113 protein-coding genes and 1 tRNA gene (2 of these 114 only partly in view) are annotated in these 111,799 nt (G+C 63.0%); 64 read left to right on the top strand and 50 right to left on the bottom strand.

All coding sequences use genetic code 11. The annotated features are described in order from the left end of the window. The 3 genes in view from DSHI_RS08530 to DSHI_RS08520 are tightly spaced (at most 26 nt apart) and all read right to left on the bottom strand, a layout consistent with a single transcriptional unit that may run on beyond the window. Positions 1–235, bottom strand: partial view of an HAD family hydrolase gene (locus DSHI_RS08530; protein ID WP_012178348.1) — the start only. 425 nt of this gene lie to the left of the window's left edge; 235 of the gene's 660 nt are visible here — the first part of the coding sequence; the start codon lies at positions 233–235; the stop codon falls past the left edge of the window. Positions 236–246: 11 nt separating this feature from the next. Then, the gene (locus tag DSHI_RS08525) at positions 247–1,173 is read right to left on the bottom strand and encodes a methylenetetrahydrofolate reductase (RefSeq protein ID WP_012178347.1); all 927 of its coding nucleotides are present in this window, start codon (positions 1,171–1,173) and stop codon (positions 247–249) included. A gap of 26 nt (positions 1,174–1,199) precedes the next feature. Beyond that, the gene (locus tag DSHI_RS08520) at positions 1,200–1,496 is read right to left on the bottom strand and encodes a virulence factor (RefSeq protein ID WP_044027699.1); all 297 of its coding nucleotides are present in this window, start codon (positions 1,494–1,496) and stop codon (positions 1,200–1,202) included. A 258-nt stretch (positions 1,497–1,754) separates the two neighbouring features. Here DSHI_RS08520 and DSHI_RS08515 point away from each other — a divergent pair, with 258 nt between their 5' ends. Together DSHI_RS08515 and DSHI_RS08510 are read left to right on the top strand one after the other, a co-directional pair. Then, on the top strand, positions 1,755–2,936 hold the full coding sequence (locus tag DSHI_RS08515) for a Ppx/GppA phosphatase family protein (protein ID WP_012178345.1): 1,182 nt from the start codon (positions 1,755–1,757) through the stop codon (positions 2,934–2,936). Positions 2,937–2,949: 13 nt separating this feature from the next. Further along, positions 2,950–3,681: an RlmE family RNA methyltransferase gene (locus DSHI_RS08510; protein WP_044027698.1), complete on the top strand. Its 732-nt coding sequence runs from the start codon at positions 2,950–2,952 to the stop codon at positions 3,679–3,681. A 43-nt stretch (positions 3,682–3,724) separates the two neighbouring features. On the opposite strand, the gene cysG is transcribed toward DSHI_RS08510, so the two are convergent. The 11 genes from cysG to DSHI_RS08455 all read right to left on the bottom strand — a co-directional run bounded on the left by cysG (position 3,725) and on the right by DSHI_RS08455 (position 18,435). Then, complete coding sequence (cysG, locus tag DSHI_RS08505) at positions 3,725–5,119, bottom strand: siroheme synthase CysG (protein ID WP_012178343.1); 1,395 nt, start codon at positions 5,117–5,119, stop codon at positions 3,725–3,727. A 16-nt stretch (positions 5,120–5,135) separates the two neighbouring features. Further along, on the bottom strand, positions 5,136–6,107 hold the full coding sequence (locus DSHI_RS08500) for a glycosyl transferase family protein (RefSeq protein ID WP_012178342.1): 972 nt from the start codon (positions 6,105–6,107) through the stop codon (positions 5,136–5,138). Next, complete coding sequence (locus DSHI_RS08495) at positions 6,104–8,725, bottom strand: nitrate reductase (RefSeq protein WP_012178341.1); 2,622 nt, start codon at positions 8,723–8,725, stop codon at positions 6,104–6,106. Before DSHI_RS08495 ends, DSHI_RS08500 begins: the two co-directional genes overlap by 4 nt. A 5-nt stretch (positions 8,726–8,730) precedes the next feature. Continuing rightward, complete coding sequence (nirD, locus tag DSHI_RS08490; RefSeq protein WP_012178340.1) at positions 8,731–9,072, bottom strand: nitrite reductase small subunit NirD; 342 nt, start codon at positions 9,070–9,072, stop codon at positions 8,731–8,733. Further along, positions 9,069–11,501 carry a nitrite reductase large subunit NirB gene (gene nirB, locus DSHI_RS08485; RefSeq protein WP_012178339.1) on the bottom strand — a complete coding sequence of 811 codons (2,433 nt, stop codon included), beginning with the start codon at positions 11,499–11,501 and terminating at the stop codon, positions 9,069–9,071. The genes nirD and nirB overlap by 4 nt, the downstream gene beginning before the upstream one ends. A gap of 54 nt (positions 11,502–11,555) precedes the next feature. After that, a complete protein-coding gene (locus DSHI_RS08480) occupies positions 11,556–12,002 on the bottom strand; it encodes a globin domain-containing protein (protein WP_012178338.1) in 447 nt (148 codons plus the stop codon). A 128-nt stretch (positions 12,003–12,130) separates the two neighbouring features. Then, entirely contained in the window at positions 12,131–13,816 is a 1,686-nt protein-coding gene (locus DSHI_RS08475) for an ABC transporter ATP-binding protein (RefSeq protein WP_012178337.1), read from the bottom strand. A 6-nt stretch (positions 13,817–13,822) separates the two neighbouring features. Beyond that, a complete protein-coding gene (locus DSHI_RS08470) occupies positions 13,823–14,905 on the bottom strand; it encodes an ABC transporter permease (protein ID WP_012178336.1) in 1,083 nt (360 codons plus the stop codon). A 139-nt stretch (positions 14,906–15,044) separates the two neighbouring features. Continuing rightward, the gene (locus tag DSHI_RS08465) at positions 15,045–16,412 is read right to left on the bottom strand and encodes a CmpA/NrtA family ABC transporter substrate-binding protein (RefSeq protein WP_012178335.1); all 1,368 of its coding nucleotides are present in this window, start codon (positions 16,410–16,412) and stop codon (positions 15,045–15,047) included. A 263-nt stretch (positions 16,413–16,675) separates the two neighbouring features. Continuing rightward, positions 16,676–17,854: a CmpA/NrtA family ABC transporter substrate-binding protein gene (locus DSHI_RS08460; RefSeq protein WP_012178334.1), complete on the bottom strand. Its 1,179-nt coding sequence runs from the start codon at positions 17,852–17,854 to the stop codon at positions 16,676–16,678. Then, positions 17,851–18,435: an ANTAR domain-containing response regulator gene (locus tag DSHI_RS08455; RefSeq protein WP_012178333.1), complete on the bottom strand. Its 585-nt coding sequence runs from the start codon at positions 18,433–18,435 to the stop codon at positions 17,851–17,853. Before DSHI_RS08455 ends, DSHI_RS08460 begins: the two co-directional genes overlap by 4 nt. A gap of 282 nt (positions 18,436–18,717) precedes the next feature. Between DSHI_RS08455 and DSHI_RS08450 the strand changes: the two genes are divergently transcribed. The 5 genes from DSHI_RS08450 to DSHI_RS08430 all read left to right on the top strand — a co-directional run bounded on the left by DSHI_RS08450 (position 18,718) and on the right by DSHI_RS08430 (position 22,853). After that, complete coding sequence (locus DSHI_RS08450; RefSeq protein WP_012178332.1) at positions 18,718–19,170, top strand: Rrf2 family transcriptional regulator; 453 nt, start codon at positions 18,718–18,720, stop codon at positions 19,168–19,170. 129 nt (positions 19,171–19,299) lie between these two features. After that, positions 19,300–20,190, top strand: coding sequence for a metal ABC transporter substrate-binding protein (locus DSHI_RS08445; RefSeq protein ID WP_012178331.1), 891 nt, complete (start codon positions 19,300–19,302; stop codon positions 20,188–20,190). Positions 20,191–20,212: 22 nt separating this feature from the next. Beyond that, positions 20,213–21,109: a manganese/iron ABC transporter ATP-binding protein gene (locus DSHI_RS08440; RefSeq protein WP_012178330.1), complete on the top strand. Its 897-nt coding sequence runs from the start codon at positions 20,213–20,215 to the stop codon at positions 21,107–21,109. Beyond that, a complete protein-coding gene (locus tag DSHI_RS08435) occupies positions 21,106–22,005 on the top strand; it encodes a metal ABC transporter permease (protein ID WP_012178329.1) in 900 nt (299 codons plus the stop codon). Before DSHI_RS08440 ends, DSHI_RS08435 begins: the two co-directional genes overlap by 4 nt. Next, a complete protein-coding gene (locus DSHI_RS08430; protein ID WP_012178328.1) occupies positions 22,002–22,853 on the top strand; it encodes a metal ABC transporter permease in 852 nt (283 codons plus the stop codon). Before DSHI_RS08435 ends, DSHI_RS08430 begins: the two co-directional genes overlap by 4 nt. Here the strand turns inward: DSHI_RS08430 and DSHI_RS08425 are convergent. The 3 genes from DSHI_RS08425 to DSHI_RS08415 are packed head-to-tail and all read right to left on the bottom strand — an operon-like array spanning position 22,850 to position 26,206. Beyond that, positions 22,850–23,821, bottom strand: a complete 972-nt coding sequence (locus DSHI_RS08425) for a glucokinase (protein WP_012178327.1) — start codon at positions 23,819–23,821, stop codon at positions 22,850–22,852. The genes DSHI_RS08430 and DSHI_RS08425 overlap by 4 nt on opposite strands. A gap of 39 nt (positions 23,822–23,860) precedes the next feature. Then, complete coding sequence (locus tag DSHI_RS08420) at positions 23,861–25,168, bottom strand: GH1 family beta-glucosidase (protein WP_012178326.1); 1,308 nt, start codon at positions 25,166–25,168, stop codon at positions 23,861–23,863. 9 nt (positions 25,169–25,177) lie between these two features. Then, on the bottom strand, positions 25,178–26,206 hold the full coding sequence (locus DSHI_RS08415; protein ID WP_044027697.1) for a LacI family DNA-binding transcriptional regulator: 1,029 nt from the start codon (positions 26,204–26,206) through the stop codon (positions 25,178–25,180). 258 nt (positions 26,207–26,464) lie between these two features. On the opposite strand from DSHI_RS08415, the gene DSHI_RS08410 reads away from it, so the two are divergent. The 12 genes from DSHI_RS08410 to DSHI_RS08355 all read left to right on the top strand — a co-directional run bounded on the left by DSHI_RS08410 (position 26,465) and on the right by DSHI_RS08355 (position 43,442). Beyond that, the gene (locus DSHI_RS08410; protein ID WP_012178324.1) at positions 26,465–27,823 is read left to right on the top strand and encodes an ABC transporter substrate-binding protein; all 1,359 of its coding nucleotides are present in this window, start codon (positions 26,465–26,467) and stop codon (positions 27,821–27,823) included. Between the two features lie 72 nt (positions 27,824–27,895). Next, the gene (locus tag DSHI_RS08405) at positions 27,896–28,900 is read left to right on the top strand and encodes a carbohydrate ABC transporter permease (RefSeq protein WP_012178323.1); all 1,005 of its coding nucleotides are present in this window, start codon (positions 27,896–27,898) and stop codon (positions 28,898–28,900) included. Between the two features lie 17 nt (positions 28,901–28,917). Next, complete coding sequence (locus DSHI_RS08400) at positions 28,918–30,075, top strand: carbohydrate ABC transporter permease (RefSeq protein WP_012178322.1); 1,158 nt, start codon at positions 28,918–28,920, stop codon at positions 30,073–30,075. A gap of 13 nt (positions 30,076–30,088) precedes the next feature. Further along, the gene (locus DSHI_RS08395; RefSeq protein WP_012178321.1) at positions 30,089–31,747 is read left to right on the top strand and encodes an alpha-amylase family glycosyl hydrolase; all 1,659 of its coding nucleotides are present in this window, start codon (positions 30,089–30,091) and stop codon (positions 31,745–31,747) included. 39 nt (positions 31,748–31,786) lie between these two features. Then, a complete protein-coding gene (locus DSHI_RS08390) occupies positions 31,787–32,908 on the top strand; it encodes an ABC transporter ATP-binding protein (RefSeq protein ID WP_012178320.1) in 1,122 nt (373 codons plus the stop codon). 274 nt (positions 32,909–33,182) lie between these two features. Then, positions 33,183–33,965, top strand: a complete 783-nt coding sequence (locus DSHI_RS08385) for an HpcH/HpaI aldolase family protein (RefSeq protein ID WP_012178319.1) — start codon at positions 33,183–33,185, stop codon at positions 33,963–33,965. Between the two features lie 79 nt (positions 33,966–34,044). Next, positions 34,045–35,499 (top strand): IMP dehydrogenase, encoded by a 1,455-nt coding sequence (guaB, locus tag DSHI_RS08380; RefSeq protein ID WP_012178318.1) that lies wholly within the window; start codon positions 34,045–34,047, stop codon positions 35,497–35,499. Between the two features lie 3 nt (positions 35,500–35,502). Then, a complete protein-coding gene (locus DSHI_RS08375; RefSeq protein WP_012178317.1) occupies positions 35,503–36,681 on the top strand; it encodes an RsmB/NOP family class I SAM-dependent RNA methyltransferase in 1,179 nt (392 codons plus the stop codon). 73 nt (positions 36,682–36,754) lie between these two features. Then, positions 36,755–39,094: an ATP-binding protein gene (locus DSHI_RS08370; protein WP_012178316.1), complete on the top strand. Its 2,340-nt coding sequence runs from the start codon at positions 36,755–36,757 to the stop codon at positions 39,092–39,094. A 174-nt stretch (positions 39,095–39,268) separates the two neighbouring features. After that, a complete protein-coding gene (gene recA / locus DSHI_RS08365; protein WP_012178315.1) occupies positions 39,269–40,336 on the top strand; it encodes a recombinase RecA in 1,068 nt (355 codons plus the stop codon). A 144-nt stretch (positions 40,337–40,480) separates the two neighbouring features. Further along, positions 40,481–43,144: an alanine--tRNA ligase gene (gene alaS / locus DSHI_RS08360; protein WP_012178314.1), complete on the top strand. Its 2,664-nt coding sequence runs from the start codon at positions 40,481–40,483 to the stop codon at positions 43,142–43,144. A 4-nt stretch (positions 43,145–43,148) separates the two neighbouring features. Next, positions 43,149–43,442 (top strand): DUF1330 domain-containing protein, encoded by a 294-nt coding sequence (locus tag DSHI_RS08355; RefSeq protein ID WP_012178313.1) that lies wholly within the window; start codon positions 43,149–43,151, stop codon positions 43,440–43,442. Between the two features lie 12 nt (positions 43,443–43,454). Here the strand turns inward: DSHI_RS08355 and DSHI_RS08350 are convergent, their stop codons facing one another. From DSHI_RS08350 to DSHI_RS08320, 7 genes are all read right to left on the bottom strand, one after another. Next, positions 43,455–43,742, bottom strand: coding sequence for a hypothetical protein (locus tag DSHI_RS08350; RefSeq protein WP_245533063.1), 288 nt, complete (start codon positions 43,740–43,742; stop codon positions 43,455–43,457). Between the two features lie 14 nt (positions 43,743–43,756). Further along, positions 43,757–44,335 carry a hypothetical protein gene (locus tag DSHI_RS08345; RefSeq protein ID WP_157865294.1) on the bottom strand — a complete coding sequence of 193 codons (579 nt, stop codon included), beginning with the start codon at positions 44,333–44,335 and terminating at the stop codon, positions 43,757–43,759. A 25-nt stretch (positions 44,336–44,360) separates the two neighbouring features. Then, positions 44,361–44,690, bottom strand: a complete 330-nt coding sequence (locus DSHI_RS08340) for a DMT family transporter (RefSeq protein WP_012178310.1) — start codon at positions 44,688–44,690, stop codon at positions 44,361–44,363. Positions 44,691–44,716: 26 nt separating this feature from the next. Beyond that, positions 44,717–45,343, bottom strand: coding sequence for a YitT family protein (locus tag DSHI_RS08335; RefSeq protein ID WP_012178309.1), 627 nt, complete (start codon positions 45,341–45,343; stop codon positions 44,717–44,719). Positions 45,344–45,488: 145 nt separating this feature from the next. Further along, the gene (locus DSHI_RS08330) at positions 45,489–46,217 is read right to left on the bottom strand and encodes a VIT1/CCC1 transporter family protein (protein WP_012178308.1); all 729 of its coding nucleotides are present in this window, start codon (positions 46,215–46,217) and stop codon (positions 45,489–45,491) included. A gap of 85 nt (positions 46,218–46,302) precedes the next feature. Next, a complete protein-coding gene (locus DSHI_RS08325) occupies positions 46,303–46,518 on the bottom strand; it encodes a hypothetical protein (protein WP_012178307.1) in 216 nt (71 codons plus the stop codon). A gap of 2 nt (positions 46,519–46,520) precedes the next feature. Beyond that, a complete protein-coding gene (locus tag DSHI_RS08320; RefSeq protein WP_012178306.1) occupies positions 46,521–47,174 on the bottom strand; it encodes an alpha/beta hydrolase in 654 nt (217 codons plus the stop codon). 171 nt (positions 47,175–47,345) lie between these two features. Here DSHI_RS08320 and iscR point away from each other — a divergent pair, with 171 nt between their 5' ends. The 16 genes from iscR (at position 47,346) to DSHI_RS08245 (ending at position 59,180) form a co-directional block, all read left to right on the top strand. Further along, positions 47,346–47,834, top strand: a complete 489-nt coding sequence (gene iscR / locus DSHI_RS08315; RefSeq protein ID WP_012178305.1) for a Fe-S cluster assembly transcriptional regulator IscR — start codon at positions 47,346–47,348, stop codon at positions 47,832–47,834. Between the two features lie 11 nt (positions 47,835–47,845). Then, positions 47,846–48,892, top strand: coding sequence for a cysteine desulfurase family protein (locus DSHI_RS08310; protein WP_012178304.1), 1,047 nt, complete (start codon positions 47,846–47,848; stop codon positions 48,890–48,892). Positions 48,893–48,949: 57 nt separating this feature from the next. Then, positions 48,950–50,461 (top strand): Fe-S cluster assembly protein SufB, encoded by a 1,512-nt coding sequence (sufB, locus tag DSHI_RS08305; protein ID WP_012178303.1) that lies wholly within the window; start codon positions 48,950–48,952, stop codon positions 50,459–50,461. 29 nt (positions 50,462–50,490) lie between these two features. Further along, positions 50,491–50,697, top strand: coding sequence for a hypothetical protein (locus DSHI_RS08300; protein WP_157865292.1), 207 nt, complete (start codon positions 50,491–50,493; stop codon positions 50,695–50,697). Further along, entirely contained in the window at positions 50,694–50,870 is a 177-nt protein-coding gene (locus tag DSHI_RS22265; protein WP_157865290.1) for a hypothetical protein, read from the top strand. Before DSHI_RS08300 ends, DSHI_RS22265 begins: the two co-directional genes overlap by 4 nt. A 62-nt stretch (positions 50,871–50,932) precedes the next feature. Next, positions 50,933–51,067, top strand: a complete 135-nt coding sequence (locus DSHI_RS22980; protein ID WP_274580092.1) for a hypothetical protein — start codon at positions 50,933–50,935, stop codon at positions 51,065–51,067. Positions 51,068–51,191: 124 nt separating this feature from the next. Continuing rightward, on the top strand, positions 51,192–51,392 hold the full coding sequence (locus DSHI_RS08290; protein ID WP_012178301.1) for a hypothetical protein: 201 nt from the start codon (positions 51,192–51,194) through the stop codon (positions 51,390–51,392). Continuing rightward, the gene (locus DSHI_RS08285; RefSeq protein ID WP_012178300.1) at positions 51,389–51,703 is read left to right on the top strand and encodes a heavy metal-binding domain-containing protein; all 315 of its coding nucleotides are present in this window, start codon (positions 51,389–51,391) and stop codon (positions 51,701–51,703) included. Before DSHI_RS08290 ends, DSHI_RS08285 begins: the two co-directional genes overlap by 4 nt. Positions 51,704–51,720: 17 nt before the next feature. Further along, positions 51,721–52,476: a Fe-S cluster assembly ATPase SufC gene (gene sufC / locus DSHI_RS08280; protein WP_012178299.1), complete on the top strand. Its 756-nt coding sequence runs from the start codon at positions 51,721–51,723 to the stop codon at positions 52,474–52,476. Beyond that, complete coding sequence (locus DSHI_RS08275) at positions 52,476–53,759, top strand: SufB/SufD family protein (RefSeq protein WP_012178298.1); 1,284 nt, start codon at positions 52,476–52,478, stop codon at positions 53,757–53,759. Before sufC ends, DSHI_RS08275 begins: the two co-directional genes overlap by 1 nt. After that, a complete protein-coding gene (locus DSHI_RS08270) occupies positions 53,759–54,256 on the top strand; it encodes a YIP1 family protein (protein WP_012178297.1) in 498 nt (165 codons plus the stop codon). Before DSHI_RS08275 ends, DSHI_RS08270 begins: the two co-directional genes overlap by 1 nt. Positions 54,257–54,285: 29 nt before the next feature. Continuing rightward, positions 54,286–54,885, top strand: a complete 600-nt coding sequence (locus tag DSHI_RS08265) for a Yip1 family protein (RefSeq protein WP_012178296.1) — start codon at positions 54,286–54,288, stop codon at positions 54,883–54,885. After that, positions 54,886–56,106, top strand: coding sequence for a cysteine desulfurase (locus DSHI_RS08260; protein ID WP_012178295.1), 1,221 nt, complete (start codon positions 54,886–54,888; stop codon positions 56,104–56,106). A gap of 159 nt (positions 56,107–56,265) precedes the next feature. Then, a tRNA-Arg gene (locus tag DSHI_RS08255) sits at positions 56,266–56,342 on the top strand. A gap of 208 nt (positions 56,343–56,550) precedes the next feature. Next, entirely contained in the window at positions 56,551–58,137 is a 1,587-nt protein-coding gene (locus DSHI_RS21355; protein WP_157865288.1) for an SGNH/GDSL hydrolase family protein, read from the top strand. 92 nt (positions 58,138–58,229) lie between these two features. After that, complete coding sequence (locus tag DSHI_RS08245; RefSeq protein ID WP_012178293.1) at positions 58,230–59,180, top strand: 1-phosphofructokinase family hexose kinase; 951 nt, start codon at positions 58,230–58,232, stop codon at positions 59,178–59,180. Positions 59,181–59,184: 4 nt separating this feature from the next. On the opposite strand, the gene mepK is transcribed toward DSHI_RS08245, so the two are convergent. After that, positions 59,185–59,754, bottom strand: coding sequence for a peptidoglycan L,D-endopeptidase MepK (gene mepK, locus DSHI_RS08240; protein ID WP_012178292.1), 570 nt, complete (start codon positions 59,752–59,754; stop codon positions 59,185–59,187). 360 nt (positions 59,755–60,114) lie between these two features. On the opposite strand from mepK, the gene DSHI_RS08235 reads away from it, so the two are divergent. From DSHI_RS08235 to DSHI_RS08220, 4 genes are read left to right on the top strand one after another with little or no spacing between them, the layout of a single operon-like run. After that, positions 60,115–61,662: a L,D-transpeptidase family protein gene (locus tag DSHI_RS08235; RefSeq protein WP_085930417.1), complete on the top strand. Its 1,548-nt coding sequence runs from the start codon at positions 60,115–60,117 to the stop codon at positions 61,660–61,662. Between the two features lie 51 nt (positions 61,663–61,713). Then, on the top strand, positions 61,714–62,805 hold the full coding sequence (lpxD, locus tag DSHI_RS08230; RefSeq protein ID WP_012178290.1) for a UDP-3-O-(3-hydroxymyristoyl)glucosamine N-acyltransferase: 1,092 nt from the start codon (positions 61,714–61,716) through the stop codon (positions 62,803–62,805). Positions 62,806–62,862: 57 nt separating this feature from the next. Next, complete coding sequence (locus tag DSHI_RS08225) at positions 62,863–63,132, top strand: acyl carrier protein (protein ID WP_012178289.1); 270 nt, start codon at positions 62,863–62,865, stop codon at positions 63,130–63,132. A gap of 3 nt (positions 63,133–63,135) precedes the next feature. Further along, a complete protein-coding gene (locus DSHI_RS08220; RefSeq protein ID WP_012178288.1) occupies positions 63,136–64,347 on the top strand; it encodes a beta-ketoacyl-[acyl-carrier-protein] synthase family protein in 1,212 nt (403 codons plus the stop codon). A gap of 9 nt (positions 64,348–64,356) precedes the next feature. Here DSHI_RS08220 and DSHI_RS08215 read toward each other — a convergent pair whose 3' ends face one another. Further along, positions 64,357–64,947 carry an invasion associated locus B family protein gene (locus DSHI_RS08215; protein ID WP_012178287.1) on the bottom strand — a complete coding sequence of 197 codons (591 nt, stop codon included), beginning with the start codon at positions 64,945–64,947 and terminating at the stop codon, positions 64,357–64,359. A gap of 448 nt (positions 64,948–65,395) precedes the next feature. Here DSHI_RS08215 and DSHI_RS08210 point away from each other — a divergent pair, with 448 nt between their 5' ends. Beyond that, entirely contained in the window at positions 65,396–66,955 is a 1,560-nt protein-coding gene (locus DSHI_RS08210) for a helicase HerA-like domain-containing protein (RefSeq protein WP_012178286.1), read from the top strand. 17 nt (positions 66,956–66,972) lie between these two features. Here DSHI_RS08210 and DSHI_RS08205 read toward each other — a convergent pair whose 3' ends face one another. Beyond that, positions 66,973–68,274 (bottom strand): HlyC/CorC family transporter, encoded by a 1,302-nt coding sequence (locus tag DSHI_RS08205; RefSeq protein WP_012178285.1) that lies wholly within the window; start codon positions 68,272–68,274, stop codon positions 66,973–66,975. Between the two features lie 69 nt (positions 68,275–68,343). Here DSHI_RS08205 and DSHI_RS08200 point away from each other — a divergent pair, with 69 nt between their 5' ends. After that, complete coding sequence (locus DSHI_RS08200; RefSeq protein ID WP_012178284.1) at positions 68,344–69,150, top strand: metallophosphoesterase family protein; 807 nt, start codon at positions 68,344–68,346, stop codon at positions 69,148–69,150. On the opposite strand, the gene DSHI_RS08195 is transcribed toward DSHI_RS08200, so the two are convergent. Genes DSHI_RS08195 through DSHI_RS22565 form a run of 3 tightly spaced genes read right to left on the bottom strand, consistent with a single transcriptional unit; the run spans position 69,147 to position 71,720 of the window. Next, complete coding sequence (locus tag DSHI_RS08195) at positions 69,147–70,073, bottom strand: site-specific tyrosine recombinase XerD (RefSeq protein WP_012178283.1); 927 nt, start codon at positions 70,071–70,073, stop codon at positions 69,147–69,149. The genes DSHI_RS08200 and DSHI_RS08195 overlap by 4 nt on opposite strands. Further along, positions 70,070–71,593: a hypothetical protein gene (locus DSHI_RS08190; RefSeq protein WP_044027695.1), complete on the bottom strand. Its 1,524-nt coding sequence runs from the start codon at positions 71,591–71,593 to the stop codon at positions 70,070–70,072. The genes DSHI_RS08195 and DSHI_RS08190 overlap by 4 nt, the downstream gene beginning before the upstream one ends. Beyond that, on the bottom strand, positions 71,583–71,720 hold the full coding sequence (locus tag DSHI_RS22565; protein ID WP_085930398.1) for a hypothetical protein: 138 nt from the start codon (positions 71,718–71,720) through the stop codon (positions 71,583–71,585). Before DSHI_RS22565 ends, DSHI_RS08190 begins: the two co-directional genes overlap by 11 nt. A gap of 121 nt (positions 71,721–71,841) precedes the next feature. On the opposite strand from DSHI_RS22565, the gene DSHI_RS08185 reads away from it, so the two are divergent. The 3 genes from DSHI_RS08185 (at position 71,842) to DSHI_RS08175 (ending at position 75,063) form a co-directional block, all read left to right on the top strand. Further along, positions 71,842–72,399, top strand: coding sequence for a shikimate kinase (locus tag DSHI_RS08185; RefSeq protein ID WP_012178281.1), 558 nt, complete (start codon positions 71,842–71,844; stop codon positions 72,397–72,399). Positions 72,400–72,469: 70 nt separating this feature from the next. After that, on the top strand, positions 72,470–73,621 hold the full coding sequence (gene aroB / locus DSHI_RS08180; RefSeq protein WP_012178280.1) for a 3-dehydroquinate synthase: 1,152 nt from the start codon (positions 72,470–72,472) through the stop codon (positions 73,619–73,621). A 185-nt stretch (positions 73,622–73,806) separates the two neighbouring features. Beyond that, positions 73,807–75,063, top strand: coding sequence for a hypothetical protein (locus tag DSHI_RS08175; protein ID WP_012178279.1), 1,257 nt, complete (start codon positions 73,807–73,809; stop codon positions 75,061–75,063). Positions 75,064–75,112: 49 nt separating this feature from the next. Here the strand turns inward: DSHI_RS08175 and ssb are convergent, their stop codons facing one another. Beyond that, complete coding sequence (gene ssb / locus DSHI_RS08170) at positions 75,113–75,619, bottom strand: single-stranded DNA-binding protein (protein WP_012178278.1); 507 nt, start codon at positions 75,617–75,619, stop codon at positions 75,113–75,115. Positions 75,620–75,779: 160 nt separating this feature from the next. On the opposite strand from ssb, the gene DSHI_RS08165 reads away from it, so the two are divergent. Then, positions 75,780–76,388, top strand: a complete 609-nt coding sequence (locus DSHI_RS08165; RefSeq protein ID WP_012178277.1) for a lytic transglycosylase domain-containing protein — start codon at positions 75,780–75,782, stop codon at positions 76,386–76,388. A gap of 6 nt (positions 76,389–76,394) precedes the next feature. Here DSHI_RS08165 and DSHI_RS08160 read toward each other — a convergent pair whose 3' ends face one another. Then, complete coding sequence (locus DSHI_RS08160) at positions 76,395–77,189, bottom strand: enoyl-CoA hydratase (protein ID WP_012178276.1); 795 nt, start codon at positions 77,187–77,189, stop codon at positions 76,395–76,397. 56 nt (positions 77,190–77,245) lie between these two features. On the opposite strand from DSHI_RS08160, the gene DSHI_RS08155 reads away from it, so the two are divergent. The 7 genes from DSHI_RS08155 (at position 77,246) to DSHI_RS08125 (ending at position 82,173) form a co-directional block, all read left to right on the top strand. After that, complete coding sequence (locus DSHI_RS08155) at positions 77,246–77,668, top strand: PaaI family thioesterase (protein ID WP_012178275.1); 423 nt, start codon at positions 77,246–77,248, stop codon at positions 77,666–77,668. Between the two features lie 225 nt (positions 77,669–77,893). Beyond that, entirely contained in the window at positions 77,894–78,352 is a 459-nt protein-coding gene (gene rplM, locus DSHI_RS08150; RefSeq protein WP_012178274.1) for a 50S ribosomal protein L13, read from the top strand. Positions 78,353–78,356: 4 nt separating this feature from the next. Beyond that, on the top strand, positions 78,357–78,851 hold the full coding sequence (gene rpsI, locus DSHI_RS08145) for a 30S ribosomal protein S9 (protein WP_012178273.1): 495 nt from the start codon (positions 78,357–78,359) through the stop codon (positions 78,849–78,851). 146 nt (positions 78,852–78,997) lie between these two features. Further along, entirely contained in the window at positions 78,998–79,309 is a 312-nt protein-coding gene (gene hmuQ, locus DSHI_RS08140) for a heme-degrading protein HmuQ (RefSeq protein ID WP_012178272.1), read from the top strand. Between the two features lie 115 nt (positions 79,310–79,424). Then, the gene (locus tag DSHI_RS08135) at positions 79,425–80,306 is read left to right on the top strand and encodes an ABC transporter permease (protein ID WP_012178271.1); all 882 of its coding nucleotides are present in this window, start codon (positions 79,425–79,427) and stop codon (positions 80,304–80,306) included. Further along, positions 80,303–81,109, top strand: coding sequence for an ABC transporter permease (locus DSHI_RS08130; RefSeq protein WP_012178270.1), 807 nt, complete (start codon positions 80,303–80,305; stop codon positions 81,107–81,109). Before DSHI_RS08135 ends, DSHI_RS08130 begins: the two co-directional genes overlap by 4 nt. Next, positions 81,106–82,173: an ABC transporter ATP-binding protein gene (locus DSHI_RS08125; RefSeq protein WP_012178269.1), complete on the top strand. Its 1,068-nt coding sequence runs from the start codon at positions 81,106–81,108 to the stop codon at positions 82,171–82,173. Before DSHI_RS08130 ends, DSHI_RS08125 begins: the two co-directional genes overlap by 4 nt. A 14-nt stretch (positions 82,174–82,187) precedes the next feature. On the opposite strand, the gene DSHI_RS08120 is transcribed toward DSHI_RS08125, so the two are convergent. The 10 genes from DSHI_RS08120 to guaA all read right to left on the bottom strand — a co-directional run bounded on the left by DSHI_RS08120 (position 82,188) and on the right by guaA (position 91,844). Continuing rightward, on the bottom strand, positions 82,188–82,805 hold the full coding sequence (locus DSHI_RS08120; RefSeq protein ID WP_012178268.1) for a TetR/AcrR family transcriptional regulator: 618 nt from the start codon (positions 82,803–82,805) through the stop codon (positions 82,188–82,190). After that, complete coding sequence (ppk2, locus tag DSHI_RS08115; protein ID WP_012178267.1) at positions 82,798–83,667, bottom strand: polyphosphate kinase 2; 870 nt, start codon at positions 83,665–83,667, stop codon at positions 82,798–82,800. Before ppk2 ends, DSHI_RS08120 begins: the two co-directional genes overlap by 8 nt. Positions 83,668–83,748: 81 nt before the next feature. Then, entirely contained in the window at positions 83,749–84,621 is an 873-nt protein-coding gene (locus tag DSHI_RS08110) for an alpha/beta fold hydrolase (RefSeq protein WP_050757884.1), read from the bottom strand. A 64-nt stretch (positions 84,622–84,685) separates the two neighbouring features. Beyond that, the gene (metA, locus tag DSHI_RS08105; protein ID WP_012178265.1) at positions 84,686–85,603 is read right to left on the bottom strand and encodes a homoserine O-acetyltransferase MetA; all 918 of its coding nucleotides are present in this window, start codon (positions 85,601–85,603) and stop codon (positions 84,686–84,688) included. A gap of 35 nt (positions 85,604–85,638) precedes the next feature. After that, entirely contained in the window at positions 85,639–86,511 is an 873-nt protein-coding gene (locus DSHI_RS08100) for a hypothetical protein (protein ID WP_012178264.1), read from the bottom strand. A 37-nt stretch (positions 86,512–86,548) separates the two neighbouring features. Next, complete coding sequence (locus tag DSHI_RS08095; protein ID WP_044027693.1) at positions 86,549–87,457, bottom strand: DMT family transporter; 909 nt, start codon at positions 87,455–87,457, stop codon at positions 86,549–86,551. 99 nt (positions 87,458–87,556) lie between these two features. Further along, complete coding sequence (locus DSHI_RS08090) at positions 87,557–88,690, bottom strand: outer membrane protein transport protein (protein WP_012178262.1); 1,134 nt, start codon at positions 88,688–88,690, stop codon at positions 87,557–87,559. A 75-nt stretch (positions 88,691–88,765) separates the two neighbouring features. Then, positions 88,766–89,653, bottom strand: a complete 888-nt coding sequence (locus DSHI_RS08085) for a DMT family transporter (RefSeq protein WP_012178261.1) — start codon at positions 89,651–89,653, stop codon at positions 88,766–88,768. Beyond that, positions 89,650–90,291: a YdcF family protein gene (locus DSHI_RS21350; RefSeq protein ID WP_012178260.1), complete on the bottom strand. Its 642-nt coding sequence runs from the start codon at positions 90,289–90,291 to the stop codon at positions 89,650–89,652. Before DSHI_RS21350 ends, DSHI_RS08085 begins: the two co-directional genes overlap by 4 nt. Next, entirely contained in the window at positions 90,282–91,844 is a 1,563-nt protein-coding gene (guaA, locus tag DSHI_RS08075) for a glutamine-hydrolyzing GMP synthase (protein ID WP_012178259.1), read from the bottom strand. Before guaA ends, DSHI_RS21350 begins: the two co-directional genes overlap by 10 nt. 196 nt (positions 91,845–92,040) lie before the next feature. On the opposite strand from guaA, the gene DSHI_RS08070 reads away from it, so the two are divergent. Beyond that, entirely contained in the window at positions 92,041–93,588 is a 1,548-nt protein-coding gene (locus tag DSHI_RS08070) for a trimethylamine methyltransferase family protein (protein ID WP_012178258.1), read from the top strand. 17 nt (positions 93,589–93,605) lie between these two features. On the opposite strand, the gene DSHI_RS08065 is transcribed toward DSHI_RS08070, so the two are convergent. Next, on the bottom strand, positions 93,606–93,908 hold the full coding sequence (locus DSHI_RS08065) for a DUF6477 family protein (RefSeq protein ID WP_012178257.1): 303 nt from the start codon (positions 93,906–93,908) through the stop codon (positions 93,606–93,608). Positions 93,909–94,101: 193 nt separating this feature from the next. Between DSHI_RS08065 and DSHI_RS08060 the strand changes: the two genes are divergently transcribed. The 3 genes from DSHI_RS08060 (at position 94,102) to DSHI_RS08050 (ending at position 97,071) form a co-directional block, all read left to right on the top strand. After that, entirely contained in the window at positions 94,102–95,226 is a 1,125-nt protein-coding gene (locus DSHI_RS08060; protein ID WP_012178256.1) for a DUF6456 domain-containing protein, read from the top strand. A gap of 199 nt (positions 95,227–95,425) precedes the next feature. After that, positions 95,426–96,376: a lipoyl synthase gene (gene lipA / locus DSHI_RS08055; protein WP_012178255.1), complete on the top strand. Its 951-nt coding sequence runs from the start codon at positions 95,426–95,428 to the stop codon at positions 96,374–96,376. A 176-nt stretch (positions 96,377–96,552) separates the two neighbouring features. Next, the gene (locus DSHI_RS08050; RefSeq protein WP_012178254.1) at positions 96,553–97,071 is read left to right on the top strand and encodes a hypothetical protein; all 519 of its coding nucleotides are present in this window, start codon (positions 96,553–96,555) and stop codon (positions 97,069–97,071) included. On the opposite strand, the gene DSHI_RS22495 is transcribed toward DSHI_RS08050, so the two are convergent. After that, the gene (locus tag DSHI_RS22495; protein WP_162017695.1) at positions 97,068–97,238 is read right to left on the bottom strand and encodes a hypothetical protein; all 171 of its coding nucleotides are present in this window, start codon (positions 97,236–97,238) and stop codon (positions 97,068–97,070) included. The two genes, DSHI_RS08050 and DSHI_RS22495, sit on opposite strands and share 4 nt — an antisense overlap. Before the next feature lie 30 nt (positions 97,239–97,268). Next, positions 97,269–97,805 carry a hypoxanthine phosphoribosyltransferase gene (gene hpt, locus DSHI_RS08045; protein ID WP_012178253.1) on the bottom strand — a complete coding sequence of 179 codons (537 nt, stop codon included), beginning with the start codon at positions 97,803–97,805 and terminating at the stop codon, positions 97,269–97,271. A gap of 80 nt (positions 97,806–97,885) precedes the next feature. On the opposite strand from hpt, the gene DSHI_RS08040 reads away from it, so the two are divergent. Next, the gene (locus DSHI_RS08040) at positions 97,886–98,344 is read left to right on the top strand and encodes a type II toxin-antitoxin system RatA family toxin (RefSeq protein WP_044027692.1); all 459 of its coding nucleotides are present in this window, start codon (positions 97,886–97,888) and stop codon (positions 98,342–98,344) included. Here the strand turns inward: DSHI_RS08040 and DSHI_RS08035 are convergent. Genes DSHI_RS08035 through DSHI_RS08025 form a run of 3 tightly spaced genes read right to left on the bottom strand, consistent with a single transcriptional unit; the run spans position 98,323 to position 100,435 of the window. Next, positions 98,323–98,805, bottom strand: coding sequence for a CinA family protein (locus tag DSHI_RS08035; RefSeq protein WP_012178251.1), 483 nt, complete (start codon positions 98,803–98,805; stop codon positions 98,323–98,325). The genes DSHI_RS08040 and DSHI_RS08035 overlap by 22 nt on opposite strands. Next, positions 98,802–99,290 carry a phosphatidylglycerophosphatase A family protein gene (locus DSHI_RS08030; protein ID WP_012178250.1) on the bottom strand — a complete coding sequence of 163 codons (489 nt, stop codon included), beginning with the start codon at positions 99,288–99,290 and terminating at the stop codon, positions 98,802–98,804. Before DSHI_RS08030 ends, DSHI_RS08035 begins: the two co-directional genes overlap by 4 nt. Next, positions 99,287–100,435: a bifunctional 2-C-methyl-D-erythritol 4-phosphate cytidylyltransferase/2-C-methyl-D-erythritol 2,4-cyclodiphosphate synthase gene (locus DSHI_RS08025; protein WP_050757824.1), complete on the bottom strand. Its 1,149-nt coding sequence runs from the start codon at positions 100,433–100,435 to the stop codon at positions 99,287–99,289. The genes DSHI_RS08030 and DSHI_RS08025 overlap by 4 nt, the downstream gene beginning before the upstream one ends. Before the next feature lie 196 nt (positions 100,436–100,631). Here DSHI_RS08025 and dusB point away from each other — a divergent pair, with 196 nt between their 5' ends. From dusB to ntrX, 5 genes are all read left to right on the top strand, one after another. After that, on the top strand, positions 100,632–101,633 hold the full coding sequence (dusB, locus tag DSHI_RS08020; RefSeq protein WP_012178248.1) for a tRNA dihydrouridine synthase DusB: 1,002 nt from the start codon (positions 100,632–100,634) through the stop codon (positions 101,631–101,633). Then, positions 101,630–102,703, top strand: a complete 1,074-nt coding sequence (locus DSHI_RS08015) for a two-component system sensor histidine kinase NtrB (RefSeq protein WP_012178247.1) — start codon at positions 101,630–101,632, stop codon at positions 102,701–102,703. The genes dusB and DSHI_RS08015 overlap by 4 nt, the downstream gene beginning before the upstream one ends. After that, on the top strand, positions 102,703–104,067 hold the full coding sequence (locus tag DSHI_RS08010) for a response regulator (RefSeq protein ID WP_012178246.1): 1,365 nt from the start codon (positions 102,703–102,705) through the stop codon (positions 104,065–104,067). Before DSHI_RS08015 ends, DSHI_RS08010 begins: the two co-directional genes overlap by 1 nt. Positions 104,068–104,215: 148 nt before the next feature. Next, on the top strand, positions 104,216–106,432 hold the full coding sequence (locus tag DSHI_RS08005) for a sensor histidine kinase NtrY-like (protein ID WP_083768418.1): 2,217 nt from the start codon (positions 104,216–104,218) through the stop codon (positions 106,430–106,432). Then, positions 106,429–107,844 carry a nitrogen assimilation response regulator NtrX gene (ntrX, locus tag DSHI_RS08000; RefSeq protein ID WP_012178244.1) on the top strand — a complete coding sequence of 472 codons (1,416 nt, stop codon included), beginning with the start codon at positions 106,429–106,431 and terminating at the stop codon, positions 107,842–107,844. The genes DSHI_RS08005 and ntrX overlap by 4 nt, the downstream gene beginning before the upstream one ends. A 161-nt stretch (positions 107,845–108,005) precedes the next feature. Here the strand turns inward: ntrX and DSHI_RS07995 are convergent, their stop codons facing one another. Beyond that, positions 108,006–108,443: a hypothetical protein gene (locus DSHI_RS07995; RefSeq protein WP_012178243.1), complete on the bottom strand. Its 438-nt coding sequence runs from the start codon at positions 108,441–108,443 to the stop codon at positions 108,006–108,008. A gap of 22 nt (positions 108,444–108,465) precedes the next feature. Continuing rightward, the gene (locus DSHI_RS07990) at positions 108,466–108,948 is read right to left on the bottom strand and encodes a hypothetical protein (RefSeq protein ID WP_012178242.1); all 483 of its coding nucleotides are present in this window, start codon (positions 108,946–108,948) and stop codon (positions 108,466–108,468) included. A gap of 162 nt (positions 108,949–109,110) precedes the next feature. Between DSHI_RS07990 and trkA the strand changes: the two genes are divergently transcribed. Then, complete coding sequence (gene trkA, locus DSHI_RS07985; RefSeq protein WP_012178241.1) at positions 109,111–110,487, top strand: Trk system potassium transporter TrkA; 1,377 nt, start codon at positions 109,111–109,113, stop codon at positions 110,485–110,487. After that, positions 110,487–111,799: the 5' portion of a TrkH family potassium uptake protein gene (locus DSHI_RS07980; protein ID WP_012178240.1), read on the top strand. It continues 196 nt past the right edge of the window; only the first 1,313 of its 1,509 coding nucleotides appear in the window; the start codon lies at positions 110,487–110,489; the stop codon falls past the right edge of the window. Before trkA ends, DSHI_RS07980 begins: the two co-directional genes overlap by 1 nt.

Here is a 111,799-nt window from a genome sequence, read left to right as displayed (position 1 = left end):
GGCCCAAGAGATCGCGAAATGCGGCCTCCTTGGCCTCGGCCATGGCGGCACCGTCGGCATCGGGGAAGAATTCCGCGAAGATCTCGGCGTTCAGGCGACCGTGGATGCGCGCATTGTAGAACGCGGTATCGATGGTGCGGCCATGCTCGGCAAAGAGCGCGATAAAGGCCTCTGCGTGCAGCGGGTCGGACGCCAGCAGGGTGCCGTCGAGATCAAAGAGCAGGGCGTGGATCATGTTGGGCGTCGTCAGCCTCGCTTTGCCTTGGTGCCCGCTGCTGATGCGGTCTGTTCGGCGGCCCAGGTCGCGGCTGTCTTGATCCCGCCGAGGGGGAAGAGGTGGACCTGCGTGATCAGGCTGTCGGGGGTGCGCACTTGGTAGTCGGCCAGATCGCGCAGAACCTCGTCGGGGGTGTAGGGCAGCACCAGTTTGGTCACGTCCATCGCGCGTTTTTGCAGTACCTTCAGCGAAGGGCCCACTCCGCAGGCGATTGCGAACTTGATCAGCGTTTGCAGTTTGGCTGGTCCCGCGATCCCGAGATGGATCGGCAGGCTGATCCCGGAGGCACGCAGGCGCGTTTCCCAAGCGGCGATGGGGCCCATGTCGAAGGCGAACTGGGTCGCGATGGCCATGCGGGCATCGGTCTGCTCGGCAAATCCCTGCTTCCAGGCGAGCGCGGCGTCCGTCGCCGCGGTGCCGCCGGCGGGATCGATGTCGCGGCTGCCCTCCGGGTGCCCGGCAACATGCAGATGGGTGAAGCCGGCCTTGTCGAAAAGCCCCGTATCCAGCAGTTGCATCGAGTCCGCGAAGGCGCCCGCAGGCTCCGCCCGCCCGCCTGCGAGGATCAGGCCCTCGGTGATGCCCGCCGCGTCCTGGTAACGGGCAATCCAGTCGGCCAAGGTGGCGGCGTCGGGGATGGACCGAGCCGGAAAGTGCGGCATCACCTGGAAGCCGTCGCGAGACAGGCGCGATGCCGTGGCGACCATGTCCGCAATCGGCGTGCCATCGATATGGGCGATATAAACCCGCGTGCCTTTGGGCAACAGGGCCTTGAAATCTTCCACCATCTCGGCGGTGCGCGGCATCACCTCGATGGAGTAGCCATCAAGCATGCGCGCCAGGGCGGGCGAGCCGGGGGTGCCCGGCGCGGGGCGTCGAAACTGCAACAGAGCCATCAAGGCCTCCTTGATCCGGCGGGGGGTCAGGCCCAGCCTTCCTTGTCGATCAACGCCTTGAGGCGGGCCTTGTCGTAGGCGGCTTCGAGCTTTGCAGCTTCCGCCTCCGCGATCTCGGCCTGCTCGCCCTCGACGGGGTAGGGCGCTGCCTTTCTCCATTCAGCCAGATAGGCATCGCTGCCGGAAGCGCCGACTTTCATCGCGCAGCGGTCGATCGCCTGCTCGAAGCGTTCGCTCAGTTGCTTCTTGGCGCCGCGACGACCTTTGCCCACGATGACCTGGGCCGGAATGTCCCGCCAATAGACGATGGTTACGTCGGGCATGCCCAAGCTCCTCTCCAACTATGTCCTGTATGCCGCGCCGTGGGCGCGGGGTGCGGTACGTTTTCGACCTGCGCCGCGACAGGACCGACCATTTGCAATGCCTCGCTTCTACGCAGGGCGGCGGCAGCAAGCCAGAGACGCGGGTCGGAAAAATACTCATGGTTTATATGAAGCGCGCGCGCAGGCGGCGTCCGCGTTTGCGGCGCTTGCTGAAAACACCCTGATTCTCTATAAATTTTGCAAGCGAGGATAAAACACATGTCCAAGAGATCCCGCAGGCGGGCCACTCCCCACCTGCGCGCGGTACCCGACCTGATCGGCCCGGCACCATTGTTGTCTCAGAGCCCGGCCCTCGCTGGTCATGGGCTGGCGCGGTCGCGTGTGGAGGGCACGCCGGACCCGGCGGATCTTTATGCCGCGCTCGATCTGGGCACGAATTCCTGCCGGATGCTGATCGCGCAGCCCAAGGGCAACCAGTTTCACGTGGTCGACAGCTTTTCCAAGTCGGTGCAACTGGGCCACGGGCTGGAGGCATCCGGGCGGCTGAGCCGGGCCTCCATGGCGCGCACGGTGGGGGCGTTGAAGATCTGCCAGCGCAAGCTCAAGACCCACAACGTGCAGCGGATGCGCCTCGTGGCGACCGAGGCGTGTCGCCGGGCCAGCAATGCGCCGGAGTTCATCTCGCTGGTGCAGCGGGACACCGGGCTTGCGCTGGAAATCATCGAACCAGAGCAGGAGGCGCGGCTGGCGGTGGTGTCCTGCGCGCCGCTGGTCTCCACCCGGACCGAGCAGTTGTTGGTGGTCGATATCGGTGGCGGCTCCACCGAGTTGGTCTGGATCGATCTGAGCGCGGTGCCAAGGCTGGAGCGTCCCGGGGCGATCATGCGGCTCCATGCTGGGTTCGACGAGGTCACGCCGGGCATGGTGCCGGCGCGCGTGGTCGACTGGATCTCGGTGCCGCTGGGGGTTGCGACCCTGAAAGACCAGTTCAGCGATGTGGATGATGACGCGGCGCGGTTTGCTTTGATGAGCTGGTTCTTCGAAGAGAACCTGGCAGAATTCTCGCCCTACAATGAAACCGACCAGGTGCGCGAAGGCTTCCAGATCATCGGCACCTCGGGCACGGTGACGACAGTGGCGGCGAGCCATCTGAACCTGCGCCGGTATGACCGCAACAAGGTCGACGGGTTGCGGATGACCTCGGACCAGATCGACACGGTGATACAGACCTACCTGGCCATGGGGCCGGAGGGGCGGCGCAAGGATCCGCGGATCGGGCGCGATCGGCATTCGCTGATCATGTCGGGGGCCGCGATTCTGCAGGCGCTGCTGCGGGTCTGGCCCACGGATCGGCTGTCGGTGGCGGATCGAGGCTTGCGCGAGGGGCTGCTCTACGCGCAGATGAGCGCCGATGGCGTGCTCGAAGACGGGCCCTACTGAGAGAAACGGGATCATGCCGAAGAAAGCCGGAAATTCGGGCCGCGGGCAGCGGGACTTGCGTGTGCGGGTCAAGACCGCGCGGGGCCGCAAGCTCAGCTCGACCCTGTGGCTGGAGCGGCAGCTGAACGACCCCTATGTGCAGAAGGCCAAGCGCGAGGGGTATCGTGGGCGTGCGGCATTCAAGATCCTTGAGATCGATGAGCGCTTCCGCTTCCTGGTGCCCGGGGCGCGCGTGGTGGATCTGGGCTGTGCGCCGGGGGGCTGGTGCCAGGTGGCGGTTCGGCGGGTCAATGCCCTGGGCGAGAAGTCGGGCAAGGCGCAGGGGCGCGTGCTGGGCGTCGACCTCAAGGAGATCGACCCGGTGCCGGGGGCCGAGACCCACGTGCTCGACTTTATGGAGGACGGCGCGGACGCGCAGGTCAAGGCGTGGCTGGGGGGCAAGGCCGATGTGGTGATGTCGGACATGGCCGCGGCCAGTTCGGGACACAAGCAGACCGATCATTTGCGCATCGTTGCCCTGTGCGAGGCGGCGGCCCATCTCGCCTTCGACGTATTGGAAGAGGGCGGCACCTTCGTTGCCAAGGTGCTGGCGGGCGGGGCGGAGCGGGAGTTGCAGACCCTGCTCAAGCGCGCCTTCACCAAGGTGATCAACGTCAAGCCGGATGCCAGCCGATCCGACAGCTCGGAGAAATTCGTTGTGGCCACTGGTTTTCGCGGCCTGCCGGAAGCGCGGGATGGCTTATAAGTAAAAGTAATCACAAGGATTTTTTGAAAATCCTTGTCTGCGCTCAGCCTGCAACGCGCAAAGGGATCGGGGTTTGGGCTGCCGCGGGTTGCTTCGGATTTCGGATGAACAGAATAGCGGGGTTCGTGATCCCGGCATGGGCGAGATCGCCTTCGAGGTCCGCCAACGTCGTGGTCAGCAGTGTTTCGCCCGGATGGCCGACGCGGGCGACCACGTCCACAGGGCAGGTGCCGAGATGGCCTTGGGCCAATAGGTTGTCGCGTATCTGGGCCGCGTGGCCGACCCCCATGTAGATCGCGAGCGCCGTGCCCGGTTTGAGGTGGCTGCCCCAGTCCGGGCTGGCGTCCCCGTCTCGGAGCTGGCCCGAGATGAATGTCACGCTGTCGACCGCCCCGCGCTGGGTCAGTCCCGTTTCCAACCGGGCCGCAGCGGCAGAGGCGGCGGTGATGCCCGGTACGATCTCAAGCTTCAGACCCGCATTGCGGATGGCGGCGATTTCCTCTTCGAGCCGCCCGAACACTGCCGGGTCACCGCATTTGAGCCGGACGACGGTTCTGCCCTCGCGGGCGGCTTGCACCATGACGTGGTTGATGCGGTCTTGCGGCCAGCTTTGCGCGCCGGGCGTCTTGCCGACCAGAACCCGTTCCGCATCGCGGCGCGCCAGTTCCAGCACCGCAGTGTCCACGAGCCGGTCGTAGAAGATGACATCGGCCTCCTGCAATCGCTGCACCCCGCGCAGGGTGATCAGGTCTGCGCCACCGGGGCCTGCGCCCACCAGCGCGATGGTACCCGTGCTGGCCTTCGGCGCCACTCCGGCTGCGATGGCATCCTTGATCAGGCGCGCGGCGTTTCGTTCCGCCCCGGTCCTGTGGCTCTCTCTTGGCGCGCCGTTGAACACCCAGCGCCACAGGTCGCGGCGGGCACGCGGGGCGAGGCGGGCGGCAGCGGCTGGGCGCAGATGTCCCGCAAGGGCGGCGAGACGACCCAAACCCGGCTCGAGCAACTCTTCTATCCGGGACTTGATCTGGCGCGCCAGAACTGGAGCGGTACCCTCGGTGCCAATGGCCACCACCACTGGGTCGCGGTCTACGATTGAGGGGGTGTAGGCCTCGCAAAGCTCTGGCTGGTCCACGACGTTGACCAGAACGCGCGCGGCCTCGGCCAGGGCGTGAAGGCTGGCATCGAGTCCCGGACAGCCCGTGGCGATGAAGCAGAGCGACAGATGCTCCATTTCTGCAGCTTGCGGGATCGACCGTCGCCAGGTAATCCGACCGCCTGCTGCGAGACCCGCCAGTTCCGGGTCGAGATCCGGCCAGCAAACGGTGAGGCGAGCTTCGCTCTTGAGGATGAGGCGGCATTTCTGGGCGGCCTGCTCGCCACCACCGAAGATGGCGACATCCCTGTCGCGCATCCGGAGGAACATGGGGAAGGTCTTCATGGGGTGGCCTCCTGGGTTACGCGGCGCGGCGGGATGAGCGGGTTGCCCAGAGCCGGGCGGCGTGGGCTTCGGCATCGGCGAGGGTCTGGTTGGCACCCAGGCTCCAAAGAGCCAGGGCCGCAGTCCCGAGCACGGTCGCCAAGGCGAATGGATGATGCCACGTCCCGTTCCAGAGCGCGGTCAGATGCGCCGGATTGTCGGTCACTTCCGTCAGGCGCCGCGGATCTCTGAGAAGCGCCGGCGCGTCGGTCCAGGCACCGGTCGGTCCGTGGCCGTGGCAAACGACAGCTTTGCCCGGGTGGCGCTCGAACTCCCCGCCACCCCCCTTGATGATCATCGCTGCGGTATCACCGAGCCGCTTGCAGGCGGTTTCCTGCAGGGCGCGGTAGGGTGGGTGGAACACGCCCTGGACGGTCACTCGGGCGCCCGCTGGGTTTGCCACGCGCAGACACGTGTTGACGCAGGAGCGCAGGCCCAGATGCGCGCGCAGTGCCAGCAGGTCCGTGGTCCGACGCGATAGCGCCTCCAGCGGGATATAGACGAGGCCGGACGCGTCGAGAGCTGCGGTGGCCGCGGCGGGAGTCTGCGCGATGGCCACACCTTGCGCCGCAAGATAACTGCGCAAGGCGGCATCACCCCCATTGCGCCCGTGGAGCATCACCCGGTAGCCCGCCTGGGCCACGAGCCGTGCGCTCAGCAGATACCATGGCAACCCGCGCGTGCGTCCCGCCGAGTAGCTGGGCCAATCGAGATCGACGTCCAACGCGCGCCATCGCTGCATGTGGTCGCGCAAAGCGCCCGCGAATCCGGTGATCTCGTCCTCGGTTTCCCCGCGCAGCCGCAGGGTCATCAGGAGCGCGCCCACGGCCTCCGCAGCGCCGGTGCCGTCCAGCACATGGCCCATGGCCGCGCGCGCCTCCGTCTCGGTCAACGGTCGCGCACGGCCCGGGCCGCGGGCCACGATGGCGATATAAGACGCGAGGCTCATTCTGCGGCCAATTTCATGGCTGTCGCGGCGGTCAGAATCGCCTCCAGTTCCGGACGGCAGGAGCCGCAATTGGTGCCCGCGCGCGTGCAGACCCCAAGCGCGTGCAGCGTGGTGGCCCCGCCGTCGATGGCGCGGCGAAGGCTGTTGGCCCCCACGTCGAAACACGCGCAGACCATGGCACCCGGATCGGGACGGTCGGCGGCGGGAACCCCGGCAAGAGCCTGAATCGGATCGGCCGCCGTACCGATCAGCGCGACCACGTGGCTCCGCGACAGCGCCACCGGGGTGGCCGCCGCGAAGAACAACCCTGTCAGCGTGCCTTTTTCGTGAATCGCGACGCGGGCCGTGCCGCGGGCGGAATCCTCGATCACGCTGGCGCTGCCGCCGGGCAGGCTAAGGATTTTGCGGGCTTCGGCTTCCCAGTTATCGGGGAGCTTGAAATCGGCAACCTCGGCGCGTGTTCCGGTCCGAGTGCGGGCGATGGCGGCATAAGGTCGGGTCGGGGTCATGGTCGCGGTGCTGACCGCAAAGCCGTACCAGTGCGCCGCGACCTGTTCGAGCGCTACGGCAGTGCCCTTGGAGGCCGGCTGGCCCGAGACCGGGTCTGTGGTCGGGGCCACGACCGCGTTGATCCGCCCGGTGCTGGAGACGATATCGGTCCAATGCATCGGGACGAAGACGCTGCCCTGTTGGCTGCGATCGGTGATCATGACCCGCAAGATGGCACTACCGTGGGCGGAGGAAACCTTGGCGAGGTCGGCATCCGACAGGCCCGCCGCGGCGGCATCACCGGGATGAATTTCCAGGTAGGGTTCGGCCATATGCGCCCCGAGGCGCGGCGCCTTGCCGGTGCGCGTCATTGTGTGCCACTGATCGCGCACCCGCCCGGTGTTCAATCGAACCGGGCGTGCGGTGTTTGGGGCCTCAGAGGCCGGGGCAGCGATCGGCAGCATCTTAGCCTTGCCATCGGGATGATAGAACCCGCCATCTGCAAAGAACCTACCCCCGCTAGGCCCCTCGGTCGGCACCGGCCAAACGGTGGGAGGCAAGGCATCATACTCGGCATCGGTTAGGTCTGCGAGCCCGGAGATGTCGAAATCCTTGCCAAAGGTGTGGCCCAAGGTCGACAGGCGTGCGAATTCGCGGAACACCTCGGCCTCGGAGCGGTAGTCGAACGCCTCGGGCCAGCCCATGCGGCGTCCGACATCGGCGAGGATGTTCCAGTCGGCGCGGGCCTCGCCGGGGGTGGGCAGGAACCTGCGTTGCCGTGAGATGCAGCGTTCGGAATTGGTGACGGTGCCGGATTTTTCGCCCCAGCCGGTGGCGGGCAGCAGAACATCGACGCAGCGGCCCGTATCCGTGTCGGCCATGATATCGGTCATCACAGTGAAGGGGACGGCTCGGATCGCGGCGGCGACCGCATCGGCATCGGGCAAGGAAACGACCGGGTTGGTGGACATGATCCAGAGCGCCTTGATCTCTCCCCGCGCGCAAGCGTCGAAAAGCTCCACCGCCTTCAGGCCCGGTTTGTCGGCCATGGTCGGAGCGGACCACATCTGCTGCACGGCGTCCCGGTGCGCGGCGTTTTCGAGATCGAGATGACAGGTCAGCATGTTGGCCAGCCCGCCCACTTCGCGGCCTCCCATGGCGTTGGGCTGTCCGGTCATGGAAAACGGGCCCATGCCGGGGCGCCCGATGCGCCCGGTCGCAAGGTGGCAGTTGAGGATCGCGTTGACCTTGTCCGTGCCGCAGGCGGACTGGTTGACGCCTTGGGAGTAGAGGGTGACGACCTTCTCGGTACGGCACCACAGGTCGAGGAACTGCGCTAACTCGAAAGAATCGAGGCCGGTCTGTGCAGCTTCCGCGCGTTCGGCCTCGGCCACGGCGGCATCGAACCCGGACACTGCCTCGGCCACGTAGCGACGGTCCACGAGATCACGTCGCACAAGCTCGGTCAGCAGCAGGTTGAACAGGACCGCGTCCCCATCCGGGCGCAGGCCCAGGTGCAGATCGGCAAGCTGTGATGTGGCGGTGCGGCGGGGATCGATCACCACGACCTTCAGCTCCGGGCGCACGGCCTTCGCGGCCTGCAACCGTTGGAAGAGCACCGGGTGACACCAGGCGAGGTTTGAGCCCACTAGTACCACAAGCTCCGCGGTCTCGAAATCAGTGTATTGTCCCGGCACGGTGTCGGTCCCGAAGGCGCGCTTGTGACCGGCCACGGAAGAGGCCATGCAGAGCCGCGAGTTCGTGTCGATATTAGCCGTTCCGATGAACCCCTTGATCAGCTTGTTGGCGACGTAATAATCCTCCGTAAGCAGCTGGCCGGAGACGTAGAAAGCCACGCTGTCTGGGCCATGGGTCTCCGCCGCGGCCCGGAACCGATTGGCCACCAGATCGAGCGCCTCATCCCAGCCCGCGCGCCGGTTGCCGATCTGCGGCGCGAGAAGACGACCCTCGAGATCTAGGGTCTCGCCGAGGGCCGAGCCCTTTGAGCAGAGCCGCCCCAGATTGGCCGGGTGTGCCAGATCGCCGGCAATGGTCCCGTCTGGACTTGCAAGCACCCCGCAGCCGACGCCGCAATAGGGGCAGGTGGTGCAGACGCTCTGGTCCGTCATGCCGCTCACTCCGCCGCCATGCGAGCTTGCAGAAAGCTGGTCTCCAGCAGGATGCGTCCCGCCTCGATCCGCGCGGGATAGGTGCGGACATGCCCCACATCCGCGCCCTGGGCCTCGCCGGTTTCCAGGCTGAACACCCAGTTGTGCAGTGGACAGGTCACCGATTTGCCATGCACGATTCCCTCGGACAGAGGCCCACCCTTGTGAGGGCAGCGGTTTTGCAGTGCGAACACCTCATCCGATCCGGTGCGGAACACCGCCACGCAACCCACGGCGGTCCTGACCACTCGCGCGCCACGCGCCGGGATGTCCGAGAGTTCGCCGATGTCGATCCAGTCCTGGCTCATTCCGCCGCCTCCAACTTGAAGTCAGCCAGAGGCTGATATTTCTCTCCGGATTTTCGGGCTTCCTCGGCCCATGGGTCCTTTTGGTAGATCGACTGGGAGAGTTCGAACCTTTCGATCAAGCCCTGTCGTGTGTCCGCGTCGAAGACCTGGTCCTTGACCCAATCGAGCCCGACCTTGGCCACCCATTTGTAGGGGCGGTCGAGGTACTTCGCGTTCTCGCGGTAGAGCTGGAAAAAGGCCGTGATGAGGTCGAGGGCTTCTTGCTCGGTGGCGACATCGGCGAGGCGCTCGGTCTCCTTCACGTCCATCCCCGCGGCCCCGGCGACGCCGATCTGGTAGCCGCTGTCGACGCAGACCACGCCGATATCCTTGCAGGTTGCCTCGGCGCAGTTGCGCGGGCAGCCCGAGACTGCAAGCTTGACCTTGTGCGGTGTCCAGGACCCCCAAAGGCGTTTCTCAAGCGCAATGCCCAGTCCTGTGCTGTCTTGGGTGCCGAAGCGGCAGTGATCCTTGCCGACGCAGGTTTTCACGGTGCGCAGGCCCTTGGCATAGGCATGGCCGGAGACCATGCCGGCGGCGTTCAGATCGGCCCAGATCGCGGGCAGGTCTTCGCCGCGTACGCCGAGAAGGTCGATTCGCTGGCCGCCGGTAACATGTACCGTCGGGACGTTGTATTTTTCGGCTGCGTCGGCGATGGCGCGCAACTCGTCCGGCGTGGTCATGCCGCCCCACATGCGCGGCACCACGGAGTAGGTGCCGTCCTTCTGGATATTGGCGTGCTTGCGCTCGTTGATGAACCGGCTCTGGGGGTCGTCGCGATACTCCAGAGGCCAATCCGCCAGCAGGTAGAAGTTCAGTGCCGGGCGGCAGACATGGCAGCCGCAGGAGGTCTTCCAGCCCAGCTCCTGCCAGACGGCGGCCATGGACTTGAGCTCCCGGCTCTTGATCATGCGGCGCACGTCTTCGTGGCTGAGGTCGGTGCAGCCGCAGATGGACGCGGCGGCGGGGATCACGAAATCGTCCCCCAGGGTCACGCCGAGCACCTGTTCCACCAGCCCGGTGCAGGTCCCGCAGGAACTCGAAGCTTTGGTCAAGGAACGCACGGTGCCCAGATCCGTCGCGCCGCCTTCGATCGCGGCCACGATGTCGCCCTTGGATACGCCGTTGCAGCCGCAGATTTCCGCATCAAGCGGTAAGGCTGCAACGGCCGCCATAGGGTCCAGCGCGGCCCCCCCCTGGTAGGCCGGCCCGAAGATGAGCGTGTCGCGCATCTCGGAGATGTCCTCACCGGACTGGATCAGGCCAAAGAACCAATTGCTGTCACGCGTGTCGCCATAGAACACCGCGCCGACCAGCCTGTTCTCCTCCAGCACGAGGCGTTTGTAGACGCCGCGTGACGGGTCGCGGAAAACGATGTCTTCGCGGCCCGCGCCATCTGCGAAGTCGCCTGCGGAGAACAGATCGCAGCCGGTGACCTTCAGCTTGGTCGAAAGCTCCTTCGGGGTGAAGGCTGCGCTGCGGCCCAGCAGGCTGTCGGCAACCACCCGAGCCTGGTCGTAGAGCGGGGCCACGAGCCCGAAAAGCTGGCCGTCGAACTCGACGCATTCGCCGACCGCATGGATATCGGGGTCCGATGTCCGGAGCTCTGCATCGACAGTGATGCCACGGGCAACGTCGAGCCCCGCATCCGTTGCAAGTCTTGTTTCGGGCCGGATGCCCACGGCCATGACCACGAGGTCCGCTTCCAGTCCCTCGTTGTCCTCCAGGAGCACGCCTTCGACCCGGGTCTCTCCGAGGATCGCGGCGGTGGAGGCGCGGCATTTCACCTTGATGCCGCGCTTTTCCAGATCCCTTCGCAGCAGAAAGCCCGCGCTTTCGTCCAGTTGGCGTTCCATGAGGTGCCCCATCAGGTGCAGCACGGTCACATCCATGCCGCGTTCCTTGAGGCCCGCGGCGGCTTCGAGCCCGAGCAGGCCGCCCCCTATGACCACAGCCTTGCCGCCGCTGGCTGCCGCCTCAATCATTGCGTTGGTGTCGTCGAGGTCGCGGTAGGTTATGACGCCGGGCAAATCCTTGCCCTCGACGGGAATGATGAACGGCGCGGAGCCCGTCGCAATCAGAAGTTTGTCATAGGGCAGGGCGCCCCTTTGTCCGACGACGGTTCCGGTCTCGCGGTCGATCCGCACCACGTGCTCGCCAAAGCGGCAGGTGATGCCGTTTTGTTCGTACCAGTCATCCGTGTGCGTGATGATGTCGGCGTAGCTCTTGTCGCCGGACAGGACGGGGCTGAGCATGATGCGGTTGTAGTTGCCGCGTGGTTCGGCATTGAACAGCGTGATCTCGAATGCATCCGGGTCCTCTTTGAGGAGATGCTCGATGACACGGCCCGACGCCATGCCTGCGCCGATGATTACCAGTTCCTGCTTCATGGGCGGTCTCCAGCCAGGGAGTTGACTGGCCGCCCGATCCGCAGGGTCAGCTCGTCAACTGGTGTTTCGATTTGCCGCCATCGCGTCTGGGGCCGGTTCGGCCGCGGCGGCGATCATGATTTCGGAGAGGCGCCCGTAAGCCCGTTGCCAGGCCTCGCGCGTCTCGGTGTCAAATGCGTCGCCCAGAACCTCCGCAAGTGTGTCCATCAGAGCCTCGCCCATTTGCGCGTAGTGATCCGGTGTCACCCCGTAGCGGCCATGCCGCGCCGCCATTTGCAGCGCTTTCGGAGGCAGGGCGCCATCCGTACGCATGCCGCGTACCACGAGGGCGAGCGCCTCGATCAGCATTTCGGATTGTCGCGTTATGGAGGTTTGAAACATCGCCCGTGCTTCGGGGTTCAAGGCAAAGAAACGCTCGTAGAACAGGGCCCCGAAGCGCGCCTTCTGTGCGAAGATCCGCGAGAAGGACCTTTGGATAAGAGTGATTTCGTCTTGCGTCATGGACAGACCCCGGCTGGTGCAGGTGAGGGGCCCAGTCTGCGCAACAATCCTTCACATTCCGTGGATATCCGTGGTTCAGCGCAAACATTTTCAATCTTCTCTCAAGTCGTGGGTTCAGTACGCGCCTGTCATTCGGCGGCGATGGGTTCAGGGGCCGGAGCGGGTTTCCTGGGTTTTGCGCCGTGCTCGTATTCCTCAAGAAAATCGAGTACTTCCTGGCGGTAAGTGTAGTAGTCGGGATGCTCCAGAAGGGCCTTGCGGGTGCGCGGACGGGGCAGGTTCACATCAGTGATCTTGCCGATCGTGGCCCGTGGGCCGTTGGTCATCATGACCACACGGTCGGCCAGCAGGATCGCTTCGTCCACGTCATGTGTGACGCAGATCGCGGTCACCTTTGTGCGCGACCAGACCTCCATCAGGACCTCTTGCAACTCCCAGCGCGTGAGGCTGTCGAGCATCCCGAAGGGCTCGTCGAGTAGCAGCAATTTCGGGCTGAGCGCGAAGGCGCGCGCGATGCCGACCCGCTGCTTCATCCCATTGGACAGTTCGGCGCCGGATTTGCTCATGCTGTCGGCCAGACCGACCCGTTCGAGGTAGTATTCGACCACGTCCTGCCGCTCGGCCTGGCTCGCGTTGGGGTAGACCCGGTCGACACCGACGCTGACGTTTTCCCGCGCGGTGAGCCACGGGAAGAGCGATGGCGACTGGAACACCACGGCCCGTTCGGGATCGGCGCCTTCCACATGGCGGCCATCGAGCTTGATCGCTCCCTTGGAGATCTCGTTCAGCCCGGCGGCCATGGTCAGCACCGTCGACTTGCCGCAACCCGAGTGCCCAATCAGCGAGATGAACTCTCCCTTGTTGAGCTTGAGGTCGAAATCCTCGACCACGGTCAGCGGGCCCTTGGGGGTCGGATAGACCTTGTGCAGTTGGGAGAAGTCGAGAAAACGCTCATTGAGCATGCCTGCCTGGGCCTTGGCGATTGCGGCAGGCACGCCGTGGATCGGTGTGACATCGGGGAGCAGTTTGGTGCCCTCGACCTTCGCCTCGATACCCACGTCCATCAGGTACTTGGTGATATCGGCGCGCAGTTTCTTGAAGCCGACATGGGTGTTCATCTCCACCCGGTCGCGGGGGCGGGGGATGGTCACGGCGAATTCGTCGCCCAGCGTGCCGTCGGGGTTCAGCGCGATGATGCGGTCCGCAAGCACGATGGCTTCGTCCACGTCGTTTGTGATCAGCACGCAGGTCTTTTTCTCTTTTTCCCAGATCCCTTCGATTTCGTCGGCGAGATTGGCGCGGGTGAGGGCATCGAGCGCCGAAAGCGGCTCGTCCAGCAGCAAGACCTCGGGGTTCATGGCCAGCGCCCGCGCGACATTCACACGCTGGCGCATGCCGCCGGACAATTCCGCCGGACGGCGGGTAGTCGCATGGCAGAGCCCGACCATCTTGACGTAGTGATCGACCTTCGCCTGGCGCGCTGCCTTGCTGAGTTTCGGGAACATGGTGTCCACCGCGAGGCGCACGTTGCCGTTCACCGTCAGCCACGGCATCAGGGAGTAGTTCTGGAAGATCACGCCGCGTTCGGGGCTGGGTTCGGTGATCTGGGCCCCTTTAAAGAGGACCTCGCCCTTGGTCGGAACCTCCAGCCCGGCCATCAGGTTGATCAATGTGGTCTTGCCGGTGCCGGAGAAGCCCAGCAGAACAAGGAACTCGCCCTCCTTCACAGTCAGGTTGATGTCGCGGAGCACGTCGGCACGGTTGGGGCCGGACCCGAAGCTCTTGGAGACGTTCTTGAATTCAATCGCGGTCATGTGGGATCACCGATTGTTCGTGAAGGTGAAGAGCGACTGGATCGTGAACATCAGCCGGTCGAGCAGGAAGCCGATGATGCCGATGGTCAGCACGGCGACCATGATCCGCGCCAGGCTGTCCGAAGACCCGTTCTGGAACTCGTCCCAGACGAATTTGCCCAAGCCGGGGTTCTGCGCGAGCATCTCGGCCGCGATCAGCACCATCCAGCCGACCCCGAGGGACAGGCGCAGGCCGGTGAAGATCAGCGGCAGGGCCGAGGGCAGCACCAGCTTGGTGATCTTGGTATAGGTGTTCATCTTCAGCACCTTGGAGACGTTCACCAGGTCCTTGTCGATGGACGACACCCCCAGCGCGGTGTTGATCAGCGTCGGCCACAGCGAGCAGAGCGTGACCGTGATCGCCGAGACGAGGAAGGATTTCTCGAACAGCCCGTCATTGGTGGTGTAGACCGCCGAGACGACCATGGTGACGATGGGGAGCCAGGCGAGAGGCGACACGGGCTTGAAGATCTGGATGATCGGGTTGAGCGCGGCGTTGGCCGTCACCGACAGGCCCGCGGAAATGCCCAGCGGCACCGCAACCACCGTCGCCACAAGAAAGCCGAAGAATACGGTCTGGATCGAGGTCCAGATCTGGTCGTAATAGGAGGGAGCACCGGTATAGGCGATGTCCTTGACCTCGTCGGCGCGGCCCGCGTCGATCAGGCGCTGGTTGCGCTGCTCCACCCGTTCCTCGAAAACACGGGCGCTTTCGGCCTTGGCCTGGGCGTCTTCGTGCAGGGCGACGGCCTGTTCCCAGACCTGCGCCGGCCCGGGCACCGCGCCGAGCGATGTCTGCACCTTGGGCGCCAGCGTGCCCCAAGCGGTCAGGAAGAGCACGATGGCCAGGATCGGCACGCAGAACAGCTGCCAGATGTCCTTCATCTGAGCCTTGGGGTTGTCGCCCGCGGCGGCCTTGACCATCGTTGTGATCCAGCCGAGGCCCAGAACCTTCAGCCAGGCGTCGGCCTTGTTGATGCGGGTGAAGAGGCGCTCGCGGCGGGCTTGCTTGGCCTCTTTCGCAGCGAAGTCTGGATCGACGGTAGTCATCTGGTCTGCTCCGGGTCTGGGGCGGCGAGAAGAGCGCGCCGCGGGCGGGGTTGTGGCATTCGGGGAATAGGCCCGCCCGCAGGGGTCAGGAGAACTGCGGGCGGGATGCACCCCGCGAGGGCAGGGCGCGTGTGTGCGATCAGCCTTGGATTTCGCTGCCGACGACCTTCTGCGCACCTTTGAGGCCGATGGTCAGGCTCTCGAGATAAGCATTGGGCTGCTTGCCGTCATAGGCGATGCCGTCGATGATATCCTCGGCTGGGGTTGGGGCCTTGTAGCCGTCGCTGTCCCAGGGGAAGTCGGCTTCGTCGGCAAGACCCTCATCCACAAGCAGCCGGGCGGCTTCGAGGTAGATCTCGGGTTTGTAGACCATGCGAGCTACTTCGTCGTACCAGCTGTCGGGTTTCGCCTCGGATATCTGCCCCCAGCGGCGCATCTGCGTTAGGTACCAGACTGCGTCGGAGTAGAACGGGTAGGTCGCGTTGTACCGAAAGAACACGTTGAAATCCGGGATGTCGCGGCGGTCGCCTTTCTCGAACTCGAAAAACCCGGTCATGGAATTCGCGATCACGTCATAATCGGCGCCGACATAGTTCGGGCGGCTCAGGATCTCGACCGCCTCGGGCCGGTTGGCATTGTCGTTTTCGTCCAGCCAGATCGCCGCGCGGATCAGCGCCTTTGTGATCGCGAGGGTGGTGTTGGGGTTCTCTTCAACGAACGCGGCGGTCAGGCCGAACACCTTTTCCGGGTTGTTTTTCCAGATCTGGTAGTCGGTGATGACCGGCACGCCGATCCCCTTGAACACTGCCTGCTGGTTCCACGGCTCGCCCACGCAATAGCCGTAGATCGTGCCGGCCTCGAGGGTGGCAGGCATCTGCGGCGGGGGGGTCACCGAAAGGAAGGCCTCGGCGTTGATCTGGCCGGATACGTCCTCTGGCGAGTAGAAGCCCGGGTGAATGCCGCCGGCCGCCAGCCAGTAGCGCAGCTCGTAATTATGCGTCGAAACCGGGAAGACCATGCCCATGTTGAATGGACGACCGGAGGCGTTGTACTCGTCCACGATCGGCTTGAGCGCGGAGGCCGAGATAGGGTGCTGCGGGCGGCCGTCTTCCATTTTCGGGATGTTCGGCTTCATCTGCTCCCAGATCTCGTTGGAAACGGTGATGCCGTTGCCGTTCAGGTCCATGGAGAAAGGCGTCACGATATGGGCCTGAGTGCCGTAGCCGATGGTTGCCGCCAGCGGCTGGCCTGCAAGCATGTGCGCGCCGTCGAGTTGGCCGGAGATCACGCCATCCAGCAACACCTTCCAGTTTGCCTGAGCTTCGAGTGTTACGAACAAGCCTTCATCGAAAAAGTAGCCGCGCTCGTAGGCGATGGCGAGGGGCGCCATGTCGGTCAGCTTTATGAAGCCGAATTTCAGTTCGTCCTTTTCGACGGGCAGCATTTCCGCCAGCGCCGGGGACATCAGGGCGGAGGTTGCCAGGAGGGCAGCACACGTTCGTCTCATCTTGGTTCCTTCGGTTGATCCCCGAGCGGGCGGGCGGGGACAAGAATCAAAAAAAGCCGCATCAACCTGTCTCGCGTCATGTGACGCAAGCGGTTGAGCGGCTTTGCTCCGGAAATCCCCGGCTGTGGGGACGAGGCTTGGCGCGAACATCTTTGCTCGTCGCGATGCCTAGACCATTGCAGCGAGTCGCGTGGTTTTCAAAGTCTCATGAAGCAGGCTGGCCGATTCATGTCAGAAAAATGCTGCACCTGCACAGTAATTGATCACAAACCCTTGCCCGGATCAAAAATCGAGCCGTCAAAAAACGCATCCGGTCCCAGAATGATCGAACCTTTCGCAGATGCAACAGGCGTGGGTTGGGCCAAGGCGCCCTCCATCTTGGCGGATGCTCCGGGCATATCGAGCCCGAGATCGGTCAGGTTCGCGCGATAGAGATCGCTTCGGTAGCACGCCATGGAAATGCGCATCGCCTCGGTGCGATCCAACCCCACCCTCGCGGCAATGTTGCTGGCGATCCAGGCAGCCTGGCTGCGCCACGGGAAGTTCGCCGCACTTGCATGAAACTCGAGAAACCTTGGCACCCGGTGAGCAAGCGCTTTCGGTTTCGAAGTGATCTGCCCGGACAAAGCGCGGTCGATGACTTCGGAAGGCACATCGATCAGCCCCGGTTGCGCGAGGATTTCGGAGGCGACAAGGCGGTTCTCGGGGTCGCCGAGCCAGCGCGCCGCGGTCACGACGGCGCGCATCAGGGCCCGGGTTTCTGCCGGGTTGGTCTCGATCCAGTCGCGTCGCGCAGCGAGTACCTTTTCCGGGCTGAAGGTCCAGATCGAGTTCGCGGGCAGTATCAATTCGCCAACGCCGGTTTCGACCGCAATGGAGCCCCAGGGTTCGCCCACGCAGAAAGCATCGATCTCGTTGGCGGCGATGGCATCGGCCATATGCGGCGGCGGGACGGTGCGGACATCCAACTCGTCGGGGGTCTTCAGACCCAGTGCATTCAGCCAGAAATAGACAAGTTCGGCATGCATCGAGAACGGGAAAGGAACGCCGATGCGCAGTTTGCGTCCGCTGGCGCGGATCAGGTGCTTGCCGGTTGCTAGCGGATCTCTGAAATCCTCGCGCCAGCCATTGCTGCGCATCTTGCTGGCAAGGCCGTTGGACACGCCGATGACATTGCCGTTCACCGACATGACCAGAAGCGCGTCCATCGCTGTCGGCAGTCCGCCGAGACCGAGGGACATCGCCACGGGCAGGGGGCTGAGCATGTGCCCCGCATCCAGCGTGCCGAGCGCCACGCCGTCCCGCAGTGCCGACCAGGACGGCTGCTTGTGGAGCGCGAGCCTGATACCCTCTGTATCTGCAAAGCCCATCTTCTGGGCGATGATAAGGGGCGCGGCATCCACCAGCGGGAGGTAACCGATGTTCAAAGGCGCGCGGCTCATCGCAACATGTCCGACGCTGTGACCAGTGCTTCGGCGACTTCGGAGACCTTCCGGCCCTGATCCATCGCGGTCTTGCGCAGAATGGCATAGGCTTGGTCTTCGGTGATCCCTTTCGCGGTCATCAGCAGGCCCTTCGCCCGTTCGATCGTCTTGCGCTCGGCGAGAGCGGTCTTGGCCGCGGCAAGCTCGGTACGCAACCGGGCGAACATGTTGAACCGCGCAATAGCGGCATCGAGGATCGGCTTGATACGTTCCTTGTGCAGTCCGTCCACGACATACGCGCTGACGCCTGCCTCGATGGCCGCGCGCGTCGTGGCATCGTCAGAGCGGTCCACGAACATTGCCACCGGTCGCTCGTTGAAGCCGGAGGCCACACTGAGCGCTTCGAGCGTATCGCGAGAGGGGTTCGACATGGCGATCAACACGACGTCCGGTCCCAGTTCCGCCATGTGCCGCGCAAGCCCTGTCGCAGACCCGAGCACCATCACTTCCGCCTCGCCAGCTTCCGCAAGGCCATCCATGATCATCCGCGCACGGGATTCATCAGGCTCTACCACGAGTATCTTGAGGGGCTTCGGCATGCCGAAGCTGTTTGGGCTTTCCGAGGGACTCGCAAGGGTTCGCGCGCGTTGCGCCTGCGCGGTGTTACGGTCTGCTCAGATTTTGGGCGTTACCAAATGCTTCGTGCCACTCACCGGGGCATTCTATTCGACGCTGTCGGCCGGGCTTGCCGGGCTGCTCGTGTCGCTTGTGGGGTGCAGTCGCCTTGGATTCTTCTGCTTGATCCAAATCAAAGACACCTCTTAGACTATCCTTAACGTGGACGTGACTGCGTCCTCGCCCCCGAAAAGGATCTTAGGTCCATGCGCCTTACGACCCGAACCAACCTCGCCATGCGGACGCTCATGTATTGTGCGGTGCATACCGGGCGGAACATCCGGACTTCGGAGGTCGCAAAGGCGACCAACGCGTCGGAAAACCATCTCGGACAAGTCATCAACATGCTGGGCCAGACCGGTTTCATCGAAACCGTACGTGGACGCGGGGGCGGCATTCGACTGGCCCGCAACGCGCAGGACATCACCGTGGGCGGTGTTTTCCGGGTGTTCGAAGCCGGAACGCCCTTTGCCGAGTGTTTCGACGCCAAGGAGTGCACTTGTCCGCTGATTTCGGTTTGTCGGCTGAAAGGGGCCCTTGGCGAAGCCTTGATGGCCTTTTATCGCTCTCTCGACGCAATCACGCTCGAAAGTCTTGTCAAGGATAATACCGGGCTCAAGGACCTTCTGGGTGTGGAGCCGGTCACAGCGCCAGCCTGACGATTTGCTATGAAGTGAATGGGGCGCACGCCTTGCGTGGGCCCTTTTTGCACGCATGTCCTTTACTTTCTTGCAAATCATTCTCATATTCATTCCAGCCCCGCAAACCCCATCGACGGAGAAACATTGATGCGTTTGCTATCTGGAGTGACCCTTGCCGCCGCTCTTGCCCTGCCGTCCCTCGCGCATGCGGAGAAGTTGAAGGCCGTGACCACCTTCACAGTGATCGCTGACATGGCACAGAACGTGGCCGGCGACGCGGCAGAGGTCGTGTCCATCACCAAGCCGGGGGCGGAGATCCACGGCTACCAGCCGACGCCGCGGGACCTTCTGAAGGCTCAGGACGCGGACCTGATCCTGTGGAACGGGCTGAACCTGGAGCTTTGGTTCGAGCAGTTCTTGTCGAACCTGCGCGACGTGCCTGCCGTGACGCTGACCGACGGGATCGATCCGGTCTCCATCGGGTCGGGCAGTTACGAGGGCAAGCCGAACCCGCATGCGTGGATGTCGCTCGATAACGCGCTTGTCTATGTCGACAATATCGCAGCGGCCTTCGCCGAGCACGATCCGGACAACGCCGAGACCTATCTTGCGAATGCCGAGGCCTACAAGGCCGAGATCACCGCGACCATCGCCCCGCTGCGTGAGATGGTGCAGGCGGTGCCCGCCAGCCAGCGCTGGCTAGTGTCGTGCGAAGGGGCGTTCAGCTATCTCGCCCGTGATTTCGGGATGCAGGAGCTCTATCTCTGGCCCATGAACGCGGATCAGACAGGCACACCCCAGCAAGTTCGCAAGGTCATCGACGGCGTGCGCGCCAACGAGATCCCGGTGGTTTTCTGTGAGAGCACCGTGAACAACGACCCGGCCGAGCAGGTTGCCCGCGAAACCGGGGCGCGGTTTGGCGGTGTGCTCTACGTGGATAGCCTGACGGGGCCCGATGGCCCGGTGCCCACATATCTCGATCTGCTGCGAGTCACCTCCGAGACCGTTGCCGAAGGTCTCACAACCCCTCTCAACTGAGCCTGTAAAGGAGCCCGCCCCGATGCCCGAAGCCGCTGCCATTGAGACCCCAGTCCCGATCGGGCTGCGCGCGCGTGGGGTCACAGTGACTTATCGCAACGGGCTGACCGCGCTCAACGATGCGAGTTTCGAAATTCCGCAAGGCTCTATCACCGCACTGGTGGGGGTGAATGGGGCGGGCAAATCTACCTTGTTCAAGGCGATCATGGGGTTCGTTCCGGTCGCCAAGGGCGAGATCGAAGTGATGGGCGGCACGGTCGCGGCTGCCCTGAAGGCCAACAAGATCGCCTATGTTCCGCAAAACGAAGAGGTCGACTGGTCCTTCCCTGTGTTGGTGGAGGACGTGGTGATGATGGGCCGTTACGGCCATATGGGATTGTTGCGCATTCCTTCCGCCAAGGACCGGCAGGCGGTGCAGGAGGCGTTGGCGCGCGTCGGCATGGCAGAGTTTCGGACGCGCCAGATCGGCGAGTTGTCGGGCGGCCAGCGCAAGCGGGTGTTTCTGGCGCGTGCACTGGCACAGAACGGGCAGGTGATCCTGCTCGACGAGCCATTCACGGGGGTGGATGTGCAGACCGAGGAGGCCATCATCGCCCTGCTGCGCGATTTGAGGGATGAGGGCCGCGTGATGCTGGTCTCGACCCACAACCTCGGCTCGGTTCCGGAATTCTGCGATCGGACAATCCTGATGAAAGGCACGGTTCTGGGCTATGGTCCGACGGAGACGACCTTCACCCAAGCGAACCTGGAGCGAGCCTTCGGCGGAGTGCTGCGTCACTTCGTTCTTGAGGGCGCGGACCTGCATGACGATGACGACGCGCGCAAGGTGATGATCTTTACCGACGACGAACGCCCGCTCGTTACCTATGACGAGAAGACCCGTACGCTGACCTCGCCCGATGAGGGGGACACGCGGTGATCGGGACGCTTCTGGAGCCGTTCAGCTACGGCTACATGACAAATGCGATCTGGGTCAGCGCGCTGGTTGGGGCGGTCTGTGCCTTTCTGTCGTGTTACCTGATGCTCAAGGGCTGGTCGTTGATCGGCGACGCGCTGAGCCATGCGATCGTGCCGGGTGTGGCGGGCGCATACATGCTGGGGCTGCCCTTCGCACTCGGGGCGTTCCTGTCCGGGGGCTTGGCGGCAGGTACAATGCTGTTTCTGAACCAGCGCTCCGGGCTGAAGGAGGACGCGATCATCGGTCTGATCTTCACCTCTTTCTTCGGGCTGGGCCTGTTCATGATGTCGATCTCGCCGACATCCGTGGATATCCAGACCATCATGCTGGGCAATATCCTGGCGATCACGCCGACTGATACAGTGCAGCTGGTTTTAATCGGAGGCGTGTCGCTCGCCGTGCTTCTGGTGAAGTGGAAGGACCTGATGGTCACATTCTTCGACGAGAACCACGCGCGGTCCATCGGGCTGAACCCGGTCCGATTGAAGTTCCTGTTCTTCGTGCTTCTTTCGGCCTGTACGGTCGCAGCGTTGCAAACGGTTGGCGCTTTTCTCGTGATCGCCATGGTGGTGACACCGGGCGCGACCGCCTACCTTTTGACCGACCGGTTCCAACGGCTGTTGATCATCGCGGTCTGCATCGGAGCGGGGAGTGCGGCTGTTGGGGCCTATTTTAGCTACTATCTCGACGGGGCGACGGGCGGGATCATCATTTGCTTGCAGACGCTCCTGTTTCTGCTGGCGTTCTTCTTTGCGCCCAAGCACGGGCGTCTGGCCGCGCGGCGGCGGGCCGCGCGTGGCATGGTCATGGCACAGCCGTCGGAGGGTGCGACGCGCCCCCTGGAGGCGGCAGAATGATCGATACTCTCTTTGCGCCGTTCCAGTTTCCGTTCATGCAGAACGCATTCCTGATCGCGGTGCTCATTTCGGTGCCCACGGCGATCCTGTCGTGCTTCGTGGTGCTGAAGGGCTGGAGCCTTATGGGCGACGCGATCAGCCATGCGGTGCTGCCCGGGATCGTACTGGCCTATGTGCTGGGCATCCCGCTGATCTTCGGGGCTTTCGCGGCGGGAATGACCTGCGCGTTGGCGACGGGATATCTGCAGGCCCACAGCCGGGTGAAGCAGGACACGGTGATGGGGGTGGTGTTCTCGGGGATGTTTGGGCTCGGGTTGGTGATCTACACCAAGATCGAGACCAACATGCACCTTGACCACATCCTTTTCGGCAACATGTTGGGGATCGGGTCCGGGGATCTGGCGACCGCGGGCATCATTGCTGTGGTGGTTGCGGGCATCTTGTTGGTGAAATGGCGGGATTTCCTGCTTCATGCTTTCGATCCGGCGCAGGCGCGGGCGGTGGGGCTACGGGTAGCCTGGCTTCATTACGGGCTTCTGGCGTTGATTTCGCTGACCATCGTTGCGGTGCTCAAGGCGGTCGGGATCATCCTTGCCATCGGCTTGCTGATCGCGCCCGGGGCGATTGCGTTTCTTGTGACCAAGCGGTTCGTGCATATGCTGTGGATTGCGGTGGCGGTGACGTGCCTCGCGTCAATCTCCGGTGTCTATGCCAGTTTCTGGCTCGACAGTGCGCCTGCACCGACAATCATTCTGATCCTGTCGGCGGTCTTCGTGGCAGCCTTCGTGCATAAGCTCTGGCGCGCGGGCCGGACAGAACAGCGGACCGAGCCTTTGCCGGCCCCTTAGTTGCGGCAGCGCTCATCCAGAAAGCTGGCGCAGCCGGTCAGGGCGGCGAAATCGTCCTCGACCAGCCACACCGGAAAATCGCGCATGAAATCGGCAAAGCGGCCCTTGTTGGCAAAGGCCTCGGCAAAGCCCATGGAGCCGAGATAGGGGCCGATATGCCGGGCGACTCCGCCGCAAAGATACACGCCCCCGAATGGCAGGTGGATCAGGCTGAGATTGCCCGCAACCGTCCCGAGCAGACCGATGAACAGTTCCAGCGCATCCAGTGCTTGCCGCTCCTCGCGGGCGGCGGCGGCCATGACCTCGGCGGCGGACAGGCGCTGCGGCTGATCGGGTGTCGGGCTGAGGAAGTTATAAACCCGCTCCAGTCCGCGCCCCGAGAGCACGTCCTCGACTGCGGGGAAGCCGTGGGCGGTCTCTACGAAGCGACATAGGCGCAACTCCTGTTCGGTGCGTACGGGAAGGTTTGCATGCCCGGCCTCCGACGGGGTCACGATGCGGCCCGCGGGAGTGTAGAGAACACTCGCGGCGTTGAACCCGGTACCGAGGCCGATCATCAGGCGGGTTTCTTGCGCGGCGGGGGGAGGGCGCGAGATCACCGGGCGCAGGCAAGCAGCTTCCAGATGACCCAAGGCGAACCCTTGCGCTTGCAAGTCGTTCAGCAGGGCCACCACCGGTGCCCCGGTGGCCTCCGACAGCAGGTCCTCGTCCATGCGCCAGTCGAGATTGGTCAGGTGGCCGATCCCATTGCGCACTGGTCCGGCAAGCGCCACGCAGGCGCCGCTGCAACCGGCGACTTCCATCTTCTCCAGATAGCTCCGCAGAACGCTGTCGAGAGACGAGTAGTCCGCGTTGCGGTACTTCTCGACGCTGCCTGCGCGCAGGACCGGGCCGTCGGCCAGCGCCACGCGGGTGTTCGTGCCACCGATATCGGCCACAAGGGCAGGGGCGTCTCGCAAGGAAGTCATCGCAGGGCTCCGCGGAATCACTGATCGTTTTTGGTAGCGCTAACGATTTAACGCAGATGCCAGCGCCCGGTAAGAGGCTTTCGGCGTGCGCACCAGCGTGTCGAAATCAACATGCACGAGACCAAAGCGTTTCTCGTAGCCGAAGGACCACTCGTAATTGTCCATCAGCGACCAGATGAAATAGCCGTCCACCGGAACGCCGTCCGCAATAGCGCGTCGGACCTGCGCCAGATGCGCATCGAGATAGGCAAGGCGGTCCGCGTCGTTGACCGGGAGGGCCGAGGCCATGCCGTTCTCGGTGATGTAGATCGGCAAGTCGCCCGTAAAGCGCGCCTGCATCATGGTGAGCAGCGCATGCAGCCCTTCTGGAAACACCTCCCATCCCATCTGGGTCTTGGGAAGGGGCCCGTCGATCTCGCGATAAGCGGGCCAGGGGCTGTCACCGGGGCCGATGATCTTGCGCGTGTAATAGTTCAGCCCGACCCAGTCGAGCGGCGTGGCAATCGTGTCGAAATCATCCTGCCATCTGTCGGGCAGATGCGGGGCAAGTCCTGCGAGCACAGGCTCCGGGTAGGTGTTGTGGAACATACCTGACAGGAAGAACTGGTTGTAGATGGCGTCGTAAAGCTCGGCAGCGGCCATCGCGGTCGGGCTGTCGTCCAAAGGTTGCGCGTACTCCATGTTCACCACGGCCCCGAGGTTGCGCATCCCCATGTCGCGCATCCGAGCAATGGCGGTGCCATGGGCGAGCAGGATGTGATGCATGGCGCGGGCAGTGGCACGGATATCGCGCAGGCCGGGAGCGTGGTGACCCTGGAAATGGCTGAGCCAGCCGACGCACCAAGGCTCGTTGATCGGGGCGGCGGACCAGACCCGGTCGCCGATGCGATCCATGATCGTGTCGGTAAAATCGCCGAACCAGGACGCGATATCCCGGTTGCGCCAACCGCCGAGATCGGCGAGCGCCGAGGGAAGTTCCCAGTGATAGAGCGTGGCGGCCGGTTTGATACCCCGCGCGAGCAACCCGTCGACCAGCCGGTCGTAGAAATCGAGCCCCTCCATGTTCGGCGCGCCGCGCCCCTCGGGCAGAACCCGTGCCCAACTGGTCGAGAAGCGGTAGGCATCGACGCCGAGCCCTGCAATCAGGTCGAGATCTTCTTCCAGCCGGTCCAGATGTCCGCAGGCGCGTGCGCCGTGCTCGGCGCGCGCCACGTTGCCAGGTGTGGCGGAGAAATCGTCCCAATGGGTGCGCCCGGCACCACCTTGCCCGTGACCTTCGATCTGGTAGGCCGAGGTGGCGACCCCGAAGAGAAAACCGTCGGGATAGGTGTTGCGATCGAAACTCATGGCGGCATCCTAGCTGTGGCGGACGGGTCCGGTGGATTGGCCGAGGGACAGCTCCACTTCCCAGAGTTCTTGCACGGGGGCGGCTTCGGGCTGTGCGATCTGCTGCAGCAGGATTTCCGCCGCGCGCCGTCCCGCCGCGCGCACCGAAGAGCGGGTCGCAGTGAACAACGGTTCCGTATCGCCGTTGCGCAGATAGCTGATCTCGTCGTCATGGATGACCACCGAGATGTCCTGTCCCAACCGCAGGCCGAGATCGCTGACAGCGCGGCGGACCCCTATGGCGGTGATGATGGAGGAGACGAGAAACGCCGTGGGTGGCTTTTTCAGCGACAGCATCCGTTTGGCCGCAGCATATCCAACGCCTTCGGTCATCTCCTCCGATACCATCAATTCAGGGCGCAGGGTGAGCTCGGCAGAGTGCATCGCGGCGCTATAGCCGGCACGCCGACGTTGTGCAAAATCCATCTGCTCCTGGCCGTTGATCAGGGCGATTTCCCGATGGCCGAGGTCGATCAGCAGCTTCGTGGCACGATAAAAGGCGCGCCGATTGTTGATGTCGAGCCAAGCATAACTGTCATCGGCGATGGGCGCGCGTCCGTGGACGACGAAGGGCAACCCCAACTCTTTCAGCAGCGCAATGCGGGGATCATCGGTGCGCGGTGCATGGACGATCACCCCGTCGACGATGCGTTTGGCCGCGAAATCGCGGTAGCATTTCAACTCATCCTCAGCGCGCACGCTCGACAGGGTAATGTCATACCCGGACTTGGAGTAGGTCTCGGCGGCCCCGGCGAGAAAATCGCCGAAAACAGGGTTCACCATCTCCGAGGATATGGTCATCGGCAGCACGTGTCCAATGGCCATGGCGCGCCCTGTGGCCAGCGACCGGGCTCGTGCGCTCGGGAAATAGTTGTACTGTTCCGCAGCCTCCTGGATGCGGCGGCGGGTGTTTTCGGACACTTCCGGGTAGCCGTTCAGCGCCCGGCTCACCGTGGTCGGAGACAGGCCCAGTTTTTCCGAAAGCTGCTTGAGGTTCATGTGTCCGTTGTCGCGCGGGGTCAGCTTGATCCTCACCCTAAGCGGGAAAAGCGATCTGCGTCAAAAGCTTAATTTTCGATCTTGATTTTGATTTCCCGGTGAGGCCACGATGAAAATATTCGCATGTTGCGAATTTCTGAGATTGACAGGTTTGCGCTAACGGACGAAGGCTTGCGCATTCAAAGCGCTTTGAGCGTGAGTCGGGCGCGCATCGAACACACGAGCGACCACGGATGTCGCCGGTCTGGGAGGACTGACATGAGACACACACTTCACGCGAGTGCGGCTGCGCTCGCCCTGTCTGCTGGCATGGCCGGAGCCGGAGGCCATCTTGCGTTCACGCCGGGAGAGGGTGAGTTCAACTGGGACAGCTATCAAGCGTTCGCCGAGGCCACCGACCTGTCCGGGCAGGACCTGTCGATCTTCGGGCCCTGGCTCGCCGGGGAGGCCGATGCATTCTCAAACCTTGTGGCCTTCTTCAACGAAGCGACCGGGGCAAATGCGACCTATGTGGGCTCCGACAGTCTCGAGCAGCAGATCGTGATTGACGCCGAGGCGGGTTCCGCTCCGGACCTGACCGTGTTTCCACAGCCGGGTCTGGCGACCACCATGGCAGCGCGCGGCTTCCTGACCCCGCTTCCCGATGGCACCGACGACTGGCTGCGTGAGAATTATGCCGCCGGGCAGTCCTGGATCGATCTTGGCACCTATGCGGACGGGTCGGGCAACGACCAGCTCTACGGCTTTTTCTTCAATGTAAACGTGAAGTCGCTGGTCTGGTACATCCCCGAGAACTTCGAGGATTTCGATTACGAAGTTCCCGAAACCATGGAAGAGTTCAAAGCGTTGATGGACCAGATGGTCGAGGACGGTCAGACGCCGCTTTGCGTCGGACTGGGCTCTGGGGGGGCTACGGGCTGGCCGGCGACCGATTGGGTTGAGGATCTGATGCTGCGCACCCAGCCGCCCGAGGTCTATGATGCTTGGGTGTCCAACGAGATGCCCTTCGACGACCCGCGCGTGGTTGCGGCGATCGAGGAGTACGGCAGCTTCACCCGCAATGACGATTACGTGGTGGGCAATGCCAACGACACCGCGTCTGTCGATTTCCGCGAAAGCCCGCTGGGCCTGTTTGCTTCGCCCCCCGCCTGCATGATGCACCGCCAGGCGAGCTTCATTCCCGCCTATTTCCCCGAGGGCACCGAGCTGGGCGAGGATGCGGATTTCTTCTACTTCCCGGCCTTTGAGGAAAAGGACTTGGGGCGTCCGGTTCTGGGTGCCGGTACGCTGTTCGCGATCACCAACGAGAACCCGGCTGCAAGCGCCTTCATCGAGTTTCTCAAGACGCCCTTCGCCCATGAGATCATGATGGCGCAGGATGGGTTCTTGACCCCGTTCAAGGGCGCGAACCCCGCGGCTTATGCCAGCGATACGCTGCGCGGGCAGGGCGAGATCCTGACCAATGCGACCACCTTCCGCTTCGACGGCTCGGACCTGATGCCTGGCGGCGTCGGGGCAGGGACCTTCTGGACTGGTATGGTCGATTACTCCTCCGGTGCGAAATCCGCCGCCGACGTGGCGAGCGAGATCCAGGCCTCCTGGGAATCTCTCAAGTAAACGCGCAAACGGCAGGCGGCCTGATCGGGCCGCCCGCAACCCCACGCGGCATTTTTAAGAGGGGGAGTGGTCATGCATCCGGCATTTCAGGGATTGATCACCATCATCATCGGCGTCGGCGGCTGTGTCGGCTATTTCTACTTTGCCAATCAGTTTCTCGATAAGGTGCTCTACCCGGCCAAGGGTCCGAAGGCGGGGCGCAACATAAACCGCGCCAACCAGATCCGGCCATGGATCTTCCTGTTTCCGGCGCTGTTCGTCCTCCTGCTCTATCTCGGTTACCCGGTGGTTGAAACGCTGCGCCTGTCGCTGCTCGAACGGGTGCCCGGCGGCGGGTATCAGTGGGTCGGGCTCGACAACTACGCCCAGATGGCCTCGGAGCCGAAATTCTGGGAAGCCATGCGCAACAACATGTTCTGGCTCATTGTGGTGCCTGCGCTCTCGACCGCCTTCGGTTTGCTGGCGGCCCAACTGACCGACCGGATCAAATGGGGCAACGTCGCCAAGTCGATCATCTTCATGCCCATGGCGATCAGCTTCGTGGGGGCTTCGGTGATCTGGAAGCTGGTCTATGACGGCCGCCCCATCGAGCAGGAGCAGATCGGTATCCTGAACGCGATCATCGTTGGGCTGGGTGGTGACCCGGTAACGTTCCTGACGATCCCGTTCTGGAACAACTTTTTCCTGATGATCGTGCTGGTCTGGGTGCAGACCGGGTTTGCCATGGTGATCCTGTCGGCCGCCTTGCGGGGCATTCCCGAAGAGACCATCGAGGCCGCGATCATCGACGGGGCCTCGCCATTGCAGATCTTCTTCAAGATCAAGGTACCGCAGATCATGCCCACAGTGGTGGTGGTCTGGACCACGATCACGCTCGTGGTGCTCAAGGTGTTCGACATCGTCTTCGCCATGACCAACGGGCAATGGGAGACGCAGGTGCTGGCGAACTACATGTTCGACAAGCTCTTCCGCGCCAATGACTGGGGCGTGGGGTCGGCCAGTGCCATGGTGATCATGCTTCTGGTGACACCAATCCTTATCTGGAACATCCACAGCGCGCGCAAGGAAATGCGCTGAGGCGCGGGGAGGGACCGATGGACAATATCGCTGGAAGCAAATCTTCGCTGACCTGGGCTGTGCAACTCTCCGTGGTGGGGCTGGTGGTCTTGTGGCTGCTGCCGACGTTCGGGCTGTTCGTGTCGTCCTTCCGGACGGTGGAGCAGATCTCGTCGAGCGGCTGGTGGAAGGCGATGTTCCCGTCGGAACAGAACCTCACCTTGCGCGCGGCGGACCCGGATGATTTCCGGATGCCACAGGGCGACCTGTTCGTAGTCAAGGGCAATCTCTTCGAGGACGAGGGCATTTCGGAGGCGGAAATCAGCGTATGGGGCACGTCCAGCCGCGATGTGGCCGCCTATACCGCGGGCGAGACGGCCGACCTGGGAGACGGTGAAACCATTACCGTGCAGAGTAATGGCGCCTATGTCTGGTCGGGCACTGACGATCAGATCAGTGGGCGCGGCCAAAGGGTCTTTGTGACCGCCACCACACCGCCGGAGTTCACCTTCGCGAACTATGAAAACATGCTCCTCGATCCGAACAATTCGGAAGGAATGGCGCGGGCGTTCTTCAACACGCTAACCGTGACGATCCCGGCGACGATCATCCCGATCCTTGTGGCGGCCTTCGCGGCCTATGCGCTGGCCTGGATGGAATTTCCGGGTCGTGCGCTGCTGATTGCGCTTATTGTGGGCTTGCTGGTCGTGCCCTTGCAACTGGCACTCATCCCGCTTTTGACCCTGCACAATGCGATCGGGATCGGGAAGGGGTATCTTGGCACCTGGTTGGCCCATACGGGGTTTGGCATGCCGCTGGCGATCTATCTGTTACGCAACTACATGGTCGGTTTGCCACGGGACATCATCGAAAATGCCAAGGTCGATGGGGCAACGGATTTCCAGATCTTCACTAAGATCGTGTTACCGCTGTCCTTCCCGGCGCTGGCCTCCTTCGCGATCTTCCAGTTCCTGTGGACCTGGAACGACCTGCTGGTGGCCAAGGTCTTCCTGATCGATGCCACCGGCCAGACGACGGTCATGACCAACCAGATCGTCGAGCTTCTGGGCACCCGCGGCGGCAACTGGGAGATCCTCGCCACGGCGGCCTTTGTATCCATCGCGGTGCCGCTCCTGGTGTTTTTCTCCATGCAACGTTTTCTCGTGCGCGGCCTCTTGGCCGGCTCGGTCAAGTAAGGAACCCCTGCCGATGAACGCAGAGGCGCAAATGCGCGAGGTCAAGAGCCTCGCTGCCGATCCGGATTGGTGGCGTGGGGCGGTGATCTATCAGATCTACCCCCGTAGCTTCCAGGACAGCAATGGCGACGGGATCGGCGATCTTCTGGGGATCGTGGAGCGGATGCCCTATATCGCCTCGCTCGGGGTGGATGCGATCTGGATCAGCCCGTTTTTCACGTCGCCGATGAAGGATTTCGGCTACGACATCAGCGATTATTTCGACGTTGATCCTATGTTTGGCAGCTTGGCGGATTTCGATGCCCTGATCGAGACCGCGCACATGTATGGGCTGCGGGTGATGATCGACCTTGTTCTCAGCCACACCAGCGACCAGCACCCCTGGTTCGAGGAAAGTCGATCCAGTCGCGACAACCCCAAGGCTGACTGGTATGTCTGGGCCGATGCCAAGCCAGACGGGACGCCGCCGAACAACTGGTTGTCGATCTTTGGCGGCTCAGGCTGGCATTGGGACGCGCGGCGTTGCCAGTACTACCTGCACAACTTCCTGACTTCGCAGCCGGATCTGAACTTTCACTGCGCCGACGTTCAGGATGCGCTGCTAGGTGTGGGGCGGTTCTGGCTGGACCGGGGCGTGGATGGCTTCCGGCTCGACACCATCAACTTCTATGTCCACGACGCAGAGTTGCGCGACAATCCTCCGTTGCCGCCGGAAGAACGCAACTCCAACATCGCGCCAGAAGTGAACCCCTATAATCACCAGCGGCATCTTTACTCCAAGAACCAGCCGGAGAACCTGGAATTCCTGGCAAAATTCCGCGCGATGATGGAGGAATACCCAGCAATCGCGGCTGTGGGCGAGGTCGGTGACGCGCAGTACGGGTTGGAGATCCTCGGCCAGTACACCCGGGGAGAGACCGGGGTGCATATGTGCTACGCCTTCGAATTTCTTGCGCAGGAGAAGCTGACCGCCAAGCGGGTGGCGGAGGTTCTCAACAAGGTCGACGAGGTTGCGTCCGACGGTTGGGCGTGCTGGGCGTTTTCCAACCATGACGTTATGCGCCATGTCTCCCGCTGGGACCTGACCCCGGGCGCACAAAGAGGGATGCTGACCCTCCTGATGTGTCTGCGCGGGTCCGTATGCCTGTATCAAGGCGAAGAGTTGGGCCTGCCGGAGGCGGAAGTGGCCTTCGACGACCTGCAGGACCCCTACGGCATCGAGTTCTGGCCGGAATACAAGGGGCGGGACGGCTGCCGGACGCCGATGGTCTGGCAATCGGACAACATGTCGGGCGGCTTCTCTATTCACCGGCCCTGGTTGCCGGTCTCGACCGAGCATCTCGGCCTAGCGGTCGCGGTCCAGGAAGAAGCCCCGGACGCGCTGTTGCACCATTACCGCCGGGCGCTGGCCTTCCGCCGCGCCCATCCGGCATTGGTGAAAGGCGATATTTCGGATGTGACCGTTGTCGGCGACGTCATTAGCTTTCTGCGCAAGGACCCCGAAGAGACGGTATTCGTCGCCATCAACATGAGCGATGCGCCCGGTGCGGTCGATCTGCCTCCGGGCAACTGGATGCAGATCGGGGCGGAATTGAATTCAGGCGGGACAAGCCCGGACGGGCGCGTGCATCTCGGGCCTTGGCAGCCCTGCATTGCGCTGAAGGCACCGTGACGCGGTCGCGGTGTTGAATATCAGGAGTGGGAGGGGACAATGGCGGATTTGAAACTGACGGGTGTCGAGAAGGCCTATGGCGACGTCAAGGTATTGAGCAACATCAACCTCGACATCCAGCAGGGGGAGCTGATCGTGTTCGTCGGCCCCTCGGGATGCGGAAAATCCACGCTGCTACGGATGATCGCGGGGTTGGAAAAAATCACGGGCGGCACGCTGGAGATCGATGGCACCGTGGTCAACGATGTTCCGCCTGCGCAGCGTGGCATTGCCATGGTGTTCCAGTCCTACGCGCTCTATCCCCACATGACAGTGCGGGAGAACATGTCCTTCGCCCTCAAGATCGCCAAGAAAAGTCAGGCCGAGATCGACGCGGCGGTGGAGGCGGCGGCCGAAAAGCTGCAACTCGGACAATATCTCGACCGGCTGCCCAAGGCGCTTTCGGGTGGACAGCGGCAGCGGGTGGCGATCGGTCGGTCTATCGTGCGCGATCCGAAGGTTTATCTTTTCGACGAGCCGCTCTCGAATCTCGATGCGGCCTTGCGGGTGGCGACCCGGCTGGAAATCGCCCAGCTGAAGGAGGCGATGCCGGAATCCACCATGGTCTATGTCACTCATGACCAGGTGGAGGCGATGACCCTGGCCACGCGCATCGTGGTCCTTGCCGGGGGCGGGATCGCCCAGGTTGGTTCACCGCTGGAGTTGTACGAGAAACCCGAAAACGAGTTCGTGGCGCAGTTCATTGGCTCGCCTAAAATGAACCTTCTGCCGGGAAAGATCATCGGTACGGGGGCGCAGACCACGGTCGAGATGACCGACGGCGGGCGGGCCGTGTCGGATTACCCTTCCGACGACAGCCTCATGGGGGCAGCGGTGAATGTCGGCGTGCGGCCCGAAGACATGGTCGAAGCCGCGCCTGGTGGCGACTATGTCTTCGAAGGGAAGGTGGCCATAACCGAGGCACTGGGTGAGGTCACGCTCCTCTATTTCGAGGCACCCTCGGGTGAGGATCCGACCATCGGCAAGCTGCAGGGCATTCACAAGGATCTTAAGGGTCAGGTCACGCGCCTGACCGCGGAGCCGGCAAAGGTCCACGTCTTCAAGGACGGCGTTTCGCTGCATTACCCCCACGGCAAGCACGTTACTTTCGCGCCCCATTGATCCAGTGCCAAGCGTTTCCCGTCAATGATGGCGCATAGCGTGATCATGACCGGGCCGAGCTAATTTGTCCTGACTTGTTCCCATGTCTAAGAGGCGCGAAAAAGGGAAGGATCATTCGGCCGACGCGGAGGAGCTGGATCATCAGGTACGGTTCGGTACGCTCAGGCTCAGAAACCCCAAGTCTTGGCTGGAACTCTCCCGGTGGCGTCTTGCGATGCGCGCGCCAGAGTGGCTAGGGTGCGGCTCGTATTAGCGATGTCAGGAGGGACGGGGCATGGCAGCGCCTGAAAACCAATTGAAACAAGCCCTCTTGGCCGGCGACGTTCAGATCGGCATCTGGCTGGGCTTCGGCGCACCCGCGGTTGCGGAACTGGCGGCGGGCTGTGGCTTCGATTGGTGCCTCGTGGATGGAGAGCATTCGCCCAACGATCCGGCGCAGATGATCGACCAACTGCGCGCCATGGTCGGGCAGGGCGCCATGCCGATTGTCCGCGTCCCCGTGGGCGAGGACTGGGTGCTCAAGCGCGCGCTCGATCTCGGGGTCCAGACGATCATGGTGCCAATGGTCGAAACAGCCGCGCAAGCGCAGCAGATTGTGCGTGCCATGCGCTATCCCCCCGACGGCGTGCGCGGCGTGGGGGCGGCCCTCGCCCGGGCATCTGGGTATTCTCTCGATGCCGAGTATGTCACTACGGCAAACGCGCAGATCTGCACCATCGTGCAGATCGAGAGCCATGCAGCGGTGCGGGCCATTCCGGAGATCGCGGCGGTGGAGGGGGTCGATGTGCTCTTCATCGGTCCTGCGGATCTTGCCGCGGACATGGGCTATCCCGGGCGCGCGGACGCGCCCGAGGTGGATGCGGTGATCTGCGCCGCCCTCGGCGAGATCGCGCGCAGCGGCAAGGTGCCCGGTGTGCTCGCTTTCTCTGAGACAGATGCGGTGCGCTTTGCGGCGGCGGGCGCCCGGTTCGTCGGCGTAGGGGCCGATGTCACGTCGCTGGCGGTGGCCCTGCGCGGATTGTCTGCGTCGTCGCGCGCCCGCCTGAGCTCCCCCTGATCCGCAGCCAAGCACTTGCCGTGCGGAGCAATCCATGCGAGGGGGACGTGCCTAACGAAGTCCCCGACAGGAGTGCGTGATGGAGATTCGCGAGGCCCTTACATTTGATGATGTTCTGCTGGTTCCCGGGGCGAGTTCCGTCCTGCCCTCGGAGGCTGACACGCGCACGAGAGTCACGAAATCCATCGCCCTGAACATTCCGCTTCTGAGCTCCGCCATGGATACGGTGACGGAGTGGCGCATGGCGATTGCAATGGCTCAGGCCGGTGGCATGGGGGTGCTGCACCGGAACCTGTCCATAGACGAACAGCAACGCCAGGTCCGACAGGTCAAGCGGTTTGAATCCGGTGTGGTCTACAACCCTGTCACGCTGCGCCCGGATCAGACCCTGGCCGACGCCAAGGCGCTGATGGAGCGCTACAAGATCACCGGTTTTCCAGTCGTTGACGAACAGCGCCGGGTTCTCGGGATTGTCACAAATCGGGATATGCGGTTTGCGTCTGACGACAACACCCCGGTTTCGGTGATGATGACTGCGGATAACCTTGCGATCCTGCGAGAGCCTGCGGATCTCGCCGAGGCCAAGTCCCTGATGCACGCGCGCCGGATCGAGAAACTGCTGGTTCTCGATGGTGACGGCAAGCTGACGGGCCTGCTGACAATCAAGGATATCGAGCAGGCGGTGCTGAACCCGCAGGCCTGCAAGGACGAGTTGGGCCGCCTGCGTGTGGCCGCGGCCACGACCGTGGGCGATGCCGGGTTCGAGCGGTCGCAGGCGCTGGTCGAAGCGGGTGTAGACCTGATCATCATCGACACCGCCCATGGTCATTCCGAGGGCGTTGCCAAGGCCGTCGAACGCGCAAAGACCCTGTCGAACTCGGTGCAGGTCGTGGCGGGCAACGTGGCGACCGGCGAGGCGACCCGCGCATTGATCGATGCAGGGGCTGATGCGGTCAAGGTCGGCATCGGGCCGGGATCGATCTGTACGACAAGGATCGTGGCCGGCGTGGGGGTGCCGCAATTGACGGCCATCATGGATTGCGCGGAAGCGGCAGAGGCCACGGGAACCCCGGTGATTGCCGATGGGGGCATCAAGTATTCCGGCGACTTCGCGAAGGCCATCGCCGCAGGTGCAAGCTGCGCCATGGTCGGCTCGATGATCGCGGGCACCGACGAGTCCCCCGGGGAGGTGATCCTCTATCAGGGCCGGTCGTTCAAATCCTATCGGGGCATGGGCAGTCTTGGGGCGATGGCGCGCGGCTCGGCCGATCGTTACTTTCAAAAAGATGCAGCTTCCGACAAGTTGGTGCCCGAAGGGATTGAGGGGCAAGTCCCTTACAAGGGCTCGGCAGGCGCGGTCATCCACCAACTCGTGGGGGGATTGCGCGCGGCGATGGGCTACACCGGTGCCGCCACCGTTGACGAGATGCGCAGCAAGGCGAATTTCGTGCGCATCACGGGCTCGGGCCTGAAGGAAAGCCATGTGCACGATGTGCAGATCACCCGAGAGAGCCCAAATTACCGGATGGGCTGATCCATGACACCTGCCGCGCGGGTGCAAGGCGCCATCGAGATTCTGGAGGCATATCTCTCGGGGCAGTCTGCGGAGCAGGCCCTGAGCCGTTGGTGCCGGTCGCATCGTTTTGCAGGCTCCAAAGACCGTGCCGCTTTGCGCGATCTCGTGTTCGATGCCTTGCGCTGTCGGGCGAGTTACGCTTGGCTTGGCGGTGGTCTGAGCGCGCGAGGCTTGATGGTCGGCGCGCTTCGAAAGCGCGGGCTGGCGCCCGAGGACCTGTTCAACGGACAAACCTACGCACCCTTTCCGGTGACCGGGGACGAGATCGCTCAATTCGGCCAAGCCGAGAACATGCCGGATGATGTGGCCCTGGATATGCCGGGCTGGCTTTTTGCCCAGCTGCAAGACAGCTTTGGCGAAGCAGCATTGGGCGTGTGCGCGGCCTTGCAGCAGCGTGCCCCGGTGGATTTGCGGGTCAATACCTTGAAGGCATCTGTGGGGCAGGCAGAAGAAGCCCTTTATGAAGACGGAATCGCGACTGAACGGGTTGCGGGCGTGGCGACCGCTCTTCGGGTCGTGGAGGGCGCTCGCAGTGTTGTCAGGTCGCGCGCCTTTACAGACGGCCTTGTGGAGTTGCAGGACGCCGCCTCGCAACTGGCCGTTTTGCGCAGCCCTGTACCTCACAAGGGACGCATTCTCGACTTTTGTGCCGGTGGTGGCGGGAAAGCGTTGGCCCTCGCGGCAGGAAGTGGGGGGTGCATCCATGTGCACGACGCAAACCTCAAAAGGATGCGGGACCTGCCAGATCGGGCAGCTCGTGCAGGGGCAGACCTGCGAATGTGGAATCGCGCGGAGGCGCGCGCGTTCGACCTTGTATTCTGTGATGCGCCATGTTCGGGCAGCGGCACCTGGCGGCGCTCACCCGAGGCCAAGTGGACGCTGACGCCAGACCGGCTTGCAGAGTACGTTGCAACCCAGAGAACCGTACTGACCGCCGCCGCACCCCTGGTGCGGCCGGGCGGTTTCCTCGTTTACGCGACCTGCTCAATACTGACGGTGGAAAATGCCGCGCAGACTGCTTGGTTCTTGCAGGCGTTTCCCGCATTTTCGCTTCTGGAGGCATCGCAGATGTTGCCCGAAAACCCGGGGGACGGATTCTACTTCGGTATCCTTCGGAATGAACGCTCAACCAAAGGTTGAATTGCGGCGGCTGTTAAGCGTAGCTTAATCCAACCGGACCAAGACTGCGGCAAACGGTGAACCGGAGGACAGAGTGAGCGATCAGCCGCTTCAGGGGCAAAGCAGAAGGATCTTTCCGGGCAAGGGCACCCGGGAGGCTGTCTTGTTGCTCGGGTCGGCCGCTGTCATCTCGGCCGTTGCGATCCTGCTGCAGGATCAGACCATCAGGTTGTCGTTGGCTGTCTCGGCCATAACCCTCGTGGCCTTGCTGATTCTCCTGCAACTGCGCGCGCGCTTCGCCGGCACGCGCATTGATCCCAAACTCGTGGCGCTTTTTCCCTTTCTGGAGGGTGACTCCGCACCTTCGATTGTCGTTGACCCAGACCAGCAGGTTCTCTGGGCAAACGGGGCGGCCAAGGCGCAGTTTCCGGCGCTTGCAGATGTTGGCATCGTTGCCTCGGTCGAGAGCGTGATGCCCGATGCGTCCGGGCTTCTGCGCCGGTTGCGACGTGGCCTTGAGCGCGGCTCGATGAGTATTGAGGATGTGGCTGTCCGGCAGGGACATGCTCGGTTCGCATTGCGATCCTATGCCAGCGGTCAAATGCTCTTCCGGATGGAGGCGCTGGCGACCCGTGGGGGAAATGGTGGCGGCTCCGGCTCGGTTCCGGTACTGACCGTCTCGCAAACCGGGACGGTCCTGTCGATGAACGATGCTCTAAGGCGCATGATCGGCATCCGGGCTCGCGATCTGACTGCGGTGTTCGTGACCCCACCAACAGACACGGCCTCGACCGCGGAGATCATCACGCCAGATGGACACGTAACCGTGTACCTGCAGCAGACATCGCTTTCGGCGGGCCGTCGTGAGATCGCGATGATCCCCATCGAGAACCTCTCCAGTGTTCATGACCTAAAGACGGGTCTCGAAGAGCTTCCGGTTGCGGTTCTGAAACTCGGTGTGGACGGTCAGTTGTTGCAGGCCAATGCATCTGCTCGATCCCTTCTGAGCATCGATCATATCGACCCAGATATGAATTTTGCCAATCTTGTCACAGGGCTGGGGCGATCCGTTCGTTCATGGCTTGAAGATGCATTGCACGCACACCACCCCTTGCAGCCCGAAGTACTGCGCGTTCGCGACCGGACAGAGGAGAGCTTTTTACAGGTCTCCCTGATGCGCTCCCAAAGTGCAGAGGGCCCCGTTCTGACAGCGGTTCTTCATGATGCGACAGAGCTGAAGACCTTGGAAGCCCAGTTCGTTCAGAGCCAGAAAATGCAGGCAATTGGGCAGCTTGCAGGTGGTGTCGCGCATGATTTCAATAATCTGCTGACCGCAATCTCAGGCCATTGCGATCTGTTGCTGCTGCGGCATGATCAGGGAGACCCCGAGTACGGAGATCTCGTGCAGATTAATCAGAATGCGAACCGGGCGGCGAGTCTTGTGGGCCAGTTACTGGCGTTTTCGCGCAAACAAACCTTGCAGCCCGAGTTGATCGACCTGCGCGATACGCTGTCGGACCTGACCCATTTGCTGAACCGTCTTGTCGGTGAGCGGGTATCGCTGACCTTGATGACTGACCCCGATCTCAGCCCGATGCGGGCAGATCGGCGCCAGTTGGAACAGGTGCTTATGAACCTCGTTGTCAATGCACGGGATGCGATGCCCGAAGGGGGGGAGATCACCATCGAGGCCAAGAGCGTTGTCCTGGATAACCCGATAACGCGAGCGCGCGTCACGCTGCCCGCTGGCGACTACGCATGTGTTACGGTCACGGATCAGGGCATCGGGATCCCGCAGGACAAGATCACGAAGATTTTCGAGCCGTTCTACACTACGAAACGAACGGGGGAGGGTACCGGGCTGGGCCTGTCGACCGCGTACGGGATCGTAAAGCAGTCCGGTGGCTTCATTTTTGCTGAAAGCGTCGTCGGTAAGGGCACGGCGTTCGAGATCTTTTTTCCAGCTTACCATGGACAGACCGTCATACCGACCGAAAGTACCGCCGCCCCGCCGGAGCGGCCAGCCGCGACCGGGGACGGCGTCGTTCTGCTGGTTGAAGACGAAGCCCCGGTTCGTGCTTTCGCTGCCCGTGCGCTTCGTCTGAACGGCTTTACCGTGCTTGAGGCCGAAAATGCCGAGGCTGCCCTGGAGTTGTTGGAAAATCCCGCGCTCGAGGTCGATTTGTTTGTGACAGATGTCATCATGCCCGGGCTTGATGGACCGAGCTGGGTGCGGCAGGCTCTCGCGCTGCGTCCGGGTATCCCTGTTGTTTTCGTATCAGGCTACGCTGAAGACCTGCTTTCCGGGGAAGAGGATCCAATCCCGAATTCGGTTTTCCTGCCTAAGCCTTTTTCCCTGAAACAGCTGATCGCCACTGTGCAGACGCAATCCGCGATGCGGGATGGTGTGCTTTCGGTCAAAGACGCGAGCTAACCCGTTCCCCGACGGAGATCGTATGTGGAAACCTTTTCTTAACCCTGCTTGGTCAATCTGAACTGGCTTAGATTACACTTGAATTGTTCTCTTTATGGTCCCATAAAAAGAGAACAGGGCAAGAACAACGCAGCGATTGCCGCGATGATGGCGGTATGAAATAAGGGGCAAAACATGGCCAGCGCGAGTCTTTTGGACGTGACCAACAATCGTAACGCAGACAAGCAGAAAGCTCTCGACAGCGCCTTGGCGCAGATCGAGCGGCAATTCGGCAAGGGCTCCATCATGAAGCTCGGCGCCGACAGTCCCGTGGCTGAGATCGAAGCGACCTCGACCGGGTCGATCGGATTGGATATCGCGCTCGGAATCGGGGGTATTCCCAAGGGCCGCATCATCGAGATCTACGGCCCTGAAAGTTCCGGCAAGACCACGCTGACCCTGCACTGCATTGCCGAAGAGCAGAAAAAGGGTGGTGTCTGCGCGTTTGTGGACGCAGAGCACGCGCTGGACCCACAATACGCCCGGAAACTTGGTGTAGATCTGGACGAGTTGCTGATTTCTCAGCCCGATACCGGCGAGCAGGCTCTCGAGATTACGGAGACTCTCGTCAGGTCCGGGGCGGTCAGCATGGTGGTCGTCGACTCGGTGGCTGCGCTTACCCCGAAATCCGAGCTCGAAGGCGATATGGGGGATGCCCAAGTCGGCGCCCAGGCGCGCCTCATGAGTCAGGCCATGCGCAAACTGACCGGCGCGATATCGCGATCCAACTGCACGGTGATCTTCATCAACCAGATCCGCATGAAGATCGGTGTGATGTTCGGCTCACCCGAAACCACGTCGGGCGGCAACGCGCTGAAGTTCTATTCGTCTGTCCGGCTCGACATCCGCCGCATTGGATCGGTCAAGGATCGCGACGAAATCGTCGGGAACACCACGAAGGTCAAGGTCGTGAAGAACAAGGTGGCCCCGCCTTTCAAACAGGTTGAGTTCGACATCATCTACGGGGAAGGCATCTCCAAAATGGGCGAGTTGATCGATCTCGGCGTGAAGGCTGGCGTCGTGCAGAAATCGGGGTCTTGGTTCTCTTATGGAGACGAGAGGATCGGTCAGGGACGGGAGAACGCAAAGCAGTATCTCCGCGACAACACGAGGACGGCGCTTGAGCTCGAGGACAAGATCCGCGCAGCGCACGGGCTGGATTTCCAGATGCCCGACAGCGAGGCCGAGATCCTCGACGACTGATATGCATCTGCGGAGCACGAAGTGATATGAAAACGGCCCCCTTCGCGGGGCCGTTTTCATGAGGTGTGGCGCCGCGCGCCTTGGTGTGGACAGCCCCGCAAGCCAGCGGTACACCGGCTTGAACAACTCTCCGGGAATGCCAAGATGCCGAGCCTTAATGAAATCCGCAGTACGTTCTTGAACTTCTTCGGTGGCCACGGCCACGAGATCGTCGACAGCTCACCGCTTGTGCCGCGCAACGACCCGACGCTGATGTTCACTAATGCGGGGATGGTGCAGTTCAAGAACGTCTTCACTGGCCTGGAGCACCGCGATTACAACCGCGCCACCACCAGCCAAAAATGCGTGCGCGCAGGTGGAAAGCACAATGATCTCGACAATGTGGGCTATACCGCGCGTCACCATACCTTCTTCGAAATGCTGGGGAATTTCAGCTTCGGGGACTATTTCAAGGAAGATGCGATTCCCTTCGCCTGGGACCTGATCACCAAGGAGTTCGGCATCGACAAGTCCCGACTTCTCGTCACGGTCTACCACACCGATGACGAGGCGGCCGAGATATGGAAGAAGCACGCGGGCCTGAGCGATGACCGCATCATCCGGATTCCGACCAATGACAATTTCTGGATGATGGGCCCGACGGGGCCTTGCGGACCTTGTACCGAGATTTTCTATGACCATGGGGACCACATCTGGGGCGGGCCCCCGGGCAGCCCGGAAGAGGACGGCGACCGTTTCATCGAGATCTGGAACCTCGTCTTCATGCAGTTCGAGCAATTCGAGGATGGCACGCGGGAGCCTTTACCAAAGCCGTCCATCGACACGGGAATGGGACTTGAACGGATCGGCGCATTGCTGCAGGGCAGCCATGACAATTATGACACGGACCTGTTCAAGACTTTGATCGAGGCTTCTGCGCATGCCACCAGCGTCGATCCTTACGGCGACAAGAACGTTCATCACCGCGTCATCGCCGATCATCTGCGCTCGACCTCGTTCCTGATCGCAGACGGGGTGATGCCATCGAACGAAGGGCGCGGTTACGTACTGCGCCGGATCATGCGGCGTGCCATGCGTCATGCGCATTTGCTGGGCGCTCAGGACCCGGTCATGTATCGACTCGTTCCCGCGCTTGTCGGACAGATGGGGCAGGCTTTCCCCGAGCTGGGGCGCGCGCAGGCGTTGATCGAAGAGACACTGATGCTGGAGGAGACCCGTTTCCGGCAGACGCTGGACCGGGGCCTGAAGCTGCTGGACGAGGCCGTGGCCGATGTTCCCGAGGGGGGTGCCTTGCCGGGCGAGACAGCGTTCAAGCTTTATGACACCTATGGTTTTCCGCTCGATCTGACTCAGGATGCGCTGCGCGAGAAGGGACGTGCCGTGGAAACCGAGGGTTTTGATGCCGCCATGGCGGATCAGAAGGCCAAAGCTCGCGCGGCTTGGGCAGGCTCCGGTGAAACTGCCGATGAGAGCATTTGGTTCGATCTGGCAGAGACTCATGGCGCAACCGAGTTCCTGGGCTATGACACCGAGGTCGCCGAAGGACAGGTTCTGGCACTGGTCAAGGATGGTGCGCAGGTCGCGCAACTGGCCGAGGGCGAGACCGGATGGATGGTGCTTAACCAGACACCGTTCTATGCGGAATCCGGCGGGCAGGTCGGAGATAGCGGGGGCTATCTGAAGTCCAATGGCTCCGGGGCGATCCACGACACCCAGAAAAGGAACGGCCTCTTCGCGCACAAGGTAACCCCGAAAGCGCAACCCTTGAAAGCCGGCGACGTGCTGGAGATGCGAGTCGATCCCGCGCGGCGCACGGCGATCCGGGCCAACCACTCCGCGACGCACCTTTTGCACGAGGCGCTGCGCCAGGCCTTGGGCGCTCATGTGGCGCAGCGTGGATCTCTGAATGCCGCGGACCGCTTGCGGTTCGATTTCAGCCATTCCAAGGCCCTGACGCTCGAAGAGCTGCAAAAAGTCGAGGCCGAGGTGAACGCCTACATTCGCCAGAACAGTCCCGTTGAGACCCGCATCATGACCCCTGACGCGGCACGTGATCTCGGTGCGCAGGCCCTTTTTGGCGAGAAGTATGGCGACGAGGTGCGTGTTGTGTCGATGGGCCGCCAATCCGGCTCCGGCAAAGGTGTTTCGGGCGAGACCTATTCGCTCGAGCTTTGCGGCGGCACCCATGTGAAGCAGACCGGCGATATTGGTGTGTTCGTCACGGTGGGAGAGACGGCGTCGTCTTCTGGGGTGCGCCGGATCGAGGCGCTGACCGGCGAAGACGCTTTCGCCTATCTCAGTGCTCAGGATTACAGGCTTGCGGAAGTTGCAGCCAGCCTCAAGGCGCAGGCTGCGGATGTTCCGGAGCGCGTGCGATCCCTGCTGGACGAACGCAAGGCCTTGCAGAACGAAGTGGCGCAGTTGCGCCGGGAACTGGCCATGGCTGGAGGCGGGCAAGGCACCGCTGCACCCGAGGCCGAAGCTGTGGCGGGGGTGCCCTTTCTGGCGCAGTCCCTGTCCGGGGTATCCGGGCGCGATCTTCCGTCGTTGATCGACGAGCACAAAGCGCGGCTCGGTTCCGGGGCGATCCTGCTGATTGCCGATACCGGGGGCAAGGCCGCTGTTGCCGCCGGTGTGACAGCGGATCTGACCGACCGTCTGTCGGCCGTCGATCTCGTCAAAGCCGCGGTGGCGGAGCTTGGGGGCAAGGGCGGCGGTGGTCGTCCTGACATGGCTCAGGGCGGGGGCAAGGACGCGAGCAAAGCGGATGCGGCGATCGCCGCCGCCAAGGCAGTGATTGGAGGATAACAAGATGTCAGCTTTCTGGATCGCACATGTGCACGTCACAGACGCAGACCGTTACGGCGAATACGCCAAGCGCGCCACGGTCGCCATTGCGGAACACGGCGGGCAGTTTCTCGCCCGGGGCGGTGGTTTCACGCAATTGGAGGGGCCTGAGCGCGAACGCCACGTTGTCGTGCGCTTCGAGAGCCGCGCGCAGGCTGAAAAATGCTATGCCTCTTCAGCCTACCAAGAAGCCCTCAGCTACGCGCGTGGCGCGGCCGAGCGCGAACTCGTGATCGTGGACGCGCTCGACGATACCTGAATGAGGGCCGCCTTAGCGCAAGCGTCCACCTCCGGGACGGGCAGGGCGCGTCGACGGTTTGTGCATGGGCGGCCGGATGCTTGGCGGTTTCGCGATCGGCGGCTTGGGTTTGGCGATCGGTGGGCGCTCTGGCCGGTCGGGTCGTGAGGGGCGGTTCACGTCGATATCGACGTCCACATCGTCTCGATAGTAGTGGTTCCAGTAAAACGGGTCGGAATACCCGTAGCCATAGCTGACGCCGACCGCGGTTTGGCAGCCGGACACAGCCCCTGCGACCAGCAGCGCGAGTCCTGTTTTCATGATGGTGCGCGGGGTCATTGGCCTGCCCTCATGCTGGAGAATACGCTGTTGATCTCGAAAACCAGTTCCGGGTCGGCGCGGGCTTCGGCGACACCCGCCGCGATCGCGACACGAGATCCGGGCAAGTCAACGACCGCAATTGTAAAGGTGATGGCTTGCCCGTCACGACGCCCGCTGCCCTTGATAATTTGAGCGGCCAGGCCGCCAACCCGTCCCGGCGCGACCGATGTCACCTCCGGTTCGTTGGCCAGAAACTTCTCGATTTCCGACAGGTAGTCGACGCCTTCCTCTACAGTGCGCACTCCGTCTGGGGAGAAAAATCCCATCCAGACGGTCGGATCGACGGTCGGCCGGATCGACACCAGCTGGGGGGTTGTACGCGCTATCTCCTCCCCCGGGGGCGTGATCGCGCGTTCGCCGCCGCTTTCAACTGTCCAGAAGGCAGGCACGTCGAACGAAAACAAGGTACGACCGGCGTCCGAATAACTGAGGCGGACATCGGCCAGGGCAGGCGGGGCAAGCGCGAAGAGCGCGCAGATTGCAACGGGTCTCAACATGGCCGCAGTGTCGAGGTATCCGGACGGCAGCGTCAAGGGGATGTTGCAGTTTCGCGCCCGATCAAAGGCTTGTCGTGGTCGAGAACAGGTGGATGACGAGAACACCGGACAGGATCAATCCGATCCCCAGTAGCGCAGGCAGGTCAAGCTTCTGACCGAAGACGATCCAGCCGATCACGCCGATACACACCAACCCCATGCCCGACCACACGGCATAGACGATGCCGAGGGGCATCACCTTCAGTGCGAGTGCCATGCAATAGAAGCTCAGACCATAGCCGATGACGACCACGGCTGAGGGGCCGGGTTTCGTGAATTGCTGGCTGGCTTGAAGCGCGCTTGTCCCGATAACCTCGGCGATGATGGCACAAAACAGTGCGACGTAATGCATGACAAGCCTCCCTAAACGGACGTGAGTCACGTCGCGATATAGCGTTTCCGATTGTGATTGAAGGCGATAACCCCATTCACCACCGCTGCCCCGACAAGGGAATAGGCGATGATCGACAGCGGAAACAGGAAGGCTGCCACGGCAAAAAGGACAAGATCGAAAAGCAACTGCACGTATCCCGCGCGGACTCCGGTTCGATCCTGCACAAGCAAGGCGACCACGCCGAGACCGCCCAGAGAGCCTCTGTGCCGAAAGATCGCCAGCAGCCCGAGCCCCGTTGTGGCGCCGAAGATCACCGCGCCCAGTACGGGAGTAATCTTCTCGATCGTGAACCCGAGCGGCATGGCTTCGGTCGCGAGCGACAGGGCCGTGACACAGGCCAGAGATTTCAAAGTGAACTCGAGCCCCAGTTTGCGGTAGGCGAGCCAATAGAACGGCAGATTGACCACGAAAAAAACGAGGCCGAAAGACCAGCCGGTCGCATAACTGATCACCAAGGCCAGACCCGCCGTTTGGCCTGTCACGAGGCCGAGATGGCTCAGGAAGGTCAGTCCGACCGCGCAAAGAAGGACACCGATGCAAAGGCCTTGCGCGTCATCAAGGGCGGAATGCCGAATATCGTCGGGACTTGGCAGGGGGACAGGTGCTGGCATGGTCGGACTAAGCCTCAGCGCCACGGGAACTGCCAGTGGATTTCACGTATGCCTTGCGTGATGCGATGTTGTTGCCGCTCAGTTGAACCGGCTTTGTGGTCAAACGGACAATTCTTGCGCGAGCGAGCAGGCTTGATCCGGTGCCTCAGCCGCTCATCACGACCCATCCCACGACATAGGCTACGGCCCCGCATACCAGACCCACAAGCAAGGTTTCGACCACGCAGCGCAGGTGCCGCTCCCCCGTGGCCTGAGCGCGCAGCAATCCGAGCAGCAAGAGCGCCCCGAGGCTGGAGCCTGCGGAAACGGCCAGCGCATCCGCCTCCGCCACACCGAAAAAGAACGGCAGCAGCGGCAAGACCCCGAAGGCCAGAAAGGAAATGAAGGTGGTCAGGCCGTTCCAGACTTCTTCGCCATCCTCTGGAGCCGACAGGCCGAATTCGTAGAGCATCATGAAATCGGCCATCAACTCGGGATGGTGTTCTAACTGGTCGGCGAAGGCGCGGGCGTCTGAACCGCTCAGGCCCTTCTCAGCCAGAATCGCGAGCACCTCCTTGCGTTCTGATACGGTTTCCGTGCGGAAGCGTCGGATCTCCTCCCGACGATTCTTGCGGTAGACGTCGCGCTCCGCGCGGGACGACAGATACTCGCCAAGGCCCATGGAGGCCGCATCCGCGAACAGGTTGGCAAGGCCGAAGAGGATCACTGCCACGGCCCCGATCTGCGCGGTGCCCTCGGCACCGGCCCCTGCGAAGCCCGCGACCACGGCAAAGGTGGTGACAATACCGTCATTGCCGCCATAGACGATCTGGCGGAGGCGCGCATTCAAAGCGCTGATCCCGTGTGCGGATTTGATGTGGGCTTTCAGGTCCAAGGGTGGTCTCCCGCCGATAGCCTAGGACCTCTGCGCCGCCCCGCACAAGAGACCGCGCCGTCGCGGGTCGGCATAAGCTGTCGCCTCAGGCGCGTGGCGCAGATTGCGCCTCGAGAAAGGCGCGTGCGCGCGCCTCGGCTTGACGCACGCGGATGTAGGTCTGATACGCCTCTTCCATGGTCGATGAACTCGCCCCCAGCTGTCTGCCGACATCCACGATAAGTTGTTCGTTACCGGTCCGCGCGACTTCCGCCAGCGTGTCCTTGGCCAAGGCGTCCGCAAGATCGTCAATGATCGACATGGCTAGCGCGTCGTCTCCGTCAGCCTGCGGCGAACATATTTATCCACGGTGGTGATCATCTCTTCCATATGCGGATCTTCGAAGAAATGGCCCGCATCGGGGATCTCTTCGTGCGTGATCGTAATCCCCTTTTGCTCATGCAGCTTGTTGACCAGCGACACGGTATCCGCCGGGGCCGCAACCCGGTCCGCGGAGCCGTTGATGATCAGTCCCGAAGACGGGCAGGGCGCGAGGAAACTGAAATCATAGGTATTCGCCGGGGGCGCCACGGAGATGAAACCGGTGATCTCGGGCCGCCGCATCAGAAGTTGCATCCCGATCCAGGCTCCGAAGGAGAAGCCTGCGACCCAGCAATGCTTGGAATTGGGGTTCATCGATTGCAAGTAGTCCAGAGCACTGGCGGCATCCGACAGCTCGCCAACCCCTTGGTCGTACTCGCCCTGGCTGCGCCCGACGCCGCGGAAATTGAAGCGCAGCACCGTGAAACCCATGTTGTAGAACGCGTAATGCAGGTTATAGACCACGCGGTTGTTCATGGTCCCGCCGAACTGCGGATGGGGATGCAGGACGATCGCGATCGGGGCGTCTTTTTCCTTCTGCGGATGGTAACGGCCTTCGAGCCGTCCTTCGGGCCCCGGAAAAATCACTTCGGGCATGGATGCCTGTCCTCTCACCGCCGTTGCCGTTTGCGTCGTCTGTTTTCTTGACGAATTCAATCGGGCAATCTAGAACCATTCTAAACCGAGCGTTGTGGAACCCGGCCCTGTGCAATTAAGGAAAGCAGGGGCGCAGGTCAATGTGCGGCGGCCGTTGCAGGGGAGGGGATCGTGAAACTCAGTACCAAGGGCCGCTACGCGATGGTGGCGATGGCCGATCTGGCCGAAGCCCCGGCCGACAAGCTTGTGACGTTGTCGGAGATTGCCGAGCGGCAAAGTATCTCTCTGACGTATCTCGAACAGCTCTTCGTCAAGCTGCGTCGGGCAAAGCTGGTCGAGTCCGTGCGCGGGCCCGGCGGAGGGTATCGGCTGGCACGGGCGCCGGATGCCATCCGCGTATCGGATGTCCTGCAGGCCGTGGACGAAACGGTCAGTGCCATGCATACCGGGGCGGGGGCGTCCGGTGCCAAGTCCGGCTCACGGGCGCAGTCGATGACCAACCGGCTCTGGGAAGGGTTGAGCGCGCATGTCTATGTGTTTCTACATCAGACCCGCTTGTCTGACGTGGTGACCAACCAGCTGACGCCATGCCCGGCGGTACCGACGCTGTTCACCGTTGTCGACGATGTGGTCGACGATGCAGACGCAGTTGCGAACTGAGGATCCCGAACGTGAAGTCACGCGTCTATCTCGATCACAATGCGACCGCCCCGCTGCGCACCGAGGCGCGCACGGCGATATGCGCGGCCATGGACCTTGTGGGAAACCCATCTTCGGTGCACGGCGAGGGGCGCGCGGCAAAGGCATTGATCGAACGGGCGCGGGCGGAGATCCTGGAGGCATTGGGTGCGCAGGATTGCGACCTGGTGTTCACGTCCGGCGCGACGGAGGCCGCAGCCCTCGCCTGCGCCGGGCAGGACCTCGACTGCGCCCCGATCGAGCATGATGCGGTGGCGTTTTGGGCGAACCCCGGTCTCGGGGTTGATGCGGATGGTACGGTCAAGGTCGAAACCGCGGGAAGAACGGCGCTGCAGATGGCAAATTCCGAGACCGGGATCGTGCAAGACCTGCCCCAGGGGCTCGCGGTTAGCGATCTGACGCAGGCGTTCGGCAAGCTTCCGGTCGCGTTTTCTTGGACGGGAGCACGCATCGGCTTCGTTTCCGCCCACAAGCTGGGCGGCCCCAAGGGAATCGGCGCTGTCGTGATGCGGCGCGGGGTCGATCTTTTGGCACAAATCCGCGGTGGCGGGCAGGAAATGGGCTGGCGTTCTGGCACCGAAAACCTGATCGGTATCGCTGGATTTGCGGCTGCAGCCAAGTCCGCGCAGGCAGATCTGGACAAAGGTGTCTGGGCGCGAGTTTCTGAAATTAGAAATATTCTAGAAACAGCCCTTCACTCTGCCAGCTCACAGACTATTTTTGTCGGGAAAGATGTGCAACGTCTGCCGAACACGATCTGTGCTGTGACACCCGGCTGGCGAGGCGAGACGCAAGTGATGCAGATGGATCTCGCCGGCTTCGCGGTGAGCGCAGGCTCCGCCTGTTCCAGCGGGAAGGTGAGGCCCAGCCGCGTGCTGCAGGCCATGGGCTTCAGCCCCGAGGACGCAGCCTGTGCTCTCCGGGTCTCCATCGGCCCGGAAACGAAAGAAGAGGACGCCCTGCGCTTCGCTGAAGCTTGGGGGAAAGCAAAGAACCGACATGCGGCCCGGGCCGCCTGATCGGGACGAGACAAACCGCCCCGCAAAGTGAGTATGGGGGCCAGAGAGGATGACCAGATGAACGCTCTGACAGAAGTTGAAGTGCGCGAGGGTGTGGACCGCGAAACGGTCGAGGCGGTTCAATCGGTCGGAGAGCGCTACAAGCACGGCTGGGCAACCGACATCGAGATGGAATACGCCCCGAAGGGCATCGACGAGGACATCGTACGCCTGATCTCGGAAAAGAACGAAGAGCCCGAATGGATGACAGAGTGGCGGCTTGAGGCCTTCGCGCGGTGGAAGAAGCTCAAAGAGCCGAAATGGGCCATGGTCGATTACCCTGAAATCGACTTCCAGGACCAGTATTACTATGCCCGCCCAAAGAGCATGGAGGTGAAGCCGAAGTCTCTGGACGAAGTCGATCCCAAGCTCTTGGAAACCTATAAGAAACTCGGTATTCCATTGAAAGAGCAAGCACTCCTCGCCGGTGTCGAGGCGCCCGAGGAAGACCGCCGCGTCGCGGTGGATGCGGTGTTTGACTCCGTATCCGTCGGCACGACCTTTCAGGCCGAGCTGAAAAAGGCCGGCGTGATCTTCTGCTCGATCTCCGAGGCCATCAAGGAACATCCCGAGCTGGTCAAGAAGTACCTCGGCTCCGTCGTTCCGGTTTCGGACAATTACTATGCCACACTGAACTCGGCCGTGTTCTCGGACGGCTCTTTTGTCTATGTGCCGCCGGGCGTGAAATGCCCGATGGAGCTGAGCACCTATTTCCGCATCAATGCCGAGAACACCGGCCAGTTCGAGCGGACGCTGATCATCGCGGACAAGGGATCGTATGTGTCCTATCTCGAGGGATGCACCGCGCCTCAGCGCGACATCGCGCAGCTGCACGCTGCGGTCGTCGAGATCGTTCTGCTGGAAGATGCCGAGGTGAAGTATTCTACGGTGCAAAACTGGTATCCCGGCGACGAGAACGGCAAGGGCGGCATCTATAACTTCGTCACCAAGCGCGCCGATTGCCGGGGCGATCGGTCCAAAGTGATGTGGACCCAGGTGGAGACCGGCTCGGCAGTGACCTGGAAATACCCGTCCTGCATCCTGCGCGGCGACGACACGCAAGGCGAGTTCTATTCCATCGCGATCGCCAACAACATGCAGCAGGCCGATACCGGTACGAAGATGGTGCACCTGGGCAAGAATACCAAGTCGCGGATCGTCTCCAAGGGGATCAGCGCGGGCAAGGCACAGAACACCTATCGCGGCCTCGTGTCGATGCACCCCAAGGCGAAGAACGGGCGCAACTATACCCAGTGCGATAGCCTGCTGATCGGCGACAAGTGCGGCGCGCATACGGTGCCATATATAGAGGTTCGGAATAACTCGAGCCGGGTGGAGCACGAAGCGACCACGTCCAAGGTGGACGAAGATCAACTCTTCTACTGCCGCCAGCGCGGCATGGACGAGGAAGAGGCGGTGGCGCTTGTGGTCAACGGGTTTTGCAAGGACGTCTTGCAGGCGCTGCCCATGGAGTTTGCCATGGAAGCCCAGCAGCTTGTTGCCATCTCTCTCGAAGGGTCGGTGGGCTGACGACCAACCACCCGGCCTGGAGACTGATGATGACACAGCCGCCTGACCTCAAACCGGCGAGCACGCCGGAGCGGCCGAAATGGTTCCTGCCTGGCATGCTTGCCCTGGCATTCACCCTGTCCTTCATCGGGGCTGAAATGCTGGGGCCGCTCGGCGCAATTCTCGGCATCGTTCTCGCTGTGGCAGCGGGCTGGGCCTTGACGAAGTGGGTCTTCAAGTCGGGAGATGTGGGATGAAACCGATCCTGCTGACTGCCTGCGTCGCGGGAGTGTTCTGTGCGTCTTTTGCGTGGGTAGTGAGCGCCCTAACGAACGCCTTGAGCATGGCGCAAGCGCTTGCGCTGGCCGGAGTTTCGGGCTTCCTCGGCAGCCTTGTCGGGCAGATCATATGCCGGAGGGGAGAGAAATGAACTGGAAATGGCTCCTGACCGCAGGGCATCCGCGTGGCGCCTGGGCGGTTATGACAGCCTTGATGACATTTGGCTTGATGGTCGTGACCGCACCATTCTGGCGGGCAGGCGGGCCTGTTGTGGCCGCCCTTGCCGCGGCCTTCGCAGTCGCGTTGTCCTCGGTTCTCAGCAAGATCGTCCTGGAGACGCGCAAATGATCTGCGCTCCCATGGGTGGCCCCAAGGCTTCGGAACATGCCCCGGACCGAAGCCTGTCATCGGCGCCTATGCGCCAAAAAATGCGTCCTCAAGCGGCGCCGATCAACGCAAAGGGAATATTCTCATGAACTGGCTCTATCGGGGTGGATATATCGCGGGTTTCGTCCTGCTGTTCGTTCTGTGCTTCTTCGTACCTCAGGTTTTCGGTGTATCGGCCGAAAACTTCGGCCCGCTGAAGAAGTTCATCTGGTCGGGCGGGCTGTTGGCCATCGTCTGGTTCGGCCATGAGCTGCACTATGCCAACAAGAAAGACCCGGCCGCATGATCATCACCACCACGAACTCTGTGGAAGGGCACAAGATCACTGCCTATCGCGGCGTCGTGGTGGGCGAAGCGATCATGGGAGCCAATGTCGTGCGGGATTTCTTCGCCGGCATCACCGATATCGTCGGTGGGCGCTCCGGGGCCTATGAGGCCAAGTTGCAGGACGCCCGCGACACCGCTTTGCGCGAGCTTGAAGACAGGGCGCGCGAGGCAGGCGGAAACGCGGTGGTCGGTGTCGATCTGGATTATGAAGTTGTCGGCGACAGCATGCTCATGGTTTCGGCCTCGGGTACGGCTGTCGTCCTGGAATAAGATGGAAAGCGAGAAAAATGCTGCAAATCAAAAACCTGCACGTGAAACTTGAAGAAGAGGACAAGCAGATCCTCAAGGGTGTCGACCTGAGCGTGGAGCCGGGCAAGGTTCATGCGATCATGGGACCGAACGGGTCGGGCAAGTCGACTCTGTCTTACGTCCTGTCGGGGCGTGACGGCTACGAGGTCACCGAGGGCAGCGCCACGCTGCTGGGCGAGGACATCCTCGACATGGAGCCCGAAGAGCGCGCGGCCGCTGGTCTCTTTCTGGCATTCCAGTACCCGGTGGAAATCCCGGGCGTGGGCAACATGACATTTTTGCGCACCGCGGTGAACGCGCAGCGCAAGGCGCGCGGCGAGGACGAATTGTCGGCCGCCGATTTCCTCAAGGAGGTGCGTGCCAAGGCCAAAGCATTGAAGATCGATGCAGACATGCTCAAGCGTCCGGTCAATGTCGGCTTCTCGGGCGGTGAGAAGAAACGCAACGAGATCCTGCAGATGGCCATGCTGGAGCCGAAGATGTGCATTCTCGACGAGACCGACTCCGGTCTTGATGTGGATGCAATGAAACTCGTGGCGGAGGGCGTGAATGCCCTGCGATCCGAGGGGCGGTCCTTCCTCGTGATCACGCACTACCAGCGCCTGTTGGATCACATCAAACCGGACGTTGTCCACATCATGGCGGATGGCAGGATTATCAAGACCGGTGGGCCCGAACTGGCTCTCGAGGTAGAGAACAACGGCTATGCCGACCTGTTGGCCGAGGTAGCGTAATGGCGTTTCCGCAGACAAAACAGACCGCGACCGAGGCGCGCCTCGCGGCGCTTTCGATGCCGGATTGCGGCACTTGGGCCAGCGAGGCCCGCGCCGCAGCCCTGTCGCGAGTGCAGAACATGGGCCTGCCGGGGCGTCGGGACGAGTATTGGAAATACACCAACCCGACGCGACTGACAGACGCCGCGCCGACCCCGGCGGCCCTGTTCGAGCCGAACGAAACGCCTGTGTTTGGCACGATGGACCGCATCAAGATCGTGTTCGTCGACGGCGTATTCGATGAAAGTGCTTCCGACGACCTGAGCGGTGATAATGTGGTGATCGAGCGCCTCGCCGAGGCGCAATTGGCAGACATCCACTGGGCCAAGGAGGTCTACGGCGTTCTGGAGACCCGTGGGCAGACCCCGGTTGCGCGTCCCCTCGCGGCGCTGAACACGGCTTTTGCCTCCGATGGCGTGCTGATCCATGCGACAGGCCCGGTCTCCAAGCCGGTTTCTCTGATCTATCTGCACAAGGACGAAGCGTCGGACGCTATCCTGCACCATGCGATCAAGGTGGAGACCGGCGCCTCCCTTACTGTTCTGGAGAACGGGCCAGCAGCGGCGCGGTTCAACAAGTGCATGGAGATCGAGATCGCCGATGGCGGTGAGTTCCACCATGTGCGGACCCAGGGCCGTGATCACGAACGTCAGGCCGCGACCCACATGTTCACAAGGCTCGGGGCGGAATCGGTCTTCAAGTCCTTCACCATGACCGCCAATGGCGTGCTGACCCGCAACGAGGTCATCATCGAGATGACTGGCGACAATGGTGTTGCTCATGTGGCGGGCTGCTGTGTCGGGGATGGGGATTTTCACCATGACGATACGGTGTTCGTGACCCATGACGCGCTGAACTGTGAAAGCCGCCAGGTGTTCAAGAAAGTGCTGCGCAATGGTGCGACTGGCGTTTTCCAGGGCAAGATCCTTGTGAAGGAGGGCGCGCAGAAAACCGACGGCTATCAGATCAGCCAGTCGCTTCTTCTCGATGAGGACAGCCAGTTCCTCGCCAAGCCCGAGCTGGAGATCTACGCCGATGATGTCGCGTGCTCTCACGGCTCGACTTCGGGGGCGATAGATGAGGAAGGCCTGTTCTACCTGCGCTCCCGCGGCATCCCGGAAGGTCTTGCCACTGATCTGATGGTGCTGGCGTTTCTCGCCGAAGCAATCGAAGAGATCGAGGAAGAGGCCCTCGCCGAAGAGGTCACCGAACGTCTCGGAAACTGGCTGGCGCGCCGCCGCTGATGTCTGTCTCGGCCGAGATCGTCCGCGCTTACCGGGCGCCGCGGGATGTCCTGCGGCGCCAGCTTGCGGCGGAAAAGAACGAAGGACGGGTTCTGATGTACCTCACGGTCGCCTGCCTGTTGTTTTTCGTTGCGCAGTGGCCTCGGTTGTCACGAGAGGCGTTTCTTGACCCCAGCATTCCGCTCGAAGCCCGTCTTGGCGGAGCTTTGCTGGGCTGGTTGTTCATTGCGCCCCTCGCGCTTTATGGCGTCGCTGCTCTGACGCGCCTGCTTGCACGGCTTTTCGGGGGCCATGGGAGCTTTTATGGCGCACGCCTGACACTCTTCTGGAGCCTGCTGGTGATCTCGCCCCTTGTTCTGCTGCTTGGACTCGTGTCGGGCTTCATCGGACAGGGCCCGGCACAAAACGCCACGGGTCTGTTGCTTCTCGGAGCTTTCCTCTACATCTGGGGGAGTGGACTATGGGAGGCCGAGCGCCCCCCGGTTCAAACTTCGTGAAGGCGTCCGCGACGGACCAGAGGCGACGAATGACCCTGACCCTGAACAATCTGCTGAGCCTCGTGGTTCAGACCCTCAAAGCGCCGCGGGAAGGGGCTTCGACCGTGCTGTCGCTCGGTCTGCCGCGCCACGTGCTGATGCAACTGTTGTCGCTGGTCGTGGTGCTGTCGGTGATCGCGGGCCAACTTGGCGTGTTCGCCCTCGGCGGCGGCTTCGAAGACGGAGCGATGACCGGACCCTTCGTGATGAGCCCGCTGATGGCGACCTTCATCCAGTTCGCGTTGCTGATCGTGCTGGTGAGTTGTGTGCATGTGATCGGTCGTGCCCTCGGGGGCACCGGATCCTTCGAGGAGTCGCTCGCACTCGTCACCTGGCTGCAATTTATCCTGCTCTGCCTGCAAGTGGTTCAGTTCGCGGCGCTGATCCTCTTTCCCGTCATCGGCAGCTTGATCGGGCTGGCGAGCATTGCGCTTTTCATGTGGTTGTTGGTAAATTTCGTCGCCGTGATCCACGGGTTCGCGTCGCTTGGCCTCGTCTTCGCGGGCGTGCTCATTTCTGCCTTCGGCGTTCTGTTCGCCATGAGCCTTTTGCTCGCCATGCTTGGCCTGTCCATCCCCGGGAGCCTCTGAATGTACAACGTTGATGAGATCCGGTCTGATTTTCCGATTCTGTCGCGCCAAGTGAACGGCAAGCCACTGGTCTATCTCGACAATGGGGCGTCGGCGCAAAAGCCACAGGTCGTGATTGATGCAGTCACCCGCGCTTACGCTGAGGAATACGCCAATGTACACCGCGGCCTGCACTATTTGAGCAATCTCGCCACCGAGAAATACGAAAGCGTGCGTGGTACTATCGCGCGGTTCTTGGGCGTGGCGGACGAAAACCAGATTGTCCTGAATTCCGGGACCACCGAAGGGATCAACCTCGTCGCCTATGGCTGGGCCATGCCCCGGATGGTGGCTGGCGACGAGATCGTTCTGTCGGTGATGGAGCACCACGCCAACATCGTGCCATGGCATTTTTTGCGAGCGCGACAGGGCGTGGTCCTGAAATGGGTCGACGTTGATGCCACCGGTGCGCTTGATGCGCAGAAAGTCATCGACGCGATCGGTCCGAAAACCAAGCTCGTAGCCATCACGCAACTGTCGAATGTCCTAGGCTGCAAGGTCGACGTAAAGGCGATCACCGAGGCGGCCCACGCCAAGGGCGTGGCTGTTTTGGTGGATGGCAGCCAGGCGGCCGTTCATATGCCCGTGAGTGTCGACGATCTTGGCTGCGATTTCTATGCCATCACAGGGCACAAGCTCTATGGGCCCTCGGGGTCCGGTGCGATCTTCATCAAGTCCGAGCGGATGGCTGAGATGCGGCCTTTCATCGGGGGTGGGGATATGATCCGCGATGTGACGCGGGAGTTTGTCACCTACAACGACCCGCCAATGAAGTTCGAGGCCGGCACACCGGGTATTGTGCAGACCATCGGACTTGGCGTGGCTCTCGATTACATGATGGGTCTTGGGATGGAGAATATCGCTGCCCATGAAGACAAGCTGCGGGATTATGCGCGCACCCGGCTCGATGGATTGAACTGGTTGAATGTGCAGGGTCAGACACCGGACAAGGCTGCTATTTTCTCGTTCACGCTGGAGGGGGCAGCACATGCCCATGATATCTCCACCGTGCTAGACAAGAAGGGCGTTGCAGTACGCGCTGGCCATCACTGCGCCCAGCCTTTGATGGAACATATGGGCGTTCCAGCGACCTGTCGCGCATCCTTCGGGCTCTACAATACAGAGGCCGAGGTGGATGTGCTGGTGGATGCGCTGGAGCTTTGTCACGAGCTGTTCGGGTAGCTATGCGGTGGGCATCAGCGCTTTTTCACGTTTGCTAAAACGGACGGCCGAAGAAGTGTTCTCGATAACCCCGCCCGCAACCTCCGCCGCGTGGCGCCTGACCGAGGCAGTGCGATTTTGGATTGCGGCCTCCCGGCTTTCCTTGTAACTCACCCCGAGGCACCTGTAGCTCAGCTGGATAGAGCGCTGCCCTCCGAAGGCAGAGGCCAGAGGTTCGAATCCTCTCAGGTGCGCCATATTTCCATCGACTTGATGCGCGTGCTGATCTTCACCGCCCGACTTGTATCAAAGCAATTTGAACGAGCCATCCGAGCTAACGCCTGAATTGCTTCCGAGTTCGGCCATAATCGATGGCTACTCCTTCTTGCACGGAAACTGCAGGACGCTCCGAACAAGACCGGCGTTTGACAGTGGGCCACTCGGGATCGGAGCACACTCAGCCCGATGCCTGGCCTCACGGTTGTAAACGCTGAGTCTGGCTCTTGGCGCCTGCGGACATCGCTGGAGGCGCGTGCAATGACGAGTACACTTTCCTTTTCCAACCTTGCGACATTCGGAGCGAGTCTGACCGACTGGGGCGGCATGTACGGGCTGACCAAGGATGTCATCCGCGTGCCCCTGCCGCTTGCGAAAAACGGCTACTCCATCGGTTATTCCAACGGGTCCGTCTACACGGTCTATGCTTCGGATTTGTTGGAGATCCCGACCCTTGAGAACTACGCGATCGGCAGTGCCTCGGCGCTTGGCTCCACCATCCTCGAGGATTTTCTGGAAGAGAAGTTCATCGCCTACACGATCAAGGTCGATCGGGATGATCCTCGCCTGAAGGCTGAGTTCAACTATACCGCGCAGGTCGATCGGTTCCTGGAGGCCAACGCAGGCGTGGACCTGTCCGGGACGATGTCGCTGATCCAGATGGGTCTTGTCGACTACATGAATTTCTTTCCAAACTTCAGTCGTGGCGGGCCCAGTTCTTATAGCGAGTTCACGGTCGAAGTGCTCGGCAGTGTTTTTGACGGCGTCGACCGGATGATGGATGCAGGCGTCGGGCAGGTGGTTCTGAACACTCTGCCGGATCCCAGCAACTTCGTCTTCATGTCCTGGATGCCATCGTTTTATCTGCGCAAGGTCGACAATGCGGTCGCGCATCACAATGACATGCTGCAGGCAGAGGTGGCCACACGCGCCGCGGCCGGCGAGAACATTGTTGTGGTTGACATGAATGCTCTTACTGCGGCCATCGATGACGATCCCAGCGCCTTCGGGTTCGTGGCCTCTGCTGGCAGTTTCATAAGTTCTTCGGTGCGGTTCTGGCTATCTGCTTCGTCGGCGCCTGACGAGTACGATCCGGATCAGGTCGCGTTCTTCGATCCATTCCATCCCAGCACGGCATATCACGGTGTCATGGGGGTCTTTCAGGCGGAAAGCCTGACCAAGGCGACAACCGTGCTCGAAGAGGATGGCGCAGTTTTTCAAGGAAGTGCCGCTGGAGACATGGTGCTCGTGCGCGGCGATGGCGCGACTATCATGGCGCAGCAAGGGGAGGACACTGTCATTGGCGGTGTCGGCCGCGACAGCCTTTCCGGAGGCGCGGGCGATGACGTCCTGGCCGGCGGCAGCGGTGATGACAGCCTCGATGGCGGTGCCGGCGCCGATGTTCTGGCCGGTGGCACGGGGGATGACCTGCTTATGGGCGGGGATGGCAATGACGTTCTGATAGACGGGCTGGGGTCCGATACACTTCTCGGTGGTATCGGTCATGACGTGTTCCTGTTTTGCGATCCCAGGCTCATCGGAGGACAAAGCGGCACCGACTTCGACACATTCGATGGAGGAGAAGGCCATGATATTCTGTACCTCGCCTTGGGAGATGCGCAGCGACAGGTTTTCGAGACAACGGGCAGCCTTGCCGAGATCGGGATCTTCGCAACAGGGATCGAGGAGGTCGTTCTTGTCGCGCACCGGCTCGAGCTTGTGGATGTTTCCAGCGATGCGCGTCTCGCGGAGGCGGACCTTTGGGGGTTCGTGTGACACGGGGCTTCTGACCGGTTGCGCAGTGCACGAGCCTGCGGTTGTCTGGTGGGCGAAGGGCTACGCGGCCCCAGCCTGACCGGAGCGGCTTTGTGACTCGTATTGTGACGCTGACACTCAATCCAGCCTTGGATTCGTCGACCGATGCCGAACACGTTGCGCCGGACCTGAAACTTCGCTGCTCTGCGCCCCGCGCCGATGCGGGGGGCGGAGGCGTCAATGTCTCCAGAGCCATTGCGTTTCTCGGCGGACAATCTCTTGCGGCGCTCGCGCTTGGCGGCGGGCCAGGGGAGCGGGTTCGACAGCTTCTTCGAGTGGAGGGTATTCCGGTGCATGATCTCGGCGTGGCTGTGGAAACGCGCCAGAACCTGTCGGTCATCGCGCGGGATACCGGCGCGCAGTATCGCTTCATCATGCCCGGACAGACCTGGACGGACGTGGATGTTGATCGATCATGTGAGGCGCTCTGCAAACTGGCGAGGGCCGGGGATCTGATCGTGCCATCGGGCAGCTTACCACCAGGTGTCGGCCCGGGTGATCTCGTAGCGCTGACCAATCGCCTTGCTGTGCTGGGAGTTCGGATCGTTCTTGATACGTCCGGGGCCGCTTTGCAGGCCTTCGCAACAGGAAGGGCCAAAACCCTTCATGTGCTGCGGATGGATCTCGAGGAAGCACAGTCGCTTGCAGGCCGGGACCTCGACACAGTTGCGGATGTGGCGCAGTTCGGGCGGGAGCTGGTGGACGCGGGGGCTGCAAAAAGCGTGATTGTAGCCAAGGGAGCGGAAGGCAGTATTCTTGTCACATCACGCGGGCAGGGCTGGCATGTGCGCCCCCCAAAGGTGAACGTGGTCAGCAAGACCGGTGCTGGAGACAGTTTTGTGGCGGGGTTCACGCTGGCTCTCGCACAAGGTTCGTCCGATCTGGAAGCGACTGTGAGAGGGGTCGGCGCTGCAGCTTCTGCTGTGACAACGCCTGATACGGACTTGTGCGACGGCGCGTCCGCGGAACGTTACGCTGCGCTGTCCACCGTGACGGAACTCTGAGTGATCAGCGGCCCCAGACGCGTACCGGTCCACAATCCATGTGCACGAACTGGCTTCCGGAATACTTGCCAACGCCGCCCGCCTTGCACGCGGCGGCGGCGGCTGCGATCTGGCGCACGCTGCGAGAGCCGAGCCGCAGGTCTGCCGCCTGACCCTGCATGTGAAGCGAATTCTTGGCTACGCCGCGCGACCGACTGCGAAGCATCGCGTTGGTCTGCGGGCTACGATACCCGGACAGGAGCAAGTAAGGCTCGTCCACGTCCAGCATGTTGTGGGCCGCGGCCATGATATCGATTGTCCTTCGATCGATCGGCGCAACGGCGTCCCGGCGCCAATCCCGCATGAAGTAATTGATTTCCTTCAGGGCTTCCTTGACGTATTTGCCTTCGACCCAGTAGATCGTGTCGATGCGTTCGCCGGTGCGCCCTGAATGCATCTTGAGCCGACGGATGTCGCCGCCGCCGCGCAGGAAGCCGAAGGCATTAGAATACACCGGTGCTGCAGAGATTGCTGTTGCCGCAAATGCTCCGAGCAACGCGCGCCGCGTTACGCGGCCAGCATTGAAGTCGCTCATAGGTCGTCTCGCCCCATAGCCCAGGGCCGCTTGACGCAGCCTCTATTACAGTCATCCCCAGACGTGTTGGTGTCATGCCACAAATTGGAATCCTCGCCAAGTGACAGGGCGCTACACCCCCGGTAGTTCTACCTATTGGGCGGATTTCCGCCCAAGTCCCGCCGCAAACACGTTGCAGATTGGTCGCGGGAAAAAAAGAAACGCGTGCAATCACTGCGTAGCGGCAAAAAGTGAAGGTCCGTCTAAGAAAACCTGCGTTTATGCTGTTTTTGGTGCTTTCCCGAGGAGAATTGATCCGTGTCGCGTTCCGTTACCCATCCCACATTCGCGCTGTTCCGAGTTCTGGTCGCCGCCTTCGCCATGATGCTGCCTCTTTTGGGTGCGCCCGTGCAGGCCCAGTCGACCGCCTTCAAGCAAGCTGTCGCGGAAGCCGCCTCTGGCGATCCGGCTCTCGCAGAGTTCTATCGCGTGCGCGATTTCGCTCCGCTCTGGACTTCTTCGGGGGACAGGAGCCGCCGCGCTGCGCTGCTCAAGGCGCTGGATACGGCTTGGGTCCACGGGCTGCCCGAGATGCGATACGACGTCGAGGGGCTCAGGGCAGCTTTCCGCGATGCCGACTCGCCGCGTGCCCGCGGCCTGCTGGACGTTCAGGCGAGTACGGTCTTCCTGCAATATGCGCAAGATGTGCAAAGCGGCGCGCTCTCGCCCTCGCGTATCGACAAGACAATCGTCCGCAGTTTGCCGCGGCGTGACCGGCTTGCCCAGATCACGGCCTTCTCCAAAAGCAATGCGAGCCGATTCATCAAAGCGTTGCCGCCGCAATCCAACGGGTATGCACGGTTGATGAAAGCGAAGCTGGAGATGGAGAAAACCATCGGCGCAGGTGGATGGGGTCCCAAGGTCACGGCCGCCGCGTTGAAACCCGGGCAGTCCGGACCGCAGGTTGTTGCCCTGCGTGACCGGCTGATCCGCATGGGCTACCTCAAGCGCACGGTTTCGGCGACCTATGACGCGGCGCTTCAAGTCGCGGTCCAGAGGTTTCAGCAGGATCATGGGCTGGCCGCCGACGGCGTCGCCGCCAAGATCACCCTGCGCGAGATCAACACCGAACCCACTGAGCGTCTTAAATCCATCATCGTGGGGCTGGAGCGAGAACGCTGGATGAACTTCGAGCTGGGTCCGCGCCATATCATGGTCAACATTCCCGATTTCCACGCCCGCGTTATGGAAAACGGCAAAGAGGTCTTCGCGACCCGCGTGGTCGTGGGCAAGAACACCTCGGACCGGCGCACGCCGGAGTTCTCCGACGAGATGGATCACATGGTCATCAACCCGACCTGGAATGTGCCCCGGTCGATCGCCACGAAGGAATACCTGCCGAAGCTCCAGGAAAACCCGAACGCTCACAGTTACATGCGACTGGTGGATGCTTCGGGACGGACAGTGAACCGGGCAGAAGTGGATTTCACTCAGTTCAATGCGCGATCTTTTCCGTTCGACATCAAGCAACCGCCTTCGAACCGCAATGCGCTGGGGTTGGTGAAGTTCATGTTCCCCAACAAGCACAATATTTATCTGCATGACACGCCGGCCAAGTCGCTCTTCGGGCGTGAAAGCCGCGCGTATTCCCATGGCTGCGTGCGTGTCGCCGATCCGTTCGATTTTGCCTACGAACTGCTGTCCAAACAGGAGCGGGATCCGGAGGGTTTCTTCAAGACGACCCTCGCGAAGGGCAAGGAAACCTGGGTCTACCTCGACAAGCCAGTTCCGGTGCATCTGGTCTACCAGACTGCTTTCGCCCCGGCCAAGGGCAACACCCAATACCGCCGCGATGTGTACGGCCGCGATGCCAGACTTTGGGATGCCTTGGCGCAGGCCGGGGTGGTGCTACGCGCGGTTCAAAGCTAAGTCTCGGAGAGCCCCGGGGGACGTGCCCTCTGTGGTCTCTGAGGACGCGCTATGGTCTATTCCCTATCCCGGATCGCTGAGGCGCTTGGAGCACAGGTCGTCGGCAACGCCGACCTGACGGTTCGAGGCGCCTCAGAGCCTGCTATCGCAGGGCCCGACGAATTGGCGCTTGCGATGGATCCGAAATATGCGGACGGCCTTGCCCAAGGCAAGGCCCGTGCGGCGATGTTGTGGGGCGATGCGCCTTGGCAGGACTTCGGGCTCGAAGGCGCGATCCTCGTGTCACGCGCCCGGTATGCCATGTCCGGTTTGACGACGCTGATGGACCCGGGCCCGGAAATCGCACAGGGGATTCACCCGACCGCCGTGATCGCTCCGACCGCCGAGATCGGACCGGACGCCGCCATCGGCCCCTTCGTCGTGATCGGTCGCGCAGCAAGGATCGGCCCGCGCGCCCGCATAGCAGCCCATTGCGTCATTGCCGAAGAGGCCGTGCTGGGGGAGGACACCCTGCTCCATGCCGGGGTCAAGATCGGCGCGCGCGTGATCCTCGGGGACCGGACGATCTGCCAGCCCGGGGCAAGCATCGGGTCGGACGGTTTTTCCTTCGTGACGCCGGAGACATCGGCGGTGGAGGAAGTGCGCAAAACTGTCGGCGCCCGGGGCGATGCTGTTGGACAAAGTTGGACCCGCATCCACTCTCTCGGTTCGGTCGAGATCGGTGCGGATGTAGAGATCGGCGCGAATAGCTGCATCGACCGGGGCACGATCCGCAACACGACCATCGGGCGGGGTACCAAGCTCGACAACCTCGTGCACATTGGCCACAACGTCCAGATCGGCGAGGACTGCCTGCTGTGCGGTCAGGTCGGGATCGCCGGGTCGAGCCGGATCGGAAACCGCGTGGTGCTGGCTGGGCAGGTGGGTGTGAACGACAATATCGTCATCGGAGACGATGTGATCGCCGGGGGGGCGACGAAGATCTTCACCAAGACCCCTGCAGGCCGGGTGCTGCTCGGCTATCCGGCGATGAAGATGCAATCCCATGTGGAAAGCTACAAGGCGATCCGCCGCCTCCCGCGGCTGGCTCAGCAGGTCGCAGAGCTTCAGAAAGCTGTTTCAAAACTGACGCGTAATGACTAAATCAGCGGCATCTTGAGTGGGGCTGCGAGGCCAAGAGACCGTCAGGGGGTGACCATCATGTCCGATACCGTGCGCGAAAAGGTCATCGCGATCATCGCTGAGCAGGCAGTTCTGGAGCCTGCGGATATTCGGCCCGAGGCCACGATGGAGGATCTCGGCATCGACAGTCTCGGGCTTGTCGAAGCGATCTTCGCCATCGAGGAGACTTTCGATGTGTCCGTGCCGTTCAACGCAAATGAACCCGAGAAAAGCGATTTCGACATCTCCAACGTCGCCGCGATAACGCGGGCGGTGGAAACCCTTGTGGCCGAGCAGACGGACGCCTGATTCGTGCGCCGCGTTGTGATCACCGGCCAAGGCACGATCAACGCCCTCGGGGTCAACGTGGCGCAGACCCTGGAGGCGTTCCGCGAGGGACGCTGCGGGATCTCCGAGCTGGATATCCGGGACGTGGATCGCCTTTCGATCCGGATTGCGGGGCAGGTCAAGGATTACGATCCGGAAGCCGCCTTCAACAGGCAGCAAATTTCCCTCTATGACCGATTCACGCAGTTCACCCTCATCGCAGCACGAGAAGCGATCGCGCAATCAGGCCTCCTCTTCTCCGATGATCTCGCGTCCGAGGCCGGGGTCGTTCTGGGCACTGCGGGGGGCGGGGTGAACACATGGGACGAGAATTACCGGGCCGTGTATGAGGAGGGTAAGAACCGCGTTCATCCTTTCGTCGTACCGAAGCTGATGAACAACGCGGCGGCCAGCCATGTCTCCATGGCTCATAATCTAAAGGGGCCGAGTTTCACGGTCGCGACTGCCTGTGCCAGTTCGAACCACGCCATGGGCCAGGCGTTTCAATTCGTCCGCTCCGGGCTGAGCAAGGTGATGGTCACCGGTGGGTCGGAGTCCATGCTGTGTTTTGGCGGCGTGAAAGCCTGGGAAGGCCTGCGGGTGATGTCTAAGGATGGCTGCCGCCCCTTCAGCGCAAATCGCAACGGCATGGTGCAGGGCGAGGGCGCCGCCGTCTTCGTGTTCGAAGACTACGAACATGCGAAGGCACGGGGGGCCGAGATCTTGGCCGAGGTGATCGGATTTTCCATGACCTCGGATGCTGCGGACATCGTGATGCCATCGAAACAGGGCGCGGCGCGAGCCATTTCGGGGGCGATGCGAGATGCGCGCGTCAACCCGGACGAGGTCGGCTATATCAATGCACACGGAACCGGAACGGCTGCGAATGACAAGACCGAGTGCGCAGCGGTCGCGGACGCGTTTGGACATCACGCCGACAAGGTCATGCTGTCCTCCACCAAATCCATGCATGGACACCTGATCGGCGGCACCGGCGCGGTCGAACTTCTGGCGTGTATCATGGCACTACGTGACGGGATCATAGCGCCGACGATCGGCTATGAAGAACCGGACCCGGAATGCGCCCTGGACGTGGTGCCGAACACGGCACGCGAAGCCGAGGTCTCGGTTGCCTTGAGCAATGCGTTTGCTTTCGGGGGGCTGAACGCGGTTCTGGCCCTGCGCAAAGCCCCCTGATGCGCGTGCTTACTCGGGGGGCGTGAGCTCCGCTTTCAACTTGTCGAAAGCCGCCGTGAACCCCCGCAGCGACGCCGTGACTTCGACCCTTTGCTGCGGTGCAGCCAGCGCCACGATCGACACCGTGGCCACGGAGCCGCGCTTCATGGCGTCGATCTCGACATCCGAGACACCGAACCGCGAATAACACCCGGTCCGATTGCACCAGAGGAACGGCTGTGGAGGCAAGGTGGTCTCGTCAATCGACAGGATCAGCCCTTCTGTCAGGATCGTCTCCAGAGGTGTGACGATGGTGATGGCTGCGGCTGCCTGGCTGCCTTCGGGCGCAGGCAACAGGGTGAATTCCGCCACCGGGTTCTGCGACGTGTCCAGAAGAAGCTGATAGAGTTGGCAGTTGTCATCCTCCAGCGCGCCCTCGCCGCGAATGCAGCGCAAGCTCCAATCCGTGATGGTTTCGCGGATATAGGTCTGTCCGGTCGCCACCTCCTCGTTGGCTGCGGCGTCTTCGGCGGGGCTGCTGGCGTCTTGTGCCAAGGCCGGTCCCGCAAGCAGCGCGGTAACTGCAAAGATCGTGATGCGAGACAAAGAGGAACGGATCATCTTGGAAGGGGTCCTTCTGGTCTGACGAGTTTTAAACGCCAGACGTGCCGCTTGCTATGCGGAGGTCATGTTCTGGCGGTCCTGCCCATTGAAAAAGGGTCTGCGAAACAGACCCTTTTTTTTATTTTTTGCTCCCTGTCGGACTGGCCGACTTATGGCGCGACGCTACGACCTTACGCCGCAGGGGTCAACAGCCCGTCTCTCACATTTTTGCCAGTTTTCATGGTTGCGGGGCCTTGGCGATCCCGGGCCCCCGGACCACTGTGATCCTTGTTGGCCGCGCAGCCCGAAACGCGAAAAAAAAGACCGCACCAAATATGGCGCGGTCAGTCCAACAGGGAGGAAGTTCTGCCGGAGGAAAGAGGAGAAACCCCCGACGCATGCCCAGTCTGGCACGAAATGGTTAACAATGTATGTTCATGCCAAATGCATGGGCGGAGGCGAACATATGCATCTGGACGACCGGATTTTTGTGGGCGGTGGCGGGGCCGAGTACGGCGAGGCGCAACACCTGCTTCTGCGGGCTGCGAACCGCCATGGGCTGATCGCTGGTGCCACGGGCACAGGCAAGACCGTGACCCTGCAAATCCTCGCCGAAGGGTTCTCTGCCATGGGGGTTCCGGTTCTTCTCTCGGATGTGAAGGGCGATCTCTCCGGTCTCGCGCGACCCGGGGATCCGGCGCATGAGCTGCACGGGCCCTTCATGCAACGCGCCACGACCATCGGGATCGCTGACACTTATCGCTACGCCGGCTTCCCCACGGTCTTCTGGGACTTGTACGGCGCGCAAGGGCATCCGATCCGGACCACGGTCACGGAAATGGGTCCGCTCCTGCTCAGCCGGTTGTTGGAGTTGAGCGATGCCCAGGAAGGGGTGCTCAACATCGCGTTCCGGGTGTCGGATGAGCAGGGCCTGGCGCTCTATGATCTGAAAGATCTGCGATCGCTGCTAATCTGGGTCGGAGAGAATCGGGCCGAGTTGTCCTTGCGCTATGGCAACGTGTCGCCTCAGTCCATCGGGGCAATCCAACGTCGCCTTCTGGTGCTGGAAAACGAAGGCGGCGCCAAGCTTTTCGGGGAGCCGGCCCTCGATCTAAGCGATATTCTGAAATGCGCGCCGGATGGCCGGGGGCAGGTGAACATCCTGGCGGCCGACAAGCTGATGGGCGCGCCGCGGCTCTACGCGACCTTCCTGCTCTGGTTGTTGTCGGAGTTGTTCGAGACGCTCCCCGAGGTCGGCAATCCCGACAAACTCAAGCTGGTCTTCTTTTTTGATGAGGCGCATCTGCTGTTCGAGGACGCGCCCAAGGCGCTTGTCGACAAGGTGGAACAGGTCGCGCGGCTGATCCGGTCGAAGGGGGTCGGCGTGTATTTCATCACCCAGAACCCCGACGATGTGCCCGAAGACATCCTCGGTCAGCTCGGCAACCGGGTGCAGCACGCGTTGCGGGCCTTCACCGCGCGGGATCGCAAGGCATTGCGCGCGGCGTCCGAGACCTATCGCGACAATCCCGACCTCGACATCGAAACCGCGATCCGCGAGGTGGGCACGGGGGAGGCGGTGACCTCCATGCTGGATCAAAAGGGCCGACCAGGCATGGCGCAACGCACGTTGATCCGACCGCCCTGCAGCCAGCTGGGCCCGATCACGCCTGCGCAGCGCGCCCAGGTGATGGCCGCGTCTCCCGTTTCGGGAAAATACGAGGCCGAGATCGACCGGGTATCCGCCCACGAGAAGCTCACCGCGCGCGCAGAGCAGGCGGCCCGGGAGGCCGAAGCGATGGAGGCTCGGGCGGAAGAGGCTGACCCAGCCGTGCGAGAATACAGCGCCGCGCGTCGTTACTCGGCGCCCAAAGTCGGCCGGTCCACGTCGCGCCCCCTGCGCAAGAGCCGCAAGAGCGAGAGCCTCGGCGAGGCCATGACCCAGGCCGTGATCAAGGAACTGTCGGGCACTACCGGACGCCGCCTTGTACGCGGCATCATCGGCGGTCTCTTCAAGGGCCGCTAGGACAGACGGCGCAGGGATTAGAGGGGGCGGATCTTCAGCTTGGACAAGCGGTTGTCCTTGCGGCCGGCGACCTCGAAGCGGAATCCGTGGAAGCTGAAGCATTGGCCGATGCTCGGGATCATCTGCGCCTCATGGATCACCAGACCAGCGACGGTGATGGCCTCTTCGTCGGGCAGGTTCCATTCGGTCGCCCGGTTGAGATCGCGGATCGTCATGGCTCCGTCCACGATGAAACTGCCATCCTCGGCCTTGCGCACCGGGTGGTCCGCATCCGGGTCGAACTCGTCCGTGATCTCGCCGACGATTTCTTCGAGAATGTCTTCCAGCGTGATCAGCCCCTGCAACGCGCCGTACTCGTCCACCACCAGGGCGAAATGAGTCCGGCGGCGCAGAAATTCCTTCATCTGCTCATCGAGAGTCGTGGTCTCGGGAATGAAATAGGGCTTCATCGCCACATCGGTGACCTCGAATGCCTCCAGCGCCTTTTCCGAGGCGTCCGGTCCGCGCATCACCTTGTCCATCGCGCGCAGCAGATCCTTGGCATGGATCACACCGATGATGTTTTCCCGATCTTCCCGAAAGATCGGCAAGCGCGTGTGGGGAGATTGCAAGCACTGGCTGAGCACCTGTTCGGGTGTGTTTTCCGCATCGATCATTTCGATTTTCGAGCGGTGCAACATGATCTCCTCCACGTTGCGCTCGTTGAGGTCGAGTGCGCCGAGCAGCCGGTCGCGATGCTCCTTTTCCACGGCCCCTTCGGAATGCCCCATGCGCAGGGCCCCTTCGATCTCTTCGCGCACCGACAGCATGTTCGCCCCGGCCTCGATCCGAACCCCAAGTGGGCGCAGCACACCCCGGACGATAAAACGGACAGCCGCTACAAGCGGCGCCAGCACGGTAATGACCATGCCCACAAGCCCCGCCGCCCGGGTCGAGGCGCTCTCGGGGTTGGTAATCGCGTACGTCTTGGGCAGAACCTCTGCAAAGATCAGCACCAGCGCCGTCATCACGAGGGTCGCCAAGGCCACGCCGCTGTCACCGAAAGCCTTGGTGAACACTGCGGTGGCCAATGAGGTCGCGAGGATATTGGCGAGGTTGTTGCCCAGAAGGATCCCGCCGATCAGCCGTTCATTGTCCTCCTTCAGCTTCAGGGCCCGTTCGGCGCCCTTGTTGCCCTTGTCGGCCATGGCATGCAGCTTGCCGCGGGAGGCGGCGGTCAATGCGGTCTCGCTGCCCGAAAAGAACCCCGAGCAGCACAAGAGCACCAGGATGACGGCACAGGAAATCCAGAAAGACGAATCGAGTAAAGTCGGGTCCATTTCGCGGCTGTATCCTTGTGGTGTTTATGCTCTTATGGGCGTGGGCAGGGGCCGGTTCAAGGGACTGAGATGGACGTACGGGATTTGGGCGCGCTTCAGGGCAAGATGGTCGTCTATGGCGGCCCATACTCGAACCTGCAGGCTTCGCTCGCGCTGCTGTCGTTTTGCGCGGACAATCGGATCCCCGCGTCGCACCGGATCTGCACCGGAGATACGGTGGCCTATGGCGGCGAGCCCAAGGCCACTTGGTCGCTGATGCGCACCACGGGCGGCACCGTCGTCGCGGGCAATTGCGAACGCAACCTGGCCGAGAATGCCGAGGATTGCGGTTGCGGGTTCGGGGCGGATACGACCTGCGATCTGCTCTCGCGCGCCTGGTACGCCTATGCCCGCCGCGAATTGCCCCAAGATGCGAAGGACTGGATGGCCGCACTGCCGGATATGGTCGTGTTCCAGCATGGCACGCGCCGCTGCGCCGTGATCCATGGGGGGCTAAGCGACATCAGCCGGTTTCTCTGGCCGTCGTCCCCCGAGGCCGACTTTTCCGAAGAGATCGCCTTGATCGAGGCGGCCGTGGGGGCGGTGGATGTCGTTTTTGCCGGGCATTGCGGGCTGGCGTTTCAACGTCAGATCGGCGACGCGCTCTGGGTCAATGCCGGCGCGATCGGCTTGCCGCCCAATGACGGGCGGCCCGAGACCCGTTTCGCGCTGTTGGACGGGGACAAGATCACGATCGAGCGGTTGGATTACAACGCCCGCCCGGCCATCTCGGCGATGACCAGGGCCGGTCTGACTCAAGGCTACCATGACACGCTGAAAACCGGGCTCTGGCCGAGCGAGGACGTTCTTCCGACCGAATTGCGCCGCGCGGGCTAGCCCTTTGTCGCCAGGGGGTGATGGGTCAGCACCAGTTCCCTGAGCCGCGCGTCCAGCACATGTGTGTAGATCTCGGTGGTCGCCACATCCGCATGACCCAGAAGCGCCTGAATCGACATCAGGTCCGCGCCCCGTGCCAAGAGATGTGTCGCGAACGCATGGCGCAAGGTGTGCGGCGTGACCCCGGACGGGTCCACGCCCGCTGCCACGGCGATATCCTTGATCAGCGCGTAGAACCGGTGCCGGGTCAGATGCCCCAGCTTGCCGCGTGACGGAAAGAGGTATTTCGAGGGCGCCGCCCCCTTGCTGATCGCGGTTTGCTCGGCAGCGTCGCGAACTTTCAGCCAAGCCTGCAATTCGGTGCGCGCTGGTGTCGACAGGGGCACCATCCGCTCCTTGCCGCCCTTGCCGCGCACGAGGATCAGGTGCGGATCGCCGCGCACAGCCGCGACCGGTAGTCCGCACAACTCCGTCACCCTCAAGCCGGTCGCATAGAGCAATTCCAGCATGCAGGCATTGCGCTGCCGGTCGGACGGACTGCGCCCCGTGTTCCGCGCCGCCGCGAGCAAACGATCCACATCCGCCTCCGACAAGGTCTTGGGAAGGCGTTTCGCGCGCCCCGGTCCCTTGATCTGCAGGCTGGGATTGTCGGTGCGCCAGCCTTCCTCATATGCGAAACGATAGAGTTGCCGGATCGCCGACAGCCGACGGGCGCGAGTGGCCTGGCTGAGACCGGCATCAGAGCAGGCGATGAGATAGGTTTCGATATCGGCGCGCTGGACCTGGTCGAAGTCCAGCCCCCGACGGCGTATATGGCCCTGGAAATCCATCAGGTCGCGGGCATAGGCAAGGCGCGTATTCTCAGCCGCGTTCAGCTCTGCCGCCTGGGCATCGAGAAATGCGTCGATCCAATGCAGGCTCATCCGACCCGGTCCCGCAAGAGCAGGTTCAAAGCGATGTCGCGCGCGGTCTGCTCGAACCCGAGGGCGCGCAGCACTTGCACTGCGGTGCTGGCATCGTCCGGATCCGGCGTCTCCTGGCCCAGAAAACCAAGCGCGCGCAGGGTTGCTTCGCCGTACTGGCCTCCGGCCAAAAGCCGCGCGAACATCGGGGGCAGGTCGGGTGCGGGCTCGGCGAAGGCGCTGGCCATCGCTGCAGGCAGCGCCTCGCTCGGTAGCGCCTCGGGCGCGCGTCCGCGGGCAATGGCGGCGAGCAACGGGTCCCTGATCTTGTCTGCGTATCCTTCCGCCTCGGGCGTCAGGAGCACGAGCGACAGTATCAGGTCCAGCGTTGCGTCCGGGGTCGGAAGACGCGTCAGGCGCGAGCCGTAATAGGCCGCAAACACCTCCGTCAGGCCGACTTGCGCCATTTCCTGCACGGCCTTGGGCAGCGTATCCGCCACCGCCTGCGCATCCCCCGCCAGAAGGGCGAGATCAAATGCCTGCACTGCCGCCACCCTGTCCCAGAGCCCGCCCGAGGCCGCCGGGTTGCGTTCGGTATAGAGCGCAAAGAGCTGACCATGCGTGATGCCCCCGGTGCGGGCCAACCGCTCCGCCGCTTCAAGACGGGGCTTCCAGCCTTGCGTCGGCGCCAACAGCGCGTGGTTGAAGGCCAGCGGTAGCGACCGGGCCGGTGGTGCTTCTCCCAGGGCGGCAAGCATCCGGTAGTCGAGCGGTGTGAGAGGGTTGGGCGGGGCCGCCATCGGCATGCCCTCGAAAATCTCTGGATCGAGAAACCGCGCCATGAGCAAGTCTTCCGCCTCGCTCACGAAGCCCAAGGCGCGCGCGGTCTCGAGGCTGAGCGCCGCTGCCGGCCAGTCATTGTTCCGCGCAAGACAGAAAATGCGTGCCGAGAAGGTCGGGGCGATGTCCGGCACCGCGCGCAAGGTCGCACAGGCCCGGGCTTCGTCGCCGCGCAGCAGGCTGATATCGAACCAGCGGCGGAAGATCTGCGGATCGTCGCTCAGGCCGCCGCGTTCGATAAGCGCTTGCGCGTCGGGCAGCGCGCCAAAGGCCAACAGGGTATCGAGCCGTGCCAGAAACAAGGTGTGATCCGGCCCCGTATCCACCGGCGGGTCAAGCTCAGCCAGCAAGATCCGCTTGAGCAGGCGGCGCGCGGGCAGGGGCAGGGCCGTGCTTTGGACGCGCAACAGCGTGGCCAGATCGGCCGCCGGCGTTATGCCCCAGAAATCCGATGGCAGCCCCGAAACGGATTGCGGCAGGATGCCGACACCATCGATCGCAAGGTCTTCGAGGGGCGCGACCTCGATCTGCTCCACACCTGCGGTGGGGGCCACGTCGCTGTTCTGGCGTATTTCCGGCGGGGGCAGGGCTTCGATCACGTCTGAGAGCCAATCGATCGCCGACATCGGCTCTTGCGCCAGCGCGGGTGTACCCGCCAGCGCCAAGCCGACGAATAGCGCGATGCCCGGGTTACTGCGCATCCAGTTGCACCGGGATCTTCGTGGGTGTGCTCTCCGGAGGAAGCTCCCCCAAATAACCATAGCCGAGCAGTCCCAGCGCCCCGAGGGCGATCAGGATCAGCACGAACAAGAAGAGTTTTCTGATCACTGCCTCGAAACCTTTGCCTGCCTGCGTGTTATGTTTTTTCTCTATGGTATTTCGCGGTGTTTCCCGCCATTCAAGGCCTATGCTAGCACATTGGCGTGAATTTTTGCAGGAGTGGCGGTAAGTGGCCGAGGCAGCAACTCTTAAGCTGACCGCGCCGGTGGTGCTCGTAGGGATGATGGGCGCGGGAAAGACCGCCGTCGGAGGGGCAGTGGCCGCGCAGCTCGGCGTGCCCTTCATCGACAGCGATCACGAGATCGAGCAAGCCGCCAATGCCAAGATCGCGGAGATTTTCGAACGGGACGGGGAGGCGTTTTTTCGCGACCGTGAGACCGAAGTTCTCGCCAGGCTTCTTGGTGGAGTGCCTGCGATCCTGTCCACGGGCGGCGGGGCCTTCCTGGCCGAACGCAATCGGGCGTTGATTGCCGAGAAGGGCGTGTCTGTCTGGCTCGACGCGGAGCTCGAGCTGCTATGGAGCCGGGTCCGGCACAAGTCGACGCGCCCGCTGTTGTTGACTGACAACCCCAAGGCGACGCTGGCCGAAATTTACGCCCAGCGTGTCCCGGTCTATGCCAAGGCCGCGTTGCATGTGAAAGCCGCACCGGAGCTCTCCATCGACCAGATGGCCAGCCGGGTGATCGCAGCCCTGCGGGCGCATCCGGGTCTGATGGCCGAGTCGTGAGCCGGGGGCTGGAGCCCGAGGGCCCGGGCTGCTAGACGCCTCTCAGCAAATCAATCGAAAGCCGCGTTTCATGACTATGTCCGCCGCCCCAGCGCCACAAACCGTTTATGTCCCGCTGGAGGATCGGGCCTATGATGTGGTGATCGGTCCCGGGTTGCTGGCGCAAGCGGGGGCGCGCATTTCGCCTTTCCTGCCGCGCCCGAAGGTTGCCATTGTCAGTGACGAGACGGTTGCAGCGCTGCACCTTGCCACCCTGCAGGACAGCCTTGCGACCGCCGGTATCGACAGCACTGCACTGATCCTCCCAGCGGGAGAGGCGACCAAGGGCTGGCCGGAATTCAGCCGCACGGTGGACTGGTTGCTGGCACAGAAAATAGAGCGGCGCGACCTGGTGATCGCGTTCGGGGGCGGTGTGATCGGGGACCTTGTCGGGTTCGCGGCGGCGGTTCTGCGGCGTGGCGTCGGGTTCATCCAGATCCCCACATCGCTGCTGGCACAGGTAGACAGTTCGGTCGGCGGCAAGACGGGGATCAACTCGGTCCATGGCAAGAACCTGATCGGGGCGTTTCACCAGCCACGTCTCGTTCTGGCAGATACGGATGTTCTCGGCACACTCACGCCGCGGGATTTCCTGGCGGGATACGGCGAGGTAGTAAAATATGGCCTGCTTGGTGACGCGGATTTTTTCGCCTGGCTCGAAACCGAGGGACCGCGGCTTGCGGCGGGCGATGGGTCGGCGCGTGTCGCCGCAGTGCGCCGCTCAGTCGAGATGAAGGCCGAGATCGTCGTGCGAGACGAAACCGAACAGGGCGACCGCGCGCTGCTGAACCTCGGCCATACGTTCTGCCATGCGCTCGAGGCGGCAACCGGGTATTCCGACCGTCTGTTGCACGGCGAAGGGGTGGCGATCGGCTGCGCGCTGGCCTTCGACCTGTCGGCGCGTTTGGGTCTTTGTGCGCAAGAAGACCCCAGTCGCGTGCGCGCCCATCTGCAAACGATGGGCATGAAACGGGACCTGCGCGACATTGCCGGAGATCTGCCCGATGCCGAGGCCTTGCTGAACCTGATGGGGCAGGACAAGAAAGTCATGGATGGCACGCTTCGGTTCATCCTGGCCCGGGGCATCGGGCAGGCATTCATGACCTCCGAAGTGCCGTCCGAAGCCGTTCTGAGCGTGTTGCGCGCGTCGGCATCTGGCATGGTGTCTGCGCCCAAAGCCTAGGCTTTCCACCCGTTCTGTGCGCATTGACAATGATTTTTGTATCGCGTCGACCCGATGTTCTTTTCGCGCCGACTGTTTCCCTATACGATTCATTGCTAGTGGATTTCAGGTTTTGGTTTCCCAAAGGTTGATAGTTTCAGGGAGCGCACATTTCTGAGCCCGAGGGGCTTGTACAGGGCTTTGAGATGCAATCTCTCGTTTCGCATTGGTTGGGTTTTTGGGGCTGGGAGGCACGGGCGATCACCGTGTCCCGAATGCAGGACAAGATCGTCGAGACCCCGGACGGCGCCTTCCATGTAGTTCTGAATGCAGGGCGTTTTTCCGGGCTGACACTGTTCACGAGCGTGGATAACGGAGGTACCTGGGACAGAAGTTTTCAATTTGAAAACAGTGATCTATTCTCGACCGCTCATCTGGATTTGCTCGAAGATGGCAGAACGCTGACAGTCTCCTATCAGGGAGCCAACCGCGAGGTTTTCTACCAGACCCTGAGCTATGACGCCCACCTTGCGAACTGGTCGGCGCTGACCGCTCCGGTCACGGTATTCGAGGCGGGTCAATCCGCACGGGTCAGCTTGCCGAACCATGTCATGGGGGTGGACGGGCTTCTTTATACCTTGGCTGTAGGAGACGCCTTCTTCGTACCGGAGATCAATATCGCAATGTCCGCCGATGAAGGTATGACCTGGGAGACCAGCGATATTCAGCTCTTTGGTAATCTTCTGGTTTCGGTCCGGGGGATATCCACCCCGGATGTGACTGGCGCGATCGTGGCAACAGATAACAGTCTCGCCTGGTACGACGCGACAGATCCCGACGCCCCACTCGTCGAGATTTCCGAGAACGGCTCCTTTGCGGTTCTGGCGAGCCATTACAGCCTGACGGTCGTTGAAGACGACATCTACCTCGCCAATATCACGACCGAGGATCTGCCCCAGGTCGAGCTATTTGTGTTTGAGGGTGCGACCCGGGCCTGGCGCGAGTTGGAGGTTCAGAACACCTTTGCCGCCGAGGCCTATGTGCAGATCAGCAGCAATCCGCAGGGCCATCTCTACCTGACATTCGACGATTTTGGCGACTCGACGCTTCGGGTTCTCGAAAGCCTCGATGGCGGCCTTACCTGGGAAATCGAGGCGGAGATCGAAGTAGAGGACCGGGTTTTTCCCGCGCTGACACGCATGGCTGCGCCGGAATACTTCACCGAAGACCTGGTGGTGTTCCAGATGGTCCAACCCCGGGAGGGCTCCGATTTCTATGGTGTAAGCGCGGTAACGGTCGACGTCGACGCGGACGGCAGCGTGCTCTTGGAGGGCCTGCGCCCGGCACGCGAACCCGTACGCGACCACATGTCCACGTCGCCACATCCCTGGGTGCCGGGGGAGCATTTGGATGGCGTCGGTTCTCTTTTTGAACGCAGTGTCGCAGAGGACACCCTGCTCTGAGCGCAGGGCACCCGGCGTCAGGTCTCCTTTCGCCGGGCAGCAATCCCGATCAGAACGGGATCTCGTCGTCGAGATCGTTATGGCGCCCGCCTCCCGCAGGCGCGTTGCCGCTGTCGCCGCCGAACCGGTCATCGCTGTATCCGCCGCCGCCGGACTGGTCCGAGACGTAGCCGCCACCACCGCCCATGCCACCGCCGCCGCCGTCGCGACCGTCCAGCATGGTCAGTTCGGACTTGTAGGGGCGCAGAACGACCTCGGTGGAGTAACGGTCCTGGCCAGACTGGTCCTGCCATTTCCGGGTTTCCAACTGGCCCTCGATATAAACCTTGGAGCCTTTGCGCAGATACTGTTCTGCCACCCGCGCGAGCGGTTCCGAGAAGATCGCGACGGAGTGCCACTCTGTCTTCTCGCGCCGCTCGCCGGTGTTGCGATCCTTCCAGTTCTCGGAGGTGGCAATGCGCAGATTGCACACCTTGCCGCCATTCTGGAACGTGCGCACTTCCGGGTCGCGCCCGAGATTTCCGACCAAAATGACCTTGTTGACCGAACCTGCCATTGCTGTCTCCCCGCGAATCCCGCGTCTTGTCTCACTGTTTCTGTGGCGAGGTTACACCATCGCCAAACCGTAAAGGAAAGGTCAATGCGCGTCTTGCACCGGGCGGCTTGGCGTTTTTTATCTCAAGCTCTATAACCTCGGGATACCAGGGGAGACAGTGATGACGCCACCATCTCGCGCGAAGGCGCTTGCGACGTTCTGCTTGTCGGCGACCGTGGCTCTTGTCCCGATCGGTCAGGCTCTCGCGGACACCACGCGGTCGACCAATTCACGCGCCTCCCTGTTTTCCTCGCAGACATCGGTCCTCGATCGGCGCGGGGCGACGCAGTATTCGCATTCGGCGCGTCTGCAGCCCCGGTCAATCTCCCGTGACGGCGAGATCCCCTCCTATCGTGGCAGCTATCGGGGGCCCTATCTGGACATGGCGCGCAACGCGGCGCGTCGGCATGGCATCCCCGAGGACCTGTTCCTGCGCCTTGTCCAGCAGGAGAGCGGCTTCAACCCCAAGGCGGTGTCGCACAAGGGGGCCATCGGGCTGGCGCAACTGATGCCGGGCACGGCGCGCATGCTGGGCGTGAACCCCCATGATCCGCAACAGAATCTCGAAGGCGGTGCGCGCTATCTGCGGACGCAATACCTGCGGTTTCGCAACTGGCGCTTGGCTCTGGCCGCCTACAACGCGGGCCCCGAGGCTGTCGCACGCCACAACGGCGTGCCCCCCTTCGAAGAGACGCGCAACTATGTGCGGCGCATCCTCGGCACGCTCTGAGCGGCGCTAGCCGTCCGACCAGTTCGGCGGGCGTTTATCAAGAAATGCGGCGATCCCTTCCTCGGTGTCGCGCAACGCCATGTTCTTCACCATGACATTCCCTGTAAACGCATACGCGTCGGCGAGGCTCATCTGTGACTGCTCGTAAAAGGCCCTTTTGCCGATGGCGACCACGGCCCCGCGCTTCTCGGCCACTTTGGTGGCAAGCGCGTTTGTCTCCGCCTCCAGATCTTCGGTTGGCACCACCCGATTGACCAAGCCGAGAGCCTGCGCCTTCTGCGCCTCGATCATCTCGCCGGTCGTCAACAACTCAAAGGCCTGCTTGCGCGGAATGTTGCGGCTGAGCGCCACCATCGGGGTCGAACAGAACAGCCCGATATTCACACCGTTCACCCCAAATCGCGCCCCCTCGGCGGCAACGGCCATATCGGCGGTGGCCACCAATTGGCACCCCGCCGCCGTGGCGATGCCGTGGACCTGGGCGATTACCGGCTGGGGCAGAGCTTGCAGTCCCATCATCATGCGCGCGCATCGATCGAAGAGATCCTTGAAGGCCGCGGCCCCACCATCCTCGGACTGCCGCGCGGCCGTCATCTCCTTGAGATCATGGCCCGCGCAGAACGCCCGTCCGGCCCCGCGCAGCACGACCACCCGAGTGGTGCGGTCCTCGGCCAGTGTGTCGATCTGTGCCTGCAGCGCAGCCAGCATCGCGTCCGACAACACGTTCAGGCTCTGCGGTGCATTCAGCGTCAGCGTTGCGATCCCGTCCGCATCGCTGCGTAAAAGAAGATCCTCGGCCATCTTGTCCTCCCGTTCATTTGGCGCGACCTTACGGGGCAAAAGGGCAGGGGGACAAGATGAGCGTCAAGATGGATGGACCCGCGCTGGAAGGGTTTCTGCAAGAGGCCTTTCCGCAAGTCGCCGAGGATTTCCGCATCGAAGAGGTCGCAGCAGAGCAAATGCGCGTGCGCCTCGTGATAACCGAGAAACATCTGCGCCCCGGCGGGACCGTGTCGGGTCCCTCGATGTTCGCACTGGCGGACGTCGCGCTTTACCTGATGGTGCTGGCGCGGCTTGGGCCCGTCGCTTTGGCGGTGACCACCAACTGCAACATCGACTTCATGCGAAAGCCGGCGGCGGGAAAGGACCTGATTGGCGAGGCGCGCCTGCTCAAGCTCGGGCGCAGCCTTGCGGTGGGCGATGTGCTGATCCGCTCGGAAGGCTCCAAGGCTGTCGTGGCGCGGGCTTCGCTGACCTATTCGATTCCGCCTTCGAACTGAAAACCCGCACGACCGGTCGCCTGAAATCCAACCAACGAGCGGTCTGGCGGCCTCTTTCGGTTCCAAATATCGACAATTATGTGGGGTAAATAGATACCTTATTTGCAGTCCATTGTTTTGCAACACAAAATCCCGCAAGAGCGCTCTTGACGCGACCGTCAGAACCCTTAGAACCGCGGCATCCAACCGGGCCCAGCCCGGCAACCGTTCTGATAGGGCGCGACTATGAAAACCTTTACCGCAAAACCGGCGGATATCGAGAAGAAGTGGATCCTGATCGACGCCGAAGGCATCGTTCTTGGCCGCCTCGCCTCGATCGTCGCCACCCGTCTGCGTGGCAAGCACAAAGCCACCTTCACCCCGCATATGGACATGGGTGACAACGTCATCGTCATCAATGCGGACAAGATCCAGCTGACTGGCAACAAGCGCAACAAGCCGAACTACTGGCATACGGGCTACCCGGGCGGGATCAAGTCCCGCACCACGGGCCAGATCCTCGAAGGCAAGTTCCCCGAGCGTGTTGTCACTCAGGCCGTCAAGCGCATGCTGCCCGGCGGTCCGCTCTCGCGCCAGCAGATGACCAATCTGCGCGTCTATGCCGGCGCCGAGCATCCGCATGAGGCACAGAGCCCCGAAGTGCTGGATCTCGCGTCCAAGAACCCCAAGAACACCCGGAGCTGAGTAGATGGCTGAAGAGATCAAATCCTTCGACGACCTGAGTGCCGTCGCTGAGGGCTCCGTCGCCGAGGCGACCCCCGAAACCACCATCTCGCGCGAACCTGTCCGCGACGACCTGGGCCGGTCCTATGCGACTGGTAAGCGGAAGGACGCGGTTGCCCGTGTCTGGATTCGTCCGGGCTCCGGCAAGATCACCGTGAACGGCAAGTCCATGGACACCTATTTCGCGCGCCCGGTGCTGCAGATGATCCTGCGCCAGCCGTTCCAGGTCGCCGGGGTCGAGGACCAGTTCGATGTCACCGCCACGGTCAAGGGCGGTGGGCTGTCGGGTCAGGCCGGTGCCGTGCGGCACGGTGTATCCAAGGCGCTGCAGCTCTATGAGCCCTCCCTGCGTGGCGCGCTCAAGGCGGCGGGTTTCCTGACACGCGACAGCCGCGTGGTGGAGCGGAAGAAATACGGCAAGGCCAAGGCCCGGAAGAGCTTCCAGTTCTCCAAGCGCTGAGTTCCGATTGCATTCGAGCTTGCGAAGGGCGTGCCGGTGGCGCGCCCTTTTCGCTGCTCGCCCCTTGACCCTGCACGGGGCATCCGGTTCTCTCGCCGCGCCAGCCGTCGCTCGCAGACTCGCACAGCAATTATGGAGTTTAGCCGATGTTTCTCACCATGAACCGTTTTCGTGTCAAAGCCGGTCAGGAAGACACGTTCGAAGATGTCTGGAAGTCCCGCGACAGCCACCTGAAAACCGTGGATGGTTTCGTATCCTTCCACCTCATGAAGGGCGAAGAGAGCGATGGTGTCCGCCTCTATGCGTCGCACACCCTGTGGCGCGATCGGGCAGCGTTCGAAGGCTGGACCAAATCCGAAGCTTTCCGCATGGCTCACAAGGGCGCGAAATCCAGTGCGGACATGTATGACGGACCCCCGGTGCTGGAGGTCTTCGACAGCGTACAGGAGCTGAGCTGAGCGCGCGGCCCGACCCCGCCAGCGCGCTTCAGAGCGCTTCAGGCGGCATCGTCACTTTCCACTTGTTACCCCTGCGGCAACTCCGCATCCTTATGAACGGGGGGGAGTGGGTGCGATGACAACACGAAACACGACAGCGCGGCGCAGTGAGGCCATGCAAGGCTACGTCATGGTCAGCCCGCCGCTGATCTTTACGATTCTGCTGCTTGCCGTTCCCCTCGTTGCAATTCTGGTGCTCAGTTTCTGGACCCAGAACTTCATGGAGTTCGATCGCAGCTTCACCTTGGCGAACTACCGGGAAGCGGTCACAGACCCGATCTATGGCACGCTGATGGGCCGGTCCCTGTGGATCGCCGGGATGGTGACTGTGGTGACCGTGGTGCTGGCCTTTCCCATCGCCTATTTCGTGTCCTTCCACGTCCCGCAGAACCGTAAGGCGCTATGGATTTTTCTGATCACGGTCCCGTTCTGGACCTCCTACCTGCTCCGCGTGTTCCTTTGGAAGGTAATCCTCGGCTTCAACGGAGTTCTCAACTCTGGTCTGCAAGGGCTTGGTATCATTGAGGAGCCACTGACTTTCCTGCTCTATAACGCCAATGCGGTCGTGATCACGCTTGCCCACGCTTACGCGCCCTTCACGATCCTGCCGATCTACGTGGCGCTCGAGAAAATCGACCGCTCCCTGCTGGAGGCCGCGCGCGACCTGGGCGAGAGCGCCTGGGGCGCGTTTTGCCGGATCACGCTGCCCCTAGCCATGCCCGGGATCGTGGCCGCGACCCTGATTGTGTTCATTCCGGTGATCGGCGACTACGTTACACCCCGGCTTGTTGGGGGGCCTGACGGTCTGATGATCGCCAACATGATCCAGACCCAGTTCCTGCGTCTGAACGATGCGCCCATGGGCGCGGCCCTCGCGGTTTCTGCCATGACCATCGTCAGCGCCATCGCCCTGCTTGTGGTGTTTGTGACCCGCAACATCGGGCGGGCCCCCAAATGAGCCGCCGGGTGTTGTGGACCTATGCGGTGGTGTATTTGGTTTTCCTCTACCTGCCGGTGGCCTTGCTGCCGATTTTCGCTTTCAACGACAGCACAATCATCGCCTTTCCACTCAGTGGTTTCACTATAAGCTGGTTCGTGGAACTGACCCAGATCCCGGCGTTGCATGACGCGGTGCGCAACTCGCTGATCATCGCGCTGTCGACGGCCGTGTTTTCCACGGCGCTCGGAGTGTTTGCGTCGCGTGCGGCCACGCGGTTCGAGTTTCCGGGCAAGGCGGGGATCATGGGGTTCATTATGATCCCGCTGGTGCTGCCCGAGATTATTGTCGCGGTTTCATTGCTGGTGGTGTTGCTGCAAATGGGCCTCAACCTGTCGCTTTGGGCGGTTATCCTCGGGCATACCCTGATCTGCACACCGTTCTGCATCGCCATCCTGTCAAGCAGCTTCAGCGGCCTCGACAGGTCGCTCGAAGAAGCCGCCATCGATTTGGGCGAGACGCGTCTCAGCGCGTTCCGGCTCATCATTTTGCCGCTGGTGGCCCCCGGCATCGTCGCCTCGCTTCTCATCTCGTTCACCATTTCACTGGACGAGTTCATCATTGCCTTTTTCCTGACCGGCACCGACCCGACCTTGCCGGTCTATATCTGGAGCCAGCTACGCTTCCCGCAGAAGCTGCCTGTGATCATGGCGCTGGGAACGATCCTCATTCTGCTGTCTCTCGTTCTGATCATCACCGCCGAAGCCTTCCGCCGACGCGGCTTGCGCAAGAGCGGCCAGACCGACACCGGAGGGTTCTTGTGACCGCACCCCTGATCCGCATCCAGAACGTCCAGAAATACTACGGCAGCTATCACGCTCTGCGAGATGTCTCGGTCGATATCGGCGCGGGGGAGTTTTTTTCACTGCTGGGCCCGTCCGGCTGCGGAAAGACGACCCTGTTGCGCACCATCGCCGGTTTCGAGGAATTCGAGAGTGGCACACTCACCCTCGGCGGCGTGGACATGGTGGGGGTGCCCGCCAACAAGCGGCCCACCAACATGGTGTTCCAAAGTTATGCGATTTTCCCGCATCTCAGCGTCGGCGACAACGTGGGCTTCGGCTTGAGGCGACGCACCGACCTGACCGGGGAGGCGCGCGCCAGTCTCGTCGCCGACGCCCTGCACATGGTGGGTTTGAAGGGCTATGGCGCGCGCGCGGCCCATGCACTCTCCGGTGGGCAACGGCAGCGTGTGGCGCTCGCGCGGGCGCTGGTGCTGAAACCCAAGGTCCTGCTGCTGGACGAACCGCTATCGGCCCTCGACAAGAAGATGCGCGAGCAGATGCAGACCGAGCTGCGGCGGCTGCAGCGCCATGTCGGCATCACCTTCATCCTGGTGACCCACGACCAGGAGGAAGCCTTGACCATGTCGGACCGGATCGCGGTGATGTTCGAGGGACGCATCGCGCAGCTCGCCCCCCCCCAGACGCTTTATGCGCAACCCGCAAGCCGGGCGGTGGCCGAATTCATCGGTACGATGTCCTTCCTGCCCGCGGAGATCAGCGGCGATCGGGCTGATGTCGCCGGTCTCGGCACGGTGCCGGTGACGGCGGATCAATGTGCTGAGGGCGCCACGGGGACCTGCGTGGCGGGCGTGCGCCCCGAAGGCATGGCGCTCGATTTCGACGAGACCGGGCAGGGCACCCCGGGCGAGGTCGTCGAGCGGGAGTATTTCGGGGACATGACCAGCTACCATGTCCGCCTCGACGGGACCGATCGCCTGGTTGAGATCGCCATGAAGAACGGGCCCGGCATTCCCGTGCTCGATCCCGGCGCGCGCACCCGGGTCCAATGGTCGCCCGAGGCACTGCGCTATTTCGCAGCCTGATTGCCCAGCCCCGCTCAGTCGTCCGGCGCGATCAGTCCCAGCCCGCGCAAGTAGATCCCGATCCCGGTTTCCAGAAGATCCTCTGGCGGGAAAGGGGCTTTGGACCCCGGCGCGCCACGGGCGAAAAGTTCCACAACCCCGTGGCTCATGGCCCAGATATGCGCCGAGAACATCGAAGCCGGCGGGCGCTTGTCCTCGGGGATATGCTTGGACAGTTCCTCCGCCGCGCGCTCCAGAACCTGCCGAGACCGGGCCGAGGCGGTGGCCAGCTCCGGTGTTGCCTGGTTCGAAATCCCGCTCTCGAACATCGCCATGTAGTGCCCGGGATGCTTGCGTGCAAAAGCGAGATAGGCCCGACCCGTCGCCTCGAAGGCCGCCAACGCCGAGGGCTGTCCGGCGTTGAACGCATACTCCATAAGGTCCGCGAAAATGGAATGCCCTTGCACGGCGATTTCGATGATCAACTCGTCCCGGCCGGAGAAATGGCGATAGACCGCTGCCGGGGTCACGCCGGCATTCTTGGCTGCCTCGGACAGGGTGAATCCGGTCGGCCCCTTCTCCTCGATCAGCTTGAGGGCGGCATCGACGAGCGCCGCACGCAAATTGCCATGGTGATAGCCGCGTTTAGGCATCCCAGATGTCCGGGCCTCCGCTGACCTGCGGGTCGAGGGCAGAAACAAGCTGTGTCTTCTTGCCGGTATAATCCAGACCCGAGAGGATTTGACGGATCGCGGCAAGACGCGCACGCCGCTTGTCATCGCTGCGAATGATCGTCCATGGCGCGACCTTGGTGTGACTTCGGGTCAGAGTCTCGGAAATCGCACCCGTATAGGCATCCCATTTCTTCAACCCCTCCACGTCGATCCAGCTCAGCTTCCATTGCTTGAGCGGATCCTTCTCGCGTCTCAGGAAACGGCGCAGCTGTTCGGCGCGTCCGACGTTGAGCCAGAATTTGACCAGGTGAATTCCCTCATCCACCAGCATTGCTTCGAACTCCGGCAGCTGGCGAAAGAACGCCTCCCGTTCGGAGGGCGCGCAGAACTCGAAGACATGCTCCACCACGCCGCGGTTATACCAGCTGCGGTCGAACAAGGTGATCTCACCGCCCGCGGGCAATTGTCTGATATAGCGCTGAAAGTACCATTCCGATGCTTCGCGGTCCGTGGGCTTGGAGAGGGCCACCACCCGCGTCGTACGCGGGTTGAGATTGGCGCGCACGCGCTTGATCGTGCCGCCTTTTCCGGCCGCATCGCGCCCCTCGAACAGCACGCAGACCCGCGCGCCGCTCTCCTTGACCCAGGACTGCAGCTTGACCAGTTCGATCTGCAGCGCCCTCAGGGTGTCCTCGTAGTCGTCCTTGTCCATGCGCGTCGCGTAGGGGTAGGTCGGTGACAGGATCTCGCCCTTCTTGGCACCGGCCAGTGCCGCCTGGACATCCGGCGGCGCATCATGGGTCGCAAAATGGGAAATGGCACCATCGAAGGGCAGGGACATCGGGGCGGTCCTCGTCTCAGGGGCGCGCAGGTCCGAAGGGCGCCGGTCACGGTCGTTCGGGCAGTATGGCGATTGCGCGGCTCAGCGCAATCCGGAGGCGCGTGCCGCCCGCGCCACTGCCGCGACGACTGCCTCCTGTTCGGCGTGATGCGGCATGTGGCCCCGACCTTCCAGCAGCACGAGGTTGCCATTGGGCAGGATTCGCGACATCGGGATCGCGTGCACCGTTTCGGGCACGACCTTGTCGGCGGTCCCGTGCAGGATCTCGACCGGCAAGGTCAGCCCCGGATATTTCTGAGACATGACCTGAATATGAGGCTTCAAGCCATGGACCTGGCGTGCATTCGTGTGGACCTGCGCAGGCCGCAGGGTCAGATCGACGCCGACATAGTCGATATACCCTGTCGGCAGCGGGTCGGGATTGAACAGCGATTGCGCGAAATCGGGCGCCCGGCTGCGCGGCACGAGAGCTACCAGCAACGGCACCAGCGTGGCGCCCCCCAGATCACTTGATGCAATGCTGTACCAAGGACCCAGGCCTCCGGGCCAGGGCATCGTCGCACCGCCCAGGGTCACGACGCCCGCGGCCTGGTCCGGTCGTTCCAGCGCCCAGGCCATGGCAACGGACCCGCCGAAGCTGTGCCCTAAGATGATCGCCCGATCCACGCCGCGCGCGTCCAGCGCCTTGGCCAGATGGCGCGCCTGCTCCTGCGGACTTTCGCCGCGGTCATGCAGGCGATCGGAATAGCCCAAGCCGGGCCGATCAAACGCCAGCGTACGGAACCCCGCCTCGTTGAGATACCCGGTCAGATCGAAGGTCAGGTCGCGCAGATTGCCCGACGCGCCGTGCAGCAGCACGACCGCAGGCCCGCGTCCGGCCTCGGCCACATGCACGGTCTTGCCATCCACCTGGATCAGGTCGCCAAGCGGCGGGGTTCTGTCAGAACGTGTCACGGTGTCCTTACCGGTCGCAGCGCAGGCCGTCAGTCCCGCCAAAGCGGTCACTCCGATGGCTGCCTTAAGTACCGATCTTCTCGAGGTCATATTCGGTGGTCTGGTATATCTCGTTCAACCAGTTGCCATATAGCAGATGCGCATGCGATCTCCACCGATTGAGCGGTGCGCGAGCGGGGTCGTCGTCGGGATAGTAATTCGTGGGAACGTTGATCGGCGTGCCGTTCTCCACATCCCGGTCGTATTCTTCCTTGAGCGTGCCGGTGTCATACTCGAAATGGTTGAAGATATAGAGCGCGCGGTGCCCGGGGTCCTCGACCAGGCACGGACCAACCTCGGGCGAGCCCAGGAGTGTGGTCAAACCGGGTACCGCGTCGATCTCCGATTGTTTCATCTCGGTCCAGCGGCTCACGGGAATGACGCAATCGTCCGAAAACCCGCGCAGGTAGGGGGAGGCGGGTGCAAGGTTGCGGTGCCGGAAGCAGCCGAACGCCTTGGCGGGGAGGATGTGCTTCTGCACTCCGTGGAAATGGTTGATCATCGCCATCCCGCCCCAGCAAACGCCGAAGGTCGCGTGTACATTGGTCTGGGTCCAGGCGAAGACCTCGCGCAGCTCGTCCCAGTAGGTCACATCCGCGAACTCCAGATGTTCGATGGGGGCGCCGGTGATGATCAGCCCGTCAAACTTGCGGTCTCGGACCTCGGCGAACGGGCGATAGAACGCCTCCATATGCGCGGCTGAGGTGTGTTTGGACTGATGCTCGGTCATCCGGATCAGGGTCAGGTCGATCTGCAAGGGCGTGGCGCCGATCAGCCGGGCGAACTGGGTCTCGGTTTGGATCTTCTTGGGCATCAGATTGAGAAGCCCGATCTGCAGGGGCCGGATGTCCTGGCGATCCGCGCGCCCCTGGCCCATGACCATCACTCCTTCGGAGGACAGCACATCGAAGGCAGGCAGGGTCTCGGGGATCTTGATCGGCATGAGAGGGGTCCGGCTTGTCGCGTGGAGGTGTGGACTTAGGCGCTTGAGCTCCGATTGCCAAGGGCGTCCGCGATCAGTGCCTCGAAATCCGCGGCATCGCGCATCCGGGCGATATCATCGGCTTCCACCGTGACGCCCCAGTTCTGCGCCATGGCCGCATAGCGCGGCTGACGGTGCGCGAGCGCCTGGGCATAGGTCCAGCGGATGAAGGCGTCCGGGTCTACCGCCTCGGGGGCCATACGGTTCTGGGCCAGATACTCCGCCCACACCCGGTCGAGGAACTCCGGTTGGTAGGCCATCGGCTTCGGGTCCCGGTCGAAACGGCGGATCAGTTCCTCGGTATGGGCCGCGTCGCCCTTGATCCAGACCAGCAGCGTCACAGCCGACAGATCGCGCAGCAGTGGATCCTCGGGGTCCTCGGCGTCCACCCATTCGCAGATCGACCCGCCGCTGTCGCACACGAAATGTGGATAGCCATAGAGTGCCTTGGCGCGGTCGATGAAATGTGCGGTGTCCTGCAACGCGGCGATCTCGGCGCGCCGGAATTGCGCCTGCCTGAGGCGGTATTCGTCGATCGGCACCCCTCCCAGCGCGGGATTGCCGGGCTTGCCGAGATAGGTGGAGACCGGTGAGAGGTTCTCCAGCGTGATGTTGGACCCGATATAGATCGAATCCGACATCAGCAGGTCCCGCAGGAAGGGCACCTGCATGGCCTCGCGCTTGAAATTGTCCACGATGTGCTCGCCCATATACCGGGTGCCGATCCGGTAATCGACGGAGTAATGGAACCAGTTTCCGGACTCGCGCAGCCGGTTGGACACGAAAGTCTTGCCAAGACCGGACATGCCGAACAACAAAACGTGTTTTTCCGGCGCGGAGGCCCAGGCAGCGGGCGTGTCATAGAGCATTGGCGGGCCTCCGTCGCGGGCGATCAAGTGCCCGGGTTCAACCGGAAAGCAGCCGCCGGGTCAAGCGTCCGTCCAGCACGATCAGCCCCAGCGCCAGCAACCCGAAGCCGAGGAACGCATACCCCGGCAGCGCCTCGCCGCGCACCAACGCTCCCAGTGTGATCGCCACCGGGGCCACCAGAAGGGTACAGAGCATCAGGTTGCCCGATCCCGCCGCGGCCAGCACCCGGTAATAGAGCAGATAGGCAAAGGCCGTCGCCACCAGCGCATAGTATCCCACGGCCAGCATCGCGGTACCGGAAGGCAGGGCCGTGGGCACCCCGTCGAACATCAGCGCTCCGGGGATCATCACCAGGCTGGATGCGGTCAGCATGCCGGCTGCCGCCACTTCAGGCGCCAGCCCCTTGAGATGCATGCGCGCCCAGGCCCCTGCAAACGCGTAAGACACCGTCCCGGCAATAACCGCGAGTTGCGCCAATGATTGCAAATCGAAATGCCGGAAGTTGTGCAAACCGATGGCCGTGGCCACCCCGAGAAATCCGAGGGCGACGCCAAGCCCCCGGTTCAGGGTCAGGCGCTCATCGGCGAAGACCAGGGCCGCCACCACCACCCCGAAAACCGCCGTGGCCGCATTCAGGATCGAGGTCAGCCCGGTCTCGATATGAAGCTGCCCCCAGGCCATGAGCGAGAACGGCAAGACGTTGTTCAGAAGGCCCATGACCAGGAACGCGCCCCAAAGACGCAGGTCCCGCGGCACGGCCGTTCCGCGCCACAGGATCACCGCCCACAATAGCAAGGCCGCGATGCCCACCCGGTAGGCGACCGAGGTCACGAGAGGAATTTCGTCCAAAGCGATCCGGATCGACAGGAAGCTGCCGCCCCAGATCAGTGAAAGCAGGCCCAACTCGGCCCAGGCGCGTAGCGAAAGAGATTTCTGTATCGTCATGGAGCGCATCTACCGTCAAACAATCACCTCCGCGATCCGAAACCTGCGCAAAGAAAAACCCCGCCGAAACCGGCGGGGCGTGACACAGATTCAGCGGGATCAGAAGTAGTAGCCGATCCGGAAGCCGTAGCTGACAGAGGTGTTGTCCCGGAAGTCCGAGACCGGCGTTCCCGGCGGTCCGTTGGGCGCCTGGGACAGGGCATCACCAAGCCAGCCGTATTCGACACCGCCGGTGATCTTGATGTTGTCCCGGCTGTAGGTCACCCCGAGCGATATGGCGTCGCGACCGTCGATCGGTCCTAAGTTTCCGAAAATATCGCCGCTGTCGGGTTCGTGGATATAGGTGATCGCTCCGGCCCAATTCTCGTTGAAACGTCGCCCAACGCCGATCCTATAAGTGATCGTGTCGCTTTCGTAGGCGGCAAGGGCATAGTCTTGGCCGAGCGATGCGATCCCAGCGGCGTAGACCGGCGGATCGATCTCGAACTCGCTCCAATCGACCCAGCGGATCGAGCCGAAGAGCAGCGTGTTTGCCGCGATTCCGGTTTGCGCCTCGAGATGCACCGACTGCGGGATTGTCGTCTTGAACCCGTCGTCCAGAACGGCAGGCCCGCCCGGGGTCAGGAAGCTCTCGGAAGATTCAAAATTATGGTCGATGGCCGAGTTATAGGTCAGCGCCACCCGCAGACCAATCTCGGGACGTTCATAGGCCGCACCGACCATATAGCCGAACTCGCGGTCGTTGTTGGTCGTCAACTCGTAGCCCGGGATCGTGGGCAGAGCGACGAAGCCCTCCACCTGTTGGGCGCGCAGGCCGCCATAGACGCTGAACCCACCGTCGAACTTGTAGCGCAGCATCGCGGTGAGCGCCCGCGCATCGAGATCCGCCTTGGAGCCTGCAAAGGGATGGCCGGTGCCCTCGGGGTAGCGGATCCGCGCCCCCACGGGCTGGTCGAGGACCAGCGCGGCAACCAGCCGGTCGCTCAGATCGGTCTTGAACGACAGGGTAAAGATGTTCTCCGAGGCGAGCATGTCACCGGTCGACACGGACCGGTCGAGCACGAAATCCCCGCTTGCATCCGGATCAACCTGCCCGAAAGACAGCTCAGCGTAGGTGCCCTCTTCAAAGAGAATCCCAACGCTTTGTGTGGACCGTTCAACTCCACCGCCGAAGGCCTGTGTCGCCAGTGCGACTGCCGTACCACTGGCCAACGCCAGGTGAATTTTTCGCATGTGTTCCATCCCATTTGCGCACGTCTTGCGTGTGCCTGGATCGAAACTTATGCGAATGTGGAAAAAACCGTCAATCTATAACGCGGCGTCAGGACGCGGTTTGGGGCGCTCGACCCAGATATTTATGGCATTTGCGCCGATAATGAGGGCCGCACCCAGGATGAGGCCCAGCCCCAGGGCCTCGTTGTAGAACATGAACCCGACGATGCCGATGAGCGGAAGCCGCAGGAAATCGAAGGGCATCACGATCACGGCGGGGGCGATGCTTAGTGCCGTTGTCAGGCAGAAATGCGCCACCAACCCGCACAGCGCCACAAGGCACAGCCAGGGCAGGGTGGTGAGGCTCGGCCAGGTGACCTGTCCGTCATGGAATACCGCCACCAGTCCAAAGCCGCTCTGCATCACCGTCAACCAGAACAGGATGCAGACCGTAGTCTCGGTGCGCGTGAGCTTCTTGGTGAACATGGCGGACCCGGCAAAGCCCAGAGCCGAGAGCGCCGCGCAGATCACCCCGAGGCTGATGCCCGTCACATCGGGTTGCGCGACGATCAGCACGCCACTGAACCCGATGGCCGCCGCCAGCATGCGGCTGCGCGTCAGCCGCTCGCCCAGGATCAGCGGCGCCAGAAGCGTCACCCAGAGCGGTGTGGTGAACTCCAGCGCGAAAAGCTGCGCCAGAGGGATCAGGGGCAGGGCGAAGAACCACAGGTTCTGGCCCGTGAAATGGCACAGGTTGCGAATGCCGTGCAGGCCGAGGCTCCGGGTGGTGACCTCGCCCAACCGCCCGAACGCGCCCGCGATGACCAGCACCAGGCAGATCCCGATCAGCGACCGGAAGAACATGATCTCGAACGTGTCGTGGGTTGTGGATAAGGCGCGTCCCGAGACAGCCATCAGGATGAAGGACCCGATGGCCCCGGTCATCCAAAGGGCCGCCTTGACCGGTTCGTTGCGCGGCGTCATGTCAGCAGCGCGTCCAACCGGGGCCCGCCGAGGCCCAGCGCCGCCGCGACACTGTAGACCGCGCCGCGCACCATGTTTCCGGCCCATTTGATCGGTTCTGCCGCAGCACCCTGCCACTCGATCCGATCCGGATCGGCGGCGACAAGGTCCAGTTCCCGAAACCCGGCCCACCAGAAGGAGGCGATCGACCGCATCCCGTGATAGCGGTGGGTGACCAGCAGCACCGGTTGGTCCCGCAACTCCGGCACGAGGCGCGCGGTGAACAGCGCGTTCTGCAGGGTGGAGTGGCTTTCGCCTTCGACCATCGCAACCTCCGCGGGAAGGCCCGCGGCAATGGCGGCTTCGGCCATCAACGCGCCCTTCGACGCCGGCTCCAGCCCGCCAAGACCGCCGCTGAAAATCACCTTCGGGGCATATCCGGCCTCGAACGCATCGAGGCCAGCCTGAGTGCGCGCCGCAGTTTGCGGGCTGAGCGTCCCATCCGCGGCGACCCCGTGGGACAACACCACGATGGCGGCATATTCGCTGCGCGCGGGAGGTTCATAAAGAACGATTCCCGCAAAAGTTGCCACCGCGAAGCCCATCAACACCAGCACCCCGATCTTGCAGAGTTGCCAGAGCGCGCGCATCACTCCCATTCAATGGTGCCAGGGGGTTTCGAGGTGATGTCATAGGTCACCCGGTTGATGCCCTGCACCTCGTTGATGATCCGCGTCGCCGTCTCGCCAAGGAATTCATGGGTGAAGGGATAATAGTCCGCCGTCATCCCATCGACCGAGGTTACAGCCCTTAGTGCGCAGGCGTAATCATAGGTCCGTCCATCCCCCATCACGCCCACCGTTCGCACCGGCAGAATCGCGACATAGGCCTGCCAGATCTCGTCATAGAGCCCATACTTGCGGATCTGGTCGATATAGACCGCGTCCGCTTCGCGCAGGATTTCCAGCTTGGGGCGCGTGATCTCGCCGGGGCAACGAATCGCGAGACCCGGCCCCGGAAACGGGTGCCGACCGATGAAGGATGCAGGCAGCCCCAGCTCGTGGCCCAGCGCCCGCACCTCGTCCTTGAACAGCTCGCGCAACGGCTCGACCAGCTTCATGCCCATCTTTTCCGGCAGACCGCCAACATTGTGATGGGACTTGATCGTCACCGACGGCCCGCCCGAAAAGCTGACGCTTTCGATCACGTCAGGATAGAGCGTGCCTTGGGCCAGAAAATCCGCGCCGCCGATTTCCTTGGCCTTGGCCTCGAAGACGTCGATGAAAAGCTTGCCGATGATCTTGCGCTTGGTCTCGGGGTCCGATTGCCCGTCGAGCGCCGACAGGAACAATTCCGTCTCGTCCGCATGGATCAGGGGCAGGTTGTAATGCTCCCGAAACATGGTGACGACTTCCTGCGCCTCGTTCTTGCGCAAGAGGCCATGATCCACGAAGACACAGGTCAGCTGTTCGCCGATCGCCTCATGGATCAGCACCGCTGCTACCGAGCTGTCGACACCGCCCGAGAGCGCGCAGATCACCTTGCCATCTCCGACTTGCGCGCGGATTTCGGCAATCGCCTGCTCGCGGTAGGCGTCCATGGTCCAGTCGCCGGTGAAACCGGCCAGGCGCACGAAATTCTCGTAGAGCGTCTTGCCGTTCGGGGTGTGATGCACTTCCGGGTGAAACTGCACGGCAAAGAAATTGCGGGCGAGATCGGCAGTGATCGCGAAGGGGGCGTTGGGCGACGTGCCGTACACCTCGAAGCCCGGCGCGATTCGACTGACATGGTCGCCATGGCTCATCCAGACCTGCTCCCGCCCATCGAGGAACCAGCCATTGAGCAACTCCGGCCGATCACCCTGCGGCGTGACATAGGCGCGCCCGAATTCCGCGGTGCCATGGCCGCGCTCCACCATGCCGCCGAGCATCTGCATCATCACCTGCTGGCCGTAACAGATGCCGAGAATCGGCACGCCAAGCTCGAAAACGCTGGCCGGCGGGCGGGGAGAATTCGCATCGATCACGCTGGCGGGCCCACCCGAGAAGATCACCGCCTTGGGCGCGAAATCGGCGAGAAACGCATCGGTTACATTCTGGAACGGATGGATTTCGCAAAACACGTTCAACTCGCGCAAGCGGCGCGCGATCAGCTGCGTCACCTGGCTGCCGAAATCGATGATGAGGAGGCGGTCATGGTCGAATTGGGTCATGTTTCGGCTTTAGGGCCTTGCGCGGGCGGGTGCAACGGCGGCGCATCGAAAACCGGACAGGCGCAGCGACAGATCCGCAAATTTGCCCGCCCGGGCGGTGCGATGTCGCTTCCCGCCGCAGAAGGCCGCAAAATGCAGTCCGACGCGCGTTTCGACGGCGTAGCCTCGTCACAGGTGCAATCCGGGAGAGTCCAACATGGGTGATGCAGTATCCGTACGACGGCGCGGCCGGAGCGGGGGCGGGGCGGCACGCCGGGCCGAACGCACGGCCATCCGTGTCGATGTCGCACCCACCATCCATCGGGGGATTCCGACCTTCGACATGCATTCCGACGAAGCGCTCGATATCATCGAGCACAACGCCGAGACCGTGCTCGAAGAGATCGGCGTCAATTTCGTCGACAACCCCGCAGCACTGGCACTTTGGCGCGATGCCGGGGCCGATATCCGGGGGGAGCGGGTGCACATCCCCCGTGGTCTTTCCAGAAAGCTTTGCGCCATGGCGCCTGCGCGCTTCACCCAACTGGCGCGCAATCCAGCCCGCTCGGTCGAAATCGGCGGCGACAGCCTGGTGCTGGCACCGGTCTACGGCCCACCCTTCGTGCGCGACATCGGCGGCGGGCGCCGCTACGCCACGCTTGCGGATTTCGAGACCTTCGTGAAGCTCGCCTACCTGTCGCCCTGGCTGCACCACTCCGGCGGCACCGTCTGCGAGCCGACCGATGTGCCGGTGAACAAGCGCCATCTGGACATGCTCTTTGCCCACATGACGCTCAGCGACAAGCCGTTCATGGGCTCGGTCACCGAGCCGAGCCGGGCCCAGGACAGCGTCGAGATGTGCGAGATCCTCTTCGGGGCGGAGCGGATGGCCCAGGGGCCGGTGATGACGTCGCTCATCAATGTCAATTCGCCCCTGACCTTCGATGCGACGATGATGGGTGCGCTCGAAGTCTACGCCCGGGCAGGGCAGGCCTGCATCATCTCGCCGTTTATCGTGGGTGGGGCCATGGCGCCGGTCTCGGTCACGGGCACGCTGACACAGGTTCTGGCAGAGGTCCTGGCGGGCGTGGCCTATTCCCAATTGGTCAAACCCGGCGCGCCGGTGATCTTCGGCGCGTTCGTGACCTCCATCGACATGAACTCCGGCGCGCCCACTTTCGGCACGCCTGAGGCGGCACAGATCACCTATGGCGCGGGGCAACTCGCCCGCCGTCTTGGGTTGCCCTATCGGTCCGGTGGTGGATTCTGCGGCTCGAAACTGCCCGATGCCCAGGCCGGTTACGAGACCGCGAATTCCCTGAACGCGGGCCTGCTGGCGGGTGTGAATTTCATGCTGCACGCCTGCGGCTGGCTGGAGGGCGGTCTCGTGGCCAGCTTCGAGAAGTTCGTCATGGATGCCGACCAGTTGGGCACGCTGCACAAGTTGGCCCAAGGCGCGCCCTTCGACGACAACGCCCAGGCGATGGATGCCCTGCGCGAGGTAGGACCGGGCGGGCATTTCTTGGGCTGCGACCACACCCAGAACAACTACAAGCAGGCCTTCTGGCGTTCCGATGTCTTCGATTGCAAACCGTTCGAGACCTGGGCGGAGGAAGGCGCGCGCGATACCCAGGCGCTCGCGGCACAGCGACTCAGCGATTTGCTCGCGCGTTACGAGGCACCGCCGCTCGACCCGGACATCGAGTCGCAATTGAGAACATATATAGAACGTAAAAAGGCGTCCATGCCGGACGCCTTCATCTGAGGGCTCTTTAGAGCTTTTTAACCAACGCGATCGAGCTGCATGAACTCCGGCAGGAGTCGCGTCTCGGCCATGATCGCCGCCAGCACTTCGATATGCCGGGCGACCGAATAGGCAGCCTGTCCTGCCTGCCTGGTTTCCTCCAGCAGGGACTCGATCGCCATCAGCTCTTGCAACGCCTTTGCCGGGCGCGGCGCTTTTTGCTTTTTGATCAGGCGCTTGAGGTCTCTTTCACGGCTGTAGTCGCGCAGGCCGAACCGGGCGGCGCGCATCAGGGTCTGGGGGCGGCGCAGGGTGGAAAGCGAAGCGAGAAGCGGTGTCATGGGCGTGTCCTTGCGTAAAAATCGCAATCAGAAAAACACAACCACAGATTGTGTTGCGTCAGCCCCGTCCGCTGCGTTCGGTTGGTAAACAACTGTTTATCTTTTGAAATTGATTATGGGGATCTCAACGGGATTTAAGATTCCAGTAACCATATCAACCCTAGGTTGCATTCGCCGCAATACGAGGACTGGCATGTCAAGCTTTTCTTCCGCCCCAAACACGCTCATGGACCTGCCAGATTGGGTCCCCACACATGCCCGTCACTACCTGGCCCATACGGAACTGGGTCTGTCGATCCGGTCCGTTGCCCGGGAAGCGGGCTGTGCGGCCTCAACCGTGCTGCGCCAGATCCGCAAACTCGAAACCGAACGGGACGACCCCCTGATTGACGAAGCGCTCGACACCTTGCGTGCGCATTTCACCCCTTCCTCTCCAGCAGAACAGGACGTCATCCCCATGAGCGCCCATCCCCGCATGCTTCTGAAGACCGAGACCGCGAAAATCGAGCGGGAGGCACGCCGCATCCTGCGTCGGCTGTGCGAAAGCGATGCCGTGCTGGCGGTTTCACCGGAAATGGAAAAGGCCGTCGTGCTGCGGATGACCGATGGCATTCCGCGCCGGATTGCCGTGGTCGACCGCGGGATCGCGCAAGCCTTCGCGCTGCAGGATTGGGTCAAGTGCCGCAGCGCGGGCAAGGTGGCGCAATACGAGATCACCCATGCCGGGCGTCTGGCGCTGAAACGTCTTCTGGCGGATGACGCCAAGCGCAAGAGTGGGCTGGACACACCGGAGGTTGCGGCCTTCGCGGAACAGCATCGCGACTGGGGCGAGCGGCAGGTCGTCGCGAGCGACACCGGCGAGACCGCCCGCCTGCGCTACAACCTGGCCGAATCGCCCATGCTCAGCCTTGCCCGGCGTCGGGACAAGGATGGTACGCCGTTTTTGACCGATGAGATGGTTTCTGCGGGTGAACGGTTGCGCGAGGACTTCGAATTGGCGCAAATGGGTCCGCGAACAACTCAGAACTGGGAGAAGTTCTTGACCACGTCCGACCGCAGCAGCTTCCAGCCGGGCTCCGATCACGGCGGTGGGTCTGGTCAGGCCAAGGATCGCGTGCACGCGGCCTTGCAGGAGCTTGGACCGGGGCTGGGCGATGTAGTGCTGCGATGCTGCTGCTTTCTCGAAGGCCTTGAAGCCGCCGAGAAGCGCATGGGTTGGTCCGCGCGCTCGGGCAAGATCGTCCTGCGGATCGCCTTGCAACGGCTGTCCGAATACTACAAGCGTGTACACGGTCAGGGCGGCGGCCTGATCGGCTGACCTGGAGTTTTTCGAACAAGGCAGGTGTGGTGGCTTGCCTTTTTTGCGCGCAGTGTCTCGGGTCAGGGACACTGCGCGTTTTTTCTGCGCATCCCCGGCCCGCGCCTGGGACAGATCGGCGCGTACATGACGGGTATGCACAAAGCGCAGTTACTTTTTTCTTCTGTTTGGTTATGTCTCCTGACCAGAGGAGAGACCCATGCGTGATCTGAAACTGCCCGAACAGCGTCACCCGGAAAAAGCCCACCGTCCGGACAATGCCCAGCCAAGAAAGCCGAGCTGGATCCGGGTCAAGGCCCCCGGCGGCAAAGGGTATACCGAAACCCGTGACATCATGCGCAGCCACAAGCTGACCACGGTCTGTGAAGAGGCCGGTTGCCCCAATGTCGGCGAATGCTGGAGCCAGGGCCACGCCACCATGATGATCATGGGCGAGATCTGCACCCGCGGTTGCACCTTCTGCAACGTCGCCACCGGCAAGCCTGACGCACTTGACGCCTTCGAGCCGGGCCGCGTGGCCGATGCGGTCAAGAAGCTCGGACTGAACCACGTGGTCATCACCTCCGTGGACCGTGACGATGTCGAAGACGGCGGGGCGGAGCATTTCGCCATGACAATCCGCGCAATTCGCCGTCACGCCCCGGACACCACCATCGAAATCCTGACGCCCGATTTCCTGAAATGTGCGCCCGAGGCGCTGGAAACCGTGGTCGCGGCCCGGCCGGACGTATTCAACCACAACCTTGAAACCGTGCCGGGGCTCTATCCCACCGTGCGGCCCGGCGCGCGCTACTTCCACTCCCTGCGGCTGTTGCAGCGGGTCAAGGAACTGGACCCGTCCATGTTCACCAAATCGGGCATCATGGTCGGCCTGGGCGAAGACCGGCAGGGCGTGATGCAGGTGATGGACGACATGCGCGCAGCGGATGTCGATTTCCTGACCATCGGCCAATACCTGCAACCGACGCCCAAGCACCACACGGTCGACCGGTTCGTCACGCCCGAGGAGTTCAAGGCCTACGAGAAGGCGGCCTATGGCAAGGGCTTCCTGATGGTCTCGGCCACGCCCCTGACCCGGTCGAGCTATCACGCCGGCGACGATTTCGCCCGTCTGCGTGAGAACCGCATGGCCCGGCTCGCCGAAGCCTGAGCGTCCGACAAATCCTGATCCGACCTGATCAAGGCCGCGCCCCAGGGGTGCGGCCTTAACCATGCGCGCCGAAACTCCCTGCATTTGCGATAGATTCGCGTAAAATGCCATTCAAATGCCCCGTGTTGGGACGAGTCGTCGGGGCCGTACGAGTGTTTCGAGTTTTGGAGGCTGCCATGGCCTATCTGCGCAGTGGGATGCGGGGGATACTCTGGATCCTGTACCGAGTATTCGGTCTGGCCTGTATCGGGCTCTCTGCGCAGATGGGGCTGCTTATCGCGCAGTTCGACAGCAGCTATGTGCCACGGGCAGAGCAATGGCCCTATGTCATCGCATTCCTCTTGCTGTTGTGCGGGGGGCTGGTCCTGCTGCCGTCGACCACCCCGGTCTGGATCAAGCAGGTCCGCTCCCCGGCCAGCGCAGGTTTGGCGATCACCAGCCTTGTCGCACTCTGGGCGGCGGTCCTTGCGGGTGTGAACATGCTCGTGGCGGCAGGGGTCTTGGTGCTGGCCTCGCTTGACATAAGCCGGCTCTTGCAAGGCGTCAGTGTCCTCATGCTCACCGGTGTGCTCTGTGCCGGGGGACTTGGGTTGATCTCGCCTGGAAAGGTGTCGCGCAGGGTTCCGATCATGGACGCGGCCGCCGCCCGGTGTGGTAAACTGCACCCCCTGCCGAACGCCTCGCGCTATCGCTAGAACCGCGGCGGGCGCGGCCATTCCGGCGACAGGCTCTCTGGCCAGCCGAAGACAAGCTCGACCCCGTAGATCGCCGCACAGATACCGATCACCACGAAAACCAGCTTGACCAAGCCCGGCGAGGGCGGGTGACGCACCCACCGTGCCATCCGCAGAAACCAACCCATGTTCATGGCGTCGACCCCGTCACACGCGCCTCACAGCTTCCGAACCTTGCCGATATAGGGCAGGTTGCGGTTGCGCTGCGCGTAATCGATGCCATAGCCGACGACGAATTCGTCCGGAATCTCGAACCCGATCCAGGTTGCCTGCACATCGACCTCGCGCCGTGTGGGCTTGTCCAGCAAGCAGATGGTCTCCATCCGTCGCGGCTCCCGCGAGGCGAGCAGGCGCGTGACATGGGACAGGGTAAAGCCCGTATCTACCAGGTCCTCGACCACCAACACATCGCGCCCGGCAATCTCGCCGCGCAGGTCTTTCAGGATCCGCACCTCCCGCGAGCTTTCCATGCCGTCGCCATAGGACGATGCCTCCAGGAAATCGACCTCAACCGGCAGATCCAGCTCCCGTACCAGGTCCGCGATGAACACGAATGACCCGCGCAGCAACCCGATCACGATCAGCTTGTCCGTGCCTGCAAAGGCCCTTTCGATCTCACGTGCAAGCGCCTCGACCCGGGCGGCAATCGCCTTGGCCGAGATTATCTTGTCGATGACATATTCGTCGTGCTTCATCCCGTCCCCTTGATTTCCGGCGCATGTTGGCCGAAATCACCTGCCACTGCCACGGAAAACCGTACAAAATACTTGAGGCCATGCCGCAGCATTCCGAATCCCGTACCCTGCCATATAGCGCCGCGCAAATGTATGCGCTGGTCGCGGACGTGGCCGCGTACCCGAAGTTTCTGCCTTGGTGCGCGGCGGCGCGCATTCGGTCGGTACGCGACACCACCACCGGCTCGGAAATGCTCGCGGACCTGGTGATCTCCTTCAAGGTGTTCCGCGAAAAGTTCGGCTCCCGGGTATGCCTCGTGCCGGCCGACAACCGGATCGATACCGAGTATCTCGATGGCCCGTTTCGGTACATGCAATCGCGTTGGGTTTTCACCGATCTTGACGAGGGCGGCTGCAAGGTCGATTTCTCGACCGATTTCGAGTTCAAGAACCGGGTTTTGCAAAGCGTGATCGGCGTTGTCTTTCACGAGGCGATGCAACGCATCGTCCGCGCTTTCGAAAAACGCGCCGAGGCGCTTTACGGCCCCGCTGCGGCCTGAGCCGCCGACAGGATCAGCGCCAGCGCGTGATCCCGCGCCGCTGTGCGCACCGCAGCCCGGCCAAGTGCGCCGAACTCCACCGTTTCCGACCGAAGGGGCGTAGCGGGACCCACGATCGCGAAACAGACGCGGCCTTCGGGCTTGAACTCCGACCCGCCGGGGCCCGCAATGCCCGTGATCGCCACCGCGATATCCGCGCGGGCGGCGACTTGGGCGCCCGCCGCCATCTCGCGCGCCACCTCTTCGGACACGGCGCCATGGGCTTCCAGCGTGGGTGCTGTCACACCCAGCATCTCGGTCTTCGCAAGGTTCGAATAGGTCACGAAGCCGCGCTCGAACACGGCCGACGACCCGGCGATATCCGTGATCGCCGCGGCCACCATCCCGCCCGTGCAGCTTTCGGCGCAACTCACCGTCAGCCAGCGCGCCGTGCAGAGCGCGACGATCTCCGCAGCACTCATATCAGCACCCCATGGGCAAGCGCGGCCAACAGGGCGACGCAGAGCGCGGCCATCACCCCGGCCACCACATCGTCCAGCATCACGCCCCAGGCGTCATGGCGGCGGTCGGCCCAGCCCACGGGACCCGGTTTCCAGATGTCGAACAGCCGGAACAGCGCGAAGGCCGCGATCCAGCCGGGCCAGAGCGCCAGCATGTCGACCCCGGCGAACTGCGCCCCGTAGGATACCGGCCAAAGTGCGATCCACTGGCCCGCCACCTCGTCGATCACGATCTCCGAAGGGTCGTGGTCCTCCGCGCCCGCGGTCGCGGCCCTCGTGGCCCACCAGCCGACGAAGAACACCGCAACGCTTGCCAGCGCCAGCAGGGTGAACCCGCCCAGCACATGCAGCGCCCAGGCCAGGGGCAGGGCGGCCAGCGACCCCCAGGTCCCCGGCGCGGGGCGCAGCAATCCGACCCCGAAGACTGTGGCAATCGCCCGGCTCATGTCCGCACCAATGTGACCGTGGCCAGGGCCGCGATCCCTTCCTCGCGCCCGGTGAAGCCCAGCCGCTCCGACGTGGTCGCCTTCACGCTCACCTGATCCGGTTGCAGCCCCATCAATTCGGACATTTTCGCTTTCATTACGGCATGGTACGGTCCGATCTTCGGGCGCTCACAGACCAGCGTGCAGTCCATATGCGTGATGGTGTAGCCCCGCTCAGCGGCCAGAGCGACCGCGTGGCGCAGAAAGATCTCGCTCGCCGCGCCCTTCCATTGCGGATCGCTGGGCGGGAAGTGCTGGCCGATATCGCCATCCCCCAGCGCGCCATAGATCGCGTCCGTCACCGCGTGCATGCCCACATCTGCATCAGAATGCCCCATCAGCGCGCGGTCATGGGGGACCTCCACGCCGCACAGGATCACCGCGTCGCCGGTGCCGAACCGGTGCACGTCGTAACCATTGCCGGTGCGAATATCCATCTTGTCCCTCTCTTTCAGCAGGGCCGCCGCGCGGGCGAAGTCCTGCGGGTAGGTAATCTTGAAGTTCTGCTCGTCGCCCGCGACGATCGCCACCGGCATACCCGCGGCGCGGGCGATCTCCACATCATCCGCCGCCGCCCCGGTGGCCGCCGCATGGGCGTCCCGGATCGCACCGGCGTGAAAACCTTGCGGGGTCTGCGCGCGGTAGAGCCCGTCGCGCGGCTGCATCCCCGTCACCCGATCCCCGGCCCCGGTCCAGAGCGCGTCGACCACCGGCAGGGCAGGGGCCGCCGCCCCGGTCTCGATCACCCCCGCGACAACCCGGGCGATCAGGTCGGCCGACACCACCGGCCGCGCCGCATCGTGGATCAGCACGATCGCCTCCGGGTCGGCCACCGCCGCGAGCGCACAGGCGACCGACGCGCTCCGCGTCGCACCTCCGGACACGCAGCGCAGCGGTTTGGCCGCGGTCAGCGTGGCTGCCAGGTCCATATCCTCCGGGTGCAGCACCACCAGCAGCTCCGACACCTGCGTCGCCCGGTCGAATGCCGCCAGCGTCCAGTCGATCACCCGGCGCGCACCAAGCGGTCGCCATTGCTTGGCAAGCCCACCGCCCGCGCGTGTGCCGCGCCCCGCCGCGACAAGAATGGCCGTAACATTGGGCGTCAAGACATGCTCTTCTCTCGGTGAAATCCGCTCCGTTCCTAGGACTCTGTGCGACAAGGCGCAATCCTCAAGCGGACCCCGGGGGAAAAGTGCCTAAAAACGATGCAGTTTAAGAATCCGTGTCCTATTTATGGTCGACGCCGTTGCCGCAGGGCCGCAAACCCGGTAGCCGGTGAAGACATGCACAAGGATTAAGCGTTTGACCGTTCTCTTGGCAGAGCAACCGCTGGCAAACCCGGTTCTTCTCGCGCCCATGGCGGGGATAACGGACTTGCCGTTTCGAAATGTCGTGTCCCGCTTCGGGGCCGGTCTCGTGGTGTCCGAGATGGTCGCCAGTCAGGAAATGGTACAGGCCAAGGCCTCCGTCCGGGCGCGGGCCGAACTGGGGTTCGGCGCGCAGGCCACCGCCGTGCAACTCGCCGGGCGAGAGGCATACTGGATGGGCGAGGCCGCGCGGTACGTGGCCGACCAGGGCGCGCGCGTCATCGACATCAACATGGGCTGCCCGGCCAAGAAGGTCGTCAATGGCGCGTCGGGCTCGGCGCTTATGCGCGATCTCGACCACGCGCTGACCCTGATCGACGCGGTGGTGGCGGCGGTGGATGTGCCCGTGACGCTCAAGACCCGGCTGGGCTGGGACGACGACTGCCTCAACGCACCTGACCTGGCGCGCCGGGCCGAGGCCGCGGGCATCGCCATGGTCACGATCCATGGGCGCACACGCTGCCAGTTCTACAAGGGCGCGGCTGACTGGACCGCCATCGGGCGTGTCAAACGCGCGGTGTCGATCCCGGTGATCGCGAACGGCGATATTGTCGATACCGCCGCCGCGGCGCAGGCCCGCGCGGCCTCTGGCGCCGACGGCCTGATGGTGGGGCGCGGCGCGCAAGGACGCCCCTGGCGGCTGGCCGAGATCGCCGCTGCCCTCTATGGCGCGCCCGCGCCCGACATCCCCAGTGGCGACGCGCTGGTCGATCTGGTTCTCGCCCATTTCGAGGCCATGCTCGCCTTCTACGGCCCCGAACTTGGCCTGCGCACCGCGCGCAAGCATCTCGGCTGGTATATGGAGGCACGGCCCGACGGGTTCAGCCCACCGAAATCCCTGCGCCGCGCGATCCTCACCGCCACCGACCCGGCAACGGTCCGCAGGCTCGTGCCGGCGGCGCTCACCGACGCTGATACGACGCAGGTGGCCGCATGACCCAGCTCACCCAGGCCCTCTGGGTTTCCCTTCCGATCCCGGCGCTGATCCTGTCGGGCGAGAACACCATTCTCGAACTCAACCCGGCGGCCGAGAATTTCATGAACGGCTCCCAGCGCAGCCTTCTGGACGCGCCGGTCTGGGACAAGTTGATGGTCGACGCGCCCCTCGAAGAGGCGTTCGACCGGGTCCGCAAGAACCTCTCGCCGCTCTTCATCAACGATGTGGACGTGGGCACGGGCGAACGCCCGCCGGTGCTTTGCAACATCCAGGTCTCGCCTTTGGTGGACAATCCCGAACTTGTGCTGCTGCTGCTGGAGCCGCGGGAAATCGCCGGGCGTCTGGGCCGGTCGATGCAGTCCCAGTCGGCCGCAAAATCCGCGATAGGCATGGCCGAGATGCTTGCCCATGAAATCAAGAACCCCCTGGCCGGCATCACCGGGGCCGCGCAGCTTCTGGGCATGAACCTGTCGAACGAGGACCGGGAGCTGACCGACCTGATCGTCGCCGAAAGCCACCGGATCGTGAAACTGCTGGAACAGGTGGAGCAGTTCGGCAACCTGCGTCCCCCCGACCTCAGGCCCGTCAATATACATGATGTGCTGGAACGCGCGCGCAGATCCGCCGTGGTGGGCTTCGGGGCTCATGTCACGATCCGCGAGGATTACGACCCGTCCCTGCCCAACACCTATGCCGATGGTGACCAACTGCTGCAGGTATTTCTCAACCTGCTCAAGAACGCCGCCGAGGCCTGCAAACCCGGCGGGACGATCAGGATCCGGACCTTCTACGAGCTGTCGTTACGTTTGCGGCGCAAGGACGGCTCTGGCGGCACCGTGCCGTTGCAGATCGAGATCATGGATGACGGCCCCGGCCTGCCCCCCGAGATCGAGAGTGACGTGTTCGAACCCTTCGTGTCGGGGCGCGAGAATGGCACCGGGCTGGGACTCGCGCTCGTCTCCAAGATCATCTCCGATCACGATGGCTGGATCGCCGTGGACAGCGTCCCTGGCCGCACCGTGTTCCGTATTTCCCTGCCTGTCGCCCCCCGCACCGAGGAGACTACCTGATGGATGGCACCGTTCTGGTCGCCGATGACGACCGCACGATCCGCACCGTTCTGACCCAGGCGCTCACCCGCGCCGGCTGCAAGGTCCATGCGACTTCCAGCCTGATGACCCTCATGCGTTGGGTCGAAGAGGGCAAGGGCGACCTGGTGATCTCGGATGTGATCATGCCCGATGGCAACGGGCTGGAAACGCTGCCCAAGATCACCGAGGCCCGGCCCGGCCTGCCGGTGATCGTGATCTCGGCGCAGAACACCATCATGACCGCGATCCAGGCAGCGGAGGCCGAGGCCTATGACTACCTGCCCAAACCCTTCGACCTGCCGGACCTGATGAAGCGCGCCGCCCGCGCGCTGGAGGTCAAGCGCCGCGCGCCACCGCCCAAGCTCAGCTCCGAGAGCCCGAACGAGGATTTGCCGCTCGTGGGGCGCACGCCGCAGATGCAGGCGCTCTACCGGCTGGTGGCGCGGGTGATGAACACCGACCTGCCGGTGCTGATCACCGGCGAGAGCGGGACGGGCAAGAGCCTGATCGCCCGCGCGATCCACGACTTCTCGGACCGCCGCACGCTGCCCTTCGTGGTGGCGGGGGCGGCGGACCTGGCCGGGGCCGACGGCCCGTCGACCCTCGTGGCCAAGGCCCGGGGCGGCTCGATCCTGTTCGACGAAGTGGGCGATCTCGACGACGAAGCCCAGGGTCGCATCGTGCGGATGCTGGACCAGTTCGGCGACAATTCCCCGCGCATCATGTCCACCTCGCAAAAGGACCTGATGCAGAAGATGGAGGCCGGCATCTTCCGACAGGATCTGTTCTACCGACTCGGCGGTGTGACGATCAACGTGCCGTCCCTGCGCGAACGGGTGGATGACATCCCGCTGCTGGCGACCCATTTCCTGGCTCGGGCCGAGCGGGATGGCGCTCCGCTCAAGCGCCTCTCCGAGGCCGCCAGCGACATGGTCCGCGCCTATTCCTGGCCTGGCAATGTCCGGCAGCTTGAAAACGCCATGAAGCGGCTGGTCATCACCGCCCAGGAGGACGAGATCGGGCGCGCGGATGTGGAAATGGTGCTCGGCAGCCAGCCCGCGATCGAGCCGCTGATGGGCGGGGGCGAGGCCGACAAGCTCAGCGCCTCGGTCGAAAAGCACCTGCGCCGGTATTTCGACCTGCATGGTGGGGTACTGCCGCCGCCGGGCCTTTACCAGCGGATCCTGCGCGAGGTAGAGACCCCTCTGATCGAGATCGCCCTCGATGCGACCGGCGGGAACCAGGCCAAATGCGCCGCTCTGCTCGGGATCAACCGCAATACCTTGCGCAAGAAGATCACCGATCTGGATATTCAGGTGACACGCCGGCGCAAATTGATGTAAAAGCGCAACAGCGTGTCGATCAAGGTACGGTCACGCGGGTTCGCCCGCGGAACGAGGTGTCGTGCGAGCAGTCACGGGAAGATATCTCAGCCGCTGGGTGACGCGTTACGTTTCCCTGCGGAACCTGCAAACCTGGACCACCCTTGGCATGGTGGCTCTGGGACCGATCCTTGCGATCGCCACTTTCCTCGTGCTCGGCCCGCTGGATCAGGGACAGGATGCCACGACCCTGCGCGTGGTGATTCTCGCCGATTTCGTCTACGTCCTGATCCTCGCCGCACTCGTTCTGCAGCGCGTTGCCCGGATGATCGCCGCCCGCCGCGCCCGGTCGGCGGGATCCCGCCTGCACCTGCGCCTGACCGGCGTCTTCGCCATCGTCGCCCTCGTGCCCACGGTTCTGGTCGCGGTCTTCGCGACGATCACGGTGAATTTCGGGCTCGAAGGCTGGTTCTCGGACCGGGTGCAGCGGGTGCTCGGCGCGTCCCTCGCCGCCGCCGAGGCCTATGAGGAAGAGCAGCGCGTGCAGCTGCAGATCGACACCGCGGCGCTGGCCTCCTATCTCGACCGCGCCCGGGCGGAGCGCGTCTTTCTCAGCGATGGCGACCTGCGGCAGCTGCTCGCCCAGGGTCAGAGCAGCGTGCAGCGCGGGCTGCGCGAGGCTTATATCGTCAACGCCAATGGCGACATCCGCATCCGGGGCGAGCGCAGCTACCTCTTTGACTTCGAACGTCCCACCCCGGACCAGATCGCTGCGTCCGAACAGGGCACCCCGATCGTTATCGAAGACTGGACCAACAACGAATTCCGTGCGCTTGTGAAGCTCGCCCGCCACGTGGACCGCTATCTCTATGTCAGCCGCGAGGTGGATGGCGAGATCCTGACCCTGCTCGACGACACCCAGGAAACCGTGCAGCTCTTTCGCCAACTCGAAAGCGACCGGGGCCAGCTGCTGTTCGATTTCGGCCTGCTCTATATCGGCTTCGCGGTCATCCTCATCATCGCCTCGATCTGGCTCGGGCTGTGGTTCGCCGAACGTCTGTCGCGCCCGGTGGGGCGGCTGGCGGGGGCGGCGCAACGGGTCGGGGCAGGGGACCTGGACGTGAAGGTCCCCGAACAGCAGGGCGATGACGAGATCGCCATGCTGGGGCGCCTTTTCAACCAGATGACCCGGCAACTGAAGGCCCAGCGCGAGGCGCTGTTGGAAAACACCAACCAGATCGAGCGCCGCCGCCGCCTGTTCGATTCCGTGCTGGGCTCGGTCACTGCCGGGGTCATCGGCCTCGATTCCCGGGGGCGGGTGGATTTCATGAACCGCTCCGCCACCGCCATGCTGGCCCTCGACGGTGTCACCGTCAGTGGCCGCGGCATCGACGAGGTGGTGCCCGAGTTCGAGGACCTCTTCGACAAGCTGCAGGGCGGTCTGCGCGACGTGGCCCAGCAACAGGTCAGCCTGACCCGGCAGGGACGGCAGGAAAGCCTGCTGGTGCGTATCGCCAAACGCCTCAACCGCGAGGACCGGCTCGAAGGCTACGTGGTGGCCTTCGACGATGTGACCGATCTTGCCACCGCCCAGCGCATGGCCGCCTGGGGCGACGTGGCCCGCCGTATCGCCCACGAGATCAAGAACCCGCTCACCCCGATCCAGCTTTCCGCAGAGCGCATGAAACGCAAGTTCGGCCCCCGCCTCGGCGAGGACGGCCCCGCCCTGGTGGAGCTCAGCGATGTGATCATCCGCCAGACCGCCGATTTGCGCCGAATAGTGGACGAATTCTCGAAATTCGCCCGCATGCCGGAGCCGGAGACCGCCCATCTGGATCTCGCGCAACTGGTGCGCGACGCAGTGCTTTTACAGCAGGTCGCGCAACCCGACGTGACCTTCGTCACCGACATCTCGCCGGACCCTGTGCCTGCCGATCTCGACGCAACCCTGATGGGGCAGGCGCTTACCAACCTGCTCAAGAACGCCGGCGAAGCCATCGAGAGCCGCCAGACCGGCAAGACCGGCGATACCCGCCCGGGCGAGATCCGCGTGAGTCTCCGCAACCTGGGCCGGGAGGCGGAGCTGACCATCGCCGATAACGGCATCGGCCTGCCACCGGACACCGCCAAACTCTTCGAACCCTACGTGACGACCCGCGACAAGGGCACCGGCCTCGGTCTGCCCATCGTCCGCAAGATCGTAGAAGAACACCAGGGCACGCTGGAGCTGCGGCCCGCCGAACCCTTCACCCCGGACACCCCGCCCGGGGCTGCCGCGGTGATCCTGCTTCCGACGCGCCCTCCGGATCCCGAGGCCGCCACCCAAGTCGACGCATCCCGACCCGAACCCGACATAACGCCCCCAAAAAAGACTGCGACAGCATGACCGATATTCTGATCATCGACGACGAGAAGGACATTCGCGAGCTGGTCTCCGACATCCTTCAGGACGAAGGCTACGCCACCCGCACGGTCGGCACCGCCGAAGATTGCATGGACCAGATCGAGGCCCAGCCCCCCGGCCTGATGATCCTCGACATCTGGCTCAAGGACAGCTCGATGGACGGCATCGACATCCTCGTTCGGGTCAAGCGCGAGCGCCCCGAGATCCCCATCGTGATCATATCCGGCCACGGCAATATCGAGATCGCCGTCGCCGCCATCAAGCAGGGCGCCTATGACTTCATCGAAAAGCCTTTCAACATCGACCAGCTGCTGCTGGTGGTCAAACGCGCCATGGAAACCTCCAAGCTGCGCCGCGAGAATGCCGAGTTGAAACGCCAGGGCCCGGTGGCGACCGACCTTCTGGGCAACTCCGCCGCGATGAAAACCCTGCGCAGCCAGCTCGACAAGGTCACCCGTTCCAACGGCCGGGTGATGCTCACCGGCCCCTCGGGCAGCGGCAAGGAGGTCGCCGCCCGCTACATTCATGCCAATTCGGCCCGCGCCTCCGGACCCTTCGTGTCCGTCAACTCCGCCGCGATCGAGGCCGACCGCATGGAAGAGGTGCTCTTCGGGCGCGAAGGGCCGGACAAATCCGTGGAAAAGGGTTTGCTGGAGCTGGCCGATGGCGGTGTGATCTTCTTCGACGAGGTGGCCGACATGCCCGCCGGCACCCAGTCCAAGATCCTGCGCGTCCTCGTGGACCAGCAGTTCCAGCGCGTCGGCGGCACCCAAAAGGTGAAGGTCGATCTGCGCGTGATCTCATCCTCGACCACGGATCTCGAGGCCGAGGTCGCCAGCGGTCGGCTCCGGCAAGAGCTGTTCCACCGGCTCAACGTGGTCCCGATCACCGTGCCCTCGCTCGATGAGCGGCGCGAGGACATCCCCGTCCTGGCGCGCCACTTCATCGCCCATTTCAACGAAACCCAGGGCCTCGCCGCGCGCGAACTGGGGGCCGAGGCCGAGGCGATGTTGCAGACCATGCGCTGGCCCGGCAATGTCCGCCAGCTCAAGAACGTGATGGAACGCGTGCTGATCCTCGGCACCGGCGAGGGGGAGATCAGCCCCGAAGAACTGCCCAGCGCAGGCCCCGAAGCCGAGGCCGATGGCGCCACCGGGCTGGTCTCGGGCACGCTCGCGACGCTGCCCCTGCGCGAGGCGCGCGAGCTTTTCGAACGCGAATACCTGATGACGCAGATCAACCGCTTCGGCGGCAACATCTCCCGCACGGCGGCCTTCGTCGGCATGGAACGCTCGGCTCTCCACCGAAAACTGAAATCGCTCAACGTGGTGACCAGCACCAAGTCCGGGGCCCGCGTCGCCCATGTGGAACAGGTGGAGGCTCAGGAGGACTGATCGCCGTCTCAGCGCCCTAGCTGCCCCTCATCCGTGTGGAAGCACTCCGGGGTCGCCTTGGGTGCGCCATTGGTCCGGGCGACAAGCGCGGGGCCAGCCCCCTCGCATCGGGCGACGCGCACAGCGCGGCGCAAGCCCTTCAGGGGCCGGTCAGCTCGGCCTCAGGACCCCGACACGATCACCGGACCGACGCCCGAGACATTCACCCCGCAACTGCCCGGCCCTGCCGCGGCCTGCCGCGTCTCTGCGGTCACGACACCCGCATTCGTACACCGGGGCACCTGCGTCAGGGTGTATCCCTTTGCCTGCAGACACTGTTGCCGGATCTCTTCGCGCACCACCTCGTTGCGGTCGATATCGGCCCAGACCCTGTCATACCCCGTTCGCGGGATGCCATAGCGATACTCGCGCACCTGCACCGTGACCCGCTCCCGCGTGATGTCCACCGGGGCCCTGGCCAGCGCTTGCGCGGCACAGCTTTGCAGATCGCTGGCCAGCCGCGACACGCTCACCCCCGGCTGGTCATAGGCCACAAGGGGACCGCATCCCGCGAGGACCAGCGCCCCCAGCATCCCGACAACCGGCCTCGTCCGCGTCATCTGCCTTCCTCCCGAAACCCGCTCATGTTCCGCTCAACACCACCGGGCCGACATCGGGCACACTGACCGCACAGCTTTGCGGGCCCACGGCGGCCTGTTGGGTCGCACCGGTCACGTCCCGGGCCGACAGGCTCTGGCAGCGCGGGATCTGCGCAAACCCATAGCCCGCCTCGCGCAGGCAGGCCTGTCGCGCCTCCTCCCGGGCCAACTCGTTGCGGTCCACATCCACCCAGGCCCGGTCGAATCCGCCAGCCCCGTAGAGCCCGCGATAGCCATACCCGTACCCGTAGCCGGCACCGATGGAGACATTGCGCACGGTCACGCTTTCGCGGGTGATCTGCGGCGGTGCGGCATCAAAGGCCACAGCGGCACAGCGCTCCAGGTCGCTGGCCAAACGTGACACGGTCACCCCGGGCTGGTCATAGACCAGCATCGGGGCGCAGCCGCCCAGCCCCAAGAGCGCGGCAAACCCCATGCCCAGGGCAGATCGTGTTGCAGGCCCCATCTTCCGCCTCCTGTTCATGCCCGCGCGTCACAGCACGCCGGTGTCCCACCATCGCCAAGCCGGCGGCCCAAGACAAGCCCCGCGCCCCGCGACAGCGGCCTAGCCTTTTCACGCCGCCCGCAGTCAAGTATGCCGGAGGCCAGACCGAGATGGGGCGCAACGATGAAGGTCATCATTTGTGGGGCAGGGCAGGTGGGCTGGCAGATCGCCCGCCACCTCGCGGGGGAGCGTAACGACGTCACCGTCGTGGACAACAACCCCGAACTTGTCCGCCGGGCCACCGACACGCTCGACGTGCAGGGAATCACCGGCTTTGCGTCCTACCCGGACGTGCTGACTTCCGCCGGGGCGAACGACGCCGACATGATCATCGCCGCGACCTTCTCGGACGAGGTCAACATGGTGATCTGCCAGATCTCCCATTCGATCTTCGAGATCCCGCGCAAGATCGCCCGACTGCGCTCCCAAAGCTACCTCACGGCGATCTATTCCGACCTCTACCGGCGCGATCACCTGCCGATCGACGTGGTGATCAGCCCCGAACGCGAAGTGGCCGAGGCCGCGTTGAAACGCCTCGCGGCCCCCGCGGCCTTCGACACCGAGAAATTCCTCGGCGGCAAGGCAACGCTTCTGGGCATCTCGCTCGATGCGGACTGCCCTGTGCTCTCCACGCCCCTGCGGCAACTCACCGACCTGTTCTCGACGCTCCATGCCATGGTCGTGGGCGTGCGGCGCAAGGGCACGCTCTTCGTGCCCGACCCGGGCGACCAGCTTTTCGCCGGGGATCAGATCTATATCTTCTGCAAGGATGACGACCTCGACCGCACCCTCGAAGTGTTCGGCAAGACCACGCGCAAACAGGAACGCATCGTGCTCATCGGCGGTGGCAATGTGGGTCTCACCGTGGCCCGCACACTCGAAAGCCGCGAATCCCGTGTCCGCGTCAAGGTGATAGAACGGGATCGCAAACGCGCCGAGATCGCTGCCGACGCGCTGGAGCGGACCATCGTTCTCAATGGCGACGGGTTGAACGTCGATCTGCTGCGCGAGGCCAATATCGAACGCGCCGACGCGGTGCTGGCGATCACCGATGACGACAAGACCAACCTGCTGGCCGCCGTGCGCGCCAAGTCCGAGGGCTGTCCGGTGGCGATCTCGCTGGTCAACGACCCGACTCTCGTGCCACTGTTGGGGCCCCTGAACATCGACGCCTATATCAACCCGCGCGCCACCACCGTCAGCTCGATCCTGCGCCACGTCCGCCACGGCCGGGTGCGCACGGTCTATTCCATCGGCAATGCCGAGGCCGAAGTGATCGAGGCGCAAGTGCTCTCGACCTCGCCGCTCTCGGGGCAGGTGGTGCGCGACGTGGGCTTCCCGGAGGGCGTGCTGCTGGCGGGCATGCTCAAGGATGGCAAGGTGATCCGCCCCACGGGCAGCACCCGCATCGAGGAAGGCGCGGTCATCGTGATGTTCGCCTTGGCCGAAGATGTGCCCGAGGTCGAGCGTCTGCTCCAGGTCTCGATCGACTTCTTCTGATGGAAACCCTGCGCAAGTTCCCCCTGATCGTCATCCTGATCGGGATCGGGGCGCTCGCGATGTTCATCCCGGCGCTCCACGCGGGCGCCTTGGGCGACAACGCCACGGCGCGCCCGTTTCTCTATGGCGGCATCCTGTTTCTGGTCCTCGCGGGGTTTCTCGGCATTGCCACCATGAACAGCCCTGCCGCCAACAGCGAGCGCCGCCAACTGGTGGCGCTGCTCCTGGCCTTTGCCGCGCTGCCGCTTATGCTCGCCCTGCCGCTCTCGGAGGCGGTGCCGGCCACGCGCTTTTTCAATGCCTATGTGGAAATGGTCTCCGCCCTGACCACCACCGGCGCCACCTTGTTCGAGCCCGATCGCCTGCCCATTTCCGTGCACCTGTGGCGCGCGACCGTGGCCTGGCTCGGCGGGTTCCTCATCTGGGTGACCGCCTTTGCGGTGATGGCGCCGCTGACCCTGGGCGGCTTCGAGGTCACCTCGATCCAGGAGGCCGGGCAGGGCGGCAGCACCGGCCGCAACGAGGGCCATGCCGAACCGGCCACCCGGCTGTTGCGTTTCGCCAGCCGCCTCGCGCCGATCTACATCACCCTGACCGGGGTTCTGTGGCTGATCATGATCCTCTGCGGCATCCCCGGGGCCCATGGCCTGATCTACGCCATGTCCACCTTGTCCACGAGCGGGATCACCGCTGGCGAGCTGCCCGGCAACGCCCCCCGCGGCGGGCTGGCGGAGCTGGCGATCTTCACCTTCCTGATCTTCGCGATCACCCGCCGCAGCTTCATCAATGGCTGGTCCCCGAACTGGCACGAATTGCGGCGCGACCGCGAATTGCGCATCGCGGCGGTCTTCGTCACCGTGATCCCCGCCTTTCTGTTCCTGCGCCACTGGCTCGGCGCGTTCGAGGTCGATGCCGGCGGCTTCGACGGCAATGCGCTCGCTGCGCTCTGGGGGTCGGTCTTCATGGTGCTGTCCTTCCTGACCACCACCGGCTTCGAGAGCGCGTCCTGGACCCAGGCGCAGAACTGGTCCGGCCTCGGCACGCCGGGGCTGCTGTTGGCGGGGATCGCGCTCTTCGGGGGCGGAGTGGCGACGACAGCGGGCGGGGTGAAGCTGTTGCGAGTCTACGTGCTCTACAAGCACGGGCTGCGCGAGATGGAGCGCCTGATCCATCCCTCCTCGATCAATAGCGCAGGGTATACAGGACGACGGCTCAGGCGCGAAGGCTCCACCATCGCCTGGATCTTCTTCATGCTTTTCGCGCTATCCATTGCCCTCGTGATGTCGGCGCTGGCCCTGACCGGCATGAGCTT

Source organism: Dinoroseobacter shibae DFL 12 = DSM 16493 (assembly GCF_000018145.1).
GTDB classification, from domain to species: Bacteria; Pseudomonadota; Alphaproteobacteria; order Rhodobacterales; family Rhodobacteraceae; genus Dinoroseobacter; species Dinoroseobacter shibae.
The sequence above is the reverse complement of the archived record's forward strand: the minus strand, read 5'-3'. Positions and strand labels throughout refer to the sequence as shown.

Bases quoted from the DNA above. Each gene is read 5' to 3' on its own strand.
- DSHI_RS08525 (WP_012178347.1), bottom strand. From the start codon at position 1,173: ATGGCTCTGTTGCAGTTTCGACGCCCCGCGCCGGGCACCCCCGGCTCG.
- DSHI_RS08520 (WP_044027699.1), bottom strand. From the start codon at position 1,496: ATGCCCGACGTAACCATCGTCTATTGGCGGGACATTCCGGCCCAGGTC.
- DSHI_RS08515 (WP_012178345.1), top strand. From the start codon at position 1,755: ATGTCCAAGAGATCCCGCAGGCGGGCCACTCCCCACCTGCGCGCGGTA.
- DSHI_RS08510 (WP_044027698.1), top strand. From the start codon at position 2,950: ATGCCGAAGAAAGCCGGAAATTCGGGCCGCGGGCAGCGGGACTTGCGT.
- cysG (WP_012178343.1), bottom strand. From the start codon at position 5,119: ATGAAGACCTTCCCCATGTTCCTCCGGATGCGCGACAGGGATGTCGCC.
- DSHI_RS08500 (WP_012178342.1), bottom strand. From the start codon at position 6,107: ATGAGCCTCGCGTCTTATATCGCCATCGTGGCCCGCGGCCCGGGCCGT.
- DSHI_RS08495 (WP_012178341.1), bottom strand. From the start codon at position 8,725: ATGACGGACCAGAGCGTCTGCACCACCTGCCCCTATTGCGGCGTCGGC.
- nirD (WP_012178340.1), bottom strand. From the start codon at position 9,072: ATGAGCCAGGACTGGATCGACATCGGCGAACTCTCGGACATCCCGGCG.
- nirB (WP_012178339.1), bottom strand. From the start codon at position 11,501: ATGAAGCAGGAACTGGTAATCATCGGCGCAGGCATGGCGTCGGGCCGT.
- DSHI_RS08480 (WP_012178338.1), bottom strand. From the start codon at position 12,002: ATGACGCAAGACGAAATCACTCTTATCCAAAGGTCCTTCTCGCGGATC.
- DSHI_RS08475 (WP_012178337.1), bottom strand. From the start codon at position 13,816: ATGACCGCGATTGAATTCAAGAACGTCTCCAAGAGCTTCGGGTCCGGC.
- DSHI_RS08470 (WP_012178336.1), bottom strand. From the start codon at position 14,905: ATGACTACCGTCGATCCAGACTTCGCTGCGAAAGAGGCCAAGCAAGCC.
- DSHI_RS08465 (WP_012178335.1), bottom strand. From the start codon at position 16,412: ATGAGACGAACGTGTGCTGCCCTCCTGGCAACCTCCGCCCTGATGTCC.
- DSHI_RS08460 (WP_012178334.1), bottom strand. From the start codon at position 17,854: ATGAGCCGCGCGCCTTTGAACATCGGTTACCTCCCGCTGGTGGATGCC.
- DSHI_RS08455 (WP_012178333.1), bottom strand. From the start codon at position 18,435: ATGCCGAAGCCCCTCAAGATACTCGTGGTAGAGCCTGATGAATCCCGT.
- DSHI_RS08450 (WP_012178332.1), top strand. From the start codon at position 18,718: ATGCGCCTTACGACCCGAACCAACCTCGCCATGCGGACGCTCATGTAT.
- DSHI_RS08445 (WP_012178331.1), top strand. From the start codon at position 19,300: ATGCGTTTGCTATCTGGAGTGACCCTTGCCGCCGCTCTTGCCCTGCCG.
- DSHI_RS08440 (WP_012178330.1), top strand. From the start codon at position 20,213: ATGCCCGAAGCCGCTGCCATTGAGACCCCAGTCCCGATCGGGCTGCGC.
- DSHI_RS08430 (WP_012178328.1), top strand. From the start codon at position 22,002: ATGATCGATACTCTCTTTGCGCCGTTCCAGTTTCCGTTCATGCAGAAC.
- DSHI_RS08425 (WP_012178327.1), bottom strand. From the start codon at position 23,821: ATGACTTCCTTGCGAGACGCCCCTGCCCTTGTGGCCGATATCGGTGGC.
- DSHI_RS08420 (WP_012178326.1), bottom strand. From the start codon at position 25,168: ATGAGTTTCGATCGCAACACCTATCCCGACGGTTTTCTCTTCGGGGTC.
- DSHI_RS08415 (WP_044027697.1), bottom strand. From the start codon at position 26,206: ATGAACCTCAAGCAGCTTTCGGAAAAACTGGGCCTGTCTCCGACCACG.
- DSHI_RS08410 (WP_012178324.1), top strand. From the start codon at position 26,465: ATGAGACACACACTTCACGCGAGTGCGGCTGCGCTCGCCCTGTCTGCT.
- DSHI_RS08405 (WP_012178323.1), top strand. From the start codon at position 27,896: ATGCATCCGGCATTTCAGGGATTGATCACCATCATCATCGGCGTCGGC.
- DSHI_RS08400 (WP_012178322.1), top strand. From the start codon at position 28,918: ATGGACAATATCGCTGGAAGCAAATCTTCGCTGACCTGGGCTGTGCAA.
- DSHI_RS08395 (WP_012178321.1), top strand. From the start codon at position 30,089: ATGAACGCAGAGGCGCAAATGCGCGAGGTCAAGAGCCTCGCTGCCGAT.
- DSHI_RS08390 (WP_012178320.1), top strand. From the start codon at position 31,787: ATGGCGGATTTGAAACTGACGGGTGTCGAGAAGGCCTATGGCGACGTC.
- DSHI_RS08385 (WP_012178319.1), top strand. From the start codon at position 33,183: ATGGCAGCGCCTGAAAACCAATTGAAACAAGCCCTCTTGGCCGGCGAC.
- guaB (WP_012178318.1), top strand. From the start codon at position 34,045: ATGGAGATTCGCGAGGCCCTTACATTTGATGATGTTCTGCTGGTTCCC.
- DSHI_RS08375 (WP_012178317.1), top strand. From the start codon at position 35,503: ATGACACCTGCCGCGCGGGTGCAAGGCGCCATCGAGATTCTGGAGGCA.
- recA (WP_012178315.1), top strand. From the start codon at position 39,269: ATGGCCAGCGCGAGTCTTTTGGACGTGACCAACAATCGTAACGCAGAC.
- alaS (WP_012178314.1), top strand. From the start codon at position 40,481: ATGCCGAGCCTTAATGAAATCCGCAGTACGTTCTTGAACTTCTTCGGT.
- DSHI_RS08355 (WP_012178313.1), top strand. From the start codon at position 43,149: ATGTCAGCTTTCTGGATCGCACATGTGCACGTCACAGACGCAGACCGT.
- DSHI_RS08350 (WP_245533063.1), bottom strand. From the start codon at position 43,742: ATGAAAACAGGACTCGCGCTGCTGGTCGCAGGGGCTGTGTCCGGCTGC.
- DSHI_RS08340 (WP_012178310.1), bottom strand. From the start codon at position 44,690: ATGCATTACGTCGCACTGTTTTGTGCCATCATCGCCGAGGTTATCGGG.
- DSHI_RS08335 (WP_012178309.1), bottom strand. From the start codon at position 45,343: ATGCCAGCACCTGTCCCCCTGCCAAGTCCCGACGATATTCGGCATTCC.
- DSHI_RS08325 (WP_012178307.1), bottom strand. From the start codon at position 46,518: ATGTCGATCATTGACGATCTTGCGGACGCCTTGGCCAAGGACACGCTG.
- DSHI_RS08320 (WP_012178306.1), bottom strand. From the start codon at position 47,174: ATGCCCGAAGTGATTTTTCCGGGGCCCGAAGGACGGCTCGAAGGCCGT.
- sufB (WP_012178303.1), top strand. From the start codon at position 48,950: ATGAACGCTCTGACAGAAGTTGAAGTGCGCGAGGGTGTGGACCGCGAA.
- DSHI_RS08300 (WP_157865292.1), top strand. From the start codon at position 50,491: ATGACACAGCCGCCTGACCTCAAACCGGCGAGCACGCCGGAGCGGCCG.
- DSHI_RS22265 (WP_157865290.1), top strand. From the start codon at position 50,694: ATGAAACCGATCCTGCTGACTGCCTGCGTCGCGGGAGTGTTCTGTGCG.
- DSHI_RS22980 (WP_274580092.1), top strand. From the start codon at position 50,933: ATGACATTTGGCTTGATGGTCGTGACCGCACCATTCTGGCGGGCAGGC.
- DSHI_RS08290 (WP_012178301.1), top strand. From the start codon at position 51,192: ATGAACTGGCTCTATCGGGGTGGATATATCGCGGGTTTCGTCCTGCTG.
- DSHI_RS08285 (WP_012178300.1), top strand. From the start codon at position 51,389: ATGATCATCACCACCACGAACTCTGTGGAAGGGCACAAGATCACTGCC.
- sufC (WP_012178299.1), top strand. From the start codon at position 51,721: ATGCTGCAAATCAAAAACCTGCACGTGAAACTTGAAGAAGAGGACAAG.
- DSHI_RS08275 (WP_012178298.1), top strand. From the start codon at position 52,476: ATGGCGTTTCCGCAGACAAAACAGACCGCGACCGAGGCGCGCCTCGCG.
- DSHI_RS08270 (WP_012178297.1), top strand. From the start codon at position 53,759: ATGTCTGTCTCGGCCGAGATCGTCCGCGCTTACCGGGCGCCGCGGGAT.
- DSHI_RS08265 (WP_012178296.1), top strand. From the start codon at position 54,286: ATGACCCTGACCCTGAACAATCTGCTGAGCCTCGTGGTTCAGACCCTC.
- DSHI_RS08260 (WP_012178295.1), top strand. From the start codon at position 54,886: ATGTACAACGTTGATGAGATCCGGTCTGATTTTCCGATTCTGTCGCGC.
- DSHI_RS21355 (WP_157865288.1), top strand. From the start codon at position 56,551: ATGCCTGGCCTCACGGTTGTAAACGCTGAGTCTGGCTCTTGGCGCCTG.
- mepK (WP_012178292.1), bottom strand. From the start codon at position 59,754: ATGAGCGACTTCAATGCTGGCCGCGTAACGCGGCGCGCGTTGCTCGGA.
- DSHI_RS08235 (WP_085930417.1), top strand. From the start codon at position 60,115: ATGATGCTGCCTCTTTTGGGTGCGCCCGTGCAGGCCCAGTCGACCGCC.
- lpxD (WP_012178290.1), top strand. From the start codon at position 61,714: ATGGTCTATTCCCTATCCCGGATCGCTGAGGCGCTTGGAGCACAGGTC.
- DSHI_RS08225 (WP_012178289.1), top strand. From the start codon at position 62,863: ATGTCCGATACCGTGCGCGAAAAGGTCATCGCGATCATCGCTGAGCAG.
- DSHI_RS08215 (WP_012178287.1), bottom strand. From the start codon at position 64,947: ATGATCCGTTCCTCTTTGTCTCGCATCACGATCTTTGCAGTTACCGCG.
- DSHI_RS08210 (WP_012178286.1), top strand. From the start codon at position 65,396: ATGCATCTGGACGACCGGATTTTTGTGGGCGGTGGCGGGGCCGAGTAC.
- DSHI_RS08205 (WP_012178285.1), bottom strand. From the start codon at position 68,274: ATGGACCCGACTTTACTCGATTCGTCTTTCTGGATTTCCTGTGCCGTC.
- DSHI_RS08200 (WP_012178284.1), top strand. From the start codon at position 68,344: ATGGACGTACGGGATTTGGGCGCGCTTCAGGGCAAGATGGTCGTCTAT.
- DSHI_RS08195 (WP_012178283.1), bottom strand. From the start codon at position 70,073: ATGAGCCTGCATTGGATCGACGCATTTCTCGATGCCCAGGCGGCAGAG.
- DSHI_RS08190 (WP_044027695.1), bottom strand. From the start codon at position 71,593: ATGCGCAGTAACCCGGGCATCGCGCTATTCGTCGGCTTGGCGCTGGCG.
- aroB (WP_012178280.1), top strand. From the start codon at position 72,470: ATGACTATGTCCGCCGCCCCAGCGCCACAAACCGTTTATGTCCCGCTG.
- DSHI_RS08175 (WP_012178279.1), top strand. From the start codon at position 73,807: ATGCAATCTCTCGTTTCGCATTGGTTGGGTTTTTGGGGCTGGGAGGCA.
- ssb (WP_012178278.1), bottom strand. From the start codon at position 75,619: ATGGCAGGTTCGGTCAACAAGGTCATTTTGGTCGGAAATCTCGGGCGC.
- DSHI_RS08165 (WP_012178277.1), top strand. From the start codon at position 75,780: ATGACGCCACCATCTCGCGCGAAGGCGCTTGCGACGTTCTGCTTGTCG.
- DSHI_RS08160 (WP_012178276.1), bottom strand. From the start codon at position 77,189: ATGGCCGAGGATCTTCTTTTACGCAGCGATGCGGACGGGATCGCAACG.
- DSHI_RS08155 (WP_012178275.1), top strand. From the start codon at position 77,246: ATGAGCGTCAAGATGGATGGACCCGCGCTGGAAGGGTTTCTGCAAGAG.
- rplM (WP_012178274.1), top strand. From the start codon at position 77,894: ATGAAAACCTTTACCGCAAAACCGGCGGATATCGAGAAGAAGTGGATC.
- rpsI (WP_012178273.1), top strand. From the start codon at position 78,357: ATGGCTGAAGAGATCAAATCCTTCGACGACCTGAGTGCCGTCGCTGAG.
- hmuQ (WP_012178272.1), top strand. From the start codon at position 78,998: ATGTTTCTCACCATGAACCGTTTTCGTGTCAAAGCCGGTCAGGAAGAC.
- DSHI_RS08135 (WP_012178271.1), top strand. From the start codon at position 79,425: ATGACAACACGAAACACGACAGCGCGGCGCAGTGAGGCCATGCAAGGC.
- DSHI_RS08130 (WP_012178270.1), top strand. From the start codon at position 80,303: ATGAGCCGCCGGGTGTTGTGGACCTATGCGGTGGTGTATTTGGTTTTC.
- DSHI_RS08120 (WP_012178268.1), bottom strand. From the start codon at position 82,805: ATGCCTAAACGCGGCTATCACCATGGCAATTTGCGTGCGGCGCTCGTC.
- ppk2 (WP_012178267.1), bottom strand. From the start codon at position 83,667: ATGTCCCTGCCCTTCGATGGTGCCATTTCCCATTTTGCGACCCATGAT.
- metA (WP_012178265.1), bottom strand. From the start codon at position 85,603: ATGCCGATCAAGATCCCCGAGACCCTGCCTGCCTTCGATGTGCTGTCC.
- DSHI_RS08100 (WP_012178264.1), bottom strand. From the start codon at position 86,511: ATGCTCTATGACACGCCCGCTGCCTGGGCCTCCGCGCCGGAAAAACAC.
- DSHI_RS08095 (WP_044027693.1), bottom strand. From the start codon at position 87,457: ATGACGATACAGAAATCTCTTTCGCTACGCGCCTGGGCCGAGTTGGGC.
- DSHI_RS08090 (WP_012178262.1), bottom strand. From the start codon at position 88,690: ATGCGAAAAATTCACCTGGCGTTGGCCAGTGGTACGGCAGTCGCACTG.
- DSHI_RS08085 (WP_012178261.1), bottom strand. From the start codon at position 89,653: ATGACGCCGCGCAACGAACCGGTCAAGGCGGCCCTTTGGATGACCGGG.
- DSHI_RS21350 (WP_012178260.1), bottom strand. From the start codon at position 90,291: ATGGGAGTGATGCGCGCGCTCTGGCAACTCTGCAAGATCGGGGTGCTG.
- guaA (WP_012178259.1), bottom strand. From the start codon at position 91,844: ATGACCCAATTCGACCATGACCGCCTCCTCATCATCGATTTCGGCAGC.
- DSHI_RS08070 (WP_012178258.1), top strand. From the start codon at position 92,041: ATGGGTGATGCAGTATCCGTACGACGGCGCGGCCGGAGCGGGGGCGGG.
- DSHI_RS08065 (WP_012178257.1), bottom strand. From the start codon at position 93,908: ATGACACCGCTTCTCGCTTCGCTTTCCACCCTGCGCCGCCCCCAGACC.
- DSHI_RS08060 (WP_012178256.1), top strand. From the start codon at position 94,102: ATGTCAAGCTTTTCTTCCGCCCCAAACACGCTCATGGACCTGCCAGAT.
- lipA (WP_012178255.1), top strand. From the start codon at position 95,426: ATGCGTGATCTGAAACTGCCCGAACAGCGTCACCCGGAAAAAGCCCAC.
- DSHI_RS08050 (WP_012178254.1), top strand. From the start codon at position 96,553: ATGGCCTATCTGCGCAGTGGGATGCGGGGGATACTCTGGATCCTGTAC.
- DSHI_RS22495 (WP_162017695.1), bottom strand. From the start codon at position 97,238: ATGGGTTGGTTTCTGCGGATGGCACGGTGGGTGCGTCACCCGCCCTCG.
- hpt (WP_012178253.1), bottom strand. From the start codon at position 97,805: ATGAAGCACGACGAATATGTCATCGACAAGATAATCTCGGCCAAGGCG.
- DSHI_RS08040 (WP_044027692.1), top strand. From the start codon at position 97,886: ATGCCGCAGCATTCCGAATCCCGTACCCTGCCATATAGCGCCGCGCAA.
- DSHI_RS08035 (WP_012178251.1), bottom strand. From the start codon at position 98,805: ATGAGTGCTGCGGAGATCGTCGCGCTCTGCACGGCGCGCTGGCTGACG.
- DSHI_RS08030 (WP_012178250.1), bottom strand. From the start codon at position 99,290: ATGAGCCGGGCGATTGCCACAGTCTTCGGGGTCGGATTGCTGCGCCCC.
- DSHI_RS08015 (WP_012178247.1), top strand. From the start codon at position 101,630: ATGACCCAGCTCACCCAGGCCCTCTGGGTTTCCCTTCCGATCCCGGCG.
- DSHI_RS08010 (WP_012178246.1), top strand. From the start codon at position 102,703: ATGGATGGCACCGTTCTGGTCGCCGATGACGACCGCACGATCCGCACC.
- DSHI_RS08005 (WP_083768418.1), top strand. From the start codon at position 104,216: ATGGTGGCTCTGGGACCGATCCTTGCGATCGCCACTTTCCTCGTGCTC.
- ntrX (WP_012178244.1), top strand. From the start codon at position 106,429: ATGACCGATATTCTGATCATCGACGACGAGAAGGACATTCGCGAGCTG.
- DSHI_RS07995 (WP_012178243.1), bottom strand. From the start codon at position 108,443: ATGACGCGGACGAGGCCGGTTGTCGGGATGCTGGGGGCGCTGGTCCTC.
- DSHI_RS07990 (WP_012178242.1), bottom strand. From the start codon at position 108,948: ATGGGGCCTGCAACACGATCTGCCCTGGGCATGGGGTTTGCCGCGCTC.
- trkA (WP_012178241.1), top strand. From the start codon at position 109,111: ATGAAGGTCATCATTTGTGGGGCAGGGCAGGTGGGCTGGCAGATCGCC.